The following is a 110,373-nucleotide window of genomic DNA, read 5'->3' on the forward strand; positions in this document are numbered from 1 at the left end:
GGTGGCTCGTACTTGCCAGCTGGCGTCCGGCCCAGGGCCTGCGGTGAGCGTCCCGCCGAGCGCCTCGGCTCGGTCCTTCATACCAGCGACCCCACGTCGGCTGCCCTGACTGGACGCCGCCTCGGTCGCACGGCCGTTCTCGACCAGTACGTCGACCTGGTCGCCGGTCCGCGTCACCAGGACCCGTACGGCGGCGCCCGGTGCGTGCCGCAGCGTATTGGTCAGCGACTCCCGGACGATCCCGAAAACGGCCTCGCCGACCGCTCCGGTCAGCTCTGGCGTGACGTCGACGACGATCTGCTGACCGAGCCGGCTGAACGCCTCGGCCAGCTCGGTGATCCGGCCGACGACCGGCTCCTCCTCATGAGCGTCGCCGGTCTCGAGGATGGCCACGAGCTCGTGCAGTGAGCGCAAGGTCTCCCGTCCGGTCTCGGCGGCGTACGTCAGTGCGTCGTCCGACAGATCGGGGCGGGTCGCGGCCAGGCGCTCGGCGGCGCCGCCGCTGACGACGATGGAGGTGAGGTGGTGTGCGCTCACGTCGTGCAGTTCGCGGGCGAGCCGTCGTCGTTCGGACACGGCGGCATCGGCCCGTCGGGCCTCGGCAGCGCGGATCTGCTGCGCGGCCGAAGATCGCAGCGCGAGCCGATGCCGGCGGCCGAACCCCACCACGAGCACGAGCCCGTACCCGAGCAGGTTGAGCAGCGCCTCCCAACCGAGCGCCTGGTCCACACCCGACGACAACGCCGTGGCGAGCGTCTGGACGACGGTCTGGACGCCGACGGCCCACCATCCGACGACCGGCCGGAGGCGTACCGCGACGGAGTACAAGGCAACGATCTCGGCCGGCAGCAGGAGCGTCGTGTCCCGGGCGATCGAGAAGTAACCGACGGTCTGGACGACGGTCACGACCACGAAGGTGGCCAGCGGGGCTCGACGCCGAAAGCCCAGCGCGACAGCCGCCATCGCGGACGCCGTACCGCCGGCGACGAGCTCCGCAGTGCCGAGCGGCTCTTCGAACGCCCTCGCCAGTCCGGGTGACACCAGGATCCAGGTGACGCCCAGGACGATCGGCAGCAGCCAGTTGCGGACATGTTCCATCAGGGCCAAAGCATAGGCGTCTCTACCCGCCGAACCCGTTTCTCTACCCAGCGATAGAGGCCGCCGATCGTGCTCCGGACGGACGCGGACGACGCCTGTCCGTCAGCATCCTGGAGCCATGACAACCGCGTATCAGACCCAGCAGCACGTCGAATCGGTCGGTTACGAGCGACTCGCCCGGGTGTCGGGCCGGCACAACTGGTGGCGGCCGATCGTCGGCACGGTCGTCCTGCTGGTGTTGTTCATGGTCGCCTCCCTGCTGGTCCTCGGCCAGTCCGCGCTGGTTGGCCTGCTGCTGAAGGTCCCGTTCGGAGACGACGAACTGCCCAGGTTCGACGACCTGACGTCGTTCGGGGTCGATCTGGTCGCCATCGCGATCGCGATGCCCGTGCTGGCGCTGACGCTGTGGTGGGTCCAGCGGCGGACGTGGGGCTCGGTCACCTCGGTGACCGGCCGGCTGCGCCTGCCCTGGTTCGGCCGCTGCCTGGCCGTGGCCGCGATCGTCATCACGCTCATGGTGGCCGCGATGACGATCGTCGGCGGCGGCATCTCCGCGGTGATCGACTCGGATCAGGCGGCCGGCAGTCCCTGGGTCGGTATCGGGCCGTTCCTGCTCGGCCTGGTCATGCTGACCCTGCTCGTTCCGCTGCAGGCCGCGGCCGAGGAGTACATCTTCCGCGGCTGGTTCCTCCAGGCAGTCGGTACGTTCGTCCGCTGGCCCGTCCTCGTCGTCATCCCGCAGGCGATCCTGTTCGCGGCGGCGCACGGTTGGGGTACGCCGTGGGGTTTCGCGGCCCTCACCGTCTTCGGACTGGGGGTCGGCTGGCTCACCATCCGCACCGGCGGTCTCGAGGCCGCGATCGCCCTGCACATCGCGAACAACCTGATCGCGATGACCCTGTCCTCGATGTTCAAGGGCGGTCTGGCCTCCGACGAGACGGCCGCCGACATGCCCTGGGAGTTCGCGCTGCTCGACATGGGCATGGTCGTCGTCTTCGTCCTCCTCATCCTGCGCCTCGCCAAGCGCCACAACCCGGCCCGCAAGGTTGGTTAGAGGGTTACGTCCGGGACTTCGAAGGTTTGGATTGTGTTCGGCTCGAACCAGGACCAGAAGCGGCTGCCGTGCATGATCGTGTCCTGATGTGCCTGGTAGTGCGCGCCGCCGGGCGTTGTCGACCAGCGGGGGATCGGGGCGCCGTCCGTCGACGGTTTGGTGAACTTCGCCAGATCGAAGTCGAGGTACTGCGCGGTCCCGTAGTTCGTCGCGACGATGATCAGTTTGCGGGTGGCCGCGTCGTACGCCGCGATTGTGTTCGGCCCGCCGCCGTCGAGGATGCGCATGCCGGCCCGGATGTGCCGGGTGTACTGCGCCAGGACGTAGTACTTCGGGTTGACCGCGCCGGTCGTGCCGCCGCCGGTGTCCTGGATGAGACCCCAGCCGCCGCCGTCCACGACCTGCCAGTAGACCCAGGCGGACGGGTGCAGCCAGCGGAAGTCGAGGTTCAGGTTGCTCGCCAGGCTCAGCCCGCTGGCGTCGCCCTCGCCGTACTCCGAGTTCCAGATCTTCCGCCCGGCCGACTTCGCGGCGGCGTACAGCAGGTCGCGGCGCCCGCCGCCCTGCTGGTAACCGTGAACGTTGATCCGGGCAACATTCGCTCGGGTCGTGCCGTCGAAGCTGTTCCAGGTGGACAGCGCGGAGTCGTAACCCCAGCAGTCGGACGCCGCGATCGGCATCCAGCCGAGGTCGCGCGCGTTCAGCTCGGCGCGCAGGTGGTTGATCACCGGGCGCTGCGTGGCCGGCTCGAAGTGGCAGCCCTCCTGGGTGCCGTCGGCCTTCCACCAGTTGCCGTCGGGCTCGTTGAACGGCTCGACCGAGGTGAAGTCGACACCCCAGTGGTCATGGGCGTAGCGGGCGACCGTCGCGAGGTAGACCGCGTGTTGCCGCTGGTTCCAGGTCTGCAGGTTGTCGCCGCCGTTGGCCGCGCCGGACGGGTTGTGGTTCTGGCACATCCACCACATCGGCGAGTTCGAGAACAACTCGAACCGGTTGGCGCCGCGGTCGCGCGCCTTCCACAGCAGGTTGCGTTGGGCGCTGTCGACGGACCAGTTCCAGCTCGCGGACGCCGGGTCGGCGCTGAACCAGTCGAGCCAGTAACCGTCGATCTGCCGCGGGTCGCCGATGTTCGGCGACCGCACCATCGACTGGCCGTTGATCGGCTTCGTCGAGCACGCGCCCGCGTTGTAGCGCGCGATCGTCAGGCCGAGCCCGGGTAACGGCGTCCCCTGATAGTCGACCGTCCCGCGGGTGAAGAACACGTCGGCCAGGTCGTCGCGGTTGCCGTGGGCCTTCCCCCACCAGCACAGCGACGTCCCCCAGCCCTCCCAGACACCCCAGTCCACCCGCGGATCGATACTCGACCCCGCGGCGGACGCCGGCGCAGCGGCCTGCCCCCACGCCAGCGGCGCAGCCACCAATGAACCCAGCACGGTACGACGACGCACAGCAACCTCCAGGGGCGGTCGGAGCAGCCAGCCCTCCGACCCTAACCCCGCCGCTGCGCGTTGCCCACCCGCACAACGTGTCCTACAGGTGGTCGATCACCCGCGTCGGCGTCAGCCGGATGACGACGCGCTGGACCTCCGGCGGGAGCGCGGCGTACTCATCGGCGGCATCGCTGCCGGCGTACTTGATGGCCAGGGTCTGCGCCAGCTTGCGGTCGATGTCGGGGGCAACATCCGCCGTCGCCACCACCTCGACGTAACGCATCGGGTCGGCGCTGTCGAGGACGAGCAGATTGGCCCGCGGGTCGGCCACCAGGTTGCGGGTCTTGTGCCGGACGGCGTCCGACGAGATCAGCACGTCGTCCCCCTCGACGCCGAGCCAGACGACGCTGTTCCGGGGCGCCCCACTCGCGTTGAGCGTGGTCAGGACGCCGACGTTCGGCGAGTCGAGGAAGGCGCGGACGGCAGCGGAGAGTTCGGCAGACATGCGCCGAGGTTAACCCGCGGCGCGGTCCACCCCGGCGGCCGATCAGACCAGTGGTGGAACTGGGTTCCAAAAAATCCCATACCAGCTACTAGCTGGTTGGTAAGCGCTTGCTCTACGGTGAGCCTGCGTACGCGGATGGTTTCGCCCCGACTTTCCGATGAGGTAAACACTATGAGAATTACGCGTGTTGTTGCTGTTGCCACCGGTTTGCTGGCGTTGTTCAGCCCGATGGCGGCCCACGCCCAGGTCGAGCCCGGCGGCTGGACGTCGTACTCGCCCTCGTTCAACGAGCAGGAGCGCGGATGCGGCCAGATCAACGGGTTGAGTTTCCAGCTGACCTGCTCGACGCAGAGCGGTGATCAGCGGGCCGAGCGCCGGTATGCGACGTACACCAGTGGGACCAGGCAGTTCGAGGGCTCGTTCCGGATCACGTCGATGACCGGGTCCAGGATCAGCCTGAAGCAGACGTTCAACGAGAGCTCGGCCGGGCCGTTCTTCATGCTCGCGGTCGAGAGCGGCGGCCGGCTGTACCGGGTCGGCGGTGACACGATCGACGGCGGCGCCGTGGTCGGCGCGACGGTTCGCGTGAACACCGTGCACCAGGTCGGCAGCGCGCACCGGACGTACATCAACGGATCGCTCAAGCACAGTATGTCGAGCCCGGGTGGCAGCTTCTACGACAAGTTCGGCTCGTACCGGACCGACAGCGGCCGCGGGCCGGTCACGGTTCAGTGGAGCGGCGTCCAGTTCTGGCGGAAGTAGTGCGCCTGCTCGGCACCTGTCTGTGCGCCCTGCTGGTGCTGGTCGGCTGCGGTTCGGTCGACCAGCCCCGGCAGGGGTTCCAGCTGACGTCGAAGCTGGTCACCGATGACGTCACGCTCGACTGGACGGGTGCGCCAACGGACGCGGCCTACCTGATGGTCGAGTACGCGACGGAGGAGGCCGGGCCGTACACGGTCCTCGGCTTCCTGCGCCCGGACCGGCACACCTTCGAGCATCCCGATCTGATGCCCTCGACAACCTTCTACTACCGGGTCACGCCCCTCACCGCCCCGAGTGGCGACCCCGCGAAAGCCAAGCCAGGTAAGGGGGAAGTCCTCCTCAGTTGGTCCGACACCAGCTCCGACGAAGACGGCTACCTGCTGGAGCGACACACCACGGACGCTGAGGTCGCTGCCTATCTCGACCCCAACACGACGTCCTTCGCCTTGCCTTTCCTCCCCACCGACAAGCCCGCGACCTACACGCCGCGTCCGTTCCGTCGTGGCACTCCGAGCCCGATCACTCACCAGACAACGCCGTCCGACTGATCAACTGATTGTGTACGGCAACAGTTGTCGGGCTGGGAGTTGTGTGGGTGGCGAGGTAGAGGGTGTTGAGCGGTGGTAGGTCAGGCGTGGCGAGCAGTGTCAGCGCTCCGGCGTCCAGAGTGGATTGGCAGAGGTACGTCGGCAGGACGGTGCAGCCGGCGCCGGCGACAGCGCTGGTAAGGGCGCCGCGGAGGTCGGGGACGACGAGGTCCGGCGTCCGGGTGAGGCGAGTGTTGAAGACGGTTCGCCAATAGCGGCGGATGATCGGCGCCTGCTCGGCGTACGCGATCAACGGGACGTCGGGTAAGGCCGTCGCGGCCCAGCTGGGCGCGGCGACCAGCGCGAAGGTTTCGTCGTAGAACGGCGTCGCCCGGACGCCGGTACGCCGTGGCCGGGTCGAGCTGATGACGAGGTCGAGGCTGCGATCCTGCAGGCCGTCGAGGAGGTCGTCGGGCAGGCCGAAGGACACTCGGAGCTGGAGGCCGTCGGCGATCAGGTCGGCCAGCGCGGGCAGCACCTGGTCGCAGAGAAAGTCCGATGGGCCGCCGAGGTGAACGGTGGTCGGTGTCGGGTCGTCGAGCTCGCTCTGCAGGAAGCCTTGTAGCGCGTCGATCGGGTCGGCGATTCGGCGGGCCAGCTCGTCGCCGGCTCCGGTCGGGCGGACGCCGCGCGCCTGGCGCTCGAAGAGCGGTCGGCCGAGGGTGCGTTCCAGGGCTTTGAGCTGCGCGGTCGCCGTCGGCTGCGACACCCCGAGGATCGCTGCGCCACCGGTGATCGAACCGGCGCGGTAGACGGCGAGAAAGGTCCGGAGCAGGTCGAGCGACATATCAGTAATCTAATGGCTGCTCACAAGCTGTCCTATTGGTCTCCGATACCTACCGCGACGCATGATGGCGGCATGACACGCGTACTGATTGCTCTCACCAGCCACTCCGAGCTCGGCGACACCGGGCGGACGACGGGCTTCTACGTCGGTGAGGCCGCCGAGCCGTGGGCGGTCTTCACCGAGGCCGGTTTCGACGTCGAGCTGGTCTCGGTCCAGGGTGGCCGGCCGCCGATCGACGGCTTCGACGAGAACGACCCCATCCAGCAGAAGTTCCTGACGACCGTCGACCTCGACCACACCCCGACCGCCGCCGAGCTCGACCCCGCGAACTACGACGCGATCTTCTTCGCCGGCGGCCACGGCACGATGTGGGACTTCCCGCACGCCGACGCCCTGCTCGGCCTCGCCGCCGCCATCTACGAACGTGGTGGCGTCGTCGCCGCCGTCTGCCACGGCCCGGCGGCCCTGGTGAACCTCAAACTCTCCGACGGCAGCTACCTGGTCGACGGCAAGAACGTCGCCGGCTTCACCAACGCCGAGGAGGCGGCCGTCGGCCTGACCGACGTCGTCCCCTTCCTGCTCGCCGACACCCTCACCGCCCGCGGCGCAACCCACCACCCGGCGCCCGACTTCACCCCGCAGTCCGTCACCGACGGCCGCCTGGTGACCGGCCAGAACCCGCAGTCCGCCCACCGCACCGCCGAGTCCGTCGCACAACTGCTGGCCTGAGGTCAGTTCGGCCAGGTGGGGGAGCGGCCGAGGAGGGCGACGATGCGGTCGAGTTGGTTGTCGCCGGTGTGGGGGAGGTCGGGGCCGAAGGGGGCGCCGGGGGCCTTGCGGGGGTCGCCGGTGGGGACGACCTGGGCGACGGTCCAGGCGGCGTCCAGGAGGTCGGTGGTGAAGTGGGCGGTGGCGCCGAGGGTTTTGGCGACGTCCCAGCTGTGGACGACGTAGTCGATGAAGTGGAAGCTGATCGCCTGGGCGCCGGGGACGACGACGTCCGGGCCGAACTCGGGGAGCGGGAAGCGCCGCTCGGTGACGCCGTCGGCGGCGAAGGCGTCGAGGACGTGTTCGGCGGAGTCGACGTAGGCCTGGAGGGGGTCGGCGCCGAGGTCGCGGAGTTTCCAGACGTCGAGGCCGGACTCGCCGCGCGCGGCGGCGGCGAAACCGTAGTGCTGGGTGGTCATGTGGGCGAGGAGGCCGTAGAGGGTCCAGGCCCGGCAGGGGGTCGGCTTGGCGAGATCGGCGTCGGTGGCGTTGCCGGCCAGCTCGATACTCGCCTGGACCGCGCGGCGGTCGAGGGCGACGTAATCAATCGTAGGCATAAGTGGATCATAGGCAGGTGCATATGATTGCGCCAGTGCTATCTTCCGGGCATGACCGACGATCGTCCCGATCTGGCCGCGATGCTCTACCCGTTGGTGCGGGTGCTGATCGCGGCCGAGACGCCGATCCTGGCCGCACATGACGTCTCGATGTGGGGTTACGCCGTGCTGACCGCGCTCGACGAGACCCCGGTGCGCACCCAGGCCGCGCTGGCCGAGGCGATCGGGGCCGACAAGTCGCGCATCATCGGCACGCTCGACGAGCTGCAGGCCGCCGAGCTGATCGAGCGGACGCCGGATCCGGACGACCGCCGCGTCCGGCTGCTGTCGATCACGGCTAAGGGCCGGCGGGTCCGGCGAGCGGTGCGCAAAGGCATCCGGGGCTACGAGGACGAGCTGCTCGGCGCCCTGCCGGCCGCCGACCGGGCCGCGTTTCTGCGGTCGTTACGGGCATTACGGGCCAAATAGCAGGCTTGACCGTTTCAGTACAACCTGTTCGGTCTGTGATGTAAAGGTCACTTTCGGTTGAACCGCAAGGCGCCGGGATCCGTTCGAACGGACAAGTCCCCAACCCGCCCCTTGAGGAGTGAGGCCCATGAAGGTGCTGGAGCGTTATCAGACCCAGGTGATCGCCGTCTTCCGGATCGTGATCGGATTCCTGTTCTCGTGTCACGGCGCCGCCGCGTTGTTCGGCGTCCTCGGCACCCGGCAGGTGGAGGCGTTCGTCTGGCCGTCCTGGTGGGCATCGTTGATCCAGTTCGCCGGCGGCGCGCTCGTCGCGATCGGGTTCGGTACCCGGTACGCCGCGTTGCTGTGCTCGGGTTCGATGGCGTACGCCTATTTCGCCGTCCATCAGGCGGATGCTTTGCTGCCCGTGCAGAATGGTGGCGAGAAGGCGGCGCTGTTCTGTTTCGCGTTCCTGCTGATCGCGTTCCTGGGCAACGGCGCCTGGGGAGTCGAGCGGGGGACGCCGACGCGGCGGCAGGCCGCGGTAGCCGTGGAGTGACCCGGGGTCGGGTCGCCCCCGACCGAGCAGGAGCGCGATGGCCGACGACAGGGCCGCGATGCTGCGGGAGCTGCACGATGTGCATGCGCCGGCGCTGTGGCGGTTCGTCGTCCGGCTCACCGGTGACGACCGCCTGGCCGAGGACGTCGTCCAGGAGACCCTGCTCCGGGCGTGGCGGCGGCCGCAGATCCTGACCGAGGACGAAGCGGGGGCCCGGGCCTGGCTGTTCACGGTGGCGCGCAATCTCGTCATCGACGACCGGCGCAGTGCCCGGGTCAACCGCGAGGTGGCCAGCGGCGACCTGCCGGAGAAGCCCAGTACGGATCACGCGAACGCCGTCCTGGACGCCTGGCTGGTGGCCGAGTCGCTGGCCCAGCTGTCGGAGGAGCATCGGCAGGTCATCGTGCGCGCGTACTACGGGCGCCGCACGGTCACCGATATCGCCGAGGAGTTGGACATCCCGTCCGGCACCGTGAAATCGCGGCTGCACTACGGGTTGCGGGCGCTGAAGCTCGCGTTGCAGGAAAGGGGGGTGACGAGTCAATGAGCGATCGTTACTGCGAAGGGGACGCCGCGTACCTGCTCGGCGCGCTGTCGGCGAGCGAGCGGCGCGACTTCGAGGCGCACCTGAGCACGTGCCCCGACTGCACGGCCGCCGTCGCGTCGCTGACCGCCGTACCAGCCGCGCTCGCGGCGCTGCCGGCCGATCAGGCGCTGACGTCGGTGAGCATCATGACGCCGAATCTCCTGCCCGGCTTGACGCGAGCGGTCGAGCGCGACCGGCGCCGCCGGCGGCTGCGGCATGGCGCCGTCCTGGCGGCCGTCGCGGGGACGGCGGCGGTGATCGGCGCGCTGATCGCGATCCCGCTGACCAAGCCCGAGCCGCAGGGGGACTACGTCGTCCTCGCGCAGACCGTGGAGAGCAAGCTGTCCGCCGACGCGCGGCTGGTGCCGGAGCGGTGGGGGACGACGATCGAGATCAGCTGCCGGTACGACGATCTCGCGACGCCGAGCGAGCGGGCCCGCGGCTACGAGCTCTACCTGACCGACAAGTCCGGTAAGGCGCAGCTGCTCGCGAGCTGGACGTCGACACCCGGTACGACGGTCAAACCGGCCGCGACGACAAAGCTGCGGCGGGACGAGATCCGTGCGCTCGACATCCGCAGCTCGGAGAGTGGCCGGGTCCTGCTCGCCGTCCAGTTCTGATCGGTTTGCTATGGGTCATTACGCATATCGGCGAACTCTTGGGGCACCTGTGGGGCAGGAGTTGCCGGTCGCGCGCGAGGGCGGCAATTCAGGCCCCGGTGTTCAGGGATGAGTGCACCGGGGCCGACCCCTGTCCGGGCCCGGCGCCGGCCCGAAAGCTGACCCCGAAAGAATTTTTGCTGATTCGTGTAACACCCGGGCCGTGATCGCCGATACACCGTGTGTAACGCCACGAAAGCTTCCCGTCCCAGGTCAACCGCCCGAAGGGCCTGGGACGGGATCTTCGTGCAGCAGCCGACTCGAGGCGCCCCGGCTGCGTTACAGACACCACGAAGGCCCCCGGTCGACTCGCCTCCCGGGGGCCTTCGTGTTTTTCTTGCCTTCCTTGTTGCTGCGCTACGAGGCCTGCTCGTTCGGCGCGGGCGGCGCGGCCAGCGCGATCCGGTCCGCCGGCAGGCGTTCCGTTCGCTCCAGACCCTCGTCGTCCTCGTACTGCACCAGACCGGTCCATCCCGTCTCCTCATGCTCGCGGCCGATCAACCAGCCGCGGCGCCACTGGCCGTCCGCAAGGACGACCACGTGACCAGGCAGAGGGAGACGGGACACCAAATCGGCGCCGGGCTCGAACTCACTCATGGCCGAAGGTTAAGCGCTTTTTCCCCGCCCCGCCTCTTTGAGCGTGTCTTCTCACAACCTTCTCAGCTGACCCGGAGCCGGTCGATCTCCTCGTCGCTGAGCACGACATCCAGCGTTTCAAGGAACTTCCAGCCGGTGCCCCGCCCAACCATCAGATACTTACTGTGATTGCTTGTTTACTGAACGACATCAGGTTAGGTGCTGTCCTTGGGGCAGTCCGATCCCTGGATGCGTCCCGAGGGTTACGTTCCACATGCCTGCCACCTCAACACTTCTAGTTCACTTGAGGTCAAGATCGGTGAAGAGGGTCAGCTGGATACCGCCTGGGGTTTCGAGGCGGGCGTTGAGTGAGTCCCACGGGGTTCGGGTCGGCTCGGCGATGACCGTGGCCCCGGCGGCTGCGAGCTGGGTCGTGGTCGCGGCGGCGTCGTCCACCGCGAAGGCGACTCGGAACTTGCCGGCGACTCGGCGTCCGACCTCCACCGCGTCGATGTAGTCCGCCTGCCCGGGATCCGCGATCTCGAGCGTGGCCCGCTCGACCTCGAGGATCGTCACCCGTCCGTTCTCCGACGAGTACGACGCCTGCTCGGGCAACCCGAGAACATCGCGGTAGAAGCCCACCGCCTCGTCGTAGTCGTCCGCCGTAACCACCAACCGCAGCTCTTTGACTCCCATGACCTCAGTATCTACAGGCGGGAGACCTACCAGGCCTGAGCCAGTGCGCTGGTCGCGGGGGTGAGGCGGTAGCCGGTGTTGGCGGAGAACTCGGCGGACAGGGCGAAGCGATCGCCGCGGACGACGGTGTGGCGCCATTCGACCGGGCGGTTCTGGGTGGTGCCTTGGCGGATGATCGAGAAGACGGCGGCGTCGGGTGGGCAGTGCAGGAGGGTGCGCTCGGTTGGGGTGGGGGTCATTGCGCGGATGTCTTCGCGGCCGTGGTCGAGGCTGATGCCGGTGCGGACGGCGAGCTCGTTGTAGAGGCTCGTGTGGGTGAAGTCGGCGTCGAGCAGCGGTTCGGCGAGGCTCGCCGGGAGCCAGACGCGGTCGTACGCGAGCGGTTCGTCACCGGCGTACCGCAGTCGTTCGAGGTAGACGAGCGGGATCGACTCCTCCAGGCCGAGCCGGGTCGCGATCACGCCGTCCGCGCGGACGTCGAGCGCCCGCACCACGCTGTGTTGCGCCAGCCCGGACGCCTCCACCGACGAGAACAAGCTGTACAGCGCGCCCATCGGCTGCCGAATCTCCGGCACCGCCGCCACCCGCGGCTGCCGGCCCCGCTCGGCCACGATCAACCCGTCCGCCCGCAACTGCCCCAGCGCCTGCCGCACCGTGTGCCGGCTGACGCCGTACTCCTCCACCAGCGCCAACTCACCCGGGAACGCCTCGTCGAACTCCCCACCCCGCAACCGCCGAACCAGCTCCCCCTGCAACTGCTTCCACAACGGCTCCCCGCCCGACCGGTCCAGCACGCCCATTTACCCCTCCGAGTTGCCAAATGTCCGGTCATCTCCTAGCTTAAATGTACGCACATTTTCCGCGAACAGGAGGAGCCGGGCCGATGGTGCAGGTCGACACTAGGTCAAACCGCCCCCGTCCGGTCTCGCCCACGCCCCCCGCGGACACCCCGCTCCCGGACGCCGCCAGCGCGCCGCCTCCTCCGGTTTATCGGCGGGTGGGGGGCGCTTTGTGGCGGTTGCGGGGGTTGGGGGTGGTGTTGGGGCTGACTGCGGTGGCGGTGCCGTTGGGGCGGTTGGTGCCGGTGGTGGGTGGGCCGGTGTTCGGGATTGTGTTGGGGGTGTTGGCGGGGTTGTTGGTGGCGGGGGTGCGGCGGGAGGAGTTCCGGCCGGGGTACGACTTCGCGGCGAAGAACTTGTTGCAGGTGTCGATCGTGGTGCTGGGGACGGGGCTTTCGCTGCAGCAGGTGGCGAAGGTCGGTTGGTCGTCGTTGCCGGTGATGCTGGGGACGCTGGGGCTGGCGCTGGGTGGGGCGTGGGTTTTCGGGCGATTGCTGGGGGTGCGTGGTGACACGCAGATCCTGATCGGCGTGGGGACGGCGATCTGCGGGGGTTCGGCGATCGCGGCGGCGACGGCGGCGATCGGTGCGAAGCGGTCGTCGGTGGCGTACGCGCTGGCGACGATCTTCACGTTCAATGTCGTTGCGGTGTTGACGTTCCCGCCGCTCGGGCACCTGCTCGGCCTGAGCCCGGAGGCGTTCGGGTTGTGGGCCGGTACGGCGATCAACGACACGTCGTCCGTGGTCGCGGCCGGGTACGCGTACAGCCAGGAGGCCGGCGATCAGGCGCTCGTGGTGAAGCTGACGCGTTCGCTGACGCTGATCCCGATCGTGCTCACGCTGGTCGCGCTGAAGATTCGCCGGGAGAACCGGGCGGCGCGAGCGCTCGACGTACCGGGCGCCTCGTACGACGGGTCCACCGCGTCGACGCGAGGTCCGTTGCCGTGGCGGAAGCTGGTCCCGCTGTTCCTGATCGGGTTCATCGCGGCGGCCGGGCTGCGCAGCGCAGGCGCCGTACCGGACGCGTGGCTACCGACGCTGAGCCTGATCGGCACCTGCTTGATCACCGCGGCGCTGGTCGCGATCGGGCTGTCGCTGCGACCGCGGGAGTTGCGCGACGCAGGGCCCAGGCCGCTCGTGCTCGGAGCGATTCTCTGGGCCCTGGTCGCGGTCGGCAGCCTGGTGATTCAGTCCTTCTCGTAAGCGGCCGGGCGGGTCTGCACGGTCTTGATCCGCGGCACGTCGAGCTTGCTGCTGCGGTCGAAGTTGTAGATCCCGTTCTCTTCCTGGAAGACGTCGGTCAGCTGCGTGTAGCAGTAGCCGAACATCAGCGGGTTGTCGAGGAGCGCGTCACACAGCCCGGCGAACCGGCGGTAGAACTCCTCCTCGTCGGCGACCCGCTGGCCGTAACCCCACGAGTCCTTGCTGTTCCCGCTCTTCCCCGCGGCCGCCTTCTCCGCGTTCCACCAGATCCCGCCGAACTCACTGCAGAAGTACGGCTGCCCGGCGTACGCCTGGGAGATCTGCTTGCCATCGTGCCCGCCGCGGTTCTCGAACGGCGTACCGTCCGCGAGACCGGCCATCTCCTGAGCGAACTCGGCCGGGTCCTGCGTGTAGTTGTGCGAGTCCCAGACGTCGGTCTCGGGCACGCGGTGCGAGTAGCCGGAGGCGTCCAGGACCGGGCGAGTGGTGTCGGCGGCCTTCGTGGCCAGGAACATCGCGCGGGTGACGTCGTCCAGCTGGGTGATCCGGTCGTGCAGGTACTGATGCGTCTCGTTCAGCGGGCACCAGCCGATGATGCTCGGGTGGCTGTAGTCGCGCTCCACGGCCTCCAGCCACTGCGCGACGTACGACGCCGTCGGCTGCTGGTTGTCGTCGCTGGTGTCGCCGCCGGAACCCCAGTCGCCGAACTCGCCCCAGACCAGGTACCCGAGCCGGTCCGCGTGGTAGAGGAACCGCTCCTCGAACACCTTCTGGTGCAGGCGCGCGCCGTTGAACCCGGCCGCCAGGCTGAGCTCGATATCCGCGATCAGCGCCGCCTCGGACGGCGCCGTCATCAGGCTCTCCGGCCAGTAGCCCTGGTCCAGCACGAGGCGCTGGAAGACGTGCTTGCCGTTGATCAGGATCGCCTGGCCGTTGATCGACACCGAGCGCAGCCCGGCGTAACTGTCGGCCTGGTCCACAACGTTGCCCTCGGCATCGATCAGCTCGAGGCGGACGTCGTACAGGTGCGGGTCCGCGGTGTCCCAGAGCCGGACGCGATCGGCCGGCACCGGCAGCGTGAGCCGCGGCGCGAGGTCGAGGTCGGCGCGCACCTCGGCGGTCGCGACATCGCCGTCCGCATCCTGCAGGACGGCGCGGACCTTGTAGCCGGGCTTGTTGGCCGACACCGGTACGGCGAGGTGGAACGTCGAGCCGGCGACGTCCGGGGTGATCCGCGGCCGGCCGAGGTGGACCTCGGGAACGGCCTCGAGCCAGACGGTCTGCCAGATGCCCGTCGTCCGGGTGTAGAGGCAGCCGTAGTTGCCGTACTGGTTGGTCTGCTTGCCGCGGGCCTGGACGGAGTGCCGGGTGTCCCGCGCGCGGACGACGATCGTCGCCTGCTCGCCGGGCTGCGCGACGTCCTTCAGGTTGGCGCTGAACGGCGTGAAACCGCCGCGGTGCCGGACGACCTCGACGCCGTTCACCCACACGGTCGCGTCGTGGTCGACGGCCTGGAAGTTCAGGACGGCGTTCTTCCCGCTCCACTCGGCCGGGACGGTGATCGTCGTCCGGTACCAGACCGCCTCGAGGAAGTCGACGTCCGCGATCCCGGAGAGCTCGGTCTCCGGCGCGAACGGCACCGTGATGCGCTGCGCCAGCTCCCGATCCCGGACGCCGCGCTCGAGGCCGCTGTCCCCCCGATCGGTCTCGAACTGCCATTCGCCGTTCAGATTCACCCACTCCGCCCGAACGAACTGGGGACGCGGGTACTCGGCACGTGGCTGGGTCATCGGAAACTCCCGAGGCAGGTGGTGGTGACGGGCCGCCAACGACAGTACAACGTTGGAATCCAGCCTGGCAACGGTGGACAACGACATCCGGACGGCCCGGGGTCTCCACGCCGGGGTGACCCCGGCGCAACCGCCTTCCGAACACTCGGACAATTCGACCTGGGTGCTACGGCGACCGAATTTACGACGGCGTTCATCCACGGCTTCCCCGAGCCGCGACACACATCGCAAAGAATCAAGGCTCCTTTGTCGGACGAACAATTCTGGAGCGAAAGTGAAGAAGTTGCTCATGACCGTTGCCGCGGCGGCGATCATCAGTGCCGGCGCAGTCGTCACGGCGCCCACAGCCACCGCATCACCGCTGCGCTACTACACCACCTTCTACGGCGGCGACACCTATTCGAAGTGCCTGAGCCGCGGTTACCAGGGCATGCGGAACAACGAATGGTACGACTTCCTCTGTGAATTGGAGAGCTACGGCACCGACCTTTACATCAAGGTCCGCGCCTAATCATTCGGCCGGCCGAACAACCCCGCGTTGAGGAACTCGACGCCGAACGTCCCCGCCCGGTCGGAGCGCACACCACGCGTCTCGACCGGGCGCAGGGAAGTCCGCCGCCGCGGCGCTCGTCCGATCACCGCGCGTTGGCCGACACCGCCGAGTTCTATTCGAGGCCGAGTAGGCGGGCGCCGTTGGACCAGCAGACGGCGCGGAGCCAGTCGTCGTCCAGGTGCAGGTTGGTCAGGGCTTGGAGTTGGGTGGCGTAGGGGTAGGGGATGTTGGGGAAGTCGGTGCCGAGGACGATGCGGTCCTGGAGGTCGGCGAGGCGGGGGATGAGGTCGCGGGGGAAGGGCATCAGGGCCTCGGTGAAGGGGGTGAGGGCCATGGTGGTGTCGAGGTGGACGTTCGGGTAGGTGGTGAGGGCGAGGTGTTCGGCGTACTCGGGCATGCCGAGGTGGGCGATGACGGCGGTGAGGGTGGGGTGGTTCCTGAGGACTTCGCCCATTGGGCCGGGGCCGGTGTGGCGGCCGGGGATGGGGCCGGAGCCGCAGTGGACGACGACGGGGACGGCGGCCTCGGCGAGCTGGCCCCAGACGTCGTTGAGCTCGGGGTCGCGTGGGTCGTAGCCGCCGACCTGGATGTGGACCTTGAAGATGCGGGTGCCCAGCTCGAGGGCCTCGCGGACGTACGCCGCCGCGCCCGGCTCCGGGTAGAACGTGCCGCTCGGCACGCAGCCCGGCGTCGACGCCGCGAAGTCGCGCGCCCAGGCGTTCAGCCAGGCCGCCATGTCCGGCTTGTGCGGGTACACGAGCGCCGGAAAGGCCCGAACTCCTAACTCCTGCAGGGTTTTGACCCGCTCCTCGACCGACGTCCGATAGGTGATCGGCCACGCTGTGCCGTAATGCGTCGCCGCCTGGTCGAAGTACGCCCAGACCGCGTTCATCACCTGCTCGGGCAGGAAGTGCACATGGACGTCGACCAGCCCGTCCAGCCCCAGCCCGGCCCACCAGGCCGGTACGTCGTCGTCGTGCATGACCTCAGCGTTTCTCCGCCTGGTCGGCGAGCCAGAGGTTGATCAGGCCGTGGAAGTGCGCCTGGAACTTCTCCTGCTCGTCGGCGGGGTAGGTCGCGACGACGGTCTCGCGGAGGATGCGCTCGAACTCGTCGCCGCTGAACCAGTCGCGGACGCGGGCGTCGAAGTCCGGCAGGTTCTCGGCGCACCACTCGTGGTACTTGGCGGTCTCGAAGTGCTCGTCGGCCAGCGCGAGGTAGGCCTCGATCTTGGCGTCGTAGTCGAGGGACTCGTCGTCCGCGATCGCGAAGTACCGATCGGTTTTCAGGTCGACGGACGAGCGCCGGCCGGTGGCGAGGCTGAAGACGGACCACTTGACCAGGGCGCTGATCGCCCAGGGGAAGTAGTAGTGCAGCGAGGTGACGGCGACGTCCGGGCAGGCGTTGGCGTAGTCGATCGGGTGCACCGAGTCGCCGCGGACGAGCATCTCGCAGGAGTTGAACTCCCAGCCGAAGAAGGCGTTCACGATCCGGCTGATCGCGACCGCCTGGTGGCCGGCCGACGGGCTGAGGAAGTTGTGCGAGACGGCGTACCGGTTGTGCATCGGCTCGTCGGGACGGAAGTCCATCACCATCGTCTCGGCGCCGATCGACAGCGCGCGGGCGAACTTGTCGTAGTCGATCGTCGCCTGCAGGTGCATCAGCATCTCGCCGGACTGGTCATAGGCGTGGTGCAGGTCGACCTTGTCGTTGATCCGGGAGACGCCGCGCCAGCCGCCGCCGTCGAACGGCTTCATGTACAGCGGGTAGCCGAGGTCCTCGGCGATCGCGTCCAGGTCGAAGGTCTTGTTGTACTTGGCCGACGTGTAGGCCCAGCGGACGTTGTCGACCGGGTTCTTGTACGGGACCAGCACGGTTTTCGGGATCTTCAGGCCGAGCCGGAGCATCGCGCAGTACGCCGAGTGCTTCTCCATCGACTGGAACGTGAACGGCGAGTTCAGCAGGTAGGTGCCGTTCATCAGCGCGGCCTTCTTCAGCCACTCGCGCGGGTGGTAGTACCAGTACGCGAGCCGGTCGATCACCAGCCCGACCTTGACCGGATCGTTCAGGTCGAACGGCTCGATCGTCAGCCGCTCGGCCGCGAACTCGTGGTTGCCGACCGGCCCCACCCGTCGTAACAGGGCTTCGAAGGCCTGCGGCCAGTCCTCCTCGGCGCCGAGCAGAAGTCCGATCAGATGGCGAGAGCGGTCAGCCACAACAAGCTCCTTAGACGAACCGAGGTAGGTGGTGGGCGATCTGCTGGCGCCACCAGGGCCAGTCGTGCGCTACGTCGTACCCCCATTGGTCGAGCTCATGCGGGATGCCCTTCGCGGTCAGGACGCCGTCGATCGCGCGGGCCGACGGCAACGAGCCGGTCGGGTGCGTCTCCCAGTCGCCCTGGCCGACCGTGAGTACGACGAACAGGCGGCGGCGCAGCCAGTCCAGGTGGTCGCCCTCGAGGTTCGGCAGGTAGTCGGCCGGGTTGTTGAAGTACGTCGCCTCGCCGCGCTCACCCCAGGCGTGCCAGCTGGCGGCGTCGTAGTTGCCCGACTGGCAGATCGCGACCGGGAACAGGTCGGCGCGTTTGAACGCGAAGTTGAGCGCGTGGAAGGCGCCCAGGCTGCAGCCGGTGGTGATGATGTCGCTCGCGCCCGGAGTGTCCCGCCCGATCGCCGGGACCACCTGGTCCAGGATCCAGGACTCGTAGCCGCCGTGCCGGCGCGCCCGGTCCTCCAGCTGGATACTCCGGTCCGACCAGCTCAGGTGGTCGTAGGAGTCGACGCAGTACAGCTTCACGCGGCCGGCCTCGATCAGCCCGGCGACGGCGTCCACCATGCCGTTGTTCTCGTAGTCCCAGGCCCGGCCCTGCTCACTGGGGAACACCAGCACCGGACGGCCGTAGTGCCCGTACCGGATCAGCGTTCCGCGCCGGTCAAGCCCCGGCGCGTCGAGTTCGACCTGCTCTCGCTCCATGCCTCACCCCCGCACTAGTGTCCCGTCCGACACCCTGCCATGTCTTCACCTGGTTTGCCTCTGCTCAGCGCGTCCCGCTGCCGGACCGAGGACGGCGACGATTACAGCGAGTACTGCGACGCCGCCCAGTGCCGTCGGCAACGACCAGACACTGGACGCCGCGCCGACCGCGGCCGGGCCGAGCAGGAAGCCCAGGTACGCGATCGTGGTGACGGTCGAGATGGCGCTCGCCCGGCGCTCCGGCCCGGCCCAGGCGCCGGCCATTCCGATGATGGTCGGTGCGCAGACCGACGTACCGAGGCCGGCGACGGCGATACCGACCAGCGCGAGCCAGGCGCTACCGGCGACTGCGGCCAGCGCGCTGCCCAGTGCGGCGACCAGACCACCGATCACCAGCAGCCGGGCCGGCTGAACGCGGCGGAGCAGTGCGTTCCCGCTGATCCGGCCGGTGGCTGCAGCGGCGGCGAAGACGGCCGGTGCGCTGGAGGCGAGCGCAGGCGCCGCACCGAGCGTGGTGTCGAGGTGGACGGCGCTCCAGCTCTGCCAGGCGTTCTCCACGACGAACGCGAGCGCGCACAGCCCACCGAACACCAGTAGCGCCGGTTCGAACCGTCGCGGCGCCTTCTCGGCCACAACCGGCTTGATCCGGGTAGAGCCCGGGGCCAGCAGCACTGCGGTCAGTACGGCGATCAGAATCGCGACTCCACCGAGCACGGGCAGCGCACCGGCCCCGGCCGCGCGCAGACCCGCCGTACTGAGGCTGGCGACCACCACAGCGATCGAGAACAGCCCGTGCCCGAGGTTCATCAGCGGTCGGCCGGTCTCCGCCTCCGCACTGGAGCCGGTCGCGTTGATCGCCACATCGGTCGCACCGGACGTCGCACCGAGCAGAAACAGCGCACCGCCCAGCCCGACCGCCGAACCAGCCAGCGCGGGCAGCACACCACACACTGCGAACAGCAGCACGGTCACTGGCAGTACGACGCCACCGAAGCGGTCAATCAAGTAGCCGGTGAATCGCATCGAGCACAGCGCGCCCAGACCGACCATCAGCAACGCCGCACCGAGCTGGGCGTCGGTGACACCCGCCTCAGCCTTCACCGCGGGGAGTGCGGCGCCCCACGCTCCCCAGAACAGGCCGAACGCACCGAACCCCGCGAGTGTTTTGACCACCCGCTCGACACTAACTCCAGACGCGGTTCAGCAGCCCGGTCAGATCTGGGTCGAGGACGTCGCGCCAGGCGGTGAAGTTGTGCATGTCCGGGGTCTCGTCGAACTCGACGTCGAGGCCGAGCTCCGCCAGGTGAGCGGCCATCACCCGGTTGTTGTGCACGTTCTCCTCGGTCGCGCCGGCGGTCATCGCGACGGCCGGCGTACTCGGGAAGCTCGTTGCCGCCAGCACCTGGCCGACGAACCCGGTCACCTCGGCATAGAACTCGAACCGCGACTCCTGCGGGTCGGTCTCGAGGGTGAAGAACGAGCCGGACTGCAGGAACAGCCCGTCGAACGAGCCCGGCTGCTGCCACTCGGCGTACAGGGCGGCGAGCGCGCCCAGGCTGGCGCCCATCATGACCGGCTGCCTGCTCTTGTACTGCGTTTGGAGCGTCGGAAGGACCTGCTGCGTGAGGGCTTCGGCGTACTGCGGGTTGGCGGCGTACCAGAGGTTGCGAGCGGTCGGCCGGATCAGTGCGAGCCGGAACGGCGGCAGCGTGGAGTCGGCGACCATGGCTCCGGCGTAGTGCGTCAGACCGGCGTACGTCGCGAACTCCGGCCCGTCGTGCGACAGCAGCAGCGGCAGCTCGAACGCGGGGGTGATCCCCTCCGGCGCCCACACCTGGACGTCGATCGGCCCGACCGGCGACTCGACCGTCAACGGCGTCAGCGTCGACGCGACCGGCTGGACGCCGATCCACTCCGGCTCGACGTACCCCGGCAGCGGCAACCAGGAGTGATCCCCGAAGGCCCCGCCGACGACCCGCGGATTGGTCGGATCGGTCCGCATCCCCAGATCCGCGATGTCGAACAGGTACTCCATCCGGTGCACGGACGGCCGCGCCAACCGCAGCTCCCACCCGTACTCGACCGGCTTGAACTCCAGCAGCTCGGCCGCCAGCCCCAACTCCTGCCACAGCCGGACGCCGGTGAAGGCGTGCGCGGCGTCACCGAGGCGGAACACCACCTCGGCTCCCTCGACCGCGCTCACGACTCCAGGCATCCTCGAACGGTACCCGGAGAAAAGCTGCCATGAGGTGTCAGTGATCACCGCCTATGGTGATCAGGTGGTCGATCTCACGGACATCAGGGCAGCCACCGCCGACCTGCCGCGCAGCTACGAAGTGCTGGTCCGGGACCGGATCAAGTTCCGCGTCGGCCGGATCGTCTACCTCGCGGTCGCGCCCGACGAACAGACGATCGGCATCGGCTTCCCCCGCGAAGAGCGCCCCGCGGCCCTCGCCGCCGAGCCGGACAAGTTCCTCCCGCCCTCCAAGGCGGACGAGCGCTACCGGTGGATCGTCGTCCGCCTGGCCGCCATCGAGTACGACGAACTGCGTGAGCTCGTCCTCGACGCCTGGTCGATGTGCGTACCCAAGAAGGTCCGGACGGAGTTCCTGGCCGGTCGATGACACACCGCTGTCACCAGCGCACGGAGTGCCGTACGTTGTCCCCTCGACCGTGAGGAGCTGGGGGAGAAATGGCCGAGGTGCCGCGCGGGTTCAATCGGCTGGTCCGGGTGCTCGAAGAGGTCTACGAGCGGCGCAGCCTGCAGCGGAAGTCGCGGCGCAGCCTGCGCTACAAACGGGACGAAGCGCTGCCGATCTTCGCCTGCGTGAGCGACCCGCTCGAGCCCGAGCGGCCCGCGCCGGAAGGGCAGCCGCCGGTGCCCGTCGTCCTGCGGATGCTGGCCGACCGGCTCCGGCCCGCAGGGGCGAAATCACCTGAGCTGCAGGTACCGCATGTAGCGCTCGGCCTGGAGGACACGTCGCCGCCCGCGGGCCCCGACGAGAAGCTGCAGGAGGTGTCGCTCGCGGAGCTGGACGAGCTCGTCCACCTGCTCGACCGGGCCACCGACGGGTTCAAGGACAACCGGGCCGGCGGGTACGACTTCCCGCGGTACGACCTGGTCCGCTGGCTGATGCGGCAGAGCTTCGACGCAAAGGAGTCCCGACCGCGGACGCAGGTACGCCGGGCGCTGTACCGGCGTGCGGTCGGCGGTGCCGCGGACGGCGACGGCGTGTGGGCGCGCATCCAGGGCCAGCTGCCGTTGTGGCTCCAGCCGTTGACGTTCTGGCTGCTGCCCGGGTTCTTCTGGTTGCGGCACAGCGGTCGGGTTCCGGCCGTGTCCGCCCAGTACCGCTGGCTGCGGAACCAGCCGTACATCGCGCGCGGCGACGACAAACTCTTCGAGCTGGCCCTGCGCATCACTGGTGACGATTGGCGCAGACACGATCCTGAGCGGTTCGCCGGGCTGCTCGTGAACGCCGTCCTGGACGATCTGCGAGCCGGGTTCCGACCGATCGAATGGATGCACAAGTACCGCGCCACGCACCCGGTCCTGCTGGTCGGCCCGATCAGCCGGACGAACGGCGGCTATCTCCTGGTCCGGATGGTCGCCGAGGTCCGCAACGACATCAAGCGCTTCGACCCGCTGCTGCTGGTCACCGCGGGCCGGAAGATCCCGCCGCTCGCGCTGGAGCCGGAAACCGCCAAACCGAACGAGAGCCTGGCCCAATGGCGTGGCCGCAAACAGCGCGAGAGCCTGCGCCGCCGGATCGGCGCCTGGCTCCTGGTCTTCCCGATCGGCGCGAGTCAAACTCCGAGGCGGCTCGGCCGCGCCGCTCCGCCCGCGGCGACCGAGCCCGAGGTCCCGGTGACGTTCAAACGGAGCATCGGTCCGCGCTGGCGGCGCCGGACCGGTGGCTGGCTGATCATCGCGACCGTGGTCGCCCTGATCGCGGGAACGTACGCCGGGTTCGGCGTCCTCCACGACCAGCGGCACTGCGGCGGCGACGGGTTCACCTGGCTCGGGATCGAGGCGCAGGACCAGTCGGTGGCCAAGGTGGACGGCGATTGCGTCGGGCTCACCGACGGCACCAACGAGCTGTTGTTCCCGAGTCAGTCGTTCGCGCCGGTGCGGGCCAAGATCCTCGAGCAGAACCAGCAGGCCACCGAGCTGAGCGAGCGGGAGCCCGAGCGGCCGGTGATCACGCTGGTCTTCATGGCCTCGGCCAACGAGCGCTCACTGAGCGCGGGCGTGTTCACGGCCGAGCGCGAGCAGCTGGCGGGGCTGGCGGTCGCGCAAGCCGTTCAACTGAGCAAACCGACTCAGCGCTACGAGCCGATCCTGCGGGTGCTGATCGCGAACGCCGGCCCGCGTTTCCGGCATGCCGATCGGGTGGCGGACCAGCTCGGCGCGCTCGCCGCGAAGGATCCGACCATCGTCGCCGTGGTCGGGCTGGTCGAGAGCCGGCAGGCCACCCAGACGATGATCCGCAAACTCGCCGCGGTCGGGCTGCCGACCGTCGCCGCGACCTTGACCGCGGACCAGATGGTCGACGTGAGCCGGATGTACCTGCAGATCAGCCCGCAGAACCGGCGCGAGGCGGCCGTCGCGGCGGCGTACGTCCAGGATCGGCTCCGGACCGGCAAGAGCCCGTTCGGGCAGCCGCTGCAGCGCGACGTGACCGTTTACAAGTCCGACGACCCGGCCGACACCTACAGCCAGAACCTGGCGACGGACCTCCTGCAGGAGTTCCGGAAGGCCGGGATTCCCGGCCGGGCCGTGGACTACAGCCCGCAGGGCAACAGCCTGGACGCCAACCAGGCCGGGCGGGACGCGTGCGACCGCAAGGGCGTCGTCTTCTTCGCCGGTCGCGGGCAGGTCGACTTCCAGGCGTTCCTCGGCGGTGTCCAGGACCGCTGCCGCGCGAACCCGCCGTACATCATCGGCGGGGACGACGTGACGAAGTACGTCGCCGATCGCGAGGTGAGCGGCCTGAACCGGTCGACCCCGTTCCAGTACCTCGCGCTCGCGCTGGCGCCCGATCTGCGGGCCGACCCGGCGCCGGAGTCCAGCGACTTCTACGCACGGCTAGCGAACATGTTCCAGTACGAGACGACCGACCGCGGACGCAGCCTGGACGGGCATGCGGCCTTGAGCTACGACGCGGCGTACATCGTCGTGCTGGCGGCGAGTTGGCTGCAGCGCGACAGTATCGCCGTCAACGGCGGGACGATCTTGTCGGCACTGCAGTCGATCACCGACTCCGACGGCGCCAAACGGGCCTACCAGGGCGTCACCGGGCCGATCGACTTCGGCGGCAGCGTCGCGCGGCGGGTGCCGGTGGACAAGCCGGTGGCGATCGTCACCTTCGAGCAGGGCAGGCCCGTGCCCAGGGCAACGATCGTGTGCGGTCCGCGAGCCGAGTCGCCGGCCTGGTGCCCGGTCGACTAGTCCTTCGGGAGGACCTGAAGATGCTACCGACGGCCGATGGGGAGCGGCGTTTCGTCAGCAATCCTTGAGGTATGACCGGGGACTTCTTACCCGAACGCCGCAAGGCTTCGGTGCTCAGCCAGCTGGTGACCGTTGTGCTACTGCTTGTCGCCGCGGGGGTGGCGGCCTGGGTGTTCCTCTAGGACTCCCAGCGGACGTCGGCCTCGCCGGGGCGGACAACGCCGGCCTCGTAGGCGACGACGACGGCCTGGACGCGACTCGACAGGCCCAGCTTGGAGAGCACGCTGCTGACGTGGGTCTTGACCGTGGTCTCGCTGACGAAGAGTTTGGTGGCGAGGTCGCGGTTCGAGAGGCCGCGGGCCATCCAGACCAGGATCTCGCGCTCGCGCTCGCTCAGCTGGGACAGCATCCCGACCCAGCGCGCGTCCGGCTGGGCGGGCGCGCTGGGCGCTGCGCCCCCGACCTGACGCTCGAGCTCGACGCAACGCTCCAGCAGCACCCGAGTGGACGCCGGGTCGACCAGCGAGTCGCCGCGGTGGACGGCGCGGACGGCGGAGACCAGCAGATCGGGATCGGTGTCCTTGAGCAGGAAGCCGGAGGCCCCGGCCCGGACGGCGCTCAGCACGTACGCCTCATCGTCGAACGTGGTCAGCACCAGGACGGCGGGCTTCGACCGGCCGGAGGCCTTGTTCGCCGCGGTGATCCGCTCGGTGGCGACCAGGCCGTCCATCACCGGCATCCGGATGTCCATCAGGACGACGTCCGGGTCGTACTGCTCGATCAGCCGGAGCGCCTCCTCGCCGTCCCCGGCCTGGGCGACCGTGGTCAGGTCCGGCTCGTGGTCGAGGATCATCGCCAGGCCCATCCGGATGACGCCCTGGTCGTCGGCGACCAGGATCCGGATCTGACCCTGCTCGGTCTCCGTCAGCTCTGCGGCGGCAGCCATGCCTGCACTCTCCATCCACCCAGGGGGCCGGCCGCGACGGCGAGGGTGCCGCCGACCGCTGTGGCCCGTTCCCGCATTCCGATCAGCCCGTTGCCGCGGCCGCTCTCGCTCCGCCGGGCGGTCTCCAGCACGTTCACCGGCGGCGGACCGCCGCTGCCGTTGTCGTCGATCGTGAGCAGCTCGCCCTGCGGCCCACTCTGCCAGGTCACTCGCGCGGCGGTCGCCTTCGCGTGCACCATCACGTTGGTCAGCGCCTCCTGGATGATCCGGACGGCGGTCAGCTCGGTGGCCGTGGTGAGCTGCTGCTGCCGGCTCGGGAGCACCATCGCGACGTCGATGCCGACCGCCTTGAGCCGCTCGCCCATCCGGGCGACGTCGTCCAGATCCGGGACGGGCGCCGTCCCGCCGCCGGATCCGGTGGCCAGCTCGCTCCCGGACTGGGCGGTGTTCAGCACCCGCACGGTCTCCCGCATCGCGCTCAGGGCTTCCTTGCCGCTGGCAATGATCCAGCGGATCGCCTCGCGGAGTACCTCGGGCCGCTGGTCGGCGACTCGGTCGGCCGCCTGGGCCCGGATCACCACGGCGCTGACGTGGTGCGAGATGACGTCGTGCAGGTCGCGGGCGATCCGGGTGCGCTCGGCGACCGCGGCCCGCTCGGCCTCGACCGCGCGCAGCCGAACCAGCTCGGCGTTGCGCTGCTCCAGGACGGCGAGGTTCTTCCGCCGCCGGTGGACGTCGGCGCCGAGCAACACCATGCCGCAGATCAGCCCCTCGGCGAACACGAACAGCGACACGTTGATGTAGCTGTAGAGACTCTGCAGGTCGCTCGGCAGATTCTGGTAGCGGGTGCCGTACATGATCGCGCGGTTCGAATGGCCGAGCACGATCGCGACCACGGTCGGCAGCCCGATCATCAGCCCGGCCAGGCTGCCCATCGCGAAGAACCCGCTGACCAGCCGGCGGACGCCGTTCGCCGCGGCGAGGTAGCCGGCCACCAGGAGCGGCGCGAGGTGGATCTCGGACTGCAGCGCGGCGTCCGCGATCTTGGGCTGGCCGAAGACGGCGAACCCGAGCTGCGCGGCCAGGCCGGTGCCGACGGCGGCGTACACGAAGGGGTAGAGGATCGAGACCGCGATCAGTGTCGTCCGCGGACGACGGCGTCCGAAGGCGATGGTCGCGACCAGGAAGACGCCGGTGACGACGGAGACCATCGGGTTGCGGGGACGCAGCCACGTGTCGTTGATCAGCTCCAGCGCGACGAACCAGATGATGCCGGCGCCCGCGGCCAGCAGGAGGTCCTGCTGGAGCTGGGTGAGGCGTCGCCATCGGGTCATGTCGCCCAGCGTAGTCATCCGGTGCTCGATAACGCTTCGTCAGCCCGGTCGGGTAAGTCTCCAACTTTTGGAGGAGTCGGGACGTCCGATCTGATACTCACGGCCTACTTCCGGCCCGCGAGGACGGTCCCTGGGGCCGATGTGGCGACCGTGCCGATCCGAGAGGCTGTACCCCATGACCAACGACCTGCCGCCGCGGCCGAGGCACGCGGTGCGTAAGCGGTCGCTGTCGGTCACGGCGGTCGCCGTCCTGATCACCCTGGTCGGCTCCCTCCTGATCTGGCACACCCAGCTGGGCGAGCTCTTCAAACCCGCCGCGGACAAGGAGCCGGTCGTCTCGGGGCTGAGCGCGCCGCCGGCCGCCGCGCCGCCGACCGCGACGCTGCGGTCGAAGTCGACGCCGTCGACTCCGAAGCCGAAACCGACGCTGCCCAAGGCCACTGTCTCGACGCCGCCGAAGAGCGTCACGCGGAAGCCGAAGCCGGTGCCCAAGAAGACCGCCGAGTACGACGAGGAGAGCCTCGCCGGGCTGGCGCCGAAACTGCGCACCCGGCTGAAGAAGGCGATGGTGACCGCGCGCGCCGACGGCGTCACGATCCGGATCAACTCCGGACGGCGTAGCTACGCCAAGCAGCAGCGGCTCTTCGACGCGGCGGTCGCGAAGTACGGCTCGCGCAAGGCGGCGGCGCGCTGGGTGTTACCGCCCGAGGACTCCGCCCACGTGCACGGCAAGGCGGTCGACATCGCTCCGGCCGCGGCCATGAGCTGGCTGGACAAGAACGGCTACCGCTTCGGCATCTGCCGCCGCTACGACAACGAACCCTGGCACTTCGAGGCGATCACGTCGCCTGGTCGCGCCTGCCCACCCCGTGAACCCCACAGCGTGGCGAAATCCCGATAGTCCGCAACTACCTCCCAGGAGCCGATGATGACGATGACCTACGCACAGCCGCTGCCCCTGCGCTACACGCGCTCCCGGCTCGCCGTCCCCGCGTTGTGGCGGCAGGTGGTTCGGAGCAACGAGAAGACGACGGAGGCAGTCGTGCCCGAGCCGGACCGATCGGCGTACACCCAGCTGGAGATCTACGACGGCGTCCTGGCCGCGTTCGAGCGGCGCGACGAGGTGTCGGCGCTGCTCGCGACCTCGGCCGACCGGGAGACCGCCGTCCGCCGGCTGCGCGCCGAGCTCGGTCTGAGCCTGCTGCAGGCGACCGCGCTGCTCGACCTGCCGCTCACCACCGAGGTTCGGGATCGGATCGCTCACCGCGCGGCCGAGCTCCGGGCGGCGCTCAGCCGCTGAAACTCGCCCGGCCCTCCTGCGTGGTTTGTGTCATGCGGTGAAGATGGAGGGGTGATCACGATCGAGCAGGCCGGGCGACTGCGTCAGGCCGGGGTGCTCTGGGCGCCCTCGGCCGGGGACCGGTTCGTGGTCCCGGACCGGGAGATGGACGACGACGTGTTCGTGGTGAGCGACATGACCGTCGAGGTGCACGACTACCAGGGCAGCAAGGTGATCGGCTTCAACGGCACCACCGAGTGGGCCCTCGACAGCATCGAGCAGCGCGAAGTCATCTGGCTGCCGCGTGAAGAACAGCTACGGGCCTTGCTGGGCGCGCATTTCCAGTCGCTGGCGGCCACGCCTGAGGGGTTCGCCGTCGAGCTGACCGACAGTACGCACACCGCTGCGGACGCCGAACAGGCTTATGCGACCGCGGTCCTGCATCTGGTCGAGAACTAGTTCGGCGTCGTCGGCCGCCAGTACTGCTTCTTGTCCCGGTCCTTCACGGTGAAGCCGAGTTTGGTGACCTCGTCGCGGAGTTCGCGGAGGTCGGCCTTGCCCTTGTCGTCGTCGAAGCTGCGGGCGCGGGCCCGGAGCAGGGCGTTGACGGTCGGCGGCAGCTCGGGCTCGTCCTCGACCCAGCGCCGGAAGCGGCTCTCGTAGGGGTCGGAGTCGGTCCAGGGGTAGCCGTGGGCGCGGAAGGCCTGCGGGATCTGTTTGGCCTCGCCCTTGAGCTGGTCGTGTTTCTCCCGGGCCAGCTCCTTCGAGGTCGCGTCGAGCAGCACGATCTCCTTGCCGTCCAGGAACGCGACCGAGACCTTCGCCCGCGGCACGGACAGCGTCTTCTCGTGTTTGAGGAACTCCACCGACTCGTGGGTGATCGTCACCTTGAGCGTGTCGTCGAGCGCGATCGCGCCGAGCAGGACGCCGGCCAGCCCGCCGACGACCGTGCAGATCAGCACCACCCACCAGGCGTCCCCGCGCCCGATCACCTCGAAGAGCCCCTTCCACGGCACCCAGGGTTTGGTGACTGCCCAGTCGGCGAACCGGGGCAGGAAGAACCCGAGCACGAGCCCGACGACGGGCAGCCCGCCGAACAGGATCAGCTTGTCGAGGGTCGAGTGCCCGATCACGGTCTTCGCCTGCATGCTCAAAAACTAGCGCCCGGGGCGGGAACTTTAGTATCGAACCACGACGACCGAAGGAGACAAGGTGACCGACGGTATCTGGCTGCGCTTCCTGAGTGGCCCGGAGATCGACTCGCTCGGACTGACCCGCACGGAGCTCGTCGACGCGGTCGAGGACGCCGTCCGCGAGCACGGCCTGGGCCGGACCAGCTTCGAACCGCGGGTGCACCTGACGCCGGACAACGGCGGCATCGGCCATTTCAACATCCTCCGCGGGCATCTGGACGGCCTCGGCGAGCACGGCATCAGCGGCGTCAAGGTGGTCGGCGACTTCGTCCCCAACTACCAGCGCGGGCTGCCGAGCGAGCTGGCGATGGCGACGCTGTTCGACCCGACGACCGGCGTCCCGCTCGCCGTCCTGGACGCGACCTTCATCACCGCCGCGCGGACGGGCGCGATGACGACGGTCGGCGCGCGGTACCTGGCGCGGCCGGACAGCAAGATCCTCGCGCACGCCGGCGCCCGCGGGACCGCCTGGTGGAACGTCACGATGCTCGACGATCTGTTCGACCTGGACGAGATCCGGGTGACGTCGCGGCGGCCGGAGTCCCGGGAGAAGTTCGCGGCCGAGCTGTCGGCGGAGTTGTCCACGCCGGTGCGGGTGTTCGCGACGGCCGAGGAGGCGTTCGACGGCGCCGACGTCCTGGTCGAGGCGACGCGGCTGCTGGAGCCCGAGCCGTTGCTGCGGACGGCCGCCGTCCGGCCTGGCGCCTTCGTGGTGCCCTACGGGACGATCAGCGCGGTCGAGCTCGACCTGCTCGACGTGATGGACAAGGTGGTCGTCGACGACTGGCGTGAGGCGCAGTCCGGGCGGTTCGGCGCGCTCCGCCGGCATGTCGACACCGGTCGGCTGTCGCCCGCGAGCCTGTACGCCGAGCTCGGTCAGGTCGTCGCCGGCGCGAAGCCCGGGCGGGAGAACGATGCCGAGCGCAACCTCTTCTGGCATCGCGGCCTGTCGTTACTGGACGTCGCGATCGCACACCTGATCCTGCGTCGCGCCGAGGCGGCCGAGGTCGGCACGATGCTGCGGTTCCACTGATGCTGATCACGAAGCCCGCGGATGTCGACCCGACCAGCCCCGAGCCGATCGAGCTCGCCCAGCCCCTCCTCGACCACTTGGCCGCCGTCCGCGCCGCAGCCCTGACCAGCCTCGCCGCAGGCGACCCCGTCTACGGCGTCAACACCGGCATGGGCGCCCTCAGCAAAGTCCGCCTCACCACCGCCGAACAAGCCGTCCACCAACGCAACCTCCTCCTGGCCCGGGCGGTCGGCGGCCCACCCTGGCTCGACCCCACCGAAACCCGGGCAGTGCTCCTCGCCCGCCTCCGCACCCTCCTCACCGGCGACGCCGCCGTCTCCGTACAGCTCATCGAGCAACTACTAGCCCTCATCAACAGCGGACTGCTACCCCAAATCCCAGCCTCCGGAGCCGGCTCGGCGGGCGAGATCATCCCCCTGGCCCACGCCATGACCCCCCTCATCAGCGGAGCCGCCCAGACCGCCCCCGCCGCCCTCGGCGACGACGAGGGGGTGGATCGGCCTACGGCGTTCGAGCTTGGGCCGAAGGAGGGGATTGCTTTGTTGGCTGGGGTTCCGGGGGCTGCGGGGCGGGCGGCCGTTCAGGTCGCGCGGGCTCGGCGGTTGGCGGATCAGCTCACCTGTGTAGCGGCTGGGGCGATTGCGGTGGTGGGTGCGAACCGGGCGCCGTACGGCGAGTTGCTCGGGCGGGGGGATGCGGTGCTGGCGGGGGAGCTGGGGCGGATTCGGGAGCTGGCGGGGGTGGAGGGGGAGCCGCGGGGGTTGCAGGCTGCCGTTTCGTTTCGGGTGGCAGGGCAGGTGGGGGCTTATGTGCGGCGGGCGATCGGTGATCTGGACGACGCGGTGGAGCGGGCGTTCGCGGGGGTGATGGATTCGCCGGCCTTCCTGGGTGGAGAGTTCGTGGGGACGGCGGGGTTCCACGGGATCGAGCTGACGGCGTACTGCGATCACTTGGTGGTCGCGTTGGCACATGCCGCGGAGGTTTCGGCGGCCCGGCTGCATCGGCTACTCGATCCGAATGTGACGGGGCTGAACGCGCAGCTCGCGTTCGTGCCGGGGCCGCAGGCCGGGTTGGTGGCGGTGCACAAACGGGCGGTGGCGACGACGCATCGGTTACGGCGGTGTGCGCTGCCGACCGGCATCGGGACGGTGGAAACGTCGAACGGCCAGGAAGACGTGCAGAGCTTCTCCTGGGAGGCGGTCGGCAACCTCGCCGAGGCGATCCGCCTGACCCGCGAGGTGACCGCCTGCGAACTGCTCGCCGTCTACCAAGCACACCTGCTCGCGAAGCGCCCGCTCCCGCCCGGCCTGCTCCAGGCGACAGCGGACGTCGTCCCGCCGATCGAGGCCGATCGCCCCTTCGGGGCCGATCTGACCCGCCTGCTGGAGACCGTGCTCGCGCCGTGAGGTTGATCGAAAAAGCGAGCCCGACACGCCGTCCGAGGGTGAGTCGTAAGTAGCTCGCCGGGGTGCTGTGTCGTTGGAAGGGTGATCTAACGAAAAGCTGACCTGACCGGGGTGTCAGGCGCCGGTCTGTATCCAGTAGCCTGGCGCGCGTGCGGTGGACTTGGAGGAAGTCGTTGAAGCGGTTCGTGGTCCCTCCGACCTGGCCGTCGCCGCCCCGCCGAAGTTGGGTTCCGCCGAAGACCTGGCGTCCGGAGCCGTCCTGGCCGCCCGCGCCGGACGACTGGCAGTTCTGGGTCGACGGCAAGGGCAATCCGGTCCGCGGCCCGATCGGCCGGTACGCCGGTCCGTCCAGCCGCGCCGTGTACGCCGGGGCCGGTGCGCTGGTCGTCGTCCTCGGGGTGATCGTGTGGTCGTTGTCCGCGGTCGGCCTGTTCGGCGGTGACCAGCAGAACGCCGGCGCCGCGCATTCGATCACCGACTCGACGCCGACGCCGATGCCGTCGGCCTCGCCGAAGGTCGTCGTCCCGCCGAAGGTGCCGAGTACGACGCCGTCCCGGACGCCGAGCAGTACGCCGCTGCGGGTCAAGGCCGAGCCGACCAAGCGGCCGACCCGGACCAAGACCAGCGAGCGGCCGACCGAAGAGGTCAAGCCGTCGACCCCGGTCAAGACGACGAAGCCGGTGCAGCCGTCGCGTCCGACGTCCGCCCGGCCGTCGACCCGCGAGGAGATCCTCCGGCAGTACTGCATCGACCGCGGCTGGGATCCGGAGCTCTGCGACCCCGACAACTGGGAAGAGCAGTCGCGCTAGACCACGTTCCGCTCGGTTCGCCGGTGGTCGGTGCCGAAGCGGTCGGCGTCCATCGGGCTGATGTCGACGAACGGCCGGCGGCCGAGGTAGAGGTCGCGGATAATCTCGCCGATCGCCGGCCCCTGCAGGAAGCCGTGCCCGGAAAAGCCGGTCGCGTAGAGGAATCGCGACAACCCGCCCGCCTCGCCGACCAGCGCGTCGTGATCCGGCGTCACCTCGTAGAGCCCGGCCCAGCCGCTCTGCAGGCCGACATCGAGTAGGGACGGCGTCCGCCGTTCGATCGCGTCGGTCAGGCGCGGCAGCCAGGTGTCGGAACGGTCGAGGTGGAAGCCAGGGAGCTCGTCCGGATCGGACATCCCGATCAGCAGCCCGGGCCCCTCCTGATGGAAGTAGTAGGTGCTGGTGAAGTCGATCGTCATCGGCATGTTCCGCGGCAGCTCCGGGATCGGCTCGGTGACGACGATCTGCCGGCGCAGCGGTGTGACCGGCAGATTGACGCCGAGCGGCGCGGCCAATGCCGTCGACCAGGCGCCGGCCGCGCAGATCACCGTGCTCGTCCGCACGGTGCCCAGGCTGGTCCGGACGGCGCTGATTCGGTTGCCAATGGCATCGACTTCGAGGACGTCGCACCCGGTCAGCAGCGTCGCCCCGAGGCGCCGGGCCGCGGTCGCGTAGCCGAGGACGACGGACTCCGGCGTACAGTGCCCGTCGGCCGCTGAGAAGCAGGCGCCGGCCAGCCCTTCCGGCGCGAGGATCGGCGCCAGCTCGAGCGCCTCCTCGACCCGGACCATCCGGGTCGGCAGCCCGACCGCGCGCTGCCGGATTGTGCTCTCCCGGAACAGCTCCAGCTGGTCGTCGTTCTCCAGCAGGAACAGGTAGCCGACCCGGTGCAGATCGATCTCCTGGCCAGGTCGCCGCGCGAAATCGGCGAACGCCGCCAGGCTGCGAGCGCCGAGCGCGATGTTCAGGTCGTCGGAGAAGTTCGCTCGGACGCCGCCGGCCGCCTTCGACGTCGAGCCGGAGCCGAGCGCGTTCCGCTCCAGCAGCAGCACCCGCTCCACCCCGGCCTCGGCCAGGTGGAACGCGATACTCGTCCCGATCACCCCGCCGCCGATGATCACCACGTCGGCGGCCTCGGGCAGCGCGGTCATGGCAGCAGGAAGTCGAGATCCGCCTCGACGGTCCCGGTATCCATTTGCGCCTTCTGCAGCTTCCCGGAGTAGTCCCAGTTCATCGACTGCCATCGGGTGAACTGGTCGAGTACCCAGATCCCGCTCTGCCGCGATCCGTTCCCGGACTTGCCGTTCCCGCCGAACGGCAGATGCGCCTCCGCACCGGACGTCGAGTTGTTCACACTGACCATCCCCGCCGAGATGCCCTGCGCGAACCGGAACGCCTCGTTCGGGTCGGTGGTGTAGATCGAGCTGGACAACCCGTACCCCGGTTTGTTGCCCAAGGCAATCGCCTCGTCGAGGGTGGAGTACGTCGTGACGCCGACGATCGGCCCGAAGGTCTCGTTCCGGAACAGCTCGTCGTCCGGACGGACGCCGTCCACGATCACCGGGTGGTAGAACAGCCCGGCCGCCGGGTCGCCGACGAAACCGGCGCGCGGGTTGTCCGCGCCGACCCGGCCGGTCGCGCCGAGCACGGTGTGATGGGCGGCGATCCAGCCCAGCGACTTCTCGAACCCCGCGGCGAACTTCTCGTCCAGCAACGGGCCGAACAGCACGTCCTGCGTCGGGTCGCCCATCTTCGCCGCCGCGACGGCCGCGGCGAAACGCTCGACGAACTCGGCATGGACGGACTCGTGGACGATGACCGTGCCGAGTGACGTGCAACGCTGACCGGCGGTGCCGAAACCGGAGAAGAGCGCGCCTTCGACGGCCAGGTCGAGGTCGGCCTTCGCGCTGACCACCATCGGGTTCTTCCCGCCGAGCTCCAGGCACGGCGTCTGCAGGTGGCGGCCGCACAGCTCGCCGATCTGCGTCCCGACCGCGCTGGAACCGGTGAAGCCGACCTTGTCGATCAGCCCGGCCTGCAGCGCCTGCTCCAACCCGGCGAACGTGTCCGGGCCATCGGCGTACACGACGTTGAGGACGCCGGCCGGGACGCCGCCGTGCGCGAAGATCTCGTAGAACGCGTCGGAGACCACCGAGGAGTACTCCGCGGGCTTCCAGACGACGGTGTTACCGCAGAGCAGCGCCGGGACGATGTACCAGGACGGGACGGCGACCGGGAAGTTGCCGGCCGAGATGACCGCGACGGTCCCGATCGGCCGCCGGAAGGTGAACAGCTGCTTGTCCGGCATCTCCGACGGCACGGTCTGGCCGTACAGCCGCCGGCCCTCGCCGATGAAGAAGTCGCAGGTGTCGATGATCTCCTGCACCTCGCCGCGCGCTTCGGCGATCGGCTTGCCGATCTCGCGGGTGACCAGGGCGGCCAGCCGCTCCTTGTTCGCCGTGAACAAGCGGCCGACGTTCGCGATCACCTGGCCGCGCTGCGGCGCCGGTGTCGCAGCCCACGCGCTCTGGGCGCCACGAGCTGCCTGCGCGGCCCGGACGAACACCTCCGGCGTCGCGCTGCCCACTGTCCCGACCACATCGGTCAGCTGCGCCGGGTTGGTCGACTCGCTTCGGCGTACGACCTCCGCGACCCGCTCCCCGGCCACTACGGACAGCACCTCGACACCCATCAGCTTCCCCTCTCGGACGGTGTCCCCAACTCTAGGCGGACGGACCGCGACGCGCTCTTGTGATTGCATTCACAAGCTCGTAGGATGGATCTCCGGAGTAACCTGTCGATGAGACAGCGAGGTGTGACGATGACGAGCCGCAAGCCGCCGAACGTGTCGTTCCAGGAGTGGGTCGACCACCAGGTCAAGGACGCCGAGAAGGCGGGTCAGTTCGACGACCTGCCGGGGGCGGGCAAACCGCTGAAACTCGCGGACAAGCACGACCCCGACTGGTGGGTGAAGGACTTCATCAAGCGCGAGAACCTGGACTCCGAGGCGCTGCTGCCGCCGGCGGTGCTGCTCCGCAAGGAGAAGCAGAAGGTCGCCGAGACGGTCGCGCGGATGCGCCGCGAGTCCGAGGTGCGGGAGTACCTGACCGATCTGAATCGGCGGATCCTGCTCGCGATCCGCGACACCACCGGCCCGGTCGTCCCGGTCGGCAAGGTCGACGAGGCGGCCGTGGTCGCCCAGTGGCGGATGGACCACGACGGTCCGCCGGTCGAGCGGACGGAGGCCGGCGCCGCCGCGGAGCGGCCGCGACGCCGGTCGATCTGGCAGCGGTTGTTCAGCTGAGCAGGTCGCGCGCCGCCGCTTCGATGGTCGCCTCGTCGAGCAGCACGTGGTGCGCGGCCGCGCCGAGCGGAACGTACGAGTCGTAGCTGGTCACGCGGGCCATCCGGCCGGTGAAGCCGTGGTCGACCAGCGCGGCCAGGATGCCCTCGGAGACGCCGCCCGAGCGCCGGGTCTCGTCGACGACCAGGACCCGGCCGGTAGCTGTTGCCTCCCGCAACAAATCCTCCACCGGTAACGGCGCCAGCCAGCGCAGGTCGAGCACCCGGACGCCGGGAACCCGCGCCGCGACGCGCAGGCTCATCGGCACGCCGTTGCCGAACGTCACCAGCGTCAGCTCGGTGCCCCCGCCGTACGTGCGACCGCGACCGAGCGGGACCGGCGCGGTCGGGTACGGCGTCGACCAGGCGTCGTCGGCTTCGTCGTACAGATCGCGCCGGTGGTAGAGCGCGATCGGCTCCAGGAAGACGCTGACGGTGCCCGCGGCCCGTGCCGCGGCCGCGCAGGTGTGCAGCATCGCGGCCGCGTCGTCCGGGCGGGACGGGGAGGCGATCACGATCCCGGGGATATCTCTGAGGACGGCGATCGCGTCGTCGTTGTGGAAGTGGCCGCCGAAACCCTTCTGGTAGCCGTAGCCGGCGATCCGCAACACCATCGGGTTCTGGTACTGCTCCTGGGAGAAGAACTTCAGGGACGCGGCCTCACCGCGCAGCTGGTCCTCGGCGTTGTGCAGGTAGGCCAGGTACTGGATCTCGGGCAGCGGGAGCAGCCCGGAGACGCCCGCGCCGAGCGCGAGACCGAGGATCGACTGCTCGTCGAGCAGGGTGTCGAAGACCCGGGCCGGGCCGAACGTCTTCTGCAGCCCACGGGTGACGCCGTACACGCCGCCTTTACGCCCGACGTCCTCGCCGAACACCATCGCCTCCGGGTAGGCCGCGAGGACGTCGGCCAGCGCGCGGTTGATCGACTGGCTCAAGGTCAGCCGGTCCGTCGTGCGACTCGGCTGTGGCAGCGCCTCGGCGACCGCGGCCGGCTCCGGGAAGCGCAGCGGCGCCGCGATCACCTCGGCGGACGAGAGCTGCGGCAGGCCGGCCACCTCGGCCGCGATCCGCATCGCCTCCGCGCGCTTGTCCTCATAGCGGTCGATCACCTCGTCGGCGCTCAGACCCGCGCCGAGCAGACGTCTCGCCGTCCCCAGCAACGGATCCAGCTCCTCCTCGGCGGTGACCTCGGCCGGACTTCGGTACGCCGCCTCGACGTCCGACCCGGCATGGCCGAGCAGCCGGACCGTCCGCAGCCGCAAGAACGCCGGACGCCGGTTGCGGCGGACGAACGTCGCCGCCTCGGTCGTCATCTCCAGAGTCGCCGCGAGATCGGTCCCGTCGGCGTCGAAGTACCGGAGGCCGGGCCGGTGGCCGTAGGCCTGTTTGATCCAGCCGTCCGGCGTCCGCACGCTGATGCCGAGGCCGTTGTCCTCGCAGACCAGCAGCAGCGGCATCGGCAGGCCCTGGTACGACGCGTGCAGCGCCGCGTTGATCGCGCCGGTGGCGGTCGAGTGGTTGGCCGAGGCGTCGCCGAAGCTGGTCACGACGATCGCGTCCGCCGGCCAGGGCGACGGGACGCCGAGCTTCGCCGCGCGGTTCATCGAGAACGCGACGCCCATCGCCCGTGGCAGGTGGGACGCGATCGTCGACGTCTGCGGGATGATCGCCAGGTCGTGCCGGCCGAACACCTTGTGCCGGCCGCCGGCGATCGGCTCGCTGGTCGCGGCGGCGACGCCGAGCAGGATGTCCCGCAGGCCGTCCTTCGCGCCGCACTGCTCGGCCCGGGCCAGGTAGAACGCGCCGGATCGGTAGTGCAGCAGCGCGGGATCGGTCGGGCGCAACGCGGCGGCGACGGCCGCGTTGCCCTCGTGACCCGCGGAGCCGATCGTGTAGAAGCCCTGGCCCTGAGCCTGCAGCCAGCGCGCGGCCAGGTCGGCATGCCGGCTGCCCAGCTGCGCGTCGTACAGGCTGCGCAGCAGGTCGGCCGGGTATTCGCAGGGGGCGGGCTGGAGGGCGCGGACGCGCTCGGCGAACCGCTGGTCGACCGCGGTCATCGGCGCGGCCTAGAGGCCGCAGTCGAAACCGTCGTCGTTCGGGTTGGCGTCGGCCAGCACGTCCAGGATCCGGCTCGCGGCGCGAAGGTCCTCATTCGATACATGATCCGCGAAGAACGTCGCGACCACAGCCTCGACCACGGGTTGAGCCTCCTTGAGCGCCTTCCGGCCGTCGTCGGTCAGCTCGGCCCAGGTCGCGCGCCGGTCCTCGGGGGTGTTCCGGCGGGCGACGTACCCGTCCTTCTCCTCGAGCTTGCCGACCAGGCGGGTCGCGCCGCTGCGCGAGATCATCAGCTGCTCGGCCAGCGGGGCCATCCGGATCCGGCCGCCGGCGGCGTCCAGGATGCGCAGTACCTCGTGCTCGAAGTAGCTCATCTTCAGCCTGGTCCGGAGCGTGTTCTCGATATGCGTGAACAACAGGGTGTCCGCGCGGTACAACGCTCGCCAGGCCTGGAGTTGTGTGGGAGTCATCTCCTGCGCCATACGATCAGTGTACGTCGGTGCGTGCACGAATAAACAGTTGACGTGTGAACTGTTCATCTGCGTATCCTGTCCGGGCCGGGTGCGAGACTCGGTACGGACGAGAACGGAGGCAGGTCGTGAGCGAGGCAGGTACGGGCTGGAAGGCGGTTCGGCCGCTCCGGCACCGCAACTACCGATTGCTGTGGACCGGTCTGGCGGTGGCCCTGCTGGGCAGTGGGCTGTGGCTGGTCGCGCTCGCCTGGCAGGTGATCGAGCTGGGCGGTGGTCCGGTCCAGCTCTCCGTGGTCACGACGGCGTACAGCATCGGTCTGGTGGTGTGCGTGCTGTTCGGCGGGATCGCGGCCGACCGGCTGTCGCAGCGCAGTGTGATGGTCGCGGCCGACGTCGTCCGGGGTGTCGTGCTGCTGGCGGTCGCCGGCCTCGCGCTGAGCGAGCTGCTGCAGGTCTGGCACCTGGCGGCCGCGGCGGTGCTGGTCGGCGCGGGGGAGGCGTTCCTGATCCCGGCGTACACCGCGCTGGTGCCGAAGCTGCTCCCGGCTGATGAGCTGCTCGCGGCCAACGGCCTGGAGGGGACGCTGCGGCCGCTCGCGCAACAGGCGACCGGTCCGGCGCTCGGCGGATTGGCGATCGCGGCGTTGTCGCCGGGGTTCGCGATCCTGGTCGCCGCGTTCACGTACTTCTTCTCCGCGGCGTGCGTGCTCGCGATGCGGATCCCGGCGGCCGAGGTCGAGGAGCCGGTGGCCGAGGGGGAGCAGCCGACCGGCGTCCGGGCGATGTTCGCCGACATCCGGGAGGGCTGGTCCTACGTCCGCAAGACGCGCTGGCTGCTGGCTTCGCTGCTGTTCGGCACGGTGTTCGTGCTCCTGATCCTCGGCCCGCTGGAGGTGCTGCTGCCGTTCGCGGTGAAGGACCAGCTGGGCGGCGGGGCGACCGAGTTCGGGCTGGTGCTGGCGGCCTTCGGTATCGGCGGTGCGGTCGGCGCCCTGCTGATCTCGTCGCGCAGTCTGCCGCGGCGGTATCTGACGATCATGACGCTGATGTGGGGTTTCGGGTCGATCCCGATGGTCGTGATGGGTTTCGCGGGCGATCTGTGGTTGATGATGGCCGGTGCGGCGCTGGTCGGGGCGACCGGCTCGGCGGCGATGGTGATCTGGGGGACGCTGCTGCAGCGCCGGGTTCCGGACCATCTGCGCGGGCGGATCGCGAGCCTGGACTTCTTCGTCTCGCTGCTGCTGATGCCGGTCTCGATGGCGCTGGCCGGCCCGGCCGGTGCGCTGATCGGGCTGACCGCGGTCTTCCTGATCGCCGGCATCGGTCCGGCGCTGGTCTCGATCGCCGTCGTCTACTTCGGGCGGATGCCGTCCGACGAGCTGGCGAACCCGCTCGACGTCCCCGCCGAGGAGCCGGTCACGGCCTGAGCCCTGGTGTTGGCGCGCCCGCGATGACAACCTTTCGGCACGTTCCAGACGTCTTTGTACGGGGAACGGTGGAAGCGAGCCGTTCGTTGTCGAAGTAGTGGGTGGGGATTGACGTGAGGTGGGCGCAGTGAGTGTGCAGCGGGTGGCGATTGCCGCTGGGCTGGGTGCCGCGACGGTCGGCGCCCTGTCCGGCGTGCTGCTGCTCGGTCCGTTGGGCGCGACCTTGCTGCTACTCACCGTGTTCGGGATCGTCTGGCCGTTGGCCGCCGTCATCCGGCATGTCGTCGAGGACTCGCCGGAGTTCTCGCCCTGGGTGGTGGCCGGCCTGGCCGCGACCGGCATCCTCGCCCTCCCCGGCCTGGTCCGGCTCGCCGTCCTGGGCGCCTTCGGCCTGGCTGCCCTGCTCGTCGGCGCCATCGGCCTCGTCCTGGTCGATCTCGCCGTCCCCGATCGCGAGCCGCGGCCCTCCCGCCGTCAGCGCCGCATCCGCCGCCTCACCGAGGAGCAGCTCCTCGAGGACGAGGCCCTGATCGCCAGCCTCAAGTGCCCGCTCACCACCACCGAGCTCTGCGAAGTCTGGATCGAGACCGCCGGCCAGCTCGCCCAGGGCGCCGACTTCCGCGACCGTCAGGCCGTCGCCGAGGTCCGCCGCATCTGCCTCGACGAGTTCGAACGCCGCAACCCCGAAGGCTTCCACCGCTGGCTCGACGCCGGCGCCCCACCCAACCCCACCACCTACCTGTTGGGTAAGTAGCCGGTCAGCGGGACGCCGGAGCGCCGGGAGATCAGCTGGGCGAGCCCGTGGACGTCGCCGTACGTCCCGTTCAACGTCCACACCGCCTGGACGTCGGACTCCGAGCGCGCGAACCCGATGTCGTAGCCGACCGCGCGACCGGCCGGCAGCGACCCCACGGCGAACTGCGTCGCCTGCCCCTTGATCGACCGAACCTCGGACCACGCGATACACATCACCCGCCGGCCCGCGGCGTCGACGAAACCGCCCGCGTACAGGTAGAGCCCGCCGCGCTTGCGCTGAACCCAGATGTACGCCCACGTGATGACGATCAGCAAGCCGACCGCCACCGCCGCCCGGGCCCACCCGCCGTTCGGCCCGTTCGCCAGCAGATTCGCGACCACAACCAGAATCACCAGACACACCAACGCCCCGCCGATACCGACGTACCGCTGGACCCGCCGCTCGAACTTCCCGAGGTTGTTCCGCGCGGCGACCTCCACCACGCGAGCCGGCGGCAGATCGGCTGGTTCACTGCTCATGACCCCAGGCTAATCAGCCCGGACGCCCCGGACCACGACTGTCCTCAAGCGGCCTTCTTCTTGGCGGTTCGCTTCTTGGGCGCGGCCTTCTTCTTGGTGGTGCGGGCTTTGCGGGCCTCCTCGACGCTGGCGCGGAGGGCGGCGACGAGGTCGGTCGAGGTGGTCGCCTCGGGCTCCTCCTCGGTGGTGACGACCTCTTTGCCCTTGCGTTTGGCGTCGACGAGTTTCTTGACCCGCTCGGTGTAGGTGTCCTGGTAGGCGCCCGGCTTCCACTCGCCGCTCATCGCCTCGATCAGGTCGGCCGCCATCTTCAGCTGCTTGCCCGCCTTCGACTTCGCCGGCAGGTCGTTCAGTTCCTTGGCCGGGTCACGGATCTCGTCGGCGAAGAACATCGTCTCCAGTACGAGCACCTTCCCGTCGGCCCGGACGGCGGCCAGATACTCCTTGCCGCGCATCACGAACTTCGCGATCCCGGCCCGGTTCGTCTTCGCGAGCGCGTCCCGCAACAACGCGTAGGACGACGCGTTCTCGCGGTCCTTCGGACCCAGGTAGTAGCTCTTCTGGAAGTGGATCGGATCGATCTCGTCCAGGTCGACGAAGGTCGAGATCTCCAGCGACCGCGACTTCCCCGGTGCGATGTCGTCGAGCTCGTCCGGCTCGACGATCACGTACTTGCCGTTCCCGAGGTCGTGTCCCTTGACGATCTTGTCGAACGCGACCTCCCGCCCGGTCCGTTCGTTCACCCGCTTGTAGCGGATCCGGTCCGACGTACCGCGCTGGAACTGATGGAAGTCCAGCTCGTGCTCAGAGGTCGCGCTGTACATCCCCACCGGCACCGAAACCAGGCCGAACGTGATGTACCCGCTCCAGATCGATCGCGCCATGCGGGCCCGGTACCCAGGTCACAACCGGTTGTAGCGTTTCCGCGCCTCCCGGCTCTCCTTCTGCGCGTCGCGCGCTGTCCGCCGCGCCTCGTCCAGCTCGGCGCCGAGGGTGTGGACCAGCTGCTGGGCCGTGCTGAGCGCGTCGCGGGCGTCGTCGAGCTGCTGATCCAACTCCTCGACTCGGGCCTCGGCCGCCTGCGCCGCCGTGACGGCGTCCTCGAAGGCTTTCTTGGCCTCGGCTCGGGCGGCGGCCTCGCGCTCCTCCTGCTCGCGTTCCTCCTGAGCGCGCTGCGCCTCGGCAGCCGACTCCTTGGCCGGCTCGGCGGTGGCCCGGCGGCTGCGGGCGGCCGCGCGGCGTTCGTCGCTGATCGGGGTGACGTTGCTCGGCTCGCCGTTCTCGTCGACGACGCCGAAGCCGACGTGGCGCAGCGCGCTGCTCAGCCGGCCTTCGCGGACGGCGTCGCCCGCGGCCGGGTCGACCAGGGCGGCGTCCAGGGTCTCGCGGAGCTTCTGGGCGACGTCCGCGCTGACCTTCTGCCCGGCGTCGTTGGACAGCCCGGCGGCCGCTTTCGCCAGCTTGTCGAGCAGTTGGTGACGCTTCGGCGTCAGCTCGCGCAGGCGGTCGCCGTCCAGGTCGTTGGTCGCCTCCCGGAACTCCTCGCCGAGCGCGAGCAGGTCGTCGAGGTCGTCCGGCAGCTCGCGCGACACCAGGTTCGCGACCCAGGCGGCGACGGTCGGTTTCCGCAGCGCCTTCAGGCGGGTCGAACCGAGCTGGTCGCCGTCAGCCTTCAGCTGTTTGGCCAGCTCGTTCCGCTTCGCGATGAAGTCGGTGGCCGGTACGGCGTACAGCGCGTCGGCTGCCGCTTCGAAGTCCACTTCGCCGACGCTACCCGAAACCTGACACGTTCTGGCACGTTGAGCTGCTTGAGTCGGACCCGTGAATGAATGTTGCGCCGTCGTCGACCTCCGCCAGTACACGCTGCACAGCGGTCAGCGGGACACCTTGATCGACCTGTTCGACGAACACTTCGTCGAGGGGCAGGAGGTCTGCGGGATGCATGTCGCCGGCCAGTTCCGCGACCTCGACGACCCCGATCGCTTCGTCTGGCTCCGCGGCTTCCGCTCGCTGGCCGCCCGCGCCGAGGCGTTGCAGAGTTTCTACACCGGCCCGATCTGGCGCCGGTACGCCGAGGCCGCGAACGCGACCATGATCGACTCCGACAACGCGCTGCTGCTCGAACCTGTCTACCTCGGCGCCGGCTACCCGCGCCCCGACGCGCCCCGCACCCCGGCCCCGACCTCGCTGATCACCGGCGTCGTCCATCCCCGGCAGAGCGCGGACGACGGCTACGTCGACCACTTCCTGCACGACGTCGTTCCGCGGCTGACCGCACTCGGCGCGCCGCCGATCGCGGTCTTCACCTCCCTGGTCGCCGCGAACAACTTCCCCGCGCTGCCGCTGCGCGACGACGTCGTCCTGGCCTGGTTCGCGCGCTTCCCCGACGACGCGGCGTACGACGCCGTCCGGGCCGAGCTCGGGGAGCACCTGCGGCTGCGGCCGACGAGCCGTTCGCAGCTGCGATAAATCCGTTGCGCGCCCGCGGCCGGGCGGGCATCCTGACGGAAGTTGTGCGGCGACGAGCGCTGCCTGGACCTAAGGAGGGCTGACGGATGGCCATCACTGTGCTGCGGCATGTCCGCGTCAGTCTCACCTCCCAGTTCAGGAGCACTCCCGATGTCTTCCGACGTCTTTCGTAGCGAATCCCACCTCTTCGAGTTCGAGTTCCAGCAGGTCGACGAGAACCTGCGGCCGGATCAGCGATGGTCCACCTGGCTGGACGTCGAGCGCGGCTCTCGCGGTCCTGATCCCCGCCCTTCGTGGGTGGTGACGGAACAGGCCGCGATCGACACCGAGCTCGGCGTCCTCAAAACCGGTAAGGAAGCCGATGTCTTCCTGATCGAGCGTGCCGTCGAAGCCATCGGCGACGCGCCCGCGAAGTCCTCGTTACTGGCCGCCAAGCGGTACCGGACCGAGGAACACCGGTCGTTCCACCGCAGCTCGGCGTACACCGAGGGCCGCCGGACGCGGAACAGCCGCGACAGCCGCGCGATGGCGAAGAAGACCGCCCACGGTCGCAGCGTCGCCGCCGGCGGCTGGGCGTACGCCGAGTGGGAGGCGCTGAACCGCCTCTGGACGGCCGGCGTCCCGGTGCCCTACCCGGTCCAGATCGACGGGACCGAGCTGTTGATGGAGTTCATCGACGACGGCGAGGGCGGCGCCGCGCCGCGGCTCGCCCAGGTCCGCCCGGCCAAGGAGCTGCTCGCGGTCTACTTCGAGCAGCTCCGGCACGCCATGCGCGAGCTGGCCCGGGCCGGCCTGGCGCACGGCGACCTCTCGCCGTACAACGTGCTGGCCCAGGCCGATCGGATCGTGATGATCGATCTCCCGCAGGTGATCGACGTCGTCGGCAACCCGAAGGGGATGGAGTTCCTGCTCCGGGACTGCCACAACATGGCGACCTGGTTCACCAGCCGCGGCCTGGAGATCGACGAACAGGAGCTGTTCGCCGATCTCCTCGGCATGGTGTTCTGACTCAACGGGCGACTCGGTAGGCGTCCGTCAGCACCGTCTCGAACTCGTTGCCCTCAGCCTCAGTCACCTGGGCCTTGAGTGCGACGGCGGTGGCGCCGGCCGGGACGGCGACCGTCGCAAGATAGCGGTGGTTGCCGTTGGCCCGGACCGGCGCGAGTCGCCAGGTCGTGCCGCCATCGGTCGAGGTCTGGATCCGCGGCGTGCCCGCCGTTCCCGTCGGCGACTCGACTGTCAGCGGCAGCTGGTGGGTCGCGCCGGTGCGCAGCACGTTGTTGTCGTCGACGGCAGGCTGGAAGCGGATGCTGGCCAACGGCATCTGCGTCGTCCGGTCTGTGGTTGTCGACTCGAAGCTCCAGCGGGAGGTGAACGCGGGAGTCACCAGCTCCAGCTTGTACTTCCCGGGCCCGGCGGGGACGGCGTAGTCCTCCATTCCCTTGAAGGGATAGGGGAGTACGTCGAGCTTCTGGTCGTTCCGGATCACCGTGAGCGTGCCTTCGCCGAAGCCGTAGTGCCCGTCGGCGTCCGTGAACGGGAGAATGAGCCGCAGATCGTCTCTGGTCCGGGAGACGCCGAGCGCTCCACTGGCCAGCACGGCCCGGCCCCACCGCGGGGTGTAGGTCTCGCCCATCTTGTAGATCTGGGCTTGGTCGCGCAGACTCACCGAACTCCCGTCAGGGCTGTCGATCCACACGTCGAACATCCACGGTGTGCCCTCACTGAGGTAGATCACCGGAGTCGCCGGCAGGCTGGAGAACTGGTAGACCCTGCTCCGCCCACCGCCGATGCCAGGTACGGCCGACACGGGGACGAGGTTGGCCGTTCCGCTCGGTGCGCCGACGAAGGTCGGCGTGAGCTTCGCCAACCAGGCGGTGGTGAAGGTCTTCTGGAAGCCGGTGTAGAACTTTCCGGTCTGCGACTCCGAGAGCGCGTAGACGAACGGTGTGTCCTTGAAGTCGCCGTCGGCGTCCTGACGGGCGAACTGCGCTGAGGCCTCACTGGTGAGCTCCGGCACCGGCTGGCCGACCTGCGCGGTGAAGACCTGCTCGCCGCCGGGGCTCTCGCCGATCCCGCCGGTCCAGCCCCAGGCCGGCCGCGTCAGCCCGTAGTACACGTTGGCCATCACCTCGTCGGCGTCCGGGTCGGTGATACCCACGTCGATCGGTTGCGCTTGGCGGGCGTCGAGGGTGAGGGTGCGGTCCTCGGTGAGATCCAGGCGCGGGAGGATCAGGTTGCTGGTGCCGAGCGCCGTCGAGCCGCCCGCGATGGTCGAGTCGAGGAGGTAGCGGCCCTTGGGGGCGAGGACCTTGGTGACGCCGTCCGGCTCGGTCGGCAGGAAGTTGAAGGCGTCGCTGTCCCGATCGATGAGCAGGTCGAGGTGGTCGCCGGTCGCCGATCCGTTGCGATCGAGATGGTTGATGGTCAGCTCGACGGTCTCACCGGACGTCGGGAGGCGGCCGGCTTTCCGGGCGCCGGGGGTGACGGTGAAGAGCTCGGGGTCGAGCTGCCCGCGGCCGATCTTCGCGAGCGCGTCCGAGGGAATCACCGAGACCCGGTCGCCGGAGCGATGGATGCTGAAGGCGACCTTTCGCCCTGGTCCGGCCTCCGGGACGACGGTCTTCCGATCGGCCGAGACCCGGACCGTGTCGCCGGTGACGAGGTTGATCGTGCGGTCGGCCGGCGCCGGTTCGGCGGCTTCGGCCGGGAGGGGGATCGTGGTCAGCAGGGCCAGCGCCAGCAGGCCGGCCCGGATGCGATGACGGGAACGATTCATACCCCGGTCGACGCACCGAGCCCGGCCTCCTGTCACAGAGCCCCGGAAACCTCGCTAGGAAACGGCTTTCGCGGCCGCGCGGCCCGCCGTCCGGCCGGTGAACAGGCAACCGCCGACGAAGGTGCCTTCGAGAGAGCGGTAGCCGTGGACGCCGCCGCCGCCGAACCCGGCGACCTCGCCGGCGGCGTAGACGCCGGGGAGCGGCGTGCCGTCGGCGCGCAGGACGCGCGAATCGAGGTCGGTCTGCAGGCCGCCGAGGGATTTGCGGGTCAGGATGTTCAGCCGGACGGCGATCAGCGGGCCGGCCTTCGGGTCGAGGAGCTCGTGCGGCGGGGCGACCCGGATCAGCTTGTCGCCGCGGTAGTTGCGGGCGCCGCGGAGCGCGGTGATCTGCAGGTCCTTGGTGAAGCTGTTGGTGATCTCCCGGTCGCGGGCGCGGATCTGGCGCTCGAGATCGTCGAGGTCGATCAGGTGGTCACCGGTCAGGTCGTTCATCCCGCGGACCAGGTCGGGCAGGTTCGAGCGGACGACGAAGTCCGCGCCCTGGTCCATGAACGCGCGGACCGGCGCCGTCGCGCCGCCGCGGGCCCGGCCGAGGACGGCCTTGATGTCCTTACCGGTCAGATCCGGGTTCTGCTCCTGGCCGGAGAGGGCGAACTCCTTCTCGATGATCTTCTGGGTGAGCACGAACCACGTGTAGTCGTAGCCGGTGGTCATGATGTGCTCGAGCGTGCCGAGGGTGTCGAAGCCGGGGAACAGCGGCACCGGCAGCCGCTTGCCGGTCGCGTCGAACCAGAGCGACGACGGGCCGGGCAGGATCCGGATGCCGTGCATCGGCCAGATCGGGTCCCAGTTCTGGATGCCCTCGGTGTAGTGCCACATCCGGTCCCGGTTCACGTACCGGCCGCCGGCCCGCTCGGTGATGCCGAGCATCCGGCCGTCGACGTGCGCGGGGACGCCGCTGATCATCCGGCGCGGCGGCTCGCCCATCCGCTCCGGCCACTGCGCGCGGACGAGATCGTGGTTACCGCCGATACCGCCGGAGGTGACGATCACCGCCTGCGCGCGGAGCTGGAACTCGCTGACCTCCACTCGCGAGCTGGCCTGACCACGGGCCACGTCACTCGGCTCGAGCACCTGACCGGAGACGCCGTCCACGACGCCGCCGGTGACGGTCAGCTCATCGACGCGATGCCGGAACCGGAACTCGACCAAGCCCTTGGCGACGGCCTCGCGAACGCGCCGCTCGAACGGCGCGACCAGGCCCGGGCCGGTCCCCCAGGTGATGTGGAACCGGGGCACCGAGTTGCCGTGCCCGTCGGCGTTGTAGCCGCCGCGCTCGGCCCAGCCGACGACCGGGAAGAACCGCACCCCTTGGGCGTGCAGCCACGGCCGCTTCTCGCCGGCCGCGAAGTCGACGTACGCCTCGGCCCACTGCCGGGCCCACTTGTCCTCGTCGTCCAGCCGGTCGAAACCGGCCGAGCCGAGCCAGTCCTGCAGGGCGAGGGCGTGCGAGTCCTTGATGCCCATCCGGCGCTGCTCGGGGGAGTCCACGAACATCAGGCCGCCGAACGACCAGAAGGCCTGTCCGCCGAGCGAGGCCTCCGGCTCCTGATCCAGGAGCAGCACCTTCTTCCCCGCGTCGGCCAGCTCCGCGGTCGCGGCCAGCCCGGCCAGCCCCGCCCCCACGACGATCACATCGGCGTCCATGCGCTATGTATACCGGACGGTAGGTGGGCATGGACTCTGCTGCGCGTAATTGCAAGAATGATGGTCGTGACGATCCTTTCCGCGCAAGATCTGCTCCTGCCTGCCGCTGCCCTCGGGGCCGAGAACCCGCTGCCGCCGCTGCGCAGCCATCAGGAGGTGCACGAGGTCCGCAATCTCGCCGAGCTCCCGGCCGAGCTGCGCGCGAATATCGAGTACGGCGGCCTGCACAGCACGCTGCCCTGTCTCGACCAGGACGGCTACGACCGGACGCTCGTCGACACCGCGCTCCCGTCGCTCGTCCTCGAGAACGACCATGTCCGCGCGGTCGTGCTGCCGAGCCTCGGCGGCCGGCTGTACTCGCTGGTGCACAAGGCCTCCGGTCAGGAGCTGCTCTACCGGAACCCGGTCTTCCAGGCAGCCAACCTCGCGCTCCGCAACGCCTGGTTCGCCGGCGGCGTCGAGTGGAACCTCGGCAGCACCGGACACTGGACCGGCACTTGCGCGCCGATGCACGCGGCCCGGGTCGAAGGCCCCGACGGTACGCCGATCCTGCGCTTGTGGGAGCTGGAGCGGACCCGCAATCTCGTCACCCAGCTCGACTTCTGGCTGCCCGCCGATTCGGAGTTCCTGTACGTCGGCGTCCGGCTGCAGAATCCGGCCGAGGACGACGTCCCGGCGTACTGGTGGTCGAATATCGCCGTCGAGCAGTCGGAAGCGACGCGGGTGCTGGTCCCGGCGGATCAGGCCTGGCGGTACGGGTACGGATCGCGGCTCGACCTGATCGACGTCCCAGCCGAGCTGACCTATCCGATGCGGCACGACCAAGCGGTCGACTACTTCTTCGAGCCGGTGCCCGGCGAGCGGCCGTGGATCGCGTCGGTGGATGCCGAAGGCAACGGATTGGCGCAGGCGTCGACCGAGCGGCTGCGCGGGCGGAAACTGTTCGTCTGGGGCGAGGCCCCGGGTGGGCGACGGTGGCAGGAGTGGCTGGCGCCGGGGCTGACCGGGCCGGGGTACGCCGAGATCCAGGCCGGTCTCGCCCGGACCCAGATGGAGCACTTGAAGTTGCCGGGGGCAACTTCATGGCAATGGATGGAGGCATACGGACGCGTCGCGGTCGACCCGATCGCCGCGCACTCCGATGACTGGTCGACGGCTCGCAGTGCCGGGACCGTCGCTCTGCAACCGGTACTGGACGGCCTGCCCGAGCGGGAAGCGGCCTGGTCCGCGGTGGTCGACTCCGCGCCGGTCGAGACACTCGCGGCCGGGTCGGGTTGGGGCGCCTTGGAGCTGGCCCGAACCGGTTGGTCCGTCTCCGCCGGGACGCCGTTCGCCGCGGAGACCATGACCGACCGGGAGCGCGCGTGGTTGCCCTTGCTCGACGGGCAGCTGCCGGTCGCGGACGGCGTACCGGACGGGACGCTGGTCGCCTGGCGAGACCTGCTGGAGAAGGCGACGGACAACTGGCTGGTCTGGTACCACCGCGGCGTCGCGCGGTTCTACGACGGCGATCGGGACGGCGCGATCACGGCCTGGCAGGAGTCGGGCGCGAACCCGTGGGCGCTGCGGAACCTCGGGCTGGTGACCAAGGACCTGGACGCGTACGAGCGGGCGGTCGCCCTGCGGCCCGAACTGGTGGAGCTGCGAGTCGAGGCAGCCGCGCTCGCGCTGGAGATCGAGCCGAAGCGGGCAGCCGCGCTGCTGCAGGGTGATGATCCGCGGATCCAGCTGCTGCGGGTGCAGCTCGCCCTGGCCGATGGCGACGCGCAGACCGCGCACGAGCTGCTGGCTGCGGGGATCCAGCTCGCCACGGTCCGCGAGGGCGCCAATCCGCTGACCGACTACTGGCTGGCGGCCGAGGAAGCGCTCGGGACGAACCGGCCGGTGCCCCCGGCGTACCAGTTCGGGATGGGCGGTAGCTGACGCGGAAAAAAGATTGTCCGAACGTGGAACCGGCCGGGCCGAACCGGCGTCTCACCGTTGTGCGGCAAGGGCCGCGCAACCAGTTTCGACAAACCCCGTCGCCCGCGGGCGACGCGTCGGAGGTGAGTGCCATGTTGACGATCGTCGTACTCGGGGGGTTCGGCCTGGTGCTGCTGGTCACGGCATGCATCGTGGCGGAAGTGGTCGCCGGTTCGCGCCGGCGGGCGAGCTCCACCGATGAAGAGAAGACCGCAGGGCGCGTCCTTCGCGTCCGCGGCCCGTTCCACGGTCGGCTGGACGACGGCTCGTCGGCCGTCTACACCGAGGTCACCGTGGAGTACTACACCCGTCGCGGCGAGGGCCCGTTCCAGGTCTCCCGCAAACTCCCGGCCACCGGCCGGGTGACGTACGAGAAGGACGATCGGGTGATCGTCGCGTACGACGTCCGCACGCCGCGCAAGGGCCGCATCGCCGGGCGCGTCAGCCACTGGCCCCAGCTGGGGCCGCGGACCGGGGACCCACTGCCACAGGCATAGGTCCCCGAACCAGTCGTTCCCTCCCCTGAACATTCAGGGTGAGGGATTTTGCGGTTTCAGCTCGGGAAGTAGGGGGCGAGCAGGCTGTAGATGGCCGGCAGGCCCTGCGCGAGGACGTATTCGGCCTCCGCCTCGGAGAGTCGATCGGCCAGGTGGGCCAGCGCCTCGCCCATCGCGATACTCGTCGTCACGGCCAGCCGGAAGTTCCGGTTGTCCTGGGCGCCGAACCGGGCCGTCAGCAGCTCCGCGAACTCGGCCGCGTGCTGGTCGTCGTACTCACCCGGCTGGGTCTCCAGATCCGGATCGCCGAGTCCGCTGAGCACGACCGCGCGGAAGCCCGGATCGGTGCGGTGCATCTCGCGGAACGTCGCCATCGTGATGTCGACCGCGGCCCGCCAGCTGGCAACGTCGGCCAACCGGGACCGGACGGTCTCGGTGTAGCGGGCCTGGTTCCGGCGTTCGATCGCCTGGATCAGGCTGCGCTTGTCCGGGAAGTAGCGGTAGACGCTGCCGACCGCGATCTCGGCCCGTTTCGCGATCCCGCTGGTCGAGGCGCCGTCGTACCCACGCTCGACGACCTCCGCGCACGCCGCGTCGAGGATGCGCTCGACCTGGCGGTTGGCACGGTCCTGGGTCGGTGTGCGGCGCAGCGGATACGCCCCCGATGTCACCATCCGGCCATTGTGCACCGAAACCAGGACAACGCTGCCACCTTCGTATGACAGATTGCCGTCAGATCTGCCTCATCATTCCTGGAGGGGAACGTTCGCATGCGTATCCGCAAATCGGTGATCGCCGGTCTCGCGACCACCGCTGTCGCCGCGTCCGGCCTGGCCGGATCGGCTCTGACCACACAGACTTCGCAGGCCGGTACGTCGGCCGGCGTCAAGATGAACCAGATCCAGGTGATCGGTTCGCACAACTCGTACCACCGCGAGGTCAGCGACGCGGAGAAGAAGATCCAGTTCGGCCAGCGGCCGGACTCCGTCGATCTCTGGTACTCGCACGCCCCGATCAGCCAGCAGCTCGAGGACCAGAACGTCCGCCAGCTGGAGCTCGACCTGTTCCCGGACCCGAACGGCGGCCTGTACACCTACCCGCTGATCCGCAAGATCGCCGGGATGCCGGCCCTCACCGACCCGGAGCTGAGCAAGCCCGGGATCAAGGTGATGCACATCGTCGACGTCGACTACAACACCGTCTGCCGCAGCTTCAAGCAGTGCCTGCAGCAGGTGAAGACCTGGTCCGACGCGCACCCGTACCACGCGCCGATCGTGTTCAACCTCGAGCTCAAGCAGTCCGACCCGGCGATCGTCGCCCAGGGCGGAGTGAAGGCTCCGCCGTGGGACGCCGCCAACCTGGACAGCGTGGACGCCGAGATCCGCTCGGTCTTCAGCGAGAAGCAGCTGCTCTCGCCGGACGACGTCCGCAAGCCGGGCCTGACGCTCGAGCAGTCCGTCACCACCAAGGGCTGGCCGACGCTGAAGAACGCGGCCGGCAAGGTGCTGTTCTACTTCGACAATGGCGGCCCGGGCGCGATCCGCGACGCCTACCGCGACGGCAAGCCGAACCTGGAGGGCCGGGCGGTCTTCACCCGCGGTCCCGAGGGTGAGCCGGACGCCGCGATCACCAACGTGAACGACCCGCGGGGCGCGAACACGGCCGAGATCCAGCGGCTGGTGAAGAAGGGCTACCTGGTCCGGACCCGTTCCGACGAGCCGCTGTCGACGATCCGGAACAACGAGTTCAGCCGGGTCGGCGTCGCGCTGGGCAGCGGTGCGCAGTTCGTCAGCACCGACTTCCCGGTGGCCGGGATGGCCTCGCGCTACGACAGCGACTTCGTCGCCGAGCTGCCGGGTGACACGCCCGTACGCTTGAACCCGGTGACCGGAAAGCCCGGGGCGCGCGTCGCGGAGAAGTGAGCTGAACATGTCGGAGCATGTGGTCGATGTCAGTTGGAGCCGTGGTGAGCGCGAGTTCACCTACGACACCTACAACCGCGACCACGAGTGGCGCTTCGACGGCGGGATCACCGTGCCCGGGTCCGCCAATCCGGCGTACCTGGGCAACCCCGGCCCGGTCGACCCGGAGGAGGCGTTCGTGGCCGCGCTGTCGTCGTGCCACATGCTGACGTTCCTGGCGATCGCGGCCCGCAAGCGGCTGGTGGTCGACTCGTACGACGACCACGCGGTCGGGGTGATGGCGAAGAACACGGCCGGTCGGCTGGCGGTGACCCAGGTGACGCTGCGTCCGAAGATCGTCTGGGGCGGCCCGGAGCCGGACGCCGCTGTCCTGGAGCGTCTGCATCAGCTGGCGCATCAGGAGTGTTTCATCGCGAACTCGGTGACCACCGAGATCACGGTCGCGCAGTAAAAGAAACCACCCACCGGGTCTGGCCTGAGCCTCGCGCAATCGGCGTCAGGACAGTCGGTGGGTGGTTCTGCGGTGCACCTCTGTGGTGATGCACCGGACGGATCCGGCGGCGCCTCGCACAAGGGCGCCTCTGTTTTGTGCGACCTCCGAGCGGTCCAACTCGGTGGGTAGGACCGTTCGGGTGCGCCGCCTGGATCCGTCTTCGTCCGGTTCGCGCCTTGTTACTCGGCGGCGGCGTCGCTCCGGTCGTCTGTGGGGGTGATCGTCTCGACCAGCGCGTCGGTCCGGCTCTGCTCGGTCGCCAGCGCGGTCATCAGTCGGTGGATCGTCATGCCAGTGAGACGCCGCCCGGGCCGGGGTATGACGGGAATTTCGAGAAATTTCTCGATGTGACCTAGGCCACTTTGTCCTGACCTACTTCTCGTCGAGCCCGTCGAGGCGCAGCGGGACGAGTTTCCGGGCCTCGTCGTACGACGTTCCGGTCAGCTCCAGGAGGTCGACGACGGTCGAGCGGATCTGGCCCAGGACGACGACCGCCGACAGGCCGGGCGGGAGCGGGAGATCCGCCGTCCGGCGGCCGAGCTCACCCAGCACGCGGTGGGCGGCGACCTTGGCGGCCGGTTCGAACAGCGACTCGGCGATCAGGCGGGTGCCGTCGGCGAGGCGGTCGAGCAGCATCGGGTACTCGGCGGGCATCCGCTCGTCGCGCCAGACCGACACCGCGCATCGGCGTACCAGGACTCTGATGTTGCGGATCGCGCGGTCCAGCGGGACGACGAGGTCGGCGATCTGCTGGACGCGGCCGCGGTGCCGGCGGCGGAACGGCGACAGCCGGACGACGGCGACGCCCTCCTCGGCCGCGCTGCGCAGGTCGTCCAGCATGGCTTCGCTGGCGCGGGCCCGGCGGAGTGCGTCGGTGAGCTCCCGCTCGTCGCGGTGCTCGTTGTGGGCCTCCTGGTCGGACTTGTCCCGCAGGCCTTCGGCCGTTTCGACGAGGATCGCGGACAGTTCGTTCAGGACTTCGGAGGCTTGTTGCCGGGGGCGACGAATCGCGGCGGCCGGTGCGATGGTGGCGGCTGCCAGCGCGACGAGACCACCGAGGACGGCGTCCAGCCAGCGGCTGAAACCCGCGCCGGCGCTCGGCAGCAGCGTGGTGACGATCGCGGCCTGGACGCCGGCCTGGGTGGTCATCAGCGTGCCGGCGCCGAGCAGGACGGCGATACTCATCGCGAGCGCGACGACGAAGATGATCTGCGGGACGCCGGTGCCGAAGAACCGGACGAACAGGTCACCGACGCCGACCCCGACCGCGACGCCGACCATCACCTCGGCCACGCGCCGAAGCCGCTGGCCGAAACTGAAGCCCAGGCAGACCATCGCGGCGACCGGTGCGAAGAACGGTTGCTGGTGGCCCACGACGTACCGGGCCAGGGCCCAGGCGAGGCCGGCGGCGATCGCGCACTGGGCGATGAAGAAGATCCGGTCCCGCCAGCGCTCCACCCGGCGCCGGACCGACGCCCGCGACCGCCGGGCCGCCCGCGGCGCCACGTCGTCGCGTAGCTCCCGCAGCTGCTCCAGCGTCAGCCTGACCGGATCCATCCGCTCATTGTGCCCGGCTTGATTCAAGTGGGCCTGTCGGGACACTGTTGGTTCATGACGGAGAACAACCGCGAGGACTACGGCAGCTACAGCGTCGACGACGAGGACCAGCTGCAGCCGTCGGACACCCTGAACGACCGTGGGGTGGACGACCTGCTCGACGAGGGCTACTCGCCGCCGGAGAAGTGGTCCGCGGGCGAGGGCTTCGGCACCACCGCCGAAGAAGCCCTCCAGGGCGAGTCCCTCGACCAGCGCCTCGCCCAGGAGGAGCCCGACGTCGACCCCTACGCCGAGGACGGCGAAGACGTCGGCGGCCCCGAGGTCGGCGTCCGCCGCTCCGGCCGCCTGGTAGCCCCCGACGAAGGCGCCCACACCGACTCCGAGTCCGACCTCGTCGCCTCCGACATCGGCTTCGACGGCGCCGCCGCCTCCGCCGAAGAAGCCGCCATCCACGTAGTGGACGACGAGAACAACTTCGAACTCGAAGACGACGACGCCTCCGACCTCGACTCCTACGCCAACGTAGACCTAGGCGACACAACCGACCCCGAAAACTAACCCCCGCAACCGCCCGGCCCCCCATCACGGCCGGGCCGTGCGCCGGTGCCCAAGCCACGCTCCGGCCGAAAGAGCAGGTGGTTGGCGCGGGGCCCCGTCCCAGTTCTCAAGCCAGGTGGCTGGTCACAACCAGCCACCCCACCCCGCCGTCCGCCCCGCTAACCCCACCCGCGCGCGCCTCGCACCCCGCGCCCCGCGCGCACCCCGCCACCCATGCTCTCCGCGCCCCTGGTTGGTCCTCGCGGCCGGGTCCATCGCTGGTGGTCGGGTCGCGCTGCGGCCGGAAAGCAGGTGGTGCTCCAAGCCTGTCCCCGGTGGTTGGGTTCGAGTGGCTGGGTAAGCATGTCGCCGTCCGCCGTCCGCCGTCCGCCGTCCGCCGTCCGCCCGCCGTCTGCCGGTTAGCGCGGGGTTGCGGTTACTTTCGCGCCTTGTTTGGGGACTAGGGTCACGTTTTTTGGTTGGGCTGGTTCGGGGGTGGGGGTGGCGGTGTAGTGGTGGGTGGTTAGGGCGGCGCGGAGGATTTCGGTGCCTTCCATGAGGGAGAAGCCGGCGCCTATGCAGCGGCGGGCGCCGCCGCCGAAGGGGATCCAGGTGTTGGGGGCGGGGGGTGGGGTGGTGAGGAAGCGGCGGGGGTTGAAGGTGGTGGGGTCGGGGAAGTGTTGGGCGTCGCGCTGGACGAGGCCGATGGCGGCCAGGATGGTGGTGCCGCGGGGGAGGCGGTAGCCGGCCAGGTCGGTGGTTTCGGTGAGGCGGCGGCCAACTTGGTAGACGACGGGGTGCAGGCGGAGGGACTCCTTGACGATCGCCTCGAGCTCGGCGTCGGCGCCGGTGTCGGCGGCGTGCTGGCCGAAGGCGAGGTCGGCGGGACGGCGGGCCAGTTCGTGGAAGGCCCAGGCGAGGGCGGTGGCGGTGGTTTCGTGACCGGCCAGCAGGAGCGTGACGAGCTGGTCGCGGAGTTCGGCGTCCGTCCAGTCGCCGGCGCCGAGCAGCCGGGAGAGGACGTCGTTGCGGCCGGCAAGGTTTCCGCGGCGGCGTGCGATCTCGTCGTACAGGAGCTCGTCGACCTGCTCCTGCGCGCGCAGGAACGTGCGCCACGGCGGGATCCGCAGCAGCGGCGGGTAGAAACCGCCGAGCATCAGCACCGGCGAGACCGAGACGATCTTGTCCATCAACGGGCGCAGGGTGTTCAGCCGGTCGACGTCGGTGACGCCGAAGATCACCTGCAGGATGATCTCCAGGGTCAGGTTCCGCATCCGCTGGTGCATCGCGAACGGCGTCCCGGTCGGCCAGGTCGCCACCTCGGCGACCGCGAGCTCGTGCACCATCGCGGCGTACCCGCGTAACGCCGGCCCGGTGAAGGCCGGCATCAGCTGCCGCCGCATCCGGACGTGGTCGTCATCGTCGAGCAGCAGCAGCGAACTCGACCCCATGATCGGCTCGAGCGCGGTGTTCCCCTCGCCGGCGTGCATCACCGCGGGCGAACCGCCGAACACCTCGCGGATGTGCTCCGGCCGGCTCAGCGCCACACACACCCGGCTCGACGGCACCAGCCGAATCGTGAAGACATCGCCGTACTTCGCCCGCATCCGCGGGAAGAACGTCTTGCGATGGTTCGCGAACAGCAGACTCTGCACCGACGTCGGCCACCGCGGACCGGGCGGCAACATCCGCGCGGTCTGCCGATCAAGCGTGCGGGAACCGAGCAACGGAGTCGGAGCCATATATTCGACGCTACGTCAGCCGAGTGAACAGCGCGCGTCCAATGCGACAAGGGCAGCGACGATCCGCGGCAACTGCTCGTCGCTGCTCGGATCGAGGCCGGTCCGGCGCGCGACCTGGCGGAGCCGGTAGTCGACGGTGTTGGCGTGGACGTGCAGGTCGGCGGCGGTCTGCCGCCGGTTGCGGGCGTTGCCGAGGTAGCAGCGCAGCGTCGCCAGCAGGTCGGTGCGATCGCTCAGCGGGCTGAGTAGATCGGCCAGCCGGTCGCGGGCCGGCGTCGGGCGGCTGAGCTGGTACTCGAGCAGCAGATCGTCCAGCGCATACACACCTGGCGGACGCCGATGGCTGCGGACGACGTCGAGCAGGTCACGCACCAACGCGGTCGCGGCCGGTACGTCGTCCGGCGCACTGCTCGTGATCGTCAGCGTGACATCCACGCCGGAGACCCGGCTGAGCCGGCCGCGCAGGTTCTCCGCGTCGCCGCGAGAGCAGGTGAGTAACGCGATCCCGCCGTCCGCCGAGAGGCTCGCCATACTCCCGGCCAGCCGGTCCAGCTCGACCCGGATCCGGCGAAGCTTGCGGTGGGCAACGATCTGCGGATCGACGCCGGGTTGCCGCTCGTCCGGATGCGTCCCGAACGCCAAGCCGGTCACGAGAAACTCGACCGGCAGCCGGACGCTGGCGCGCAGCGCGGCCTCGTCCGCCGCGCGCCCCTCGAGCAGCGCCGCCAGGACCGCCTGGCGTGAGGCCTGGTCCTCACCGGCGATCGACTGCCGCTCCTCGAAGTAGCTCGCCGAGACGATCGCCGTCACCTGCTGCAGGAAGTCGAGGATCAGCCGGTTCAGCGCGATCGCGTCGGGCAGCTCCTCGGGACGGAAGTCGCGGGCGATGTCATCCACGCAGACCTTGCCGCCGAGGTGGTACGCCGCCAGCAGCGCCTCGAGCGGCACCCCCTCCTCGGCCCGCCGCTTGGCCGACTCACGCAGCGGTGCGAGGACGTCGCCGGTCGGGACGACGCCCGTCCGGAAGGTCTCGACGAACGCGCGCAGCGACTGGTCCGTGATCCGCCGGATGTCGCCCTGCAGCTCTTCGGCCGGGAGCTGCGTGTAGAGCGGGATCTCGGCGACCAGCCGGGCCAGCACCTCGTCCACCAGCCGACCCAGCCGGGACCGGACGAGCTCATGGACGAGGACGCCGCCGCAGCGCAGCTTCTTGTGACCTGTCACAACGATCACCTCGTGAACTCTGGGCTTGGCCCCAGCGACCGGCGGGCGCTTTGGGGTCGAACATTACTACCCATAAGTACAGTGTTCGACTGATCGCGAAGGGTGACCGCAATGAAACGACGGGTACTGCTGGCCGTAGGAGTGTTGGTGGCCGGCCTGGTCAGCCCTGCGGCGGCGCGCGCGGCCGAACCGCTGGAGTACGTCGCGATCGGCGACTCGTCGGCGGCCGGGCCGCTGATCCTGCCGCAGAACGATCTGCCGTGTCTGCGGTCGGGGGTGAACTACCCGCACGTCGCGGCGGCGAAGCTCGGCGCGCGACTGACCGATGTGACGTGCTCCGGGGCGGTCATCCCGGACTTCAGCGGGAAGCAGTTCGGGTTCGTGCCGCCGCAGTACAACGCGTTGAAGCCGTCGACCGATGTGGTCACGGTCGCGATCGGCGGGAACGACACCGGCCTGGTGGCGGCGGCGTTGAGCTGTATCAACCTGTTCCCCGCGCCGGCTGGCGTCTCCTGCAAGCAGCGCTTCACCGCCGGCGGCCGGGACCAACTGGCCGACCGCATCACTGCGACCGGACCCGCCTTCGGCAAGGCTCTCGACCGCATCCGCCAGCTCGCCCCCAACGCGCGCATCCTGGTCACCGGCTACGGCACCTACATCCGCCCGAACGGCTGCTACCCGCAGATCCCCGTCTGGCCCGCCGACGCCAACTACCTCCAGGCGACGGTCGACCGCCTCAACACCATGCTCGCCGAGCAGTCCGCCGCCCACGGCGCGACGTACGTCGACCTCCGGACGCCGTCCATCGGTCACGACGCCTGCGCCCCGATCACGCGCCGCTGGCTCGAAGGTCTCGTCCCCACCTCCGACGTAGCCCCGCTGCACCCCACCCGCCGGGGCATGGCCGCCTTCGGTGAGCTGGTGGCGGACGCGGCCCGCTAAACCCCATCGCGCCCGGTGCCGTTGACTGGCACCGGGCGCGGGGGTAGGTGATCAGCGAGCGAAGCGGAGCGTGAGGATCTGGAAGGGACGCAGCTCCAGGTCGCCGTTGGCGCGGTCGGCCAGGTGCCGCTCCAGGAGGTCCACCTCGGTCACCGACGTCGTCGGGAACGACGGGGTGATCGTGCCGCGGGCGCGGCCGCCGGTGGATTCGTAGAGGCGGACGATGACGTCGCCGGACTGGTCGTCGGCGAGCTTCAGCGCCTCGACGACGATGTTCGGGTTGTCGATGGTGACCAGCGGCTCGACGCCCTCGGCGCCGGTGACGACGCGCTCGGGCAGGTTGATCCGGTAGCCCTCGGCAACGGCTTCGGGGATGCCGGCGCCGACCACGAGCGCGTGGTTGACGGTGTGCACACCCTGGTCGGTCTTCGGGTCGGGGTAGCGCGGAGCGCGGATCAGCGACGTCCGGATCGTCGTCGTGGTGCCGCCGTCCGGGCGCGCGGTGCGGTTGATGTCGTGCCCGTACGTCGAGTCGTTGACGACGGCGACGCCGTACCCGGCCTCGGCGACGTGCACCCAGCGGTGCGCCGCGATCTCGAACTTCGCCGCGTCCCACGAGGTGTTCTGGTGGGTCGGCCGGAAGATGTGCCCGAACTGCGTCTCGGACGCCGACCGGTCGGCGTGCACGTCGACCGGGTACGCCGCCTTGAGGAACTTCTCCGCCTCGTGCCAGTCCATCGTGGTCTCGATGTCGACCCGCTTGGCGCCCGGCCGGACCCGCAGCGTCTGGGTGACCGAGGACCGGTTGAAGGACCGCTTGACGACGACCGTGGCGACGCCGTCGACGGTGCTGAAGTCGACCGAGTCGACCTCGGTGACGTCGCGGACGTTGTTCTTGTAGAACGAGTCGACGTCCCAGGCGTCCCACTGGTTCGGGGTGTCCACGTGCAGCTGCAGAAGGTTGCCGACGGCGCCTGGTGCGATCACCTCGCGCTGCGCCTCGACGTCGTACAGCGAGGTGATCAGCCCGCGCTCGTCGATGGTCACGCGGATGACGCCGTTGTCCAGGACGCCGTCCTGGACCGTCACCGACTGGCCTTCGCCGGCCGCGATCCCCGCGCCCAGACCGGCGACGCCGCTCCGGCCGTGCGGTGCGCCGTTGAAGACGATCTGCGCGTCACCGGAGCCGGCCAGCGCCTGCTGCGCCTTGCCGATGATCGCCTCGAGCTCGGCGCCCAGGGCGGCGTACGTCTCCTCGGCCTCGCGGTGCACCCACGAGATCGACGAGCCGGGCAGGATGTCGTGGAACTGGTTCAGCAGGACGGACTTCCAGATCCGGTCCAGCTCCTCGTACGGGTACGCGTCCAGCTTGCCCGCGACGACGGCCGCCGCCGACCAGAGCTCGGCCTCGCGGAGCAGGTGCTCGCTGCGCCGGTTGCCCTGCTTGGTCTTGGCCTGCGAGGTGTACGTCGCCCGGTGGATCTCCAGGTAGAGCTCGCCGGACCAGACCGGGGCGTGGTCGGCGTACTCCTCCTCGGCGGCGCTGAAGAACTCGGTCGGGGACTCGATCGTCACCCGCGGCGAGGACTCCAGGTTCGCCACCCGGCGCGCGGTCGCGACGAACTCGCGGGTGGGGCCGCCACCGCCGTCGCCGTAGCCGAACGGGACCAGCGAGCGGGTCGCGGCGCCGTTCTCCTGGAAGTTGCGCTGCGCGTGGGCGAGCTCACGACCGGACAGGTCGGAGTTGTAGGTGTCGATCGGCGGGAAATGCGTGAAGACGCGGGTGCCGTCGAGACCCTCCCACCAGAACGTGTGGTGCGGGAAGCGGTTCTCCTTGTTCCAGGAGATCTTCTGGGTCAGGAACCACTTCGAGCCGGACAGCTTCACCAGCTGCGGCAGCGCCGCGGTGTAGCCGAACGAGTCCGGCAGCCAGACCTCCTGGGTGTCGATCCCGTACTCGTCCAGGAAGAACTTCTTGCCGTGCACGAACTGCCGGGCCAGCGCCTCGCCGCCGGGCAGGTTGGTGTCGGACTCGACCCACATTCCGCCCACCGGAACGATGTGGCCCTCGGCAACGGCCTTCTTCAGCCGCTCCCAGACCTCCGGGTAGTTCTCCTTCACCCAGGCGTGCTGCTGGGCCTGCGAGAACGCGAAGACGAGCTCCGGGTATTCCTCGGCCAGCGTGGTGACGTTGGAGACGGTCCGGGCGACCTTGCGCCGGGTCTCGCGCAGCGGCCAGAGCCAGGCGGAGTCGATGTGCGCGTGGCCGACCGCGGACAGCTGGTGCGCCGAGGCGTGCGCCGGGCGGCTCAGGACGTCGGTCAGCTGCGCGCGGGCGTCGGCGGCGGTCTTGGCGACGGCCTCGTAGTCCAGGGCGTCCAGGGCGCGGCTGAGCGCGCGGAGGATCTCGCGCCGGCGCGGCTCCTGCGGCGACAGCTCCTTCTGCAGGCTGTTCAGCGCCTCGAGGTCGAGGATCAGGTCCCACACCTCGGCGTTGAAGACGGCGACATCGGCGCGGGTCAGCTGGTAGATCGGCTTGCCGCCCGGCTCGGGCTTGTCGCCGATGGACGTCGGGGAGAAGCCGCCCGCGTCACCGAGGACCTCCGGGTTCGCGGCCGCCTCGACGTAGAACTCGATCGAGTCGCCGGCCGCGGCCGCCGTACCGTCCGGGCCGAGGATCGACAGCGGAGCGTAGGTCTGCCGCGGGTGCAGGCCCTTCAGCGGACGCCCGGTGGTCGTGTGCACCAGGCCCTCCGCGGAGAAGCCCGGGCCGCCGCTGAAGCCGAGGTCGATGACGGCCTCGATCTCCGATCCGGCCCACTCGGCCGGGACCTGGCCGCTGAACTTGAACCAGGCGGTGCCCCAGGCGGGACCCCAGGGGAGTCCGATCGCGGCCGGCTCGTAGGTCTGGGCGAGGGCCTCGGCGGGGGACACCGGCTCACCGGGTGCGTGCCACACCTCGATGTCCAGCGGGACCGCCGCGCCGTAGATCGCGGGGCGGATCCGCTCCCGCAGGGCGCGCTGGAGCCGCTCCTCGATGAGTTGACGGTCGTCGTGCACGGAATCATCCTCCGGGGCCAGAAAGTGGTGTGATGACAACGCTGTCACATCCGGAGGGGGCCCGTAAAGACGCAGTTTGTCCCAGCGGGCCGGGACCGCGCCGGGTAGCGGTTGGGTCGCGGTGAGCGCAGTTGGCTACCGATGCGGCCCGGTTGCCGCATAGGTTGTCCCGTATGGATCGCCCCCGCCTGATCGTGCCGGACTCGATGAGCCGGCGCCGCGCGCTCGGTCTGGGCGCCGCCGCGGCGGCCGCGCTGACCGTGCCCGCCTGCTCCCGCGGCCGCTCCGACGAGCCGGCTCCGGCCGAGCCCGCGACGCTCGCGACCGGTAACAAGGGCGGCGTCTACTACCGCTTCGGCAGCGGTCTGGCGAGCCTGGTCTCGCAGGTCACCGGCGTCCAGCTCACCACGGTCGTCACCGAGGGCTCGATCGCGAACCTGCGCAAGGTGGCCTCCGGGCAGAACGACATCGCCTTCACCACGTCCGACTCGGCGTACGCCGCGTACGAGGGTCTGGGGCAGTTCGCGGGCGGGCCGCTGCGGTTCTTCACCCTCGGCCGGACGTACGACAACTACGTGCACGTCGTGGTCCCGTTGGCGTCCAAGATCGACAGCCTGGAGAAGATGGCCGACAAGGTGATCAGCGTCGGCCCGGAGAACTCCGGGACGAAGCTCGTCGCCGACCTGATCCTCGCCCAGGCCGGTCTGGCCGGCCGGGTCACCAAGCGCATGCTCACCCTCGAGCAGGCCGTCCAGCAGCTGAAGGACAAGGCCGAGGGCAAGGACGGGATCGACGTGATGATCTGGAGCGGCGGCCTGCCGACCGGCCCGATCGAGGACCTGCAGAAGACCATCGGCTTCCGCCTGGTCAACATCGGCGACGTCGCGCAGACCATCGCGCTCAAGCAGTTCGGCGGCTACATCGTCTCCTCGATCCCGCCGAAGACCTACGGCCTGGCCAGCGCCGTCCCGACGCTGACCATCCCGAACTACCTGATCGCCCGCCAGAACCTGTCCGACTCCTGGGCCTGGTGGATCGTCAACACCCTGTTCCGCCGCCAGAAGGACCTGATCGGCAACATCAACGACAAGGCGAACTACCACCCCGAAGCCGGCGCCCTCGACCCCCGCTCGGCCATCGCCACGATGCCCGTCCCCCTGCACGCCGCCGCCGAACGCTGGTACCGCGCCAACCACATCTGAGCTTCCCCGGGGCGCGTGACCCCGATCACATTCGTGCCCCGTCGGCGTGAGAGCATCACTGGTCGCTACCGGTCGCCCACGGAGGATGCATGCCCCAGAAGATCGCGCGCTGGGCCCAATGGCTCACCCTTGGCGTCGGCTCGCTCGTCGGGTTCGTCGTCAGCGTGGCCGACCTGCTCGGCTGGGTGGACAAGATCGCGCCGAAGGGGATTGCCGCGCTGACGCTGTTCCTGGTCAGCGGGGCGTTGTTCAGCCTGCTGCTCGAGCTCGCGCCGCTCCGCCACCTGGACGCCATCCGGGCCAATCTGGCCGTCATCGACCTGCCCGCGATCTCGGAGGACCTGCGCGGCCGGCACTACGGCGGCGTGACCAAGGTGCACGAGCGGTTCCCGGACGATCTGTTCATGGCCTCCGTCGGCGCGGCCAAGCAGATCACGATCCTGAACACCTGGATCCCGAACCTGGGCCGGCACGAGCGGTACCTGGAGACCGCCATCCGCAAGAACCGGGCCGAGGTGCGGATCCTGCTCCTGCACCCGAAGTCGTTACTGGTCGGCCTGCGCGAGGCCGCGCTGCGGAACCCTGGCGACACCTCGGGCGTCGCACATGTGAAGACCGGTGTCGAGGGCTGTCTGGAGACCCTGGCCCGGATGCACGCCCGGCTGGGCAGCCGGCAGGGCAATCTCAAGGTCAGGGTCTTCAACTCGCAGGCCTCGATCTCGGTCTACCGGGCCGACGAGCGGTATCTGGTCAGCGTCTTCCTGCACGGCCAGCTGGCGATCGACTCCCCGCAGTTCGAGATCCAGGGCACCGCGGACACCGTCCTCGGCGCGCAGGTCCAGGAGGAGCTCGACACGTTGTGGCAGATCGGCAGCGATGTCGACCTGACCGACTGGTCCCGAAGTATCGACACGATCCGAGCCTGAGCAAGAGGTGGACGCCGTGAACGACCTGGACGCGTTCGAGGACGACCTGATCGAGAAGTTCCGCGGCCATCCGGTGCTGCGCGAGATCGAGACGCTGCCGGAGCCGCGGCTGCGGGCCGTCGTCCTGCAGCGCCGCTTCCTGTCGCTGGCCTTCACGATGGCCTACGACCTGGCGATCGACCTGCTGACCGACGAGCAGGCCAAACGCGTCGCGCGGGTGATCCTGCGCGAGGAGTACCCCGAGGGCCGGACGCCGGGGGCCACGCCCTCGCACCGCGAAGACATGGTGACCGATATCCTCGGTCTCGGCGTCGAGCGCGCGGAGCTGCTCCGGTCCCGGAAGTCGCCGGCCACGGCCGCCGCGGTCGAGGCCACGATGGAGCTGATCGCCACCGCCGGCGAGTCCAAGTACGCCGATGTCGAGCTGCTGACCATCCTGCGGTTCTGGGGCGAGGTCCTGGTCTCGGTCGAGTACGGCGAGCTGTGGCGCCGGATCGGGCCGATGCTCGGCGGCAACTCGGTCTTCTACTACCCGCACCACATCCACGACGGGAAGTCCCGGCCGCTGGCCGCGCCGTCACCGCTGTCGCTGACGCACTCCGACCAGCTCGGACTGCGGCTGACGGAGCTGCTCGGCTCCGCCGAGGCGCAGCAGCGCTTCCGGCTCACCGAGCAGGTCGCCGTCGACATCAAGACCGCCTTCTACGACCAGTTCCTCGTTCAGACGTCGTAGTCGTCGATCAGGGGGACGCGGACCTCGATGACGAGGCCGCCGCCGATCGGGGGACGGGCGACGACGCGGCCGCCGACGCGGGCGGCTTCGGAGCGGACGATGGCCAGGCCGAGGCCGGTGCCGGGCATCTCGCGGTGGTGGGCGCTGCGCCAGAAGCGCTCGCCGACCTTCTTCAGGTCGCGGGAGCCGAGGCCGAGGCCGTGGTCGCGGACCGAGAGGACGACCTCGGTGCCGTCGCGGGTGACCGAGACCTCGACCGGCGGCGCGCCGTACTTCGAGGCGTTGTCGAGCAGGACGTCGAGGATGTCGTCGACCTCGAGCTCGGGGCCGACGCCGCCGGGGACCATGTCGCCGATGATCAGCTCCAGGTCGTCGGCGGCGTAGACGGCCTTCCAGCCGACCAGGCGCTCCTTGACGGCCTGGGCGAGGTCCAGCGGCTCTTCACTGTTGCCGTCGGCATCGGCGCCCGGACGGTCGGAGCCGGCCAGCCGGGACAGCCGCTGGACGATCCGGCCGAGGCGGTCGATGTCGCTGAGCGCGAAGCGCGCGGTCGGGGAGAGCCGGGACAGGCCCTCGATGTGGATCCGGGCCGAGGTGAGCGGCGTCCGCAGCTGGTGGGAGGCGTCGGCGACGAACTCGCGCTCGCGCTGCCGGGCCTGGTGCAGGCTGAGCGCCATCGAGTTGAAGCTGTCGCCGAGCCGGCGCAGCTCGGGCGCGCGGCCGTCGGTGGAGACCCGGGTGTCGAGCGCGCCGCGGGTGATCTGGTGGGTCGCGTTGTCCAGGTCGGTCAGCGGCCGGACGACCCAGCGGCTGATCGGCCGGACGATCCCGGCGATGATCGCGCCGATGCTGATCAGCAGGCCGATCAGCAGCAGGATCAGGCTGCGCCGGACCTCGAGCCGCGGGGCCTCGGTCGGCACCCGCAGGACGGCGGCGCCGAGCACGCGGCCGTTGTTCGCGACCGGACGGGCGACGACCATCTCGCCGTCCTGCCACGGCCACAGCGCCGCCGGCTCGGCCGGGAGCCGGCCGGCCAGCGTGCTGCCCAGGGCGGCCGCGATGGCCGGCTCGTCGGTCACCACGCCGGACTTCGACGTCGCGACGACCTTGTTGTTGTCGTCGACGATGAAGACCGGGGTGTCGTAGAGGTCGTCGTACCGGACGGCCATCTCACGCAGGTTGGCGATGTCGCCCGACTGCAGCGGGGCCTCGGCCATCGTGGCGAACCAGTCGGCGTCGTTGCTCCGGGACAGGAAGAGCGTGCGGGAGGCGCCGGTGGCGATGAAGTTGGCCAGCGGGACGGTGGCGATGATGGCGAGCAGGACCACCATCGGTACGAGGGACTGCAGCAGGCGACGGCGCAACGGTCAGTCCGAGCCGAGGCGGTAGCCGACACCGCGGATCGTCTGCACCAGCTCGGGCCGGCCGAGTTTGGCGCGCAGGGAGGCGACATGGACGTCCATCGTGCGCGAGGAGGCCTCGAAGACGGACTGCCACGCGTACAGGGCGACCTGTTCGCGCGGGACGACCCGGCCGTGGTGCGCGGCCAGCACAGCGAGCACGTCGAACTCCTTGCGGGTCAGGCTGATGGGCTTGTCCGCGACCTGGACGGTCCGGGCCTCGATGTCCACGGTGAGGTCGCCGACAGTCACCCGGGGGCGGGGCTGCAAGAGGCCGGTACGACGTAGTACAGCATCGATCCGGGCCAGCAGCTCGGAGATCGCGAAAGGTTTCACCACGTAGTCGTCGGCGCCGCTGCGCAGACCACGCACCCGATCGGCCGCTTCGCCCCGCGCGGTGACCGCGATCACCGGGACGTCGGAGACCGACCGGATCTGCCGGCAGACGTTGATCCCGTCGCCGTCGGGCAGGCCGAGGTCGAGCAGCACCAGGTCGCCCGGGTCCGCCGCGAGCGCGTCGGCCGCCGTCCGGACATGGGTCACCATCAGGCCGTACCGGCGCAAGGCGGGTATCAGGGCATTGGCGATATCGAGATCGTCTTCGACCAGCAAAATCCTGACGGCGCCACTCATGCGGTGATCGTAGGCCAGGTGACGCCCGGATGTGTCAGATCTTGGTAAAGACGTAATCACGCGACTCCACGCAGTGTTCGGCAACATTAGCCTTCCGCACACAGGAGGGAACCGGTAGATGACTGTCGGTATCGGAACGGGGGGTGGCGTGAGCACGCCCTCCGACGAAGAGCTCGCCGAGTACGAGCAGGAACGGCCCGCTCGGCGGCTTCGACCTGCCCTCGATGTGATCATCGCGGTCTGGTGCGCGATCGTCAGCATCGGCGTCCTGGCCCAGGTCTTCTTCCCACTACCACAGGGAACCCAGTTTTACCTGGTGATCTTTCTCGCAGCCGTCCTGCCGATGACGCTGCTGTGTTACCGGGGCTGGAAGGTCCCCGCGGTGCTGAATCCGTTTCGCAACCGTGATCATGACGACCCCGGGATCAGCGACTGGATCCTCGCGCTGATCGCCCTGGCGGCCTGCGTCTACCCGCTGCTCGACTTCGACGGCTATCTCGAACGGCGCCAGACGCCGACGACACTCGACGTCCTCGCGGGCGCCGTCCTGCTGGTCCTGCTGCTGGAGGCCTGCCGCCGGACGACGGGCTGGGTGCTCCCGTTGGTCAGCCTGCTCTTCTTCGCCTACGCCTACTACGGCGGTCTGCTGCCCTACACCTGGTCGCTGGCCCACCAGGGCTTCAACTTCGACGCGATCATCGCGCAGTTCACGATGGGTACCGCGGGTTTCTACGGGACGCCGCTGAATGTTGCCGCCAGCTACATCGTGCTCTTCACCATCTACGGCGCCGTGCTCGACTACTCCGGCGCCGGCAAGTTCTTCATCGACCTGTCCTTCGCCGCCTTCAAGCGCAGCCGGACGGCGCCCGGCCGCACGGTCACCCTTGCCGGCTTCCTGCTCGGCAGCGTCTCCGGCTCCGGGACGGCGACCGCCGTCTCGCTCGGCACCGTCTCGTGGCCGATCCTGCGCCGGGCCGGCTACCCGGCCGAGCCGGCCGGCGGCATGCTCGCCGCCGCGGGCATCGGCGCGATCCTGTCCCCGCCGACGCTGGGCGCGGCGGCCTTCATCATCGCCGAGTTCCTGCAGGTCTCGTACCTGACCGTGCTCGGGTACGCCGTCATCCCGACGATCCTCTACTACCTGGGCATCCTGCTCGCGATCGAGATCGACGCCCGCCGGCACGGGACGACGTCCACCGAGACGTCGAACCAATCGGCGTGGAAGCTGTTCCTGCGGTTCGGGTACCACTTCCTGTCGCTGTTCGTGATCATCGGTTTCATGGCGGTCGACGTCCCGCCGTTCAAGGCCGTCGTCTACGCGGTGATCATCCAGTTCGGGCTGTCGTTCCTGGACAAGCAGCACCGGCTGACCGCCGGTCCATTGTTCAAAGCGCTTGCCCAAGGCACCCGTTCGGTGTTGCCGGTGGCGGCGACCTGTGCGACGGCCGGCGTGATCGTCGCGGTCACCACCCAGACCGGCCTCGGGCTGAACCTGGCCGAGATCATCGTCGGCGCGGCCCGCGGGCTGACCGACAACCACACCGTCATCCTGATCCTGACCGTGGTGCTGTCGGCGTTCGCCGTCCTGATCCTCGGGCTCGCCGTGCCGGTGACGGCGTCCTTCATCATCGCCGCGGTGATCATCGCGCCGGCGCTGGTTCAGCTGGGCGTCTCGCAGCCCGAGGCGTACATGTTCATCTTCTACTACGCCGTGCTGTCGGAGGTGTCGCCGCCGACCGCGCTGGCCGCGGTCGCGACGTCCGCGATCACCGGCGGCAAGGTGATGCCGACCATGTGGCAGGCGTGGAAGTACACGCTGCCGGCGTTCCTGGTGCCGTTCGCGTTCGTGCTCACCGACAACGGCGCACACCTGCTCGGTCAGGGATCGTTCGTCGGAATGGTCTGGACGTTGCTGGTGTCGATGCTGGCCGTCGCCGCGCTGGCCGTGGTGACCGGCGGCTGGATCCTGGTTGCCACCAGCTGGGTGGAGCGGGCGGTCTGCGTGCCGGCCGCGTTGCTGCTGCTTTACCTGGCGCCCGTAACCATCGGCGCCGGGATCGGTTTGCTACTTGTTGCCGTCGTCATCAATGTGGTCCGGCGGCAACGCCAGACCGCACCGAAGGAAGGACCCGCCAGCTCATGAAGACCCGTCGCCTCCCCGCCGTCGTGGTGGCGCTCGCCGCCGCCGTCTCGCTGGTCGCCTGCGGTGGTCAGCAGGAGCCGCCCGCCTCCGGCTCGGACTCCGGCGGCCGGCTGACCATTGCCACCGGCAACACCACGGGCGTCTACTACCAGCTCGGCGGCGCGTACGCCTCGGTGATCTCGCAGAAGATGTCCGGCTACCGGGCCACCGCGAGTGAGACCGGCGCCTCGGTGCAGAACGTGCAGGGCCTGGTCGGCGGCAACTACGACATCGCCTTCTCGCTCGGCGACACCGCGGCCGACGCGGTCAACGGCGTGAACAGCTTCCAGGCCAAGCAGGACGTCGTCGCGCTGACCCGGCTCTACAACAACTACACCCAGGTCGCCGTCCGGGCGTCGGCGAACATCAACTCGATCGCCGACCTGAAGGGCAAGCGGGTCTCCACCGGCTCCCCGAACTCGGGCACCGAGGTGATCGCCCGGCGGCTGCTCGAGGCCGCCGGCCTGGACCCGGCCAAGGACGTCACCGCCCAGCGGCTCGGTCTGCCGGAGTCGGTCGACGCGATGAAATCCGGCTCGATCGACGCGCTGGTCTGGTCCGGCGGGCTGCCGACCGGCGGCATCACCGATCTGACCACCAGCCTCGGAAAGGGCGTCAAGCTCTTGTCGATCGGCGACTTGCTGCCGAAGATGACCGAGAAGTACGGCTCGGTGTACTCCGAGGCGCCGATCCCGGCCGCGACCTACAAGCAGCCGGCCGACGTCTCGACCATCGTCGTGCCGAACGTCCTGCTGGTCCGCAAGGACATGAAGGACGAGCTCGCCGAGCAGCTGACCAAGACCCTCTACGAGAACCTCGACGCCCTGGTCGCCGTCAACGCGGCCGCGAAGGGGATCGACAAGGCGAACGCCGCGAAGACCGACCCGGTCCCGCTGCACCCCGGCGCCCAGAAGGCGCTGGACGCCCTGAAGTAATCACCAGCCCGTCCTCCCCCGCACTCCAGGCGCAGCGGGGGAGGGCGTCGGACCCACCGCCGCACACCAGGCGCAGCGGCGGCGGGACCTGCCGGCCCGTACAACCAGGCGCAGTACGAGCCGGTCGACCGGGCCCGGACCTTCGGAGGCATCCGAGGGCCCCGGGCCCGGTCACTTGTCTGTCGGGGGCATCGCCGTGCCGTAGAGGTAGTGCGACAGGGCGGAGTTGCGCTTCGGGTGCACGTGGTACTTCGTCGGGACGACGCGCCCCTCGGCGCTGTCCCAGGCGTTGTCGGCCATCGCCCAGAGCCGGTGCGCCAGCCGACCGGCCCGGCCGGTGTGCGGCGAGTTCGGATGCGCGCGGGTCGGCGCGACCTCTTCGGCCTCCAGCAACTCCTCGGTCAGCGAGTTGATCTCCCGGTCGTCGAGCTGGTCGCTCAACTGCCGGCTGTAGTCGGTCTCGAGCTGCTCGTGCTCGGTCAGCAGCCGGTCGATACTGCGCAGGACGTCGTACGGATCCAGGTGCAGGACCCGGCTGTCGCCGTACTGGCGGCCTTTGAGCGACCGCAGACAGCGCTCCAGGCTCTTGGCGTTGCCGACGTACTGCGCGACCAGGGCGGCGCCGTCCGGCAGGCGTCGTACGTGCGGGAGCAGCACGTCCTCAGCGGCCGACAGGTGCTGCGCGGTGATCGCGTAGAACCAGTCGGTGCTGTGGCGGTGATCCGGGTGCGCGGCGGCCGGGTGGCCGGCCGGTACGGCCAGCTCCCGGATCCGCTCGTGCTCGTAGCCCAGGGCCATCTCCAGCGTCGAAGCGGTCACGTCCACCACCTCCAGGGGGTTACCCCCAGAAGTGCCCAGTTCGGACCGAACGCAACCGCTGAGCGACGGTCAGTGGTCGGAGCTCTTCTTCCACAGGTTGATGCCGGCCTCGACGGCGTCCGCGTCGATGGCTTCAAGCTCGTCCTTGCTGAACTCGAGGTTGCGGACGGCTTCGAGGTTGCCCTCCAGCTGCTTGACGCTGGAGGCGCCGATCAGGGCGCTGGTGACGCGGGCATCACGCAGCGTCCAGGCGATGGCGAGCTGGGCGACGGTCTGGCCGCGCTCCTTGGCGATCTCGTTCAGCGCGCGGACGTGCTTGAGGGTGTCCTCGGTCAGCGACTCCGGGTCCAGCGACTTGCCCTGCGCGGCGCGCGAGCCCTCGGGGATACCGCCCAGGTAGCGGTCGGTCAGGACGCCCTGCGCCAGCGGCGAGAACGCGATGACGCCGACGCCCAGCTCGCCGACGGCGTCCAGCAGGTCCTCCTCGATCCAGCGGTTCAGCATCGAGTACGACGGCTGGTGGATCAGCAGCGGCGTCCCCAGCTCCTGCAGGATCCGCGCGGCCTCGCGGGTCTTCTCGGCGCTGTACGACGAGATCCCGGCGTACAGCGCCTTACCGGAGCGGACGGCGGTGTCGAGCGCGCCCATCGTCTCCTCGAGCGGGGTGTCCGGGTCGAAGCGGTGCGAGTAGAAGATGTCGACGTAGTCGACGCCCATCCGCGCGAGCGACTGGTCGAGGGAGGCGAGCACGTACTTCCGCGAGCCACCGCCCTGGCCGTACGGGCCCGGCCACATGTCGTAACCGGCCTTGCTCGACAGGATCAGCTCGTCGCGGTACTTCTTGAAGTCGCGCTGGAAGTGCGTCCCGAAGTTCGTCTCGGCGGCGCCGTACGGCGGGCCGTAGTTGTTCGCCAGGTCGAAATGCGTGACGCCGAGGTCGAAGGCGCGGCGCAGGATCGCGCGCTGCGTCTCGAACGGCTTGTCGTCGCCGAAGTTGTGCCACAACCCCAGCGAGACGGCGGGCAGCTGCAACCCGCTCTTTCCCGTCCGTCGGTAAACCATCCGGTCGTCGTACCGCTCACCAGCCGCTACGTAGTCAGTCACCCGGCCAGTCTGCCCCATGTAGTTACAAGCGCAAAACCCCTTGTTTTGCGCAAGAAATGGCAGAACTGACAGCTAGAAACCCACCTTCTGGCCGGGCAGTCAGGAGCTCGGGCCGAGCGCGGCTCTCAGATGCGCGGTCAGCGTGACGAGCGCGTCGGCGGTCGCGCCGGGCAGTGGGAGCAGGTTGTAGTGCCCGTGGACGAGCGTGGGGTGGTAGAGGTGCGTCACCGGGACGCCGGCCGCGGTCAGGCGATCGACGTACTCACGGGCCTCGTCGCGGAGCGGATCGAAACCGGCCGAGGTGATCAGCGCGGGCGGGAGATCGGCGAGGGCCTTGTCGTCGACCAGCAGCGGGGAGACCTCGGCGGTCGGCCGCACGGCCGGGTCGGGGGTGTAGTGCTCGCGGAACCACATGATGTCCTCCTCGGTCAGGAGGAACCCTTCGCCGAACAGGTCTCGGCTGGGACGGCGGCCGACCAGATCGAGCGCGGGGTAGAGGAGCACCTGCAGCGCCGGCCACGGGAAGTCGCGGACGACGGACTGCTGGGCGACGACGGCCGAGATGTTCCCGCCCGCGCTGTCGCCGCCGACGGCGATCCGGGCCGGGTCGACGCCGAGGTCCTCGGCGTGGTCGACGGCCCAGGTGAAGGCGGCGATCGCGTCCTCGGCGGCGGTCGGGGCGGGCGCCTCGGGGGCCAGCCGGTAGTCGACCGACAGGACGCGGATCCCGGCGTCCGCGGCGATGATCCGGCAGACCGGGTCATGGGTGTCGAGGTCGCCGACGACCCAGCCGCCGCCGTGGAAGAACACCAGCAGCCCGTTCCCGGTGTCGCGCGCCCCGCGCGGGACGTAGAGCCGGGCGCCGAGCTGGCCGTCGGCGCCGCGGACGGTGAGGTCGGTCACACGCTGTAGGGGACGCGGGTGGCCGGCGACGAGTTTGTTCACCGAGCGGAACTGGGCGCGGGCGCCGGGCGCGTCGGTTTTGGTTGTGCCGGGCAACAATGCCTGCGCCCGCAGGAGCAGCTGGATCTCCGGGTCCAGGGTGTTGCCGTCGATCTGGATCGGCGGGCCGGCCAGCCGGCGGCGAACGGCGGCGGGCAGCGCGTAGAGCGGCGTCAGCGCGTTCGCCTGGGCGGCGGCCAGGGGGCCGCGGAGCAGGGCGTCCAGTCGAGGGTTCACAAGGAGTGACGCTAGCAACAAAGTCCGACATGCCCTCGGCAACCTGGCGTTCACCAAAGGATGGGATGCTGGTCAACGTGGCTGGAGACTTGCTGGCGTCCCACAATCGGGAGTACGACGTCGAACCGCCGTACGACATCGCGGCGGCCGGTGATCTGCCGGCGGATCGGTTCTCGGATCGGGAGCTGGGCTGGCTGGCGTTCAACCAGCGGGTGCTCGAGCTCGCCGAGAACGACAGCGTCCCGTTGCTGGAGCGGGCCAAGTTCCTGGCCATCTTCGCCAGCAACCTGGACGAGTTCTACATGGTCCGGATCGCCGGTCTGAAACGCCGGATCGCGGCCGGGGTCGCGGTGAAGGCGGCCAGCGGCCTGCTGCCCCGCGAGGTGCTCGACCGCAGCCTGAGCCGCAGCCGCGAGCTGATGGACCGCCAGGCCGACACCTGGCGCAAGGTGGTCCAGCCGGCGCTGACCGAGCAGGGCATCGACATCCTGCGCTGGGACGACCTGGAGCACAGCGAGCGCGAGGACATGACGCGCTTCTTCCGTGACCGCGTCTTCCCGGTGCTGACGCCGCTCGCCGTCGACCCGTCGCACCCGTTCCCGTACATCTCCGGCCTGAGCCTGAACCTGGCCGTCGTCGTCCGCAACCCCGACACCGGCGGCGAGCACTTCGCCCGGGTGAAGGTGCCGCCGCTGCTGCCGCGGTTCGTGCAGGTCGCCGAGGGCCGGTTCGTCCCGCTCGAAGACGTCATCGCGACCCACCTGGGCCAGCTCTTCCCGGGGATGGAGGTGACCCAGCACCACACCTTCCGGGTCACCCGGAACGAGGACCTCGAGGTCGAGGAGGACGACGCCGAGAACCTGCTGGCCGCGCTCGAGAAGGAGCTGCTGCGGCGCCGGTTCGGCCCGCCGGTCCGGCTCGAGGTCGAGGAGTCGATCGACCCGCAGGTGAAGGCGCTGCTGCTGTCCGAGCTCGGCGTCACCGAGGCCGAGGTGTTCGAGCTGCCCGGCCCGCTGGACCTGCGCGGCCTGTTCACGATCTCCGGTCTGGACCGGGCCGAGCTGAAGTACCCGGCGTTCGTCCCGTCCACGCACCCGCACCTGGCCGAGGTCGAGACCTCGAACCCGGCGGACATGTTCTACGCGCTCAAACAGCGCGACGTCCTCGTCCACCATCCGTACGACTCGTTCTCGACCAGCGTGCAGCGCTTCATCGAGCAGGCCGCCGCCGACCCGCAGGTGCTGGCGATCAAGCAGACCCTGTACCGGACGTCGGGTGACTCGCCGATCGTCGACGCGCTGATCGACGCGGCCGAGGCGGGTAAGCAGGTCCTGGTGCTGGTCGAGATCCAGGCCCGGTTCGACGAGCAGGCGAATATCAAGTGGGCCCGCCAGCTGGAGCACGCGGGCTGCCATGTCGTGTACGGCGTGATCGGGCTCAAGACGCACTCGAAGCTGTCGCTGGTGGTCCGCGACGAGCCGGACGGCCTGCGTCGCTACGTCCACATCGGCACCGGCAACTACCACCCCAAGACCGCCCGCCTGTACGAGGACCTCGGCCTGCTGACCAGCGACAAGGTCGTCACCGAGGACGTCGCGCACCTGTTCAACCACCTGTCCGGCTTCGCCCGGAACGCCGGCTACCGGCGGATCCTGGTCGCCCCGCAGTCCGTCCGCCGGGGTCTGGTCGAGCGCATCGACCGCGAGGTCCAGCACCACCTGGCCGGTCGTCCGGCGCGGGTCCGGATCAAGGTGAACAGCCTGGTCGACGAGGCCCTGTGCGACGCGCTCTACCGCGCGTCCCAGGCCGGCGTCCCGGTCGATCTGTGGATCCGTGGGATCTGCACGCTGCGGCCCGGGATCGAAGGGCTGTCGGAGAACATCCGGGTGCGCAGCATCCTGGGCCGGTTCCTCGAGCACAGCCGGGTGTTCTGGTTCGAGAACGGCGGCGAGCCGGAGGCGTGGATCGGCTCGGCCGACCTGATGCACCGCAACCTGGACCGCCGGGTCGAGGTGCTGGTGCAGCTCAAGGAGGCCGACCACGTCGGCGAGGTCCGGGAGATGTTCGACCTGGCGCTCGACGAGGGGACGCAGTCCTGGTGGCTGCAGCCGGACAACACCTGGGAGGCGCGGCTGACCGGCCCGGAGGGTGAGCCGCTGCGTGATCTGCAGAGCAGACTGATTGCCACGCGTGGCCGCCGCAGAACTGCCGATCCGATTACTTAGGCTGAAAACATGAACAACCCGGCGACGGTTATCGCCGCGGGGGGCGTCGTCTGGCGAGAGCGCCGCGGCGCCCGTGAGGTGTTGCTCGTGCACCGGCCCCGGTACGACGACTGGTCGCTGCCCAAGGGCAAGCTCACGCCGCACGAGCACGTCCTCCTCGGAGCGCACCGCGAGATCGAGGAGGAGACCGGCGAGCAGGTCCTGCTCGGCCCGTCGCTCGGCGTCCAGCGCTACCCGATCCGCAAGAACGGCGTCACGGTCGAGAAGCTCGTGCACTACTGGTCGGCGGTTCCGACGACCGATCGCGGCTTCGAGCCGAATGACGAGGTCGACGAGATCGCCTGGCTGCCGGTCGACAAGGCCCGCGGCCGGCTCAGTTACTCGCGGGACGTCGGCATCCTGGACACGCTGGACGGCGTCGTCCCGGTGGTTGCCACGCTGATCGTCGTCCGGCATGCGGAGGCTGTGAAACGTAAGGAGTGGGACGGCAAGGACACGCTGCGCCCGCTCAGCGACACGGGGACGGCGGTCGCCGCGCGGCTCGTCGGCGTCCTGGCGGCGCTCGGCGCCAATCGGCTGATCAGCAGTGACGCAGAGCGATGTGTCGCGACGCTGACGCCGTACGCGGACTCCTTGGGGCGGCACATCCACTTGTGGCCGGAGATCTCCGAGCGGGGGTTCGACTCCGACCCGAGCGGGCTGAAGGGGCTGGCCGAGCGCGCCTGGAAGCCGGGGAAGGTGACGGTCGTCTCCTCGCATCGGCCGGTGCTGCCGGCGCTCTCGCGGGAGCTGGGGCTCAAGGTCGGCAAGTTCGCGACCGGCTCGTTCGTGGTCGCGCACCGGCTCGCCGACGGCCGGATGGTGTCCGAGCGGTTCCACGCTCCCTGACACGGCTCGGTGACGATCCAGGCACAGCGGGAGGTGTGTCCGGGTGACACTGGAACCGGCGGGTATGTTCCTACCGAGGAACCGGCGCCCCACCGGGAGCCGGTCTGAGGAGAGGTCGCACCATGACGATGATGCGAGAACTGACACTGATCGGGATCCGGATGGAGTCGCCCAACCGGGCCCCGGTGATGATGCTGCGCGAGTCCGAGGGCTACCGCTACCTGCCGATCTCGATCGGCTCGGTCGAGGCGACCGCGATCGCCTACGAGGAACAGGGCCTGCGACCGTCGCGGCCGCTCACCCACGACCTGATGCGGGACCTGATCGAGGCCTGGGGCGTCCGGATCGAGGCGGTCGAGATCGTCGAGCTGCGCGAGGCCGTCTTCTACGCCGAGCTGGTGCTCGACAACGGCGTCCGGGTGTCGGCCCGTCCGAGCGACTCGGTGGCGCTCGCCGTCCGGCTGAACACCCCGATCCGCTGTACCGAAGAGGTCCTGCGCGAGGCCGGCGTCGCCACCCCTGAGGAGGAGCAGGCCGAGCTCGAACGCTTCCGCCAGTTCCTGGACGGCGTCGCCCCGGAGGACTTCTCCAGCTGACGGAGAGTCACAGTTTCCCCACTGGATGTCGACTGAAACCTCGGTCACATTGCACGAAGCTGCAAAACTTCGTTTCGCGGCCGGTGGGTGCGTTACATTTCGCCCACACACGCGGACTGACGGCAGGGGTGATCGTCAGGCGCTCTCACCTGGGGAAATACTCCTATGCGTAGATTTACTGCCACTGCGGCCGTGGCCGCCCTCCTGTCGGTCGGCGTCGCGGCCCCCGCCTTCGCCGCGGTGCCGGACGCGCCGACCAACGTCACGATCGCCTGGGCCGATGCCAACAACATCAAGCTGAGCTGGCTGGACGCCGATCTGGCCAACACCGTCTACTGGCAGCTGCCGGGCGGTAACGAGCTCAAGTTCGCGGACGTCGCCTCGACCGCCGCCAACGAGATCCTGGTCCCGAAGAGCATCCTCGCCAAGGGCAAGGACAAGGTGAAGCTGATCGTCAAGGCGTCCAACGCCGAGGGCGAGAGCGTCGCGGCTCCGTCGCCGGAGTTCGACACCTTCCTGCCGGGCGTGCCGGTCGTCCAGGACGCGAACATCGCCGCGAACGCCTCCGTCACGCTGAAGTGGGCGCTGACCGCCGTCGCCGACGGTACGCCGAAGGACCCGCTGGACATCTCGGTCGCCGGTGCCGCCGCGGCCGTCGTCGACCTGCCCGGCTCGACCCCCAACAAGACCTACGAGTTCGTCTCCGGCGCGACGACCGGCGTCGTCCCGGCGCAGGCCCGGCCGTCGTCGATCCGGGTCGTCGGCGTCAACGAGTGGGGCACCAGCGCGGCGTCCGCCAAGGTCGTGAAGCTCGGCGTCATGGGCTCCGGCATCACGGTCCCGGCCTCGGCGCTCTACTCCAACCGGCTCGCGATCAAGAGCAGCCTGAGCCTGGTCTTCACCGAGGGCCACAAGGAGAAGGCCAGCGGGATCAAGGTCGAGCTGCAGGCTCGCGGCAAGACCACCGAGGCCTTCAAGACCTACGGCCGCTACACCGGCGCCACCACCGCCGCCTTCGACACCGGCATCGCCGCGCTGGGCAACCGCCAGTACCGGCTCTTCGTCCCGGCCCGCAAGGTTGCCGCCGGCAACGTCATCGCGCTGACCCCGGCCACCTCGACCTCGGTCAAGTCCTCGAAGACGTTCGTCAAGTTCGTCAGCGGCGGCTTCAGCCCGTCGGTCGTCCGCGTCGGCGGCCGCTCCACCCTCTCGGTGAAGATCTCCCCGGCGGTGTCCGTCCGGGCCAAGGTCCAGGGCTGGGACGGCAAGCGCTGGATCGACATCCCGGACTTCACCGTCCCGCTGACCAAGGGCTCCTACGTCGAGCGCGGTGACATCGAGACCGAGCGCTACACCCTGCGCCTGCGTTTCGTCGTCCCGAACATCGTCGTGAACGGCCTCACCGTTCAGGCCAACACGAGCCCGGCGTACAACCTCACCGTGAAGTAATTGCAGCAAGCTGCAACCTGTAGGACTTGCTCTACCCGCCAGTGCGTGCGCTATTTTCAGCTCACGCACTGGCGGCAGGGGTGACCACCAGGCGTTCTCACCTGGGGATCCCTCATGCGCAAGCTTGTCGTCACCGCGGTCACGGCCGCCCTCCTGACCGTCGTCCTCCCGGCGCCCGCCTGGGCCGCCGCGCCGACCGACGCCGCCGTCGTCTGGTCTCCCGATCGGGAGCTCCGGCTCTCCTGGACCGACGACGGCGTCCCGAACACCATCTGGGCCGAGTACGAGACCCCGCACCGGACCGAGCTGCTCAAGTCGGTGACCGCTGCCGAGGGCAACGAAGTGATCCTCCCGGCCAAGCTCAAGCCCGCCGACCGCGTCCGGCTGGTCGTTGCCAGTGGCGACGACTTGGCCCAGTCGACCGCGACGGGCTGGTTCGACACCCAGCGGCCCGCGCCGCCCGGCCTGTCCGACGCCGCACTCGACAGCCGGCTGAACATCAACCTGTACTGGGCGGAGCCGTCCGATCAGGACCGGACGCCGGGCGACGTCCTGGATCTCCCCGGCAACGTGGACTTCAAAGCCGTCGCCGACCTCCCGGGAACGGCCACCCAGACCTTCGACTTCGATCCGCGCCAGACCTCGGCCACCCTGGCCGCACTGCCGCGCCCCGCCGCCGTCCGCCTGATCTCCTTCAACGAATGGGGCGAGACGCCCGACCCCAAACTGCTGCGGATCGGCACCATGGGCGCCAGGATCAGCGTCCCCGCGAGCGCCGTGTACTCGTCCCGCCTGGGCATCAAGAGCTCCCTCGACCTGTTCACCAGCGAAGGCCGCGAAGAGCGCGCCTCCGGCATCAAGGTCGAGCTCCAGGCCCGCGCCAAGACCACCGACGCCTGGAAAACCTACGGCCGTTACACCGGCAACACGACCACGACCTTCGACACCGGCATCGCCTCACTCGGGAACCGCCAGTACCGGCTCTACGTCCCGGCCCGCAAGGTTGTCAGCGGCAACGTCATCGCCCTGACCCCGCCCACCTCGACGTCCGCCCGATCCTCGAAGACCCTGGTCAAATTCGTCAGCAAAGGCTTCACCCCCGCCCACCCGGCCCGCCACGCCCGCGTCGACGTCTGGGCCAAGATCCAGCCCGCCGTCACCGTCCGCGGCATGCTCCAAGTCCTCCTCAAAGGCCACTGGCGCAACGTCTTCGCCGTCCAGTTCCGCAACGGCTCCATGCTCGCCCACGCCAACACCGGCGCCGACCGAGGCCCCTACTCCTACCGCATCTCCCTCCCCGCCACCACCATCAACGGCCTCCCCCTCACCCCCACCACCAGCTCCCCCTTCCCCATCACCATCGGCTGACCACTCATGCGCAAACTACTCACCCTCACCACCGCCCTTCTCCTCACCACTCTCGCCACCCCCGCCTGGGCCGATCGGCCCCCGGCGCCCACCGGCGTCCAGCTCTCCTGGGCCGGCGACCGAATCCGGGTGACCTGGCAGGACCAGGGCGAAGCGAACATCGTCCGGGGTTACGCCGCCGGTCGCGAGACGGTTCTGGCCCAACCGGCCGCCGGTGACGCCAACGAAGTCCTGGTCTCGCCGAGCAGCTTCGCCGCCGACCGGAGCGCCCAGATCTCGGTGGCCGCGATCGATGCCGAAGGCAAAGAAAGTGCACGGCGCGGGCTCGGGCGAAACTTCGACACCTTGCGCCCGGGGACACCCGAGCTGCGCTACGGCACGATGCGGGCCGACCTTTCGGTGCGCCTGTGGTGGGAGCAGCCGGCGATCGACGACTACAACCCCGGCGATCCGCTGGACCGTGCGGATGCGACCTGGCTCAAGGCGACAGTCGCCGGGCCGGGCGCCGCACAGCAGGAGCATTCGCTGCCGCTCGACGACAACGTGGCGTTCGACGTACCGGCGCCGCCTCAGCTGTCGGCGATCACACTGTCAGCGGGTAACGAGTGGGGGACGACTCCGGGCACGGGCCCGGTGGTCCGGGTCGGCATCACCCGCATCGATGCCCGCGTACTGGATCGCCAGGTGTTCGCCCACGGCGTCGTCGATGAGGTCACCCTGCGGCGGTACCTCTGTTCCTGTCCCCAGGAGCTCGCACCAGGCTGGGAAAACGTCGCCGCAGAAGTTCAGGCACGACCGAACAGCTCCGCCCCCTGGAAGACCATTTCCGCGAACGGCCGGAAGCCAGGGACGCCGATCCCGATGTCGACCCCGTCGAACGGCAGCCGCCAGTACCGCATCTTCGTCCCCGCGCACACCACCGACCAAGAAGGCGGCCGGCCGATCGTCGCCATGCGCCCAGTCTCGACCGCCCCGAAGACCTCACTGACCCTGGCGAACTTCGTCAAGACCGGTTTCGTCCCCGCCGTCGCCCCCGTCAGCGCGACGGTCAAGCTGAACGTCGAAGCCCGCCCCCTGCAGGACAAACTCGCCGCCCTCCAACGCTGGGACGGCAAAACCTGGCGCTACGTCCGCGACATCAAACTCACCCACGGCGCCGCCTCCATCCCCATCCGCGCCGCCGGCCGCGGCACCACCACCAAGTACCGCATCGCCGTCAACCGCCACTCCTACAAGGGCCTCCCCATCGAGCTGACCACCAGCAAGCCCTTCACCCTCACCGTCCGCTAGGAACCCCATGCGCAAACTCGCCGCCCTCACCACCGCATCTCTCCTGCTGCTCACCGGTTTGTCTCCTACTGCCTGGGCTGCCGACTCGGATCCCACCGATGTCCAGATTTCCTGGGCCGGTGACAAGATTCGGGTGACCTGGCAGGACGACGGCGCCGCCAACTCGATCCGAGCCGTCTACTCGGCCAGCGACAGCTCGGTCATCGGTGGCCGGATCGAGGGGGAGCCGAACGAGTTGCTGGTGCCGCCTTCGGCGCTCAAGCCTGGTTGGAGCGAGCTGAAGATCACGGTCGCAAGTGGGACGGCAGGACGCTGGGGCGCCCCGACGGCGTCGGTCAGTTTCGATACCCAGCGGCCCGCCTTCATGCAGATCAAGGACGCCGACCTGCTCGCCGATCGATCGGTCCGGCTGCGCTGGAGCCAGGCGACGCAGAAGGACCGGACGCCGAACGATCCGCTGGACCGCCCCGAGTCCGAGGATCGACGCGAGGTCCAGGTCCATGACGACGCCGGCAGCGGCGGTCTGCTCGCTACGTACCCCGTCGCGGCCGGCGCGACGACGATCACGGTGCCGGCACAGCCCAAGCGGTTGTGGATCTGGACCGAGACCGCGAACGTGTGGGGTGAGGCGTCGCCGGCCGCGTTGGAGACCTTCGTGAGCGTCTACGTCGGCACCCTGTCGGCTGGGATGTCTGTGCCGGCTCAGGGGGTGTTCAGCGATCGCCTGGGGATCTACAGCACGCTTACCTCCAGTCACTCCTTCAACTGGCCGGTGCAGTTGCAGGCACGTGCGAACAGCGCCGCGCCCTGGCAAACAGTCGGCCGCTACACCGGGACGAACGTTCGGAACTTCGAGACCGGCATCGCTTCGCTGGGCGGCCGCCAGTACCGGCTGTGGGTGCCGGCCTTCAAGCAGGTGAACGAGTCGTGGATCACGCTGATCCCGGCCGCGTCGACCTCGGCCAAGGCGTCGCAGACCAGCACGAAGTTCGCCGTCGTCGGGTTCGATCGGCGCGGCGCCCAACTCGGCCAGACGGTCAATCTGAACGTGAAGATCCAGCCGGCGCTGACCGTCCGCGGCAACCTCCAGCGGTGGGCCAACGGCAGTTGGCGTACCGGTCCCGTCGTCCAGATCAAGAACGGCGTGGCCCGCCTCCCGATGAAGACCACCTTGGTGGGCACCACGCGCTACCGGGTCGTGCTTCCGAAGCTCGCCTACCAGGGGCGGCCGATCCTGGCGACCACCAGCAACACCTTCACCCTCGCTGTTCTGTGATTCGAGCTAGGACTCATCTCATGCGCAAGCTTCTCGCTGCCGCGACGACAGCGGCCGTACTGACCACAGCTCTGGCGACTCCGGCCTGGGCCGCCGTCCCGGAGACTCCCACCGACGTGCAGGTCGGATGGGCCGACGGCAAGGTTCGCGTCACCTGGAAGGACAACGGCGATCCGAACCTGGTCCGGGCCGAGTACGTCGACACCGACCAGGTGGTGTTGCTCGCCACGAGAACAGCGTCGCAGCCCAACGAGGCGCTCCTCGATACTGCCGCCTTCCTGGACCGCGATCGGATTCGCATCTTGGTCACGTCATACGCCACCGGCCAGGGCAGCAGCGCCGCAGCCAGGACGCCCCTGTTCGACGCGCGGCTTCCCGTGTATCCCTTCATCGAGGACGCCGACCTGCTCGCCGATCAGTCCGTGCGACTGCGCTGGTCGCAGGACGCGGTCGAGGATCAGACTCCGAACGATCCATTGGACCGGCCGGTCTCCGACGAGTACCTCGGGGTGCAGCTCGGCGTCCCGGGCTCGGAGGTCAAGGAGAAGGTGACGGTCCCGGTCGGCTCGACGACCTTCACCGTCCCGGCGCGCCCTGGAGCGCGAACCATCACGATGTACGCCGGGAACGAGTGGCGCGCGTCGTACCTGCACGACGACGGAAACGGCCCGCGCTACCAGCGCACGGTACGAGTCGTCTCCGCGCGTACTGCGATCTCCGGCGTCCCGGCGCAGACCTCGTACGGCACCTGGATGGAGATCAGCGCATCGCTCACCAGCAGCCTGCAGTCCGACTACTTCGACCGGCTGGAGCTACAGGCCCGCCCGACGAGCACCGCCGCCTGGAAGACCGTCGGCAGGTACTACGGCTACGCCGACGACATCCCGTTCAACACCGGCATCGGCTCGCTGGGCGGACGCCAGTACCGAATCTGGGTGCCGGCGCGTAAGCGGGTCGACTCGTCTGTGATCGATCTGACCGCCGCTGCGTCCAGTTCGACGAAGTCGTCGCGGACAGTCGCCCACCTGATGACCGCGCAGTTCCAGCCCAAGAGCGTCAAGGTCGGCCAGACCACCAAGCTGAACGTGCGGTTGCGTCCGGCGATCGACATGAACGCCGCGCTGCAGAGCTGGGACGGCAAGAAGTGGCGTTACGTCCGTGCGGTGCCGCTCAAGAAAGGCATCGCGACCGTGCCGATCAAGGCGACCCGGCGCGGTACGACGGCCTTCCGCATTGCTACGCCCGCGCTGATGGTGAACGGCCTGCCCGTCCTCGCCACCACCAGCAAATCCTTCACTCTCACGATCCGCTAGGAACCCCATGCGCAAATTAGTTGCTGTTGGCATCAGTTCGGTCGTGCTCGCTGCCGGGCTCGCCACCTCTGCCTGGGCCGCGGAGCCGGCCGCCGCGACCGATGTGCGGCTCGAGTGGGCCGGGGACAAGGTTCGGGTCACGTGGGCGGACGACGGCGCCGCGAACATGGTGTGGACGAGGTACCCGGGGACCGGGCTCGTGCAGACGAGCGGCCGGACGGCCGCCGGCGGGGTGAACGAGATCCTGGTCGACCCGGCGACCCTGTTCGACCGGGACCGGGTGGTGTTCCAGATCTTCGTGAAGGATGCGGACGGGGCGAGCACGGCGATGACGCCGAGCGTGGAGTTCGATACGCGGACTCCGGTGTACCCGATCATCGAGGACGCGGATCTGCTGGCGGACGGCTCGGTGAAGCTGCAGCGGTGGACGCAGCCGGCGGTCGAGGACGTTACGCCGAACGATCCGCTGGATCGGACGGACGCGGCGTACCTGGGCGTCCAGATCGCTCGGGGCGGTTCGACCGAGCGGATCCCGATTCCGGCCGGGGCGACGTCCTTCACGGTGCCGGCCCGGCCGCGCCCGTCGACGATCACGCTGTACGCCGGGAACGAATGGCGCGCCTCGTATCTCGACGACGACCACGGCGGTCCGTGGCTCGAGCGCAAGGTTGAGGTGGGGACGATGGCGGCGTCGTTCGTCGTACCGGCGGTGGGGGTCTACACCCTGTCCGTCGGCATCAAGAGCACGCTCAAGACGAATCTGAAGAACATCAGCCCGCTGGTCCAGTTGCAGGCTCGCCCGAACGCGAAGACGCCGTGGAAGACCTACGGCCGGTACAACGGCAGCGTGCGGGAGCCGTTCAGCACGGACATGGCGTCGTTGGGGGAGCGGCAGTACCGGCTGTGGGTGCCGCCGTCGAAGCGGATCGAGCAGGCGAGTATCAAGCTGACGCCGGCCGCGTCGACCACGGCCCGGACGTCGAAGTCGACCGCGAAGGTCTATTTCACCGGGATGGAGCCGCACTTCACGGACGCCGGCCGGATGGTCGGGCTGAGCGTGGTGGCCTGGCCCGAGGTGAACATGAAGGCGGCGCTGCAGAAGCGGGTCGGGAAGAAGTGGGTGTACGTGCGGGAGCTGAAGCTGACCAAGGGCCGGATCGGGATCCGGTTCCGGGCCCCGCGGCAGGCGACGACGTGGTACCGCGTCGTCACGCCGCCGGTGAAGGCGAACGGTCTGCCGGTGCTCGCCGGGAGCAGCCTGGAATATCCGTTCACCGTACTCTGAGCGTTACCGAAACGTGAGAAAGTACCCGTTTCTGTCTACGGAGAGTGACGGGTGCTAACTCAGTTCACCTGATGGCTGCCTGGTGGCACGCCGGGTGTCGTTTACGGTGCCTGAACCGTTCACCGGTCGTTCACCGGTGGCGGGGTGATGAGTCACCTGGTCTCCTTACCGTCTGTGGAAGTTCAGAAGTCTGATTCCCGCAGAAGGGCAACACCTCGTGTCCGTCAATCGCCTGCTCCGCGTCGGCACCGTCGCCGTGGCATCCCTCGGCGTTCTCGCACTGAGCGCCTGTGGCAGTGACCCGGAGCCGTCCGGCTCCTCGAACCCGACCTCGGGCTCGTCCTCGACCGGCGCGGCCGACTGCCCGCAGGGCACGCTGAACGCCGAAGGCTCCTCGGCGCAGAAGAACGCCATCGAGGAAGTCATCAGCAAGTACAACGAGAAGTGCGCCGACGTGTCGGTGAACTACAACGCGACCGGCTCGGGCGCGGGTATCAAGCAGTTCAACGCGAACCAGGTGGACTTCGCCGGTTCGGACTCGGCCCTGAAGACCGAGAACAAGGACGGCGGCGAGTCCGAGGCGGCCGCGGCCGCGAAGCGCTGCCAGACCAACCCGGCGCTGAACCTGCCGATGGTGATCGGCCCGGTCGCGATCGCGTACAACGTCGACGGTCTGCCGAAGCTGGTGCTGGACGGCGCCACCGCGGCGAAGATCTTCCAGGGCGACATCAAGACCTGGAACGACCCGGCGATCGCCAAGCTGAACGCCGGTACGACGTTGCCGTCGGCCCCGATCTCGGTCTTCTTCCGCTCCGACGAGTCGGGGACCACCGAGAACTTCACCAAGTACCTGGCCGCCGCCGGCGCCGGCGCCTGGAAGGGCGAGCCGGCCAAGAAGTGGACCGGTACCGGCGCGGGCAAGGAGAAGTCCGCCGGTGTCGCCGAGGGCGTCAAGAGCACGAAGAACTCGATCACGTACGTCGAGTGGTCGTACGCCGTCGACAACAAGCTCGGCGTCGCGCAGATCGACAACGGTTCGGGCGCTCCGGTCGAGCTGACTGCCGAGTCCGCCGGTAAGGCGCTGGCCGCCGCGAAGCCGGCCGGCACCGGGTCCGACCTGGCCCTGAAGCTGGACTACGCGACCAAGGAGGCCGGGGCCTACCCGATCATCCTGGTCACCTACGAGATCGCCTGCAGCAAGGGCCTCCCGGCCGAGAAGACCGCGCTGGTGAAGAGCTTCCTGAGCTACTTCGCCGGCAAGGACGGCCAGGCCTCGCTGACCGAGCTGAACTACGCGCCGCTGCCGGAGGAGATCCGGACCAAGGTCGACGCGGCCATCCAGTCGATCAGCTGACACCACCGCACTGATGCGAGCCCCGGCCGGTCCGAGTTCCTCGGAGGACGGCCGGGGCTTCGCCTCGTCATCGAGAACCCCCGAACCGCACAGCCCCACGACGACCCCAGGCGCTTGGAGCACCATCGATGAGTAGTCCAGACGGCACGGAACCGCCCGGCCGGCCGGCGGATCCGGCAGCCGCCGGAACAGAGCCGAAGATCGAGGACCTGGTCGACGAGACCGGCCCCGCGCTGCGCTTCGACGCGCTGGCCGAGGAGACCGGCGACGACGGACGCCGAACCGGCGACACCGCCGTCGCGACCAAGGACGGCAGCAAGAAGGAGCTCGCGCTCGGCCCGGTCGGCCACCTCGGCGACCGGCTGTTCTCCGGGCTGGCCCACGGATCGGGCTTGCTCGTTGTCCTGATCGTCGCGTTCGTCGGCATCTTCCTGCTGGCGCTCGCGATCCCGTCACTGGCCGACAACAACAGCAGCTTCCTGTTCTCCCGGGTCTGGGAGCCGGGCGGCGCCGAACCCCGCTTCGGTATCGCCGCGTTGTTCTACACGACCGTGATCAGCTCGATCATCGCGATGCTGATCGCCGTCCCGATCGCGATCGGCGTCGCGCTCTTCATCACCTACTACGCGCCCCGGCGGATTGCGACCCCGGTCGCGCACGCGGTCGATCTGCTGGCCGCGGTCCCGTCGATCATCTACGGGCTCTGGGGCATCCTGTTCTTCGCGCCGATCCTGCGCCCGGTGATCAACGGCCTGTCCTCGGCGCTCGGCTGGATCCCGCTGTTCGAGAAGCCGGCCGGCGAGAACATCGGCGTCGTCTTCACCGCGTCGGTGGTGCTCGCGATCATGATTCTGCCGGTGGTCACCGCGATCAGCCGGGAGATCTTCGCCCAGACGCCGATCGCGCACCGCGAAGGCGCGCTCGCGCTCGGCTCCACCAAGTGGGAAATGATCCGGATGGCGGTGCTGCCCTACGGTCGCTCCGGGGTGACGAGTGCCGCGATGCTCGGCCTCGGCCGCGCGCTCGGTGAGACCGTCGCCGTGCTGATCATCTTGTCGGTGCCGAACGGCAACGACCCGTGGAACTCGTCGATCTTCGCCGGCGGTGAGACCTTCGCCTCCAAGATCGCCAACAACGCCGCCGAGTTCGACTCCGCGGAGAAGACCGGCGCTTACATCGCGGCCGGCCTGGTGCTGTTCGTGGTGACCTTCCTGGTCAACTCCGCGGCCCGCCTGATCGTCGCGCGCAGCGCTCCGGGCGCGAAGCGGCCGCGACGTAACCGCCGAGTCGGCGCCACCGAGGGAGCATCCGCATGACGGCCATCGTCGAGAACAAACCGGCGTACGACGGCAAAGCGCTGGACCTGACCGGCCGGTCGGGGGCGCGGGCGTTCAAGAACACGCTGGCCACGGTGCTGATCGTGCTCGCCTTCGTGGTCGCGATCATCCCGCTGGTCTGGATCCTCTGGACCGTGATCAGCAAGGGCTACCACCTGCTGCTGAACGCGGAATGGTGGAGTCAGTCGCAGCGCGGCGTCACCGTCCGCCGCGAGGGCGGCGGCGCGTACCACGCGGTCATGGGCACGCTGATCATGGCGCTGATCACCGCGGCGATCGCCGTCCCGATCGCGATCCTGGGCGCGGTCTACCTGGTCGAGTACGGCAAGGGCACCAAGGCTGCCCGCGTGGTCAGCTTCATGATCGACATCCTGACCGGCGTCCCGTCGATCGTCGCCGCGCTGTTCATCTACGCGGTCTGGATCACGGTGTTCGGGTTCAACCGGGTCGGCTTCGCGGTGTCGCTGTCGCTGGTGCTGCTGATGTTGCCGGTCGTCCTGCGGTCCACCGAAGAGATGCTGAAACTGGTGCCGGACGAGCTCCGGGAGGCGTCGTACGCGCTCGGGGTGCCGAAGTGGAAGACGATCCTGAAGGTCGTGGTGCCGACCGCGTTCGGCGGCATCATCACCGGCGTGATGCTCGGCCTGGCCCGCGTGATGGGTGAGACCGCGCCGCTGCTGATCCTGGTCGGCTACTCCAAGAACATCAACCTGAACCCGTTCGAGGGGTTCATGGGCGCGCTGCCGACGATGATCAACCAGGACCGGACCGAGTTGGCGCTGCAGCCGGCCGCGGACCGGGTCTGGGCGGCCGCGCTGACGCTGATCCTGCTGGTCCTTGCCCTCAACCTGCTGGCCCGGCTCGTCGCCCGGTTCAGCACCATCAAGTCGAAATAGTCAGAGAGGTTCTGAGTCGATATGGCGAAGCGCATCGAGGTCAGCGGCCTCAACGTCTACTACGGCGATTTCAAGGCCGTCGAGGACGTGTCGATGACGATCGAGCCCCGCTCGGTCACGGCGTTCATCGGCCCGTCCGGCTGCGGCAAGTCCACCTACCTGCGGACGCTGAACCGGATGCACGAGGTGATTCCGGGCGCCCGCGTCGAGGGCAAGGTGCTGCTGGACCAGCAGGACCTGTACGCGACCGGCGTCGACCCGGTCGCCGTCCGCCGGGTGGTCGGCATGGTGTTCCAGCGGCCGAACCCGTTCCCGACGATGTCGATCTTCGACAACGTCGCGTCCGGGCTGAAGCTGAACGGCGTCAAGGACCGCAAGAAGCTCACCCAGGTGGTCGAGGAGTCGCTCAAGGGCGCCAACCTCTGGAACGAGGTCAAGGACCGGCTGGACAAGCCCGGCGCGGGCCTGTCGGGCGGTCAGCAGCAGCGGCTGTGCATCGCCCGGGCGATCGCGGTCGAGCCCGAGGTGATCTTGATGGACGAGCCCTGCTCGGCCCTGGACCCGATCTCCACGCTCGCGATCGAGGACCTGATCGAGAAGCTGAAGGACCGGTTCACCGTCGTCATCGTGACGCACAACATGCAGCAGGCGGCCCGGGTCTCCGACCAGACGGCGTTCTTCAACCTGGCCGCGACCGGTAAGCCGGGCCGGCTGATCGAGATGGGCCCGACCAAGCAGATCTTCTCCAACCCGACCGAGAAGGCCACCGAGGACTACATCACCGGCCGCTTCGGCTGATCCCTTGCAGAACGAACGGTTTCGCCGGGCGGCGCGGGTGCGTGACCCCGGACCCGTGGCCCGGATAGTCTGCAGGGATTCTTCGACGCTCCAGAAGGGACCGTGGTGAGCACTCCGACGCCTCCCGGCGATGACCAGAACGACCCGAACCGGCCGCAGGACACCCCGGGTGCGCCTGGATACGGCCAGCCCGGCCAGTACGGACAGCCGGGGCAGCAGCCTGGGTACGGCCAGTCCCAGCCCGGTGGCTACCCGGGCCAGCCCGGCGGGTACGGACAGCAGCAGCCTGGCTACGGCCAGCAGCCCCCGCAGCAGCCGGGGTACGGCCAGCAGCAGCCGGGCGCCTACGGGCAGCAGCCGCAGCAGCCGTACGGCGCTTACCCGGGTGGTGCGCAGGCCGGCGGTTACGGCTACGGCGCGACCGCCGAGCAGAACAACACCCCGATGATCCTGGCGATCGTCGGCATCGTCTGCTGGTTCTGCTGCCCGCTGGTCTCGATCGGCCTCGGTCTGTTCGGGCAGAGCAAGTTCCGCGAGCAGGGCAAGCCGGACACCCTGGCCAAGGTGGCCTGGATCGGCGGTATCGCCTTCACCGTGCTGAACATCATCTTCCTGGCGACCGGCACCGTTTACCCGCGCTGATCACCAGTACGCCGGGCGGCCGATCGGTCGCCCGGCGTCGGGTCAGAACAGGTTGCGGGCGATGCCGTAGCCGATCAGCAGCACCACCAGGGCTTTGGTGACCCGGTCGACTGTTGCCGGACGCATCTTCAGCCGCGGCAGCCGGGCCAGGCGCGTGGACTCCAGCGCCCAGGCCAGCAACTGGTAGCCGACGGCGACGCCGATCAGCGGGCCGATCACCATGACGACCGGGTTGAAGTGCCAGGCGGCGTCCAGATCCCCGCGCAGCATGGCGGCAGCCATCCGGGTCGATCCGCAGAGTGGGCAGTTCAGGCCGGTCAGCCCGTGCAACAGGCACGGGATGCCGAGCCCGGTCTGCTGGTAGATCGCGGCCAGGCCGAATCCGCCGACACCGACGGCCGCGAGGCCGAGGACGCGCCGGTCCACCGGCTGTACGCGCCGGTCGAGAACACCCTGCGGCTCACTCACTCCACCACAGTAACGTGCCGGGCAGTCCCGCATCCCGCCCCGAGAGGAAATCCAGGTGAGCACCCCTCCCAACGGCCCGTACGGCGGCCCGCCCGGACAGCCGGGGCAGTTCCCGCCCGGGCAGCCGGGCCAGCTGCCGCCCGGTCAGCCCGGCGGGCAGTTCCAGCCGGGCTACAACCCGTACGTCCAGGCCACCGCTGGGCAGGGCTACGCCTATGCGCCGCCCGGCCGGATCGCGGACTTCGGCGTCCGGGCCGGCTCGGCGCTCATCGACAGTCTGTTGCAGAGCATCCCGCTCGGGATCGGCCTGATCGCGACGATCGCGCTCAGCAGCAACAACCCGCAGTCCTCGGCCGGCGGCGTGGCGATCGTGCTGGGCTTCCTCGGCTCGCTCACGGTCTGGTTCTGGAACCGGGTGATCATCCAGGGCCGCAGCGGGAAGTCGATCGGCAAGAAGATCACCAGCCTGCGGATCGTGCACGCCCAGACCGGTGAGCGGCTCAGCTTCGGCGCGAACCTCGGCCGCGAGGTGATGGCCTACCTGTTCAACTACATCTGCTTCCTGAACCTGTTGTGGCCGCTCTGGGATGCCAAGGTGCAGACCTGGCACGACAAGATCGTCAACGACATCGTCATTCGTGATTGAGAAACGGACCTGAGATGAGCACTCCCACCCCGCCGCCCGGCGGCAACGACCCGCAGCAGCCCTGGAACCCGCCGGGCCAGCCGCAGCCGCCCTACGGGTACGGCCAGCCCCAGCAGCCGTACGGCCAGCCGGGCTACGGGCAGCAGCCAGGCTATGGCCAGCAGCCGGGTTACGGGCAGCAGCACGGGCAGCAGCCGTACGGACAGACGCCGTACGCGCAGGCCCCGGGCGGTTACGGGTACGGCGGCCAGCAGCACGGCGAGCTGGCCGAGTGGCTGCCGCGCGTCGGCGCCACCTTCGTCGACTTCTTCGTCTCCGGCATCCCGGCGATCATCGGCTATGCGTTGTTCATGAGCAGTGTGCTCGCGAACGCGGCCCGCTCCTACCCGGACGACGGGCCGCGGCCCTGGGCGATCATCGCCCTCGTCGTCGGCTCGCTGATCTCCGTGGGCATCAGCCTGTGGAACCGCGTGTTCCGGCAGGGGAAGACCGGTCAGAGCGTCGGCAAGAGCGTGCTGAAGCTGCGCCTGGTCGCTGACGACACCGGTCAGCCGATCGGCCCGCTGAAGTGCTTCCTGCGCGAGCTCCTGTCCGGCATCTTCAACAACGCCTGTTTCCTGGACTCGCTCTGGCCGCTGTTCGACGACAAGAAGCAGACCTGGCACGACAAGGTCTGCAACACCTACGTGGTGAAGGTGCCGCAGGACTAGTACTGGCTACTGCGACAGCAGGAAGCCGGCGCAGGTGACCGACCAGAGCACACTGGTGAAGGTGCCGATGATGAAGCGTTCGGCGACTGCCTGCGGAGTGACGGAGGCGGGCTGGTCGGGACTGCGCAGCTCGGGGTAGCGAGCCAGGCCCTTGATGGCGAGCACGATGGCCAGCCCCTCCGGCCAGCCGGCGACCAGGGCGCCGTAGATGGCGCCCCGCTCGAGCGCACCGATCAGAGCGCCGCCCCGCAGCACCTCACCGGCTTTCTGCGTCGACTGGGCTCTGGTGTTACCGCGGTCCACCAGAGCCAGTACAGAGGTTGTCAGCGGACCGCCTCCGGTGACTGCGAGCCCACCGGCCAGCAGGAGCAGCACATTCCACCAGCGCTCCGGCCAGTCGGCCACGCCGTTCGCTGCGAGCAGCAGCAGGCCCGCTGCGACCAGACAGGCCAGCATGAAGCCGCTGATGACGATCTCCACCGTGGAGCCCGCCTTGGGCACCCAGGCCAGGACTGCGAGGATCAGACCGGCGGCCGTGAGTGCCAGGACGAGTGTCGTCACGCAGCGGCCCCGGCGTCGAGCAGCTCGATCGCCAGCAGACGCCCGCGTTGCTCCTCAACGAAGCCGGCCGCTTGGGCCCGTTGCGTCACCGCAGACTGGCTGATCCCCAGTTTCACGCCGATCTCCCGTCGAGTCAGGCCCTCCGCGAGCAGGTCCGCGACGGCCCAGCCACGTTCGCTGCGGCGTCGGAGTACGGAGGCCATCAACCAGAGCACGGTTTCCACCCGGTCGGCCAGCTGCTCGTCGACGCCGACCACGTTGACATGATGCGGACTGGACTTCGCCCGCGTCACCGCCTCCCGCGCGTACACGAAGGCGTCGCCGTTACCCGCCCGGGTACTCCGCGGCAGCGGCTGCGCCACGTCACCGATACCGAGCCCGACGTACCAGCTGTCCCGGCGGAGCAGCTCGACGATCACGTCGATGGTCGCCTTGGCCTCGTCGAACACCGCCTGGACCTCGTCGCCGGCGGTCCGCTCGAACTTGCGCAGCAGGCCGGGCCGGCGCGGCCGGCGGTTGAGGCTGTTCAGTAGCTCGGGTATGAGATCGCCCGTGATTCGGCTGCCCCGCTGATCTACCGTGAGAACGAAGACCACTGCGCCGCACCTCCTTCCCAACGCAGTTAAGGCTACAGTCTTATTCACGTAGAGTGAAGGCAAAAACCTGAATCGGTTCACCCGATTACTCCCCGTGATCGCCTCGCAGGCCAGCCGATTCCCCAATTCTCCGCTCAAACCGGGGGACTCCGCATCTCGACTCACCCAGTTCTTTCACCCTGCGTAAGCCCGAAACGTGCGGTTTTCGCCGCCAGAAGGCCCCCAAAACCGCTTCAGACAGCGGTTCCGGGGGCCTCCTGGTGTCAGCGGGCGGAGCGGTTCAGTCGGCCAGTGGCAGGTAGAGCTTTCCGTCCTTGGCCTTGAAGGTCTCCGACATCTCGGTGAACCCGGCCTCGATCGCCTCGGTCGAGGTCAGGCCGCGTTCCTCGGCGTACGCGCGGATATCGGCGGTGATCCGCATCGAGCAGAACTTCGGCCCGCACATCGAGCAGAAGTGCGCGGTCTTGGCCGGCTCGGCGGGCAGCGTCTGGTCGTGGTACGACCGCGCGGTGTCCGGATCGAGGGAGAGGTTGAACTGGTCCTCCCAGCGGAACTCGAAGCGGGCCTTGGACAACGCGTCGTCCCAGGACTGCGCGCCCGGGTGGCCCTTGGCCAGATCCGCCGCGTGGGCGGCGATCTTGTAGGTGATCACGCCGGTCTTGACGTCGTCGCGGTCCGGCAGGCCGAGGTGCTCCTTCGGGGTGACGTAGCAGAGCATCGCCGTCCCCAGCCAGCCGATCTGGGCCGCGCCGATCGCGCTGGTGATGTGGTCGTAGGCCGGCGCCACGTCGGTGGCCAGCGGCCCCAACGTGTAGAACGGCGCCTCGCCGCAGAGCTCCTCCTCGAGCCGCACGTTCTCCGCGATCTTGTGCATCGGCACGTGGCCGGGGCCCTCGATCATCACCTGGACGTCGTGCTCCCAGGCGATCTTGGTCAGCTCGCCGAGCGTCTTCAGCTCGGCGAACTGGGCGGCGTCGTTCGCGTCGGCGATACACCCGGGCCGGAGTCCGTCGCCGAGCGAGAAGGTGACGTCGTACTCGCGCAGGATCTCGCACAGCTCGGCGAAATGCGTGTACAGGAAGGACTCCTGGTGATGCGCGAGGCACCAGGCGGCCATGATCGAGCCGCCCCGGGACACGATCCCGGTGATCCGCTTGGCGGTCAGCGGCACGTAGCGCAGCAGGACGCCGGCGTGCACGGTCATGTAGTCGACGCCCTGCTCGCACTGCTCGATCACCGTGTCCCGGTAGACCTCCCAGGTCAGCGCGGCCGGATCGCCCTTCACCTTCTCCAGCGCCTGGTAGAGCGGCACGGTCCCGATCGGGACCGGCGAGTTCCGCAGGATCCACTCCCGGGTCTCGTGGATGTTCTTGCCGGTGGACAGGTCCATCACGGTGTCGGCGCCCCAGCGGGTCGCCCAGACCAGCTTCTCGACCTCTTCCTCGATCGAGCTGGTGACCGCGGAGTTGCCGATATTCGCGTTCACCTTGACCAGGAACTTCTTGCCGATGATCATCGGCTCGCTCTCCGGGTGCCGCCGGTTCACCGGGATGACGGCCCGGCCGCGGGCCACCTCGGCCCGGACGAACTCCGGGTCCATCCCTTCCCGGACGGCGATGTAGCGCATCTCCTCGGTGATCGTCCCGGCCCGCGCGTGCGCGAGCTGGGTCTTGTTCTCCCGGCCGGCGATCCACTCGCGCCGCAGCGCGGGCAGACCGGTCTGGACGTCGATCTCGGCCGTCGCGTCGGTGTACGGCCCGGAGGTGTCGTACAGGTCGAAGGTCTCGCCGTTGGTGAGGTGGACGCGACGTCCTGGAACTCCCAGCTCGCCGCGGTAGATCTTCTCCGACCCCGAGATCGGGCCGGTGGTGACAGTCGGTCGTACGGTGCCGATGGTTGTCACGTGCTGCTCCCTACGCCGGAATTACCCGGACAGGTTCGGCGGTCGGCGGCGCCGGGCAGGGTGATCCCTGGCCAGCCGCCCTCTCAGCCCGCTACGGTGCGAGCTCCCGCGATCTGCAATTGTCACCGACACCTTAGTAGGGTTTCTGAATGCGTGACCTCGTGTACCCGCCTGTCGTCGGTCTGTGCCGGACGGCGTTCAAGGTGCTGGACGTACGGTTCCAGCTGACCGGGACGGAGAACGTGCCGCGGACCGGGGGCGCGTTGATCGCCCTCAACCACATCAGTTACGTCGATTTCGTGCTCGGCGGGTACGGCGCGCTGCCGAGCGGCCGGCTGGTCCGGTTCATGGCCAAAGAGGTGTTGTTCACGAACCGGTTCTCCGGGCCGCTGATGCGGGGGATGCATCACATTCCCGTCGATCGGAGCGCGGGTGCGGCGTCGTACCAGCAGGCTCTGGACTTTCTGCGCGCCGGTGAGGTGGTCGGCGTCTTTCCGGAGGCGACGATCAGCCGGTCGTTCGAGCTGAAGGAGTTCAAGTCCGGCACGGTCCGGCTGGCCGCGGAGGCCGGCGTCCCGATCATCCCGATGATCCTGTGGGGCACCCAGCGGATGCTGACCAAGGATCACCCGAGGGACTTCTCCCGGCACCGGCCGATCTCGATCACCGTCGGGACGCCGATGCGCGTGACGCCGGCCGACGACCCGGCCGCGGCGACCGCCGCACTGCACGCGACGATGGCCGGGATGCTCGACGAGACGATCCGCGCCTACCCGGAGCAGCCGGCCGGCGCCTGGTGGGTGCCGGCCGCGTACGGCGGCTCCGCGCCGACCCCGGCCGAGGCTGACCGGCTGGACCGCGAGGAGCTCGAACGACGGGCCGCGAAGAAAGCCCAGAGCCAGGAGTAATTCGGACAGGCCCTTGACCCTCGCCCGTCCGCAAGGGTACGAAAGGCACTTGTTGTTGACATAGCAGGGACCTGGGGGGTGCCTGTGCGGGCGGGGGAAGTCTTTGTGTTCGAAGAACTGCGACTGTTCGATCCCGGGACCCTGGCGGTGGCGCCGCAGGTCGCGGAGCGGCTGCCGGACGCCGGTGCCTACTTCATCGACTGGTCCACCCGGGACCTGTCCGCGGAGCGTGCCCGCGAGGTCGAGGCGGCCGTCAACGGACGGCGTTGCGCCAACGGCTGGTTCCCGCTGGAGAGCCTGGACGCCATCGGCCACCGCGGGTTCTGGCGCGGGCCGCTGACCTATCTCGCGCAGATGACGGCGGACGACGCGGCCATCCTGCAGGACTGGGCGGCCCGTGGGCTGACCGGCGAGGACCGCACGCGCATCCAGGCGACGGTGAACCACCTGCTCTACGAGCAGGGCCACGCGGCCGCAGCGACCTGGGCGGTGGCAGTGCGCCCGCAAGCCGCGCTGGACGTCACTGCCCTCGCCGATCGCCTCTTCACCGTCTGGGACCAGAACCTGGACGCCATCCGGCCCAAGGACGTCGCCAAGGCCGTACGGCGCTGGAACCGCTGATCACTCCAGAATGAGGTGCGCCAAGCCGTAGCAGCCGGCCGCGACCAGACCGGCGGCCGGGATCGTCAGCACCCAGGCCGTCACGATGCCCTTCGCCACGCCCCAGCGGACCGCTGAGAGGCGTTTGGTGGCTCCGGCGCCCATGACCGCGCTGGTGATCGTGTGCGTCGTGGAGACCGGCGCGTGCAGCCCGATCGCCATCACGTACAGCACGGTCGCCGCGACCGCCTCCGAGGCGAAGCCGCGGGCCGGGTCGAGGTGGATGATCCGGCGGCCCAGGGTGCGCATGATGCGCCAGCCGCCGGAGTACGTGCCCAGGGAGATGGCGGTCGCCGCGGAGAGCTTGACCCACAGCGGGATGCCGTCGCCCTTCTGGACGTGACCGGTGGTCAGCAGCGCCAGGAAGATGACGCCCATCGTCTTCTGGGCGTCCTGCAGACCGTGGCCGAGCGCCATCGCGGCGGCCGACAGCGACTGCGCCAGCCGGAAGCCGCGCGTGGTCTTGCCGGGGTTGCTGCGCCGGAACAGCCACAGGATCGCGGTCATCACGATGAACGCGCCGAGGAAGCCGATCGCGGGCGACATCACCATCGGGATGACGACCTTGTCGACGATGCCCGACCAGAGCACGGTGCTGCTGGAGGCCAGGCCGGCGCCGACCAGGCCGCCGATCAGCGCGTGCGAGGACGAGCTGGGCAGGCCGAAGTACCAGGTGATCATGTTCCAGGTGATGGCGCCGATCAGCGCCGCCAGGACGATCACCAGGCCGTGTTGCCCGGCCGGGGTGTTGATGATGCCCTTGCCGACCGTTTCGGCGACCTCGGTGCCGAGCAGCGCGCCGAGGAAGTTGCAGACCGCGGCCATGATCAGCGCGACCCGCGGCGTCAGCGCCCGGGTCGAGATCGAGGTCGCGATCGCGTTCGCCGCGTCGTGGAAGCCGTTGGTGTAGTCGAAGGCCAGCGCGATCACGACGACCGCGATGACGAGCGTGAGCTCCAACGCTCAGCTCTCCTTGACGGCGATCTGCTCGACCGTGTTGGCGACGTGCTCGAACGCGTCGATCGCGGCCTCCAGCAGGTCGACCACGGTCTTCAGCTTCATCACCGTGAGCGCGTCGTACTCGCCGCTGAACAGCTTGGCGATGATCCGGCGGTGCACGGCGTCACCGGTGTTCTCCAGCCGGTTGATCTCGATCCAGTACTCGGCGAGATCCTTCATCGTGCGCAGCCGCGGCATCGTCTCCGCGGTCAGCTGCGCGGCCCGCTGCAGGACCTCGATCTGCTCGGCGACCTCCTCCGGCAGCTTCTCCAGGTTGAAGAGGTGGACGGTGTCCACCGCCTCCTCCATGAAGTCCATGACGTCGTCGAGGTCGGACGCGAGCCGGTAGATGTCCTCGCGGTCGAACGGGGTCACGAACGTCGAGTTCACCCGGCGGATGATCGAGTGCGTGGTCTCGTCCGCGGCGTGCTCGGCGTCCTTCATCTGGACGGCGATCTGATGACTGGCCGACAGCCCGCTGCCGGCCGTACTGCCGAGCAGTTCGGCGAGGATGCGAGCACCGTCCACGAGGTGGTTGGCGGACTCGGTGAAAAGGTCGTAGAACGTCGGGTCGTTCGGACGCAGACGTAACGGCACTTCAAGCTCCGGGTGAACGAGGGACAAACCGTTGATCATGCTAGGGGGAACAGCCCGCGGTTCTTGCATCCGCGGGGTCAACGTAGCGCGTCGGGGTGAACTAGTTCACTAGAAGATGACAACGGAGTAATCAATCGGTATCAGCGCGTGACCACCGCGTAGAGGTCGAAAAGGCCGACCAGGAGGACCAGTCCGGCCGCGATCCGGAGGATGCGCTCGTCCCCGAGGGCGTGGACGGCGGAGCCTCGCGTGTGCCGGTAAACGGCGCTCACCGCGGCCCAGCAGCCGAGGGAGAGGACCAGGACGACGATGCCGAGACCGGTCCGGACGTCGGACGATCCGTGGCCGGAGGCAAGCAGCAGGATGCCGTTGGCAATCAGCCCGAGCGAGGTCCGGCGCCAGGCGAGCAGGGTGCGCTCGGGCTGCAGGCCGCCGTCCGGTGTGCTCATCGCCACAATGCGAAGATCAGGCCGATCAGACCGCCGACCGTGATCGTTGCCGCCAGCATCAGCGGCAGTTTGGTCACCGGGAGTGGCTCTTCGCGACGCATGGCGACCAGGTTCTGCTGCCAGCGGCGGAGCGCGCCGAGCGTGGTGGCGAGCCCGGCCAGGACCAGGACGACGCCGATGATCCGGGCCGGCCAGCGGTCCCGGCCGAGGTCGAGGAACTGGACCGCCGACAGGCCGCCGGCATAACAGGCGAGTGATGTCCGCAGGTAGGCCAGGTAGGTCCGCTCGTTGGCCAGGGTGAACCGGTAGTCGGGCTCCTGCTCGGTCATCAGCAGGTCACCAAGCCGTGCTTCTCCTTGAGCGCCAGCACCCGCTGGACGCTGGCGGTCAGCTTGGCCGCGAAGGCGTCGTCCTGCTGGGCCTTGGCGACCAGCGCGTTGATCATCGTCGCGTTGAGCCCGGGCGCGCCGTTGATGACGATGTCGCCGCCGGCCGCGATGACGCGGGTGGCCCGCTGACCGGCGGGGACCTTGGCGACCTCCGCCGCGGCCCCGACGTCGTCGGTGATCACGACGCCGTCGTACCCGAGATCGCCGCGGACCATGCCGCCGATGACGGTGGGGGAGAAGACGGCCCGGTTGGCGGGGTCGATCTTGGTGTAGGTGACGGTGGAGACCATCAGCATCTCGCTGCCGGCCTCGATCCCGTCGGCGAACGGCTGCAGGTCGTCGTCCCCGCGGGTGGTGACGGTGTCGACGACGCCGGAGGAGAAGTCGGTGTTGCCGCGGACGCGGCCGATGCCGGGGAAGTGCTTGACCGAGGTGATCACACCGGCCTGCTGCATCCCCTTGATGAACGCCTGGACGGCGGGGCCGACCTCACCGGGGGTGTTGCCGAACTCGCGGTTCAGGCTGCCGATGGGGGCGTTCTGCTTCTTCAGACTCGTCGGGACGACGTCCGCCACCGGAGTGAGGTTGACGTTCACCCCGGCGTCCTTGAGCTGACCGGCCCAGAGCTTGGCGCGGGCGGTCAGCTTCTCGCTGGACCAGGTGCCTTGAACGGTCGCAGCGGGGATCCTGGTGAAGCCGGAGCCCTTGAGACGCTGGACTTCGCCGCCCTCCTGGTCTGCGGCCATCAGCGGCTTGATGCCCTTGACGGTGGCCGCCTTGGTCGCTGCGTTGGTGGCGATCCGGGTGTGGGCGAGGCTGCCGCTGCTCCCGAGCAGGAGGACGCCGCCGGGCTTCTGCTTCTGGATGACCGGGCGCTGGGACGACGTCATGCCGTTGGCGCTGATGCCGGTCATGATCAGCTGCGCGGCCTGCTCGCGCAGGGTGAGGGCTTTGAGTTTGGCGTCGACGCAGCTCGGGGGTGTTGGCGTCTCTGTTGGGGTTGGTGTTGGCGTTTCGGTGGGGGCTGTGGTCGTCGGCCTCGGGGTCGATGCGGACGGGATGGTGCTGGGGCCGGCTGTGGGTTGCGATGCGTCGCTGCAGCCGGCGAGGAGGGCGAGAGTCAGAACCAGGACGGCGGTGCGCTTCATGCTTGGTTCTGTTCGGCGAGTGCCGTGCAGACGGAGTACAGCTGGTCGACCTGCTCCTCGGTGAGCGCATCGAAGATCGCGCTGCGGACCTCCTCGGCGTGGCCGGGTGCGGAGTCCACCAGCTTCTGCCGGCCGGCGTCGGTGAGGATCGCCACCTGGCCGCGACGGTCGGATTCGACGCCTTCTCGGCGTACCCAGCCCTGTGACTCGAGGCGGTTCACCGCGTGCGAGAGACGGCTGCGTGAGCCGAGGGTGGCGATAGCCAGCTCGCTCATCCGCAGGCGGCCTTCCGGTGCGTCGGAGAGCCGTACGAGGATTTCGTAGTACGTGTGCGGGATGCCTGCGTCACGCTGCAGTTGTTGCTCGATCCGGCTGTTCACGACGCGCTGGGCCGCGATGAACGCACGCCAGGCCTGCTGCTCTTTCTCGTTCAGCCATCGAGGTTCCGCCATGTCCGCAGCGTAGCGTTCACTCTGATGAGCGCGACGGCAGCGGCGCAGATCAACATGCCGATCACCGCGAGTGGGCCGATCTGTTCGTCCAGGACGACGTACGCGAGCAGCATCGTGGTCGGCGGCACCAGGTAGAGCAGACTGCTCACTCGCGTTGCGCCGGAAAGCCGTAGATTCACCAGATACAAGCCCCAACCGCCACCGGTTGCCAACAGCACCAACCAGAGGACGGCGGCGTAGAAGCCCGGCTCGGTCGGCACAGTGAGCTGGTTGGTCGAGGCCGCGAGTGTGACGAACAAGACGGCCGACACGACACTCTGGACGCAGAGCGCGTCGAGCGAGCTGATCAGTGGCTGACGGCGACGATCGAGGCAGGTGCCGGCAACCAGTCCCAGCAGGCCGGCCAGCGGGAGCAGGAACAGTAGTAGGGAGCCGTGACCGCCTTGGAGGTCGCCAGCGACGACCAAGGCCACGCCTGCGACGCCTAGGAGCAGCCCGGCCCACTGTCTGCGGCTGACCAGTTCGCCGAGCAGCGGTCCGGCCACGGTGGCGATGATCAGCGGCTGGAGGGAGCCGATCAACGAGGTGGCGCCTGCAGTGATGCCGTGGTCGACGCCGGTGAAGATGGCGCCGAGGTAGACGAACTGCGTCAGCACGGCGATCCACACCTGGGTGATCAGGTCACGGCGGCTCAGCTGTGGGCGGCGGATGCTCAGGATCACGCCTGCGATCAGTGCGGCGGTCAGGAACCGCCAGGCCAGTAGGTCGAAGGCGTTCGTGTATCGCGTTCCCCAGCCGGCGCCGATGAAGCCGGAGGTCCAGAACAGGACGAAACCGGTGCCCGCGGCCAGGCTCTTGGTTCTCGGCGGGGCGAGCGTCTGGGCGGTCATGTCACCGAGGTAACCACACCGGTCGGTATACTGTCAGTATGGTCGGACTGATGGTGGACCGGGAGTTGCCGGCGGCGGCTCGGCTGACGCCCGCCGGGGAGCGGATTCTGGCCGCGGCGGCGACGATGTTCTACGAGCAGGGCATCCGGACCGTCGGGGTGGATGCGATCGCCGAGGCGGCCGACGTCACGAAGAAGACGCTGTACGACCGGTTCGGGTCGAAGGATCGGCTGATCGCGGCGTACCTCGAGCATCGCAACCGGGTGTGGCACGCGTTCCTCGACGAGCAGCTGGCGGCGCGGTCGCCGAGGACGCCTATTGAGCTGATTCTGGCGCTGTTCGACGCGTTGACCGACTGGGTTGTCGAGTCGCAGAACGGGTGCGGGTTCATCAACGCGAGTGTCGAGCTCGCTGCTCCGGACCATCCGGCGATGCCCGTGATCGTCGGGCAGAAGCAGTGGATGCGGTCCGAGTTCGCGGCGCAGGCGCGGCTGGCCGGGCTGGCTGACCCGGGTGAGCTGGCTGACCGGCTGTTGCTGCTCCACGAGGGGGCACTGGTCAGTTTCCGGGTCGCCGCGATGCCGCACGCGCCTGAGGTCGCCGCGCGCGCGGCCGCGGATCTGCTGGCCGGGTGGCCTAGGTCGACCGGCGCGAGATAGTCAGCCCGACCAGGCGGGACACGACCATCGCGACGTACCCGAGCCCGGCCAGCTGTTCGAGCATGACGACCGAGCGGCCCCAGGGGCTGATCGGGACGACGTCGCTGAGGCCGGTGCTGGACAGCGTGGTGAAGCTGAGGAAGAGCAGCTCGATCCAGGTCCGGTCGTTGCTAGGGGCAACGGCTGCGATGAAGCTGCCGGGGACGAGGACCTGGACGAAGACGTAGAGGTAGGCGAAACCCCAGGCCACCAAGGTGAACGTGGCGCCGGTCGCATAGAGCTCGTCGGTGCTGACGTCGTGGTCGGACAGCATGTAGCGGAGCAGGCTGTAGGCGGCGTAGAAGTAGAAGGCCGCGTGCAGGGCGCCGGAGACGGCGACGACGGTGTCGCTGGAGTCGAAGGCGTCCCAGAGGGAGAGCGCTACCGCGGGGATGCCGAGGCCGATGCTGACCCAGGTGAGGCCGGGGGTGGCGCGGACGGAGAAGACGGCCAAGACCAGCACCATGATGCCGAGGATCTCGAACGTCACGCGGCCGCCGGTCGAGCCTTCGGTCAGTGGGTAGATCACCACACCGAGCAGCTGGACGACGAGCAGCACGGCGGACGGGTGCCGCCGGGCGCCGGCGAACAGGCTCATTGTGATGCTCCCTCGGGGGTTTGCTCGTCGTCTTGCGCGTGGTCTTCGCGGGCCTGCTCGATGTCTTGCTCGCGGGAGGCGATGATCGCAGCTCGGCGGGCCAGGCGATGGCTGCGGCGGATCTCGGCCTCGCGGAGCCGGCGGCGGTCCTCGTCGGTCTCGGGGACCACCTGCGGTACCGCGCGCGGCTTTCCGTCCTCGTCGACCGCGACGAACACCAGGTACGCCGAGGCCACGTGCACCTCGGGACCGACGGCGTCCCAGCGGTCGGCGGTGATCCGGACGCCGACCTCCATCGAGCTGCGGCCGGTCCAGTTCACCTGGCTGCGGAAGTGCACGACGTCACCGACCCGGACCGGGACCAGGAACACCATCTCGTCCATCGAGGCCGTCACGGCGGCGCCGCCCGAGTGCCGGGCCGCGACCACCCCCGCGGCCGAGTCGACCAGCGTCATGATCACGCCGCCGTGCACGGTGCCGAGCAGGTTCGTCTCGTTCTGCGCCGTGATGTGCGACAGCGACAGCCGGGTCACCGAAGTCGGCCGCGACGCCGGAATGCTGGTCATCTGGATCTCTCCTCCACGTCCTGGCCGGGTCTCGGCCGTCCGGCGCAGAGTACCGAGCGGGTTGTCCACAGGTTCGAATCGACCGGCTGAAAGGGGGGTGAATCCTCGTACTTTCTCTGTCGAGGAGGTGGCCCATGACAACAACCACCGACAACCTGCAGCTCGGGTTCCTGAGCCCGCTGACCTTGCCCCAGGGGGAGCGGCTCGTGCGGCTCGCGCTGGCCGCCGTGCGCCGGCTCGGCCTCGAGCTGTCCTACCGTGACGGCGTCCTGCAACCGGCCGATCCGGCCGCGAGCGGCCCGGTGCTCGGTCTGACCAACTTGGCCCGGGCGGTCGCCAAACAGGAACCGCCCGACTGGCCGCGCGCTGTCGACGACCACTTCGCCGATATCGTCCGCCGGCTCGCCAGAGGTGCGCCCGATCCGCCGTCCGATCCGGAGCGCGAGCTGGTGCAGCGGCTCGTGCCGCGGGCTGCGCTCCCGGCCGAGTGGACGGCCGACCGGCCGGATTTCGTGCCCGGGCTGGTGGCCGTCCCGGCCGCCGAGCAGGGGGACGTCGTCACGATGTTCCTCAATCCGGGGGATCTCGGTCTGACCTGGGGCGCGGCCGAGCGGTTCGGGCTGGCCAACCTGCGGCGGCGTCCCGATACGGTCGATCTTGTCGACGCGGGCGGCGTCCAGCTCGCTGCGATCACGGGGGATTCGTTCGCCGGGTCGCGAGCGTTGGTGATCGACACCGTGCTGCGCGATTCGCTCGCGATCCCGACTCCGCCGTCCGGTCTGCTTGTCGCGCTGCCCTGCCGGGATCTGCTGTTGATCCACGTGATTCGGGATCTCTCGGTGATCCCGGCCCTGGGTCACCTGATCAATCAGGCTGCGCGGACGTACAACCAGGCGCCGGGTCCGCTGTCGCCCGACGTCCATCTGGTCACCTTAACGCCAACGCCTACCTGGCAGCCGGCGACCAGCTCACATTCGCCGATGACGCTGGCGATGTCGCCCGAGATGTCCGCAGTCCTCAAGGAGCTCAGTTGAGATCTGACCACGGCGCGGGCGGCCGCCCGCTGAAGAACTGCAACAGCCCCAACACCCGGCTCGCGGGCGGCGCCGTCCAATGCCGTTGCCCTGGCCAAGGGTCCGCTGCCAACTTCGACACGCCCCAGGCCAACTGCAGATACAGGATGCCTGCCGCCAGCTCTGCTTCCGTCACCTCAGGGGTTTGCGCCGCATACCGAGGCAGCAGCTCCACGACCTCGTTCAGGCGCAGCTTCGCAAAGTCGGTGGCTCTCGGCGCCCAGGCCGAATCGCCCCAATCCAGCAGTGCGGCCAGCTCACCGTTCGCCGTGACCAGAAGGTTGTGCGGGGCAACATCTCCGTGGATGAGTACCCGTGCTCGCGCGCGATCGAATCGCTGCTCCAACCGCCCGAACCAGCCGATCAACCAGTCGGCCGTCGCCTTGTCCACCACCCCGCGCGTCCCGAGCCCGTCCACCGTCGCGCGCGGATTTCCCCAACCATCCACCGGTAGCTGCGCGTCGACCGCCTGTGCGCTGTGCAGCCGAGCCAACTCTTCCGCGACCTGCACCGGCGTCCGCGTCGGCTCAACCCCATGCACCCGCTCGCTCACGGCGTACACCCCATCCAGCACGGCCCGGCTCTCGTCGTACGCGACGATCCCCGGCGTTCGCACTCCCACCGCCCGCGCCACCGGAACCACGGCAACCTCCTTCCGAAGGTCCCCCTCGAACCCAGCCCGAGCCACCCGCACGAACAACTCCCGCCCCACCACGAACCCCCGGCTGGCCACCCCACCCGCAACCTCGCGCGTCTCGTCCGCCGGCACCCCGTACCCCCGCCCGACCTGCCGCACGGCCTCCAGCAGCCCGTCGCCCATCCACACCCTCCACACCTCGGATCCCGCGATCCTCGTGCCGGAGTGCCCCGCCGTCCACCCATTTGATGTACTGCCGAAGTGCGAACAGAGCTGGACCCGGAGCAGATCGGCCCGCGCCAGACCTACGCGGCCCTGACCTCGATCGTCATCCCCAGACCCATCGCCTGGGTCTCCACCATCTCCGCGGACGGCGTCCTCAACCTCGCCCCGCACTCCTTCTACACCGTCGCCTCGGTCCGCCCGCCGATGGTCCAGTTCACCTCAGTAGGCCGCAAAGACACCCTCACCAACATCGAGGCCACCCGCGAATTCGTCATCAACCTGGCCCCCGCCCGCCTCTTCGAACAGATCAACGCCTCCGCCACCGACTTTCCACCCGAAGTCTCCGAGTTCGAAGCCATCGGCGTCACCCCCGAACCCTCCCGCACCATCACCGCCCCACGAGTCGCCGAATCCCCCGCAGCCCTCGAATGCACTCTCCACACGACCGTCCCCCTGGGCGACTGTCACCTGGTCATAGGCCAAGTCCGCGCCATCGCTCTGACCTCCACCGCCCTGACGGACAACCACCCGAACCCCTATCTCCTCAACCCCCTCGCCCGCCTGGACAAGGACAACTGGTCCACCCTCGGCCCCCGCCACCAAATCTCCCGAATCCCCTACCCTGCCTGGCCCGCCCACTTCACCAAACCCAAATAGCCGCCACTCCGCCGTTCGACGCACTCACCTCTTCGGGTCGCGTACCACTTCCGGCTCTCCCGATCGCTTGCCGCCGGCAACGGCTGACCTCACCGATTGTTTTCTGCCGCGTCCATCTCGTATTGACCAGGCCGGCCGGCCTCCGCGGCGGGAGGCCGGCCGGACAGTCAGTCAGCCACCGAGTTCGTAGGCTCGGATGATGGTCTGGTCGACCTCGTTGCCGGCGCGGTCGACCGCGGTTGCGCGTAGTGACACGAAGCCGCTGCGGGGCTGATCGACCGTGGCGGTCCAGGTTTCACCGGTCCGGCGAAGGTGCGTTGGCTGCCAGGTGCGGCCGTCGTCGAAGGATGCTTCGACGACGAGTCCGGTCACCGGCATCGGTCGGGAGCCGTTCTGATGTTCGACGGTGACCGGGATCCGGAACGACCCGCTCGGCGCCTTGTTGTGTTTGTCCAGCTCGGGGCTGTATCGCACGGCCAGCAACGGCAACGGAGTCAGCTCGGCGTCCGGCGTCCGGCGTGAGCGGAATGTCCAGCGTGCCTGGATCTTGGTCGACAGCCGGAACAGCTCGGCCGGTCGGGTGATCTCCTTCTCCAGTCGATAGGTGCTCTGCTCCGGGGCGAGGGCGAAGACCTGGCGCTTGAGCGCGTTCGACGTTTGAACGAGCTCGCCGTTGCGGTACAGCGTGGTGCGCTCGGTCTCGACAACCGAGTCCCCGATCCGCTCCGGTCCCGCCGCCGCGAAGCAGTACAGGTCGAGATCCAGCGTGTCACCGTCGCGGCCGGCCTGAACGATTGGAGCGCGCCAGCCCGGGCCGGTGACCGCCTGGTTGAACCGCTCGACCGAGGACTCGCCCGGCCGGTAGGAGGTCGGAGCGCTCAGCGTGCGGCTGAGGTCCATTCCTTCGCCGCCGGTATTGCTGCGGAGGTCGACCAGTGACGACCAGGACAAGCCTGGCCGGGCCGGGTAGTACTCATCCCGTTCGAAGGGAAGCGTCATCTCAACAGCCGGTGCCCAGCTGGTCAGCTGGACGCCGTCCTGCGTCGCGAGGGCGGATCGGATCGCGCGCTGGTCCGGCCCGGCGCTCGAGTACTGAGCCCGGACTTTCGCGTACTCTCCGGGCGGGGTGATCAGCGTCGGCCGCTCGGGCGGGCCGCCGGGCCAGGATGCGACATCGTGATAGAGGTACGGACTGTCGAGGAAGAAGTCCCGATCCGGCTGGGGATCCGCCGGCAGCCGGGCCCAGCTGTAGTTGCCGTGATAGTCCAGGCCGGCCGCCTTGCGCGGCAGGACATACAGCGCGTGCGGTGCGGCGCCCGGGATCATCGAGCTCGAGAGCCCGACGCCGGCACTGATCCGGTTCACGCCGCCCACCAGGCTGAAGTCGAGACCGCCGCCGGCTGGATCCGCATCCGGGCGTGGAGCGCGCAGCTCGACCTTGCTGAGCTTCCGCGGATCCAGGACGAAGCTGCGGCCCGGTCGATCGAGGGCGAAGCCGGGCTCGACCTGGAAACTCACCTCGGCGTTACCGCCCGGTTGCGGTGCCTCCCGCATCCCGACCAGGGCGTACCGCCCACGCGGCAACGTGATCGTCCGGCGCCCGTCCGCGGGGATCGACCAGACCATGCCGATCCCGGATTCCAGATCGTGGCTCAGTAGATAGGCGAACAGCCGGTCGCCGCCGCCGGGACCGCCGGTGCGATCGAGGAACTGGACGTCGAGTTCGAGCGACTCACGCTCCTTGTTCAGTGCGACCCCGGTTCGGACGGACACACCGCTCGCGCTCGCCACCAGCAGGCCGCCGTACCCGCCATCGGGACCAGCCGCCGCAGGGTTCACCCGCACCACCGCACTGGCGGTACCACCGGCCGGGACGACGAGCATCGGCCGGTCAACGGTGAACATCCCTGGCGGCGCAGGCTGCCCTGTCCCGGTGCTGACCGACAGAGCGAGCTTCAGCGTGATCGCCGCCCGGGAATCGTTGCGATAGCTGATCGTCTTCGTCAGCGGCGCACTGGCGTGATGGGGGTATTTCGCGACACCGAAGTCCAGGGTGGGCCGGTTCGCAGTCACCAGCTGGGTAACGGCCCGGCCGAGGTCGAGTCGGCCGGTACCCTGCGCGGAGACACTCGGCCCGTTCAGCGGCTTGGCCGAGCCCATCAGCGCCGCCTTGAGCTGCTGGCCGGTCCAGTCCGGGTGCTGCTGGGCGAGGAGCGCGGCGGCGCCGGCGACGTGCGGGGCAGCCATCGAGGTACCGCTGAGCTCGGAGTAGTGCTGTCCGACTGCGGCTTGCTCGGCCGTTCCGGCGGCGCGTGCTGCGACGATCCGGCTGCCGGGGGCCACCAAGTCGGGCTTGAAAGCGAGGTCGCCGAAGCGCGGCCCCTTGCTGGAGAAGTCGCTGATCGTATCGGCTGACGTGACCGAGCCGACCGCCAGAGCCGACGCGGCCGCGGCCGGTGCGTTGATCATCTGGACGTCGGGGAAGTTGCCGGCGGCGGCGACGAAGAGCGTCCCGTAGCGCGCCGACAGCTCGTCGACCGCCGCGGACAGCGGATCGGTACCGTCGGTGGCGCTGCCGCCGACGCTGAGATTGACCACGCGCGCTCCACCGGCCGCGGCCCACTCCATTCCGGCGATGATGTCGGAGATCTCGCATCTGCCGCCGTCGCCGCACACCTTGCCCACCCGGATCCGCGCGTCCGGCGCGATCCCGCGCAGCTTGCCCTGGGAGGCCGCGCCGGAGCCGGACAGGATCGAGGCGACGTGGGTGCCGTGACCGTTGCGGTCCACGACGTCACCGCTTCCGGTGAAGTCCTCGGCGGCGCTGATCACGCCGGTCAGATCCGGGTGCTTCGGGTCGTAGCCGGTGTCCAGGACCGCGACCGGGACACCCTTGCCGGTCAGGCCTGCGCGCCAGGCGAGCGGCGCGCCGATCTGTGCGCTGCTCCGGTCCAGCTGGATCGTTGCCGCGTCGAGCCAGATCTTCTTGATTCCCGCCCGGTTGCGGGTCATCTGCCGCCAGAACTCGCCGGCCGCCGCCCGGGGCTCCTGCATCGCCAGCGCTTTCGCCTGGGGGAGGCGGCGGGTGATCAGCCCCTTGGCCGGTTGGGCCGGTGGGGTCGCGCCGTCGTACTGGAGGTAGAGGGGCAGCGTGCGGCTGGTGGCGTCGCCGAGGTGCTGGGCGAGCAGGTGCCGGACGTCGAAGAGATTCGGATCGAGGAGACCGTCGGCCAGCGCCGCTACAGCGTCGGAAGGGACCGTCAGCTCCTGCCGCCCGACGGTCAACCGATGAAAACTGACCCCGGCCCGCCCCGGCCCCGGTTCCGCCCGAACCACCAAGTTCCCGCCTGGCGCCTGCCGAGCCACCACCACATCACCAGTCAGCAACGTAACCCGCTCACCCTGCCGTGGTCCCACGCCGGCCGGTGAGACTGGCGGTGTGGAGAGGGTGGTGCCGATGGCAGATCCGTTGGCCGCGAACACGGCGCTGGCGGGGGTCAGGGCAGCCAAGGCGGGGAGAGTCGTAAGGAGGAGCGCTGTGGTCAGCGTGCGCTTCACCGGCTCACCTCGGCCGAGGGGCCGGTGGCCGCGGACGGCATTGCGGGTGTGTCGGTCAGGGCGAGGCCGCGTGCCGTCGTCCGGGTAGGTTTCATCGGGGTGCCTTCGTCGAGGGGATGGTCGGTGGGTCGTTGGTCCAGCCGATGTCGAGGACGACGCCTTGGCGGTCGCCGGAGCGATAGCTGAGGATTCGGCCGTTGGCCGGGTCGATCACGACGGTCTCGCCGCCGGGCCAGGCGATCGCCGTACCCGTGCGTCCGATCGGATCCCGGGTTGATGCGGAGACGACGCCACCGGGGATTCCGGACAGCAGCCGGAGTGCGGCGGCTCTGCTCTCGGCCCGGGCGGGCAGGCGGAAGAGAACGTTCCAGCTCATGGCGCGCAGCCACTCGTCCTCCGGAGTCGTGTTCGGCCTGTCCCGCAGCAGTCGGTGCCGGAGCTGGGCCGGGTCCTCCGGAAGCGCCTGGACCTCCCGAAGCGTGAGCCCGGCCCTGCTCCCGAGGAAGTACCTGGCCGTCGGCAGCTCGAAGAGCTTTCCCGCGGCCGGCTTCGCGGTGATGACGATCGGCTTGCCGTCCACGGTGTCCGGATCCGTGATCTGCCAGCTCGCCGGGCTGCCAGCGCGCTGCCAACTCAGTTGGTCGGCCCGCGTCGCCGGACGACCGCCCAGATCGCGAGTCCCTTGCCACAGCCGGGTACCGTCGGCCGCTGCCCAGCTCTCTTCGATCGACCGCCGCTCCACCAGATAGGAATCAGCCCCGGCGCCAACCCGCAACGGGCTGTCCACGAGAAGCACTCGGCTGCGGAAGTATCGTCCGCTGCCCTTCTCGAGCTGCAATTGGTGACTCGCCGCCACCATCAGCAGCGAAGCCGCGGACACCTGCTTGGTGCTCACGCTTGGCGTCTCCACCGCCACCGGCGGCGTCGTCGCGGCCGGCTCGCCGGCAGTGAGCACAACCCCGGCGGACACCGCGAGACAAAGTCCCACGACGGCGCCGCGCCGGTAGCGCACCGTCCGGCGCGCCTTCCTGATCTGTCGGTCGAGGTCGAAACGGTCAGTGTCCGGCGCGTCGACCGCGAGCTTGCCGAGCAGCCGACGGATGTCGTCGTCAGCCATCATGCCTCCTTGAGTTCCGCGGCCGCGGGCAGCTGAGCCCGGACGTTCCGCAGGGCGCGTTGAGTGAGTTTCTTGACCGCATCCGCGCTGATCCGCAGCGCGCGGGCGGTGTCCTCGACAGACAGGTCGTTGTAGAACCGCAGTACGAGAACCGCGCGCTGCTGGGCCGGCAGCCGGTCGAGCAGCTCCTGCAGCTCAGCCCGCTCCACCACGGCATCGGCGGGCACCGAGTAGTCCGCCCGCTCTGGAAGCTCGGCCGTAGGTTGCTCTCGTCGCCAGGCCCGGCGTTGCCCGTCCACCCACGTCCGCACCACGACCTGGCGGGCATACCCACCCGGACTGCGAGCCTTGCTCACCTTGCGCCACGACGTATAGAGCTTCACCGTCGCTGCCGCCACGATGTCCTCGGCCTGGTGATGGTCACCACACAGCAGATACGCCGTCCGCAGCAAACTCGAGAGCCGCTCCGTCACGAATCCGCGAAAAGCCTCTTCGTCCGCCGCCTTCATCCGTGTCCTTCCCGTCTGTCTGACTAGGTAGACGGGTCGAGACACACATCAGGTGACGGCCCAGCCACAGAAACCCCGCCGACCACCACCCCCAACGACTCCTAGGACCACAGGAGCGCAGCTCACTGCTTCAAGCAACAACCAGTGCGCTCACTGCGCGGCCCGAAGCCCGGCGACAAA

Annotated in this window: 108 protein-coding genes (1 of these 108 cut by a window edge); 55 read left to right on the plus strand and 53 right to left on the minus strand. The window is 69.3% G+C overall.

The genetic code is table 11. The annotated features are described in order from the left end of the window. A protein-coding gene (locus tag ACZ6ZD_RS12170; RefSeq protein ID WP_465671086.1) for a sensor histidine kinase crosses the window boundary here: on the minus strand, positions 1-1,098 show its 5' portion. Its footprint begins 876 nt before the window's first position; only the first 1,098 of its 1,974 coding nucleotides appear in the window; its start codon is at positions 1,096-1,098; its stop codon lies off the left edge, out of view. Between the two features lie 118 nt (positions 1,099-1,216). Here ACZ6ZD_RS12170 and ACZ6ZD_RS12175 point away from each other — a divergent pair, with 118 nt between their 5' ends. Then, positions 1,217-2,152 carry a lysostaphin resistance A-like protein gene (locus ACZ6ZD_RS12175; protein ID WP_465671088.1) on the plus strand — a complete coding sequence of 312 codons (936 nt, stop codon included), beginning with the start codon at positions 1,217-1,219 and terminating at the stop codon, positions 2,150-2,152. Here the strand turns inward: ACZ6ZD_RS12175 and ACZ6ZD_RS12180 are convergent. Beyond that, complete coding sequence (locus ACZ6ZD_RS12180; RefSeq protein WP_465671090.1) at positions 2,149-3,600, minus strand: glycoside hydrolase; 1,452 nt, start codon at positions 3,598-3,600, stop codon at positions 2,149-2,151. The genes ACZ6ZD_RS12175 and ACZ6ZD_RS12180 overlap by 4 nt on opposite strands. Before the next feature lie 82 nt (positions 3,601-3,682). Next, the gene (locus ACZ6ZD_RS12185) at positions 3,683-4,087 is read right to left on the minus strand and encodes a PPOX class F420-dependent oxidoreductase (RefSeq protein WP_465671092.1); all 405 of its coding nucleotides are present in this window, start codon (positions 4,085-4,087) and stop codon (positions 3,683-3,685) included. Positions 4,088-4,258: 171 nt separating this feature from the next. On the opposite strand from ACZ6ZD_RS12185, the gene ACZ6ZD_RS12190 reads away from it, so the two are divergent. Together ACZ6ZD_RS12190 and ACZ6ZD_RS12195 are read left to right on the plus strand one after the other, a co-directional pair. Further along, positions 4,259-4,849, plus strand: coding sequence for a hypothetical protein (locus ACZ6ZD_RS12190; RefSeq protein WP_465671094.1), 591 nt, complete (start codon positions 4,259-4,261; stop codon positions 4,847-4,849). Then, a complete protein-coding gene (locus tag ACZ6ZD_RS12195) occupies positions 4,849-5,397 on the plus strand; it encodes a hypothetical protein (RefSeq protein WP_465671096.1) in 549 nt (182 codons plus the stop codon). The genes ACZ6ZD_RS12190 and ACZ6ZD_RS12195 overlap by 1 nt, the downstream gene beginning before the upstream one ends. Here the strand turns inward: ACZ6ZD_RS12195 and ACZ6ZD_RS12200 are convergent. Beyond that, a complete protein-coding gene (locus ACZ6ZD_RS12200) occupies positions 5,369-6,223 on the minus strand; it encodes a LysR family transcriptional regulator (protein WP_465671099.1) in 855 nt (284 codons plus the stop codon). The genes ACZ6ZD_RS12195 and ACZ6ZD_RS12200 overlap by 29 nt on opposite strands. A 72-nt stretch (positions 6,224-6,295) precedes the next feature. Between ACZ6ZD_RS12200 and ACZ6ZD_RS12205 the strand changes: the two genes are divergently transcribed. Beyond that, on the plus strand, positions 6,296-6,952 hold the full coding sequence (locus ACZ6ZD_RS12205; protein WP_465671101.1) for a type 1 glutamine amidotransferase domain-containing protein: 657 nt from the start codon (positions 6,296-6,298) through the stop codon (positions 6,950-6,952). Between the two features lie 2 nt (positions 6,953-6,954). Here ACZ6ZD_RS12205 and ACZ6ZD_RS12210 read toward each other — a convergent pair whose 3' ends face one another. Beyond that, positions 6,955-7,548 carry a TIGR03086 family metal-binding protein gene (locus ACZ6ZD_RS12210; protein WP_465671103.1) on the minus strand — a complete coding sequence of 198 codons (594 nt, stop codon included), beginning with the start codon at positions 7,546-7,548 and terminating at the stop codon, positions 6,955-6,957. Between the two features lie 51 nt (positions 7,549-7,599). Here ACZ6ZD_RS12210 and ACZ6ZD_RS12215 point away from each other — a divergent pair, with 51 nt between their 5' ends. The 4 genes from ACZ6ZD_RS12215 (at position 7,600) to ACZ6ZD_RS12230 (ending at position 9,760) form a co-directional block, all read left to right on the plus strand. Beyond that, positions 7,600-8,016, plus strand: coding sequence for a MarR family winged helix-turn-helix transcriptional regulator (locus ACZ6ZD_RS12215; protein ID WP_465671105.1), 417 nt, complete (start codon positions 7,600-7,602; stop codon positions 8,014-8,016). Between the two features lie 127 nt (positions 8,017-8,143). Then, positions 8,144-8,554 carry a DoxX family protein gene (locus ACZ6ZD_RS12220; RefSeq protein WP_465671107.1) on the plus strand — a complete coding sequence of 137 codons (411 nt, stop codon included), beginning with the start codon at positions 8,144-8,146 and terminating at the stop codon, positions 8,552-8,554. Positions 8,555-8,591: 37 nt separating this feature from the next. Then, complete coding sequence (locus ACZ6ZD_RS12225) at positions 8,592-9,101, plus strand: sigma-70 family RNA polymerase sigma factor (protein ID WP_465671109.1); 510 nt, start codon at positions 8,592-8,594, stop codon at positions 9,099-9,101. Then, positions 9,098-9,760, plus strand: a complete 663-nt coding sequence (locus tag ACZ6ZD_RS12230; protein ID WP_465671111.1) for an anti-sigma factor family protein — start codon at positions 9,098-9,100, stop codon at positions 9,758-9,760. Before ACZ6ZD_RS12225 ends, ACZ6ZD_RS12230 begins: the two co-directional genes overlap by 4 nt. A gap of 396 nt (positions 9,761-10,156) precedes the next feature. Here ACZ6ZD_RS12230 and ACZ6ZD_RS12235 read toward each other — a convergent pair whose 3' ends face one another. The 3 genes from ACZ6ZD_RS12235 to ACZ6ZD_RS12245 all read right to left on the minus strand — a co-directional run bounded on the left by ACZ6ZD_RS12235 (position 10,157) and on the right by ACZ6ZD_RS12245 (position 11,871). Further along, complete coding sequence (locus tag ACZ6ZD_RS12235) at positions 10,157-10,396, minus strand: hypothetical protein (RefSeq protein ID WP_171675576.1); 240 nt, start codon at positions 10,394-10,396, stop codon at positions 10,157-10,159. Positions 10,397-10,675: 279 nt separating this feature from the next. After that, a complete protein-coding gene (locus tag ACZ6ZD_RS12240; RefSeq protein WP_465671114.1) occupies positions 10,676-11,071 on the minus strand; it encodes a VOC family protein in 396 nt (131 codons plus the stop codon). Positions 11,072-11,097: 26 nt separating this feature from the next. Continuing rightward, positions 11,098-11,871, minus strand: a complete 774-nt coding sequence (locus ACZ6ZD_RS12245; RefSeq protein WP_465671116.1) for a GntR family transcriptional regulator — start codon at positions 11,869-11,871, stop codon at positions 11,098-11,100. 236 nt (positions 11,872-12,107) lie between these two features. Between ACZ6ZD_RS12245 and ACZ6ZD_RS12250 the strand changes: the two genes are divergently transcribed. Next, entirely contained in the window at positions 12,108-13,112 is a 1,005-nt protein-coding gene (locus tag ACZ6ZD_RS12250; protein WP_465671118.1) for a YeiH family protein, read from the plus strand. Here ACZ6ZD_RS12250 and ACZ6ZD_RS12255 read toward each other — a convergent pair. Further along, positions 13,097-14,902 carry a glycoside hydrolase family 2 protein gene (locus ACZ6ZD_RS12255; protein ID WP_465671120.1) on the minus strand — a complete coding sequence of 602 codons (1,806 nt, stop codon included), beginning with the start codon at positions 14,900-14,902 and terminating at the stop codon, positions 13,097-13,099. The two genes, ACZ6ZD_RS12250 and ACZ6ZD_RS12255, sit on opposite strands and share 16 nt — an antisense overlap. 274 nt (positions 14,903-15,176) lie before the next feature. Between ACZ6ZD_RS12255 and ACZ6ZD_RS12260 the strand changes: the two genes are divergently transcribed. Beyond that, positions 15,177-15,413, plus strand: coding sequence for a hypothetical protein (locus tag ACZ6ZD_RS12260; protein ID WP_465671122.1), 237 nt, complete (start codon positions 15,177-15,179; stop codon positions 15,411-15,413). 154 nt (positions 15,414-15,567) lie between these two features. Here ACZ6ZD_RS12260 and ACZ6ZD_RS12265 read toward each other — a convergent pair whose 3' ends face one another. From ACZ6ZD_RS12265 to ACZ6ZD_RS12285, 5 genes are read right to left on the minus strand one after another with little or no spacing between them, the layout of a single operon-like run. Further along, positions 15,568-16,437: an amidohydrolase family protein gene (locus tag ACZ6ZD_RS12265; protein ID WP_465671124.1), complete on the minus strand. Its 870-nt coding sequence runs from the start codon at positions 16,435-16,437 to the stop codon at positions 15,568-15,570. 4 nt (positions 16,438-16,441) lie between these two features. Further along, positions 16,442-17,671 carry an ATP-grasp domain-containing protein gene (locus tag ACZ6ZD_RS12270; RefSeq protein WP_465671126.1) on the minus strand — a complete coding sequence of 410 codons (1,230 nt, stop codon included), beginning with the start codon at positions 17,669-17,671 and terminating at the stop codon, positions 16,442-16,444. A gap of 10 nt (positions 17,672-17,681) precedes the next feature. Continuing rightward, the gene (locus ACZ6ZD_RS12275) at positions 17,682-18,428 is read right to left on the minus strand and encodes an esterase family protein (RefSeq protein WP_465671128.1); all 747 of its coding nucleotides are present in this window, start codon (positions 18,426-18,428) and stop codon (positions 17,682-17,684) included. A gap of 45 nt (positions 18,429-18,473) precedes the next feature. Beyond that, a complete protein-coding gene (locus ACZ6ZD_RS12280) occupies positions 18,474-19,601 on the minus strand; it encodes an MFS transporter (protein WP_465671130.1) in 1,128 nt (375 codons plus the stop codon). 10 nt (positions 19,602-19,611) lie between these two features. Next, positions 19,612-20,643, minus strand: coding sequence for an alpha/beta hydrolase (locus tag ACZ6ZD_RS12285; protein ID WP_465671132.1), 1,032 nt, complete (start codon positions 20,641-20,643; stop codon positions 19,612-19,614). A 64-nt stretch (positions 20,644-20,707) separates the two neighbouring features. On the opposite strand from ACZ6ZD_RS12285, the gene ACZ6ZD_RS12290 reads away from it, so the two are divergent. After that, positions 20,708-21,052: an MmcQ/YjbR family DNA-binding protein gene (locus ACZ6ZD_RS12290; RefSeq protein WP_465671134.1), complete on the plus strand. Its 345-nt coding sequence runs from the start codon at positions 20,708-20,710 to the stop codon at positions 21,050-21,052. A gap of 68 nt (positions 21,053-21,120) precedes the next feature. Continuing rightward, positions 21,121-23,880 carry a type 1 periplasmic-binding domain-containing protein gene (locus ACZ6ZD_RS12295; RefSeq protein WP_465671136.1) on the plus strand — a complete coding sequence of 920 codons (2,760 nt, stop codon included), beginning with the start codon at positions 21,121-21,123 and terminating at the stop codon, positions 23,878-23,880. 178 nt (positions 23,881-24,058) lie between these two features. On the opposite strand, the gene ACZ6ZD_RS12300 is transcribed toward ACZ6ZD_RS12295, so the two are convergent. Both ACZ6ZD_RS12300 and ACZ6ZD_RS12305 read right to left on the minus strand, forming a co-directional pair. Further along, complete coding sequence (locus tag ACZ6ZD_RS12300; RefSeq protein ID WP_465671138.1) at positions 24,059-24,826, minus strand: response regulator; 768 nt, start codon at positions 24,824-24,826, stop codon at positions 24,059-24,061. Then, positions 24,805-26,160, minus strand: a complete 1,356-nt coding sequence (locus tag ACZ6ZD_RS12305; RefSeq protein ID WP_465671140.1) for a sensor histidine kinase — start codon at positions 26,158-26,160, stop codon at positions 24,805-24,807. Before ACZ6ZD_RS12305 ends, ACZ6ZD_RS12300 begins: the two co-directional genes overlap by 22 nt. 175 nt (positions 26,161-26,335) lie before the next feature. On the opposite strand from ACZ6ZD_RS12305, the gene ACZ6ZD_RS12310 reads away from it, so the two are divergent. Genes ACZ6ZD_RS12310 through ACZ6ZD_RS12320 form a run of 3 tightly spaced genes read left to right on the plus strand, consistent with a single transcriptional unit; the run spans position 26,336 to position 27,898 of the window. After that, positions 26,336-27,061, plus strand: coding sequence for a M15 family metallopeptidase (locus ACZ6ZD_RS12310; protein WP_465671142.1), 726 nt, complete (start codon positions 26,336-26,338; stop codon positions 27,059-27,061). A gap of 27 nt (positions 27,062-27,088) precedes the next feature. Next, positions 27,089-27,460: a hypothetical protein gene (locus ACZ6ZD_RS12315; protein WP_465671144.1), complete on the plus strand. Its 372-nt coding sequence runs from the start codon at positions 27,089-27,091 to the stop codon at positions 27,458-27,460. 51 nt (positions 27,461-27,511) lie between these two features. Beyond that, positions 27,512-27,898 (plus strand): pilus assembly protein CpaE, encoded by a 387-nt coding sequence (locus ACZ6ZD_RS12320; RefSeq protein WP_465671146.1) that lies wholly within the window; start codon positions 27,512-27,514, stop codon positions 27,896-27,898. On the opposite strand, the gene ACZ6ZD_RS12325 is transcribed toward ACZ6ZD_RS12320, so the two are convergent. Next, positions 27,895-28,587 carry a YqeB family protein gene (locus ACZ6ZD_RS12325; RefSeq protein ID WP_465671148.1) on the minus strand — a complete coding sequence of 231 codons (693 nt, stop codon included), beginning with the start codon at positions 28,585-28,587 and terminating at the stop codon, positions 27,895-27,897. The genes ACZ6ZD_RS12320 and ACZ6ZD_RS12325 overlap by 4 nt on opposite strands. Positions 28,588-28,651: 64 nt before the next feature. Between ACZ6ZD_RS12325 and ACZ6ZD_RS12330 the strand changes: the two genes are divergently transcribed. From ACZ6ZD_RS12330 to ACZ6ZD_RS12340, 3 genes are all read left to right on the plus strand, one after another. Next, the gene (locus tag ACZ6ZD_RS12330) at positions 28,652-29,665 is read left to right on the plus strand and encodes an ornithine cyclodeaminase family protein (RefSeq protein WP_465671150.1); all 1,014 of its coding nucleotides are present in this window, start codon (positions 28,652-28,654) and stop codon (positions 29,663-29,665) included. After that, positions 29,665-31,071 (plus strand): aromatic amino acid lyase, encoded by a 1,407-nt coding sequence (locus tag ACZ6ZD_RS12335; RefSeq protein ID WP_465671152.1) that lies wholly within the window; start codon positions 29,665-29,667, stop codon positions 31,069-31,071. Before ACZ6ZD_RS12330 ends, ACZ6ZD_RS12335 begins: the two co-directional genes overlap by 1 nt. Positions 31,072-31,244: 173 nt before the next feature. Then, a complete protein-coding gene (locus tag ACZ6ZD_RS12340) occupies positions 31,245-31,880 on the plus strand; it encodes a hypothetical protein (protein WP_465671154.1) in 636 nt (211 codons plus the stop codon). Here the strand turns inward: ACZ6ZD_RS12340 and ACZ6ZD_RS12345 are convergent. Both ACZ6ZD_RS12345 and ACZ6ZD_RS12350 read right to left on the minus strand, forming a co-directional pair. After that, on the minus strand, positions 31,877-33,031 hold the full coding sequence (locus ACZ6ZD_RS12345; RefSeq protein WP_465671156.1) for an NAD(P)/FAD-dependent oxidoreductase: 1,155 nt from the start codon (positions 33,029-33,031) through the stop codon (positions 31,877-31,879). The genes ACZ6ZD_RS12340 and ACZ6ZD_RS12345 overlap by 4 nt on opposite strands. After that, a complete protein-coding gene (locus tag ACZ6ZD_RS12350) occupies positions 33,028-34,572 on the minus strand; it encodes an aldehyde dehydrogenase family protein (protein ID WP_465671158.1) in 1,545 nt (514 codons plus the stop codon). Before ACZ6ZD_RS12350 ends, ACZ6ZD_RS12345 begins: the two co-directional genes overlap by 4 nt. 129 nt (positions 34,573-34,701) lie before the next feature. Here ACZ6ZD_RS12350 and ACZ6ZD_RS12355 point away from each other — a divergent pair, with 129 nt between their 5' ends. After that, positions 34,702-35,184, plus strand: a complete 483-nt coding sequence (locus ACZ6ZD_RS12355) for a DnaJ family domain-containing protein (RefSeq protein ID WP_465671160.1) — start codon at positions 34,702-34,704, stop codon at positions 35,182-35,184. Here the strand turns inward: ACZ6ZD_RS12355 and ACZ6ZD_RS12360 are convergent. Then, entirely contained in the window at positions 35,177-37,279 is a 2,103-nt protein-coding gene (locus ACZ6ZD_RS12360) for a thiamine pyrophosphate-dependent enzyme (RefSeq protein ID WP_465671162.1), read from the minus strand. The two genes, ACZ6ZD_RS12355 and ACZ6ZD_RS12360, sit on opposite strands and share 8 nt — an antisense overlap. 9 nt (positions 37,280-37,288) lie before the next feature. Beyond that, positions 37,289-37,762 carry a MarR family winged helix-turn-helix transcriptional regulator gene (locus tag ACZ6ZD_RS12365; RefSeq protein ID WP_465671164.1) on the minus strand — a complete coding sequence of 158 codons (474 nt, stop codon included), beginning with the start codon at positions 37,760-37,762 and terminating at the stop codon, positions 37,289-37,291. 116 nt (positions 37,763-37,878) lie between these two features. On the opposite strand from ACZ6ZD_RS12365, the gene ACZ6ZD_RS12370 reads away from it, so the two are divergent. Both ACZ6ZD_RS12370 and ACZ6ZD_RS12375 read left to right on the plus strand, forming a co-directional pair. Beyond that, positions 37,879-39,180 (plus strand): MFS transporter, encoded by a 1,302-nt coding sequence (locus tag ACZ6ZD_RS12370; protein ID WP_465671166.1) that lies wholly within the window; start codon positions 37,879-37,881, stop codon positions 39,178-39,180. Positions 39,181-39,307: 127 nt separating this feature from the next. Then, the gene (locus tag ACZ6ZD_RS12375; RefSeq protein WP_465671168.1) at positions 39,308-39,934 is read left to right on the plus strand and encodes a hypothetical protein; all 627 of its coding nucleotides are present in this window, start codon (positions 39,308-39,310) and stop codon (positions 39,932-39,934) included. On the opposite strand, the gene ACZ6ZD_RS12380 is transcribed toward ACZ6ZD_RS12375, so the two are convergent. The 3 genes from ACZ6ZD_RS12380 to ACZ6ZD_RS12390 are packed head-to-tail and all read right to left on the minus strand — an operon-like array spanning position 39,916 to position 42,215. Next, positions 39,916-40,455 carry a hypothetical protein gene (locus ACZ6ZD_RS12380; protein WP_465671170.1) on the minus strand — a complete coding sequence of 180 codons (540 nt, stop codon included), beginning with the start codon at positions 40,453-40,455 and terminating at the stop codon, positions 39,916-39,918. The genes ACZ6ZD_RS12375 and ACZ6ZD_RS12380 overlap by 19 nt on opposite strands. Before the next feature lie 44 nt (positions 40,456-40,499). Beyond that, entirely contained in the window at positions 40,500-41,339 is an 840-nt protein-coding gene (gene ku / locus ACZ6ZD_RS12385) for a non-homologous end joining protein Ku (RefSeq protein ID WP_465671172.1), read from the minus strand. An 18-nt stretch (positions 41,340-41,357) separates the two neighbouring features. After that, entirely contained in the window at positions 41,358-42,215 is an 858-nt protein-coding gene (locus ACZ6ZD_RS12390) for a hypothetical protein (RefSeq protein WP_465671174.1), read from the minus strand. A gap of 61 nt (positions 42,216-42,276) precedes the next feature. Here ACZ6ZD_RS12390 and ACZ6ZD_RS12395 point away from each other — a divergent pair, with 61 nt between their 5' ends. Further along, the gene (locus ACZ6ZD_RS12395) at positions 42,277-42,924 is read left to right on the plus strand and encodes an NIPSNAP family protein (protein ID WP_465671176.1); all 648 of its coding nucleotides are present in this window, start codon (positions 42,277-42,279) and stop codon (positions 42,922-42,924) included. 150 nt (positions 42,925-43,074) lie between these two features. Further along, entirely contained in the window at positions 43,075-43,932 is an 858-nt protein-coding gene (locus ACZ6ZD_RS12400) for a serine protein kinase RIO (RefSeq protein WP_465671178.1), read from the plus strand. Between the two features lies 1 nt (position 43,933). Here the strand turns inward: ACZ6ZD_RS12400 and ACZ6ZD_RS12405 are convergent, their stop codons facing one another. Together ACZ6ZD_RS12405 and ACZ6ZD_RS12410 are read right to left on the minus strand one after the other, a co-directional pair. Next, positions 43,934-45,703 (minus strand): hypothetical protein, encoded by a 1,770-nt coding sequence (locus ACZ6ZD_RS12405; RefSeq protein ID WP_465671180.1) that lies wholly within the window; start codon positions 45,701-45,703, stop codon positions 43,934-43,936. Positions 45,704-45,757: 54 nt separating this feature from the next. Further along, a complete protein-coding gene (locus ACZ6ZD_RS12410) occupies positions 45,758-47,413 on the minus strand; it encodes an FAD-binding dehydrogenase (protein ID WP_465671182.1) in 1,656 nt (551 codons plus the stop codon). A gap of 66 nt (positions 47,414-47,479) precedes the next feature. On the opposite strand from ACZ6ZD_RS12410, the gene ACZ6ZD_RS12415 reads away from it, so the two are divergent. After that, positions 47,480-49,336, plus strand: a complete 1,857-nt coding sequence (locus ACZ6ZD_RS12415; protein WP_465671184.1) for a DUF5107 domain-containing protein — start codon at positions 47,480-47,482, stop codon at positions 49,334-49,336. Positions 49,337-49,467: 131 nt separating this feature from the next. Beyond that, positions 49,468-49,872, plus strand: coding sequence for a hypothetical protein (locus ACZ6ZD_RS12420; protein ID WP_465671186.1), 405 nt, complete (start codon positions 49,468-49,470; stop codon positions 49,870-49,872). A 56-nt stretch (positions 49,873-49,928) separates the two neighbouring features. On the opposite strand, the gene ACZ6ZD_RS12425 is transcribed toward ACZ6ZD_RS12420, so the two are convergent. Further along, positions 49,929-50,546, minus strand: a complete 618-nt coding sequence (locus tag ACZ6ZD_RS12425) for a TetR/AcrR family transcriptional regulator (RefSeq protein WP_465671188.1) — start codon at positions 50,544-50,546, stop codon at positions 49,929-49,931. 96 nt (positions 50,547-50,642) lie between these two features. Between ACZ6ZD_RS12425 and ACZ6ZD_RS12430 the strand changes: the two genes are divergently transcribed. Beyond that, on the plus strand, positions 50,643-51,794 hold the full coding sequence (locus ACZ6ZD_RS12430) for a phosphatidylinositol-specific phospholipase C1-like protein (RefSeq protein WP_465671190.1): 1,152 nt from the start codon (positions 50,643-50,645) through the stop codon (positions 51,792-51,794). A gap of 7 nt (positions 51,795-51,801) precedes the next feature. After that, a complete protein-coding gene (locus tag ACZ6ZD_RS12435) occupies positions 51,802-52,245 on the plus strand; it encodes an OsmC family protein (protein ID WP_465671192.1) in 444 nt (147 codons plus the stop codon). Between the two features lie 414 nt (positions 52,246-52,659). Here the strand turns inward: ACZ6ZD_RS12435 and ACZ6ZD_RS12440 are convergent, their stop codons facing one another. Next, positions 52,660-53,844, minus strand: a complete 1,185-nt coding sequence (locus tag ACZ6ZD_RS12440) for an FUSC family protein (RefSeq protein WP_465671194.1) — start codon at positions 53,842-53,844, stop codon at positions 52,660-52,662. Between the two features lie 54 nt (positions 53,845-53,898). On the opposite strand from ACZ6ZD_RS12440, the gene ACZ6ZD_RS12445 reads away from it, so the two are divergent. Then, complete coding sequence (locus tag ACZ6ZD_RS12445; RefSeq protein ID WP_465671196.1) at positions 53,899-54,402, plus strand: DUF5709 domain-containing protein; 504 nt, start codon at positions 53,899-53,901, stop codon at positions 54,400-54,402. Positions 54,403-54,800: 398 nt separating this feature from the next. On the opposite strand, the gene ACZ6ZD_RS12450 is transcribed toward ACZ6ZD_RS12445, so the two are convergent. After that, on the minus strand, positions 54,801-56,123 hold the full coding sequence (locus tag ACZ6ZD_RS12450; protein WP_465671198.1) for a cytochrome P450: 1,323 nt from the start codon (positions 56,121-56,123) through the stop codon (positions 54,801-54,803). Positions 56,124-56,138: 15 nt separating this feature from the next. Next, on the minus strand, positions 56,139-57,356 hold the full coding sequence (locus ACZ6ZD_RS12455) for a PucR family transcriptional regulator (protein ID WP_465671200.1): 1,218 nt from the start codon (positions 57,354-57,356) through the stop codon (positions 56,139-56,141). A gap of 102 nt (positions 57,357-57,458) precedes the next feature. On the opposite strand from ACZ6ZD_RS12455, the gene ACZ6ZD_RS12460 reads away from it, so the two are divergent. Then, complete coding sequence (locus tag ACZ6ZD_RS12460; RefSeq protein ID WP_465671202.1) at positions 57,459-58,289, plus strand: SGNH/GDSL hydrolase family protein; 831 nt, start codon at positions 57,459-57,461, stop codon at positions 58,287-58,289. A 51-nt stretch (positions 58,290-58,340) separates the two neighbouring features. On the opposite strand, the gene ACZ6ZD_RS12465 is transcribed toward ACZ6ZD_RS12460, so the two are convergent. Next, positions 58,341-61,349 (minus strand): alpha-mannosidase, encoded by a 3,009-nt coding sequence (locus ACZ6ZD_RS12465; protein ID WP_465671204.1) that lies wholly within the window; start codon positions 61,347-61,349, stop codon positions 58,341-58,343. Between the two features lie 173 nt (positions 61,350-61,522). Here ACZ6ZD_RS12465 and ACZ6ZD_RS12470 point away from each other — a divergent pair, with 173 nt between their 5' ends. The 3 genes from ACZ6ZD_RS12470 (at position 61,523) to ACZ6ZD_RS12480 (ending at position 64,210) form a co-directional block, all read left to right on the plus strand. Beyond that, positions 61,523-62,551 (plus strand): TAXI family TRAP transporter solute-binding subunit, encoded by a 1,029-nt coding sequence (locus ACZ6ZD_RS12470; protein ID WP_465671206.1) that lies wholly within the window; start codon positions 61,523-61,525, stop codon positions 62,549-62,551. 89 nt (positions 62,552-62,640) lie between these two features. Then, positions 62,641-63,477, plus strand: coding sequence for a hypothetical protein (locus tag ACZ6ZD_RS12475; protein ID WP_465671208.1), 837 nt, complete (start codon positions 62,641-62,643; stop codon positions 63,475-63,477). Positions 63,478-63,493: 16 nt separating this feature from the next. Next, positions 63,494-64,210, plus strand: coding sequence for a hypothetical protein (locus tag ACZ6ZD_RS12480; RefSeq protein ID WP_465671210.1), 717 nt, complete (start codon positions 63,494-63,496; stop codon positions 64,208-64,210). Here the strand turns inward: ACZ6ZD_RS12480 and ACZ6ZD_RS12485 are convergent. Then, on the minus strand, positions 64,198-65,574 hold the full coding sequence (locus ACZ6ZD_RS12485) for a sensor histidine kinase (RefSeq protein ID WP_465671212.1): 1,377 nt from the start codon (positions 65,572-65,574) through the stop codon (positions 64,198-64,200). The genes ACZ6ZD_RS12480 and ACZ6ZD_RS12485 overlap by 13 nt on opposite strands. 3 nt (positions 65,575-65,577) lie before the next feature. Then, complete coding sequence (locus tag ACZ6ZD_RS12490) at positions 65,578-66,243, minus strand: response regulator transcription factor (protein ID WP_132414253.1); 666 nt, start codon at positions 66,241-66,243, stop codon at positions 65,578-65,580. A gap of 148 nt (positions 66,244-66,391) precedes the next feature. On the opposite strand from ACZ6ZD_RS12490, the gene ACZ6ZD_RS12495 reads away from it, so the two are divergent. Together ACZ6ZD_RS12495 and ACZ6ZD_RS12500 are read left to right on the plus strand one after the other, a co-directional pair. Continuing rightward, positions 66,392-68,386 carry a TRAP transporter permease gene (locus ACZ6ZD_RS12495; protein ID WP_465671215.1) on the plus strand — a complete coding sequence of 665 codons (1,995 nt, stop codon included), beginning with the start codon at positions 66,392-66,394 and terminating at the stop codon, positions 68,384-68,386. Then, on the plus strand, positions 68,383-69,360 hold the full coding sequence (locus ACZ6ZD_RS12500) for a TAXI family TRAP transporter solute-binding subunit (RefSeq protein WP_465671217.1): 978 nt from the start codon (positions 68,383-68,385) through the stop codon (positions 69,358-69,360). Before ACZ6ZD_RS12495 ends, ACZ6ZD_RS12500 begins: the two co-directional genes overlap by 4 nt. A gap of 171 nt (positions 69,361-69,531) precedes the next feature. On the opposite strand, the gene ACZ6ZD_RS12505 is transcribed toward ACZ6ZD_RS12500, so the two are convergent. The 3 genes from ACZ6ZD_RS12505 to ACZ6ZD_RS12515 form a co-directional block, all read right to left on the minus strand. Then, the gene (locus tag ACZ6ZD_RS12505) at positions 69,532-70,179 is read right to left on the minus strand and encodes a hypothetical protein (RefSeq protein ID WP_465671219.1); all 648 of its coding nucleotides are present in this window, start codon (positions 70,177-70,179) and stop codon (positions 69,532-69,534) included. A 69-nt stretch (positions 70,180-70,248) separates the two neighbouring features. Beyond that, the gene (mgrA, locus tag ACZ6ZD_RS12510; RefSeq protein WP_465672688.1) at positions 70,249-71,241 is read right to left on the minus strand and encodes an L-glyceraldehyde 3-phosphate reductase; all 993 of its coding nucleotides are present in this window, start codon (positions 71,239-71,241) and stop codon (positions 70,249-70,251) included. A gap of 141 nt (positions 71,242-71,382) precedes the next feature. Further along, positions 71,383-72,462, minus strand: coding sequence for an alpha/beta hydrolase (locus tag ACZ6ZD_RS12515; protein WP_465671221.1), 1,080 nt, complete (start codon positions 72,460-72,462; stop codon positions 71,383-71,385). 65 nt (positions 72,463-72,527) lie between these two features. On the opposite strand from ACZ6ZD_RS12515, the gene ACZ6ZD_RS12520 reads away from it, so the two are divergent. The 14 genes from ACZ6ZD_RS12520 to ACZ6ZD_RS12585 all read left to right on the plus strand — a co-directional run bounded on the left by ACZ6ZD_RS12520 (position 72,528) and on the right by ACZ6ZD_RS12585 (position 89,179). Continuing rightward, the gene (locus tag ACZ6ZD_RS12520; protein ID WP_465671223.1) at positions 72,528-74,687 is read left to right on the plus strand and encodes an RNA degradosome polyphosphate kinase; all 2,160 of its coding nucleotides are present in this window, start codon (positions 72,528-72,530) and stop codon (positions 74,685-74,687) included. A gap of 9 nt (positions 74,688-74,696) precedes the next feature. Next, complete coding sequence (locus tag ACZ6ZD_RS12525; protein WP_465671225.1) at positions 74,697-75,575, plus strand: NUDIX hydrolase; 879 nt, start codon at positions 74,697-74,699, stop codon at positions 75,573-75,575. 122 nt (positions 75,576-75,697) lie between these two features. Continuing rightward, a complete protein-coding gene (locus ACZ6ZD_RS12530) occupies positions 75,698-76,171 on the plus strand; it encodes a bifunctional nuclease family protein (RefSeq protein WP_272954656.1) in 474 nt (157 codons plus the stop codon). Between the two features lie 165 nt (positions 76,172-76,336). After that, positions 76,337-77,620: a hypothetical protein gene (locus tag ACZ6ZD_RS12535; RefSeq protein ID WP_465671227.1), complete on the plus strand. Its 1,284-nt coding sequence runs from the start codon at positions 76,337-76,339 to the stop codon at positions 77,618-77,620. A gap of 114 nt (positions 77,621-77,734) precedes the next feature. Then, positions 77,735-78,988, plus strand: coding sequence for a hypothetical protein (locus ACZ6ZD_RS12540; RefSeq protein WP_465671229.1), 1,254 nt, complete (start codon positions 77,735-77,737; stop codon positions 78,986-78,988). Positions 78,989-78,994: 6 nt separating this feature from the next. After that, positions 78,995-80,278, plus strand: a complete 1,284-nt coding sequence (locus ACZ6ZD_RS12545; RefSeq protein WP_465671231.1) for a hypothetical protein — start codon at positions 78,995-78,997, stop codon at positions 80,276-80,278. 7 nt (positions 80,279-80,285) lie between these two features. Next, on the plus strand, positions 80,286-81,554 hold the full coding sequence (locus ACZ6ZD_RS12550; RefSeq protein ID WP_465671233.1) for a hypothetical protein: 1,269 nt from the start codon (positions 80,286-80,288) through the stop codon (positions 81,552-81,554). A gap of 20 nt (positions 81,555-81,574) precedes the next feature. Next, a complete protein-coding gene (locus ACZ6ZD_RS12555; RefSeq protein ID WP_465671235.1) occupies positions 81,575-82,867 on the plus strand; it encodes a hypothetical protein in 1,293 nt (430 codons plus the stop codon). 7 nt (positions 82,868-82,874) lie between these two features. Continuing rightward, positions 82,875-84,152 (plus strand): hypothetical protein, encoded by a 1,278-nt coding sequence (locus ACZ6ZD_RS12560; RefSeq protein WP_465671237.1) that lies wholly within the window; start codon positions 82,875-82,877, stop codon positions 84,150-84,152. Positions 84,153-84,369: 217 nt separating this feature from the next. Then, positions 84,370-85,506, plus strand: a complete 1,137-nt coding sequence (gene pstS / locus ACZ6ZD_RS12565) for a phosphate ABC transporter substrate-binding protein PstS (protein ID WP_465671239.1) — start codon at positions 84,370-84,372, stop codon at positions 85,504-85,506. 128 nt (positions 85,507-85,634) lie between these two features. Beyond that, on the plus strand, positions 85,635-86,822 hold the full coding sequence (pstC, locus tag ACZ6ZD_RS12570; protein WP_465671241.1) for a phosphate ABC transporter permease subunit PstC: 1,188 nt from the start codon (positions 85,635-85,637) through the stop codon (positions 86,820-86,822). Continuing rightward, on the plus strand, positions 86,819-87,739 hold the full coding sequence (gene pstA / locus ACZ6ZD_RS12575; protein WP_465671243.1) for a phosphate ABC transporter permease PstA: 921 nt from the start codon (positions 86,819-86,821) through the stop codon (positions 87,737-87,739). Before pstC ends, pstA begins: the two co-directional genes overlap by 4 nt. Before the next feature lie 21 nt (positions 87,740-87,760). Then, complete coding sequence (gene pstB, locus ACZ6ZD_RS12580) at positions 87,761-88,537, plus strand: phosphate ABC transporter ATP-binding protein PstB (protein ID WP_465671245.1); 777 nt, start codon at positions 87,761-87,763, stop codon at positions 88,535-88,537. A gap of 105 nt (positions 88,538-88,642) precedes the next feature. After that, the gene (locus ACZ6ZD_RS12585) at positions 88,643-89,179 is read left to right on the plus strand and encodes a hypothetical protein (RefSeq protein WP_465671247.1); all 537 of its coding nucleotides are present in this window, start codon (positions 88,643-88,645) and stop codon (positions 89,177-89,179) included. A gap of 42 nt (positions 89,180-89,221) precedes the next feature. On the opposite strand, the gene ACZ6ZD_RS12590 is transcribed toward ACZ6ZD_RS12585, so the two are convergent. After that, positions 89,222-89,647 carry a DUF2752 domain-containing protein gene (locus ACZ6ZD_RS12590; protein ID WP_465671249.1) on the minus strand — a complete coding sequence of 142 codons (426 nt, stop codon included), beginning with the start codon at positions 89,645-89,647 and terminating at the stop codon, positions 89,222-89,224. 55 nt (positions 89,648-89,702) lie between these two features. Between ACZ6ZD_RS12590 and ACZ6ZD_RS12595 the strand changes: the two genes are divergently transcribed. Together ACZ6ZD_RS12595 and ACZ6ZD_RS12600 are read left to right on the plus strand one after the other, a co-directional pair. After that, on the plus strand, positions 89,703-90,293 hold the full coding sequence (locus ACZ6ZD_RS12595) for an RDD family protein (RefSeq protein ID WP_465671251.1): 591 nt from the start codon (positions 89,703-89,705) through the stop codon (positions 90,291-90,293). A gap of 14 nt (positions 90,294-90,307) precedes the next feature. After that, entirely contained in the window at positions 90,308-91,003 is a 696-nt protein-coding gene (locus ACZ6ZD_RS12600) for an RDD family protein (RefSeq protein WP_465671253.1), read from the plus strand. 6 nt (positions 91,004-91,009) lie between these two features. Here the strand turns inward: ACZ6ZD_RS12600 and ACZ6ZD_RS12605 are convergent, their stop codons facing one another. The 3 genes from ACZ6ZD_RS12605 to thiC all read right to left on the minus strand — a co-directional run bounded on the left by ACZ6ZD_RS12605 (position 91,010) and on the right by thiC (position 94,063). Further along, the gene (locus ACZ6ZD_RS12605) at positions 91,010-91,564 is read right to left on the minus strand and encodes a hypothetical protein (protein WP_465671255.1); all 555 of its coding nucleotides are present in this window, start codon (positions 91,562-91,564) and stop codon (positions 91,010-91,012) included. Next, entirely contained in the window at positions 91,561-92,160 is a 600-nt protein-coding gene (locus ACZ6ZD_RS12610; RefSeq protein ID WP_465671257.1) for a helix-turn-helix domain-containing protein, read from the minus strand. The genes ACZ6ZD_RS12605 and ACZ6ZD_RS12610 overlap by 4 nt, the downstream gene beginning before the upstream one ends. Before the next feature lie 280 nt (positions 92,161-92,440). Next, positions 92,441-94,063, minus strand: coding sequence for a phosphomethylpyrimidine synthase ThiC (thiC, locus tag ACZ6ZD_RS12615; protein WP_465671259.1), 1,623 nt, complete (start codon positions 94,061-94,063; stop codon positions 92,441-92,443). Between the two features lie 149 nt (positions 94,064-94,212). Between thiC and ACZ6ZD_RS12620 the strand changes: the two genes are divergently transcribed. Together ACZ6ZD_RS12620 and ACZ6ZD_RS12625 are read left to right on the plus strand one after the other, a co-directional pair. Further along, positions 94,213-94,971, plus strand: a complete 759-nt coding sequence (locus ACZ6ZD_RS12620) for a lysophospholipid acyltransferase family protein (protein ID WP_465671261.1) — start codon at positions 94,213-94,215, stop codon at positions 94,969-94,971. A 105-nt stretch (positions 94,972-95,076) separates the two neighbouring features. After that, a complete protein-coding gene (locus ACZ6ZD_RS12625) occupies positions 95,077-95,592 on the plus strand; it encodes a hypothetical protein (protein WP_465671263.1) in 516 nt (171 codons plus the stop codon). Here the strand turns inward: ACZ6ZD_RS12625 and ACZ6ZD_RS12630 are convergent, their stop codons facing one another. From ACZ6ZD_RS12630 to ACZ6ZD_RS12660, 7 genes are all read right to left on the minus strand, one after another. Continuing rightward, positions 95,593-96,591 (minus strand): inorganic phosphate transporter, encoded by a 999-nt coding sequence (locus ACZ6ZD_RS12630; RefSeq protein ID WP_465671265.1) that lies wholly within the window; start codon positions 96,589-96,591, stop codon positions 95,593-95,595. A 3-nt stretch (positions 96,592-96,594) separates the two neighbouring features. Continuing rightward, complete coding sequence (locus tag ACZ6ZD_RS12635; RefSeq protein WP_404640462.1) at positions 96,595-97,227, minus strand: DUF47 domain-containing protein; 633 nt, start codon at positions 97,225-97,227, stop codon at positions 96,595-96,597. Positions 97,228-97,367: 140 nt separating this feature from the next. Continuing rightward, positions 97,368-97,676, minus strand: a complete 309-nt coding sequence (locus ACZ6ZD_RS12640; RefSeq protein WP_465671267.1) for a DUF202 domain-containing protein — start codon at positions 97,674-97,676, stop codon at positions 97,368-97,370. Continuing rightward, entirely contained in the window at positions 97,673-98,005 is a 333-nt protein-coding gene (locus tag ACZ6ZD_RS12645) for a YidH family protein (RefSeq protein ID WP_465671269.1), read from the minus strand. The genes ACZ6ZD_RS12640 and ACZ6ZD_RS12645 overlap by 4 nt, the downstream gene beginning before the upstream one ends. Continuing rightward, positions 98,005-99,213 (minus strand): glycoside hydrolase family 3 N-terminal domain-containing protein, encoded by a 1,209-nt coding sequence (locus ACZ6ZD_RS12650; protein WP_465671271.1) that lies wholly within the window; start codon positions 99,211-99,213, stop codon positions 98,005-98,007. Before ACZ6ZD_RS12650 ends, ACZ6ZD_RS12645 begins: the two co-directional genes overlap by 1 nt. After that, on the minus strand, positions 99,210-99,665 hold the full coding sequence (locus ACZ6ZD_RS12655) for a MarR family winged helix-turn-helix transcriptional regulator (RefSeq protein ID WP_465671273.1): 456 nt from the start codon (positions 99,663-99,665) through the stop codon (positions 99,210-99,212). Before ACZ6ZD_RS12655 ends, ACZ6ZD_RS12650 begins: the two co-directional genes overlap by 4 nt. Then, positions 99,644-100,555, minus strand: a complete 912-nt coding sequence (locus ACZ6ZD_RS12660) for a DMT family transporter (protein WP_465671275.1) — start codon at positions 100,553-100,555, stop codon at positions 99,644-99,646. The genes ACZ6ZD_RS12655 and ACZ6ZD_RS12660 overlap by 22 nt, the downstream gene beginning before the upstream one ends. A gap of 38 nt (positions 100,556-100,593) precedes the next feature. Here ACZ6ZD_RS12660 and ACZ6ZD_RS12665 point away from each other — a divergent pair, with 38 nt between their 5' ends. Then, positions 100,594-101,214 (plus strand): TetR/AcrR family transcriptional regulator, encoded by a 621-nt coding sequence (locus ACZ6ZD_RS12665; protein ID WP_465671277.1) that lies wholly within the window; start codon positions 100,594-100,596, stop codon positions 101,212-101,214. Here ACZ6ZD_RS12665 and ACZ6ZD_RS12670 read toward each other — a convergent pair. Then, a complete protein-coding gene (locus ACZ6ZD_RS12670; RefSeq protein ID WP_465671279.1) occupies positions 101,192-101,851 on the minus strand; it encodes a potassium channel family protein in 660 nt (219 codons plus the stop codon). The two genes, ACZ6ZD_RS12665 and ACZ6ZD_RS12670, sit on opposite strands and share 23 nt — an antisense overlap. Continuing rightward, entirely contained in the window at positions 101,848-102,417 is a 570-nt protein-coding gene (locus tag ACZ6ZD_RS12675) for an acyl-CoA thioesterase (RefSeq protein WP_465671281.1), read from the minus strand. Before ACZ6ZD_RS12675 ends, ACZ6ZD_RS12670 begins: the two co-directional genes overlap by 4 nt. 134 nt (positions 102,418-102,551) lie before the next feature. Here ACZ6ZD_RS12675 and ACZ6ZD_RS12680 point away from each other — a divergent pair, with 134 nt between their 5' ends. Further along, positions 102,552-103,451 (plus strand): hypothetical protein, encoded by a 900-nt coding sequence (locus tag ACZ6ZD_RS12680; RefSeq protein ID WP_465671283.1) that lies wholly within the window; start codon positions 102,552-102,554, stop codon positions 103,449-103,451. On the opposite strand, the gene ACZ6ZD_RS12685 is transcribed toward ACZ6ZD_RS12680, so the two are convergent. After that, positions 103,444-104,310 carry a phosphotransferase family protein gene (locus ACZ6ZD_RS12685; protein ID WP_465671285.1) on the minus strand — a complete coding sequence of 289 codons (867 nt, stop codon included), beginning with the start codon at positions 104,308-104,310 and terminating at the stop codon, positions 103,444-103,446. The genes ACZ6ZD_RS12680 and ACZ6ZD_RS12685 overlap by 8 nt on opposite strands. 78 nt (positions 104,311-104,388) lie before the next feature. Between ACZ6ZD_RS12685 and ACZ6ZD_RS12690 the strand changes: the two genes are divergently transcribed. Further along, complete coding sequence (locus ACZ6ZD_RS12690) at positions 104,389-105,009, plus strand: flavin reductase family protein (protein WP_465671287.1); 621 nt, start codon at positions 104,389-104,391, stop codon at positions 105,007-105,009. 171 nt (positions 105,010-105,180) lie between these two features. On the opposite strand, the gene ACZ6ZD_RS12695 is transcribed toward ACZ6ZD_RS12690, so the two are convergent. From ACZ6ZD_RS12695 to ACZ6ZD_RS12705, 3 genes are all read right to left on the minus strand, one after another. Then, a complete protein-coding gene (locus tag ACZ6ZD_RS12695) occupies positions 105,181-108,294 on the minus strand; it encodes a S8 family peptidase (protein WP_465671289.1) in 3,114 nt (1,037 codons plus the stop codon). Positions 108,295-108,658: 364 nt separating this feature from the next. Beyond that, complete coding sequence (locus tag ACZ6ZD_RS12700; RefSeq protein ID WP_465671291.1) at positions 108,659-109,684, minus strand: hypothetical protein; 1,026 nt, start codon at positions 109,682-109,684, stop codon at positions 108,659-108,661. After that, the gene (locus tag ACZ6ZD_RS12705) at positions 109,684-110,193 is read right to left on the minus strand and encodes a SigE family RNA polymerase sigma factor (protein ID WP_465671293.1); all 510 of its coding nucleotides are present in this window, start codon (positions 110,191-110,193) and stop codon (positions 109,684-109,686) included. The genes ACZ6ZD_RS12700 and ACZ6ZD_RS12705 overlap by 1 nt, the downstream gene beginning before the upstream one ends. Positions 110,194-110,373 lie beyond the last annotated feature (180 nt).

The sequence above is a fragment of the Kribbella sp. NPDC104218 genome, from assembly GCF_055584105.1.

What these genes read in the sequence shown, in the direction of transcription:
- ACZ6ZD_RS12300 (WP_465671138.1), bottom strand. Translation starts at nt 24,826, where the DNA reads ATGGCTGCCGCCGCAGAGCTGACGGAGACCGAGCAGGGTCAGATCCGG.
- ACZ6ZD_RS12345 (WP_465671156.1), bottom strand. Translation starts at nt 33,031, where the DNA reads ATGACCGCGCTGCCCGAGGCCGCCGACGTGGTGATCATCGGCGGCGGG.
- ACZ6ZD_RS12620 (WP_465671261.1), top strand. Translation starts at nt 94,213, where the DNA reads ATGCGTGACCTCGTGTACCCGCCTGTCGTCGGTCTGTGCCGGACGGCG.
- ACZ6ZD_RS12450 (WP_465671198.1), bottom strand. Translation starts at nt 56,123, where the DNA reads ATGGCTCCGACTCCGTTGCTCGGTTCCCGCACGCTTGATCGGCAGACC.
- ACZ6ZD_RS12275 (WP_465671128.1), bottom strand. Translation starts at nt 18,428, where the DNA reads ATGGAGCGAGAGCAGGTCGAACTCGACGCGCCGGGGCTTGACCGGCGC.
- ACZ6ZD_RS12175 (WP_465671088.1), top strand. Translation starts at nt 1,217, where the DNA reads ATGACAACCGCGTATCAGACCCAGCAGCACGTCGAATCGGTCGGTTAC.
- ACZ6ZD_RS12245 (WP_465671116.1), bottom strand. Translation starts at nt 11,871, where the DNA reads ATGGGCGTGCTGGACCGGTCGGGCGGGGAGCCGTTGTGGAAGCAGTTG.
- pstA (WP_465671243.1), top strand. Translation starts at nt 86,819, where the DNA reads ATGACGGCCATCGTCGAGAACAAACCGGCGTACGACGGCAAAGCGCTG.
- ACZ6ZD_RS12430 (WP_465671190.1), top strand. Translation starts at nt 50,643, where the DNA reads ATGCGTATCCGCAAATCGGTGATCGCCGGTCTCGCGACCACCGCTGTC.
- ACZ6ZD_RS12475 (WP_465671208.1), top strand. Translation starts at nt 62,641, where the DNA reads ATGCCCCAGAAGATCGCGCGCTGGGCCCAATGGCTCACCCTTGGCGTC.
- ACZ6ZD_RS12680 (WP_465671283.1), top strand. Translation starts at nt 102,552, where the DNA reads ATGACAACAACCACCGACAACCTGCAGCTCGGGTTCCTGAGCCCGCTG.
- ACZ6ZD_RS12305 (WP_465671140.1), bottom strand. Translation starts at nt 26,160, where the DNA reads ATGACCCGATGGCGACGCCTCACCCAGCTCCAGCAGGACCTCCTGCTG.
- ACZ6ZD_RS12405 (WP_465671180.1), bottom strand. Translation starts at nt 45,703, where the DNA reads ATGAATCGTTCCCGTCATCGCATCCGGGCCGGCCTGCTGGCGCTGGCC.
- ACZ6ZD_RS12705 (WP_465671293.1), bottom strand. Translation starts at nt 110,193, where the DNA reads ATGAAGGCGGCGGACGAAGAGGCTTTTCGCGGATTCGTGACGGAGCGG.
- ACZ6ZD_RS12295 (WP_465671136.1), top strand. Translation starts at nt 21,121, where the DNA reads ATGGCCGAGGTGCCGCGCGGGTTCAATCGGCTGGTCCGGGTGCTCGAA.
- ACZ6ZD_RS12560 (WP_465671237.1), top strand. Translation starts at nt 82,875, where the DNA reads ATGCGCAAATTAGTTGCTGTTGGCATCAGTTCGGTCGTGCTCGCTGCC.
- ACZ6ZD_RS12235 (WP_171675576.1), bottom strand. Translation starts at nt 10,396, where the DNA reads ATGAGTGAGTTCGAGCCCGGCGCCGATTTGGTGTCCCGTCTCCCTCTG.
- ACZ6ZD_RS12535 (WP_465671227.1), top strand. Translation starts at nt 76,337, where the DNA reads ATGCGTAGATTTACTGCCACTGCGGCCGTGGCCGCCCTCCTGTCGGTC.
- ACZ6ZD_RS12255 (WP_465671120.1), bottom strand. Translation starts at nt 14,902, where the DNA reads ATGACCCAGCCACGTGCCGAGTACCCGCGTCCCCAGTTCGTTCGGGCG.
- ACZ6ZD_RS12640 (WP_465671267.1), bottom strand. Translation starts at nt 97,676, where the DNA reads ATGAGCACACCGGACGGCGGCCTGCAGCCCGAGCGCACCCTGCTCGCC.
- pstC (WP_465671241.1), top strand. Translation starts at nt 85,635, where the DNA reads ATGAGTAGTCCAGACGGCACGGAACCGCCCGGCCGGCCGGCGGATCCG.
- ACZ6ZD_RS12470 (WP_465671206.1), top strand. Translation starts at nt 61,523, where the DNA reads ATGGATCGCCCCCGCCTGATCGTGCCGGACTCGATGAGCCGGCGCCGC.
- ACZ6ZD_RS12655 (WP_465671273.1), bottom strand. Translation starts at nt 99,665, where the DNA reads ATGGCGGAACCTCGATGGCTGAACGAGAAAGAGCAGCAGGCCTGGCGT.
- ACZ6ZD_RS12410 (WP_465671182.1), bottom strand. Translation starts at nt 47,413, where the DNA reads ATGGACGCCGATGTGATCGTCGTGGGGGCGGGGCTGGCCGGGCTGGCC.
- ku (WP_465671172.1), bottom strand. Translation starts at nt 41,339, where the DNA reads ATGGCGCGATCGATCTGGAGCGGGTACATCACGTTCGGCCTGGTTTCG.
- ACZ6ZD_RS12445 (WP_465671196.1), top strand. Translation starts at nt 53,899, where the DNA reads ATGACGGAGAACAACCGCGAGGACTACGGCAGCTACAGCGTCGACGAC.
- ACZ6ZD_RS12530 (WP_272954656.1), top strand. Translation starts at nt 75,698, where the DNA reads ATGACGATGATGCGAGAACTGACACTGATCGGGATCCGGATGGAGTCG.
- ACZ6ZD_RS12205 (WP_465671101.1), top strand. Translation starts at nt 6,296, where the DNA reads ATGACACGCGTACTGATTGCTCTCACCAGCCACTCCGAGCTCGGCGAC.
- ACZ6ZD_RS12400 (WP_465671178.1), top strand. Translation starts at nt 43,075, where the DNA reads ATGTCTTCCGACGTCTTTCGTAGCGAATCCCACCTCTTCGAGTTCGAG.
- mgrA (WP_465672688.1), bottom strand. Translation starts at nt 71,241, where the DNA reads ATGGTTTACCGACGGACGGGAAAGAGCGGGTTGCAGCTGCCCGCCGTC.
- ACZ6ZD_RS12350 (WP_465671158.1), bottom strand. Translation starts at nt 34,572, where the DNA reads ATGGGTGTCGAGGTGCTGTCCGTAGTGGCCGGGGAGCGGGTCGCGGAG.
- ACZ6ZD_RS12525 (WP_465671225.1), top strand. Translation starts at nt 74,697, where the DNA reads ATGAACAACCCGGCGACGGTTATCGCCGCGGGGGGCGTCGTCTGGCGA.
- ACZ6ZD_RS12360 (WP_465671162.1), bottom strand. Translation starts at nt 37,279, where the DNA reads ATGACCGCGGTCGACCAGCGGTTCGCCGAGCGCGTCCGCGCCCTCCAG.
- ACZ6ZD_RS12660 (WP_465671275.1), bottom strand. Translation starts at nt 100,555, where the DNA reads ATGACCGCCCAGACGCTCGCCCCGCCGAGAACCAAGAGCCTGGCCGCG.
- ACZ6ZD_RS12185 (WP_465671092.1), bottom strand. Translation starts at nt 4,087, where the DNA reads ATGTCTGCCGAACTCTCCGCTGCCGTCCGCGCCTTCCTCGACTCGCCG.
- ACZ6ZD_RS12665 (WP_465671277.1), top strand. Translation starts at nt 100,594, where the DNA reads ATGGTCGGACTGATGGTGGACCGGGAGTTGCCGGCGGCGGCTCGGCTG.
- ACZ6ZD_RS12685 (WP_465671285.1), bottom strand. Translation starts at nt 104,310, where the DNA reads ATGGGCGACGGGCTGCTGGAGGCCGTGCGGCAGGTCGGGCGGGGGTAC.
- ACZ6ZD_RS12650 (WP_465671271.1), bottom strand. Translation starts at nt 99,213, where the DNA reads ATGAAGCGCACCGCCGTCCTGGTTCTGACTCTCGCCCTCCTCGCCGGC.
- ACZ6ZD_RS12550 (WP_465671233.1), top strand. Translation starts at nt 80,286, where the DNA reads ATGCGCAAACTCGCCGCCCTCACCACCGCATCTCTCCTGCTGCTCACC.
- ACZ6ZD_RS12420 (WP_465671186.1), top strand. Translation starts at nt 49,468, where the DNA reads ATGTTGACGATCGTCGTACTCGGGGGGTTCGGCCTGGTGCTGCTGGTC.
- ACZ6ZD_RS12425 (WP_465671188.1), bottom strand. Translation starts at nt 50,546, where the DNA reads ATGGTGACATCGGGGGCGTATCCGCTGCGCCGCACACCGACCCAGGAC.
- ACZ6ZD_RS12355 (WP_465671160.1), top strand. Translation starts at nt 34,702, where the DNA reads ATGACGAGCCGCAAGCCGCCGAACGTGTCGTTCCAGGAGTGGGTCGAC.
- ACZ6ZD_RS12460 (WP_465671202.1), top strand. Translation starts at nt 57,459, where the DNA reads ATGAAACGACGGGTACTGCTGGCCGTAGGAGTGTTGGTGGCCGGCCTG.
- ACZ6ZD_RS12240 (WP_465671114.1), bottom strand. Translation starts at nt 11,071, where the DNA reads ATGGGAGTCAAAGAGCTGCGGTTGGTGGTTACGGCGGACGACTACGAC.
- ACZ6ZD_RS12700 (WP_465671291.1), bottom strand. Translation starts at nt 109,684, where the DNA reads ATGGCTGACGACGACATCCGTCGGCTGCTCGGCAAGCTCGCGGTCGAC.
- ACZ6ZD_RS12230 (WP_465671111.1), top strand. Translation starts at nt 9,098, where the DNA reads ATGAGCGATCGTTACTGCGAAGGGGACGCCGCGTACCTGCTCGGCGCG.
- ACZ6ZD_RS12285 (WP_465671132.1), bottom strand. Translation starts at nt 20,643, where the DNA reads ATGCCTGGAGTCGTGAGCGCGGTCGAGGGAGCCGAGGTGGTGTTCCGC.
- ACZ6ZD_RS12435 (WP_465671192.1), top strand. Translation starts at nt 51,802, where the DNA reads ATGTCGGAGCATGTGGTCGATGTCAGTTGGAGCCGTGGTGAGCGCGAG.
- ACZ6ZD_RS12540 (WP_465671229.1), top strand. Translation starts at nt 77,735, where the DNA reads ATGCGCAAGCTTGTCGTCACCGCGGTCACGGCCGCCCTCCTGACCGTC.
- pstB (WP_465671245.1), top strand. Translation starts at nt 87,761, where the DNA reads ATGGCGAAGCGCATCGAGGTCAGCGGCCTCAACGTCTACTACGGCGAT.
- ACZ6ZD_RS12315 (WP_465671144.1), top strand. Translation starts at nt 27,089, where the DNA reads ATGACGATGACCTACGCACAGCCGCTGCCCCTGCGCTACACGCGCTCC.
- ACZ6ZD_RS12600 (WP_465671253.1), top strand. Translation starts at nt 90,308, where the DNA reads ATGAGCACTCCCACCCCGCCGCCCGGCGGCAACGACCCGCAGCAGCCC.
- ACZ6ZD_RS12215 (WP_465671105.1), top strand. Translation starts at nt 7,600, where the DNA reads ATGACCGACGATCGTCCCGATCTGGCCGCGATGCTCTACCCGTTGGTG.
- ACZ6ZD_RS12555 (WP_465671235.1), top strand. Translation starts at nt 81,575, where the DNA reads ATGCGCAAGCTTCTCGCTGCCGCGACGACAGCGGCCGTACTGACCACA.
- ACZ6ZD_RS12380 (WP_465671170.1), bottom strand. Translation starts at nt 40,455, where the DNA reads ATGAGCAGTGAACCAGCCGATCTGCCGCCGGCTCGCGTGGTGGAGGTC.
- ACZ6ZD_RS12310 (WP_465671142.1), top strand. Translation starts at nt 26,336, where the DNA reads ATGACCAACGACCTGCCGCCGCGGCCGAGGCACGCGGTGCGTAAGCGG.
- ACZ6ZD_RS12190 (WP_465671094.1), top strand. Translation starts at nt 4,259, where the DNA reads ATGAGAATTACGCGTGTTGTTGCTGTTGCCACCGGTTTGCTGGCGTTG.
- ACZ6ZD_RS12500 (WP_465671217.1), top strand. Translation starts at nt 68,383, where the DNA reads ATGAAGACCCGTCGCCTCCCCGCCGTCGTGGTGGCGCTCGCCGCCGCC.
- ACZ6ZD_RS12335 (WP_465671152.1), top strand. Translation starts at nt 29,665, where the DNA reads ATGCTGATCACGAAGCCCGCGGATGTCGACCCGACCAGCCCCGAGCCG.
- ACZ6ZD_RS12645 (WP_465671269.1), bottom strand. Translation starts at nt 98,005, where the DNA reads ATGACCGAGCAGGAGCCCGACTACCGGTTCACCCTGGCCAACGAGCGG.
- ACZ6ZD_RS12670 (WP_465671279.1), bottom strand. Translation starts at nt 101,851, where the DNA reads ATGAGCCTGTTCGCCGGCGCCCGGCGGCACCCGTCCGCCGTGCTGCTC.
- ACZ6ZD_RS12365 (WP_465671164.1), bottom strand. Translation starts at nt 37,762, where the DNA reads ATGGCGCAGGAGATGACTCCCACACAACTCCAGGCCTGGCGAGCGTTG.
- ACZ6ZD_RS12220 (WP_465671107.1), top strand. Translation starts at nt 8,144, where the DNA reads ATGAAGGTGCTGGAGCGTTATCAGACCCAGGTGATCGCCGTCTTCCGG.
- ACZ6ZD_RS12520 (WP_465671223.1), top strand. Translation starts at nt 72,528, where the DNA reads ATGCTGGTCAACGTGGCTGGAGACTTGCTGGCGTCCCACAATCGGGAG.
- ACZ6ZD_RS12210 (WP_465671103.1), bottom strand. Translation starts at nt 7,548, where the DNA reads ATGCCTACGATTGATTACGTCGCCCTCGACCGCCGCGCGGTCCAGGCG.
- ACZ6ZD_RS12490 (WP_132414253.1), bottom strand. Translation starts at nt 66,243, where the DNA reads ATGAGTGGCGCCGTCAGGATTTTGCTGGTCGAAGACGATCTCGATATC.
- ACZ6ZD_RS12545 (WP_465671231.1), top strand. Translation starts at nt 78,995, where the DNA reads ATGCGCAAACTACTCACCCTCACCACCGCCCTTCTCCTCACCACTCTC.
- ACZ6ZD_RS12225 (WP_465671109.1), top strand. Translation starts at nt 8,592, where the DNA reads ATGGCCGACGACAGGGCCGCGATGCTGCGGGAGCTGCACGATGTGCAT.
- ACZ6ZD_RS12265 (WP_465671124.1), bottom strand. Translation starts at nt 16,437, where the DNA reads ATGCACGACGACGACGTACCGGCCTGGTGGGCCGGGCTGGGGCTGGAC.
- ACZ6ZD_RS12440 (WP_465671194.1), bottom strand. Translation starts at nt 53,844, where the DNA reads ATGGATCCGGTCAGGCTGACGCTGGAGCAGCTGCGGGAGCTACGCGAC.
- ACZ6ZD_RS12200 (WP_465671099.1), bottom strand. Translation starts at nt 6,223, where the DNA reads ATGTCGCTCGACCTGCTCCGGACCTTTCTCGCCGTCTACCGCGCCGGT.
- ACZ6ZD_RS12325 (WP_465671148.1), bottom strand. Translation starts at nt 28,587, where the DNA reads ATGCAGGCGAAGACCGTGATCGGGCACTCGACCCTCGACAAGCTGATC.
- ACZ6ZD_RS12675 (WP_465671281.1), bottom strand. Translation starts at nt 102,417, where the DNA reads ATGACCAGCATTCCGGCGTCGCGGCCGACTTCGGTGACCCGGCTGTCG.